101 protein-coding genes and 2 pseudogenes (2 of these 103 only partly in view) are annotated in these 115,343 nt (G+C 53.3%); 59 read left to right on the top strand and 44 right to left on the bottom strand.

Annotation, left to right across the window (positions count from 1 at the left end):
- Positions 1 to 1,538, bottom strand: the 5' portion of a protein-coding gene (locus ACO6TI_RS16625) for a GcvT family protein (RefSeq protein WP_422382921.1). 862 nt of this gene lie to the left of the window's left edge; only the first 1,538 of its 2,400 coding nucleotides appear in the window; its start codon is at positions 1,536 to 1,538; its stop codon lies beyond the left edge, outside the window.
- 92 nt (positions 1,539 to 1,630) lie between these two features.
- Between ACO6TI_RS16625 and ACO6TI_RS16620 the strand changes: the two genes are divergently transcribed.
- From ACO6TI_RS16620 to ACO6TI_RS16595, 6 genes are all read left to right on the top strand, one after another.
- Complete coding sequence (locus tag ACO6TI_RS16620; protein WP_422382920.1) at positions 1,631 to 2,500, top strand: MurR/RpiR family transcriptional regulator; 870 nt, start codon at positions 1,631 to 1,633, stop codon at positions 2,498 to 2,500.
- 52 nt (positions 2,501 to 2,552) lie between these two features.
- Positions 2,553 to 3,521, top strand: a complete 969-nt coding sequence (locus ACO6TI_RS16615) for a TAXI family TRAP transporter solute-binding subunit (protein WP_196878781.1) — start codon at positions 2,553 to 2,555, stop codon at positions 3,519 to 3,521.
- Positions 3,522 to 3,706: 185 nt separating this feature from the next.
- On the top strand, positions 3,707 to 6,334 hold the full coding sequence (locus ACO6TI_RS16610; protein ID WP_196878782.1) for a TRAP transporter permease: 2,628 nt from the start codon (positions 3,707 to 3,709) through the stop codon (positions 6,332 to 6,334).
- A complete protein-coding gene (locus ACO6TI_RS16605) occupies positions 6,331 to 6,765 on the top strand; it encodes a universal stress protein (RefSeq protein WP_196878783.1) in 435 nt (144 codons plus the stop codon). The genes ACO6TI_RS16610 and ACO6TI_RS16605 overlap by 4 nt, the downstream gene beginning before the upstream one ends.
- A 437-nt stretch (positions 6,766 to 7,202) precedes the next feature.
- Entirely contained in the window at positions 7,203 to 9,584 is a 2,382-nt protein-coding gene (locus ACO6TI_RS16600) for an EAL domain-containing protein (RefSeq protein WP_422382919.1), read from the top strand.
- A gap of 28 nt (positions 9,585 to 9,612) precedes the next feature.
- On the top strand, positions 9,613 to 10,389 hold the full coding sequence (locus tag ACO6TI_RS16595) for a substrate-binding periplasmic protein (protein WP_196878785.1): 777 nt from the start codon (positions 9,613 to 9,615) through the stop codon (positions 10,387 to 10,389).
- Between the two features lie 51 nt (positions 10,390 to 10,440).
- Here the strand turns inward: ACO6TI_RS16595 and ACO6TI_RS16590 are convergent, their stop codons facing one another.
- Positions 10,441 to 11,328 (bottom strand): LysR family transcriptional regulator, encoded by an 888-nt coding sequence (locus ACO6TI_RS16590; RefSeq protein WP_321188912.1) that lies wholly within the window; start codon positions 11,326 to 11,328, stop codon positions 10,441 to 10,443.
- A 96-nt stretch (positions 11,329 to 11,424) separates the two neighbouring features.
- Between ACO6TI_RS16590 and ACO6TI_RS16585 the strand changes: the two genes are divergently transcribed.
- From ACO6TI_RS16585 to ACO6TI_RS16560, 6 genes are all read left to right on the top strand, one after another.
- A complete protein-coding gene (locus tag ACO6TI_RS16585; protein ID WP_422382918.1) occupies positions 11,425 to 12,684 on the top strand; it encodes a M24 family metallopeptidase in 1,260 nt (419 codons plus the stop codon).
- A gap of 206 nt (positions 12,685 to 12,890) precedes the next feature.
- Positions 12,891 to 13,763, top strand: coding sequence for a glutathione-dependent disulfide-bond oxidoreductase (yghU, locus tag ACO6TI_RS16580; RefSeq protein ID WP_422382917.1), 873 nt, complete (start codon positions 12,891 to 12,893; stop codon positions 13,761 to 13,763).
- Between the two features lie 389 nt (positions 13,764 to 14,152).
- Entirely contained in the window at positions 14,153 to 15,736 is a 1,584-nt protein-coding gene (locus ACO6TI_RS16575; protein ID WP_196998506.1) for a Re/Si-specific NAD(P)(+) transhydrogenase subunit alpha, read from the top strand.
- A 12-nt stretch (positions 15,737 to 15,748) separates the two neighbouring features.
- Positions 15,749 to 17,182 (top strand): NAD(P)(+) transhydrogenase (Re/Si-specific) subunit beta, encoded by a 1,434-nt coding sequence (locus ACO6TI_RS16570; RefSeq protein WP_055112434.1) that lies wholly within the window; start codon positions 15,749 to 15,751, stop codon positions 17,180 to 17,182.
- Positions 17,183 to 17,620: 438 nt separating this feature from the next.
- A complete protein-coding gene (locus ACO6TI_RS16565; RefSeq protein WP_422382916.1) occupies positions 17,621 to 19,414 on the top strand; it encodes a calcium-binding protein in 1,794 nt (597 codons plus the stop codon).
- 423 nt (positions 19,415 to 19,837) lie between these two features.
- On the top strand, positions 19,838 to 20,437 hold the full coding sequence (locus ACO6TI_RS16560; protein ID WP_422382915.1) for an RNA polymerase sigma factor: 600 nt from the start codon (positions 19,838 to 19,840) through the stop codon (positions 20,435 to 20,437).
- A 74-nt stretch (positions 20,438 to 20,511) separates the two neighbouring features.
- Here the strand turns inward: ACO6TI_RS16560 and ACO6TI_RS16555 are convergent, their stop codons facing one another.
- The 5 genes from ACO6TI_RS16555 to ACO6TI_RS16535 all read right to left on the bottom strand — a co-directional run bounded on the left by ACO6TI_RS16555 (position 20,512) and on the right by ACO6TI_RS16535 (position 25,622).
- Complete coding sequence (locus tag ACO6TI_RS16555; RefSeq protein ID WP_104704518.1) at positions 20,512 to 21,510, bottom strand: ABC transporter ATP-binding protein; 999 nt, start codon at positions 21,508 to 21,510, stop codon at positions 20,512 to 20,514.
- Entirely contained in the window at positions 21,507 to 22,541 is a 1,035-nt protein-coding gene (locus tag ACO6TI_RS16550) for a Gfo/Idh/MocA family protein (RefSeq protein ID WP_422382914.1), read from the bottom strand. The genes ACO6TI_RS16555 and ACO6TI_RS16550 overlap by 4 nt, the downstream gene beginning before the upstream one ends.
- A complete protein-coding gene (locus tag ACO6TI_RS16545; protein WP_055112424.1) occupies positions 22,538 to 23,377 on the bottom strand; it encodes a carbohydrate ABC transporter permease in 840 nt (279 codons plus the stop codon). The genes ACO6TI_RS16550 and ACO6TI_RS16545 overlap by 4 nt, the downstream gene beginning before the upstream one ends.
- A gap of 10 nt (positions 23,378 to 23,387) precedes the next feature.
- Positions 23,388 to 24,302, bottom strand: coding sequence for a carbohydrate ABC transporter permease (locus tag ACO6TI_RS16540; protein WP_055112422.1), 915 nt, complete (start codon positions 24,300 to 24,302; stop codon positions 23,388 to 23,390).
- A gap of 66 nt (positions 24,303 to 24,368) precedes the next feature.
- The gene (locus ACO6TI_RS16535) at positions 24,369 to 25,622 is read right to left on the bottom strand and encodes an ABC transporter substrate-binding protein (RefSeq protein WP_104704600.1); all 1,254 of its coding nucleotides are present in this window, start codon (positions 25,620 to 25,622) and stop codon (positions 24,369 to 24,371) included.
- A gap of 418 nt (positions 25,623 to 26,040) precedes the next feature.
- Here ACO6TI_RS16535 and ACO6TI_RS16530 point away from each other — a divergent pair, with 418 nt between their 5' ends.
- The 8 genes from ACO6TI_RS16530 (at position 26,041) to ACO6TI_RS16495 (ending at position 35,802) form a co-directional block, all read left to right on the top strand.
- Positions 26,041 to 26,694 (top strand): NADPH-dependent FMN reductase, encoded by a 654-nt coding sequence (locus ACO6TI_RS16530; RefSeq protein WP_422382913.1) that lies wholly within the window; start codon positions 26,041 to 26,043, stop codon positions 26,692 to 26,694.
- 145 nt (positions 26,695 to 26,839) lie between these two features.
- Entirely contained in the window at positions 26,840 to 27,181 is a 342-nt protein-coding gene (locus ACO6TI_RS16525; RefSeq protein ID WP_108872867.1) for a hypothetical protein, read from the top strand.
- A gap of 578 nt (positions 27,182 to 27,759) precedes the next feature.
- Positions 27,760 to 28,299 (top strand): VPLPA-CTERM sorting domain-containing protein, encoded by a 540-nt coding sequence (locus ACO6TI_RS16520; RefSeq protein ID WP_196900925.1) that lies wholly within the window; start codon positions 27,760 to 27,762, stop codon positions 28,297 to 28,299.
- Positions 28,300 to 28,583: 284 nt separating this feature from the next.
- Positions 28,584 to 31,031: a tetratricopeptide repeat protein gene (locus ACO6TI_RS16515; RefSeq protein ID WP_422382912.1), complete on the top strand. Its 2,448-nt coding sequence runs from the start codon at positions 28,584 to 28,586 to the stop codon at positions 31,029 to 31,031.
- A gap of 52 nt (positions 31,032 to 31,083) precedes the next feature.
- Positions 31,084 to 32,640, top strand: a complete 1,557-nt coding sequence (locus ACO6TI_RS16510; RefSeq protein ID WP_196900923.1) for a hypothetical protein — start codon at positions 31,084 to 31,086, stop codon at positions 32,638 to 32,640.
- A 34-nt stretch (positions 32,641 to 32,674) separates the two neighbouring features.
- Positions 32,675 to 33,499 carry a CpsD/CapB family tyrosine-protein kinase gene (locus tag ACO6TI_RS16505; protein ID WP_055112408.1) on the top strand — a complete coding sequence of 275 codons (825 nt, stop codon included), beginning with the start codon at positions 32,675 to 32,677 and terminating at the stop codon, positions 33,497 to 33,499.
- 312 nt (positions 33,500 to 33,811) lie between these two features.
- The gene (locus tag ACO6TI_RS16500; RefSeq protein ID WP_422382911.1) at positions 33,812 to 34,522 is read left to right on the top strand and encodes a VPLPA-CTERM sorting domain-containing protein; all 711 of its coding nucleotides are present in this window, start codon (positions 33,812 to 33,814) and stop codon (positions 34,520 to 34,522) included.
- A gap of 527 nt (positions 34,523 to 35,049) precedes the next feature.
- Positions 35,050 to 35,802: an ExeA family protein gene (locus ACO6TI_RS16495; RefSeq protein ID WP_235808848.1), complete on the top strand. Its 753-nt coding sequence runs from the start codon at positions 35,050 to 35,052 to the stop codon at positions 35,800 to 35,802.
- A 176-nt stretch (positions 35,803 to 35,978) separates the two neighbouring features.
- Here ACO6TI_RS16495 and ACO6TI_RS16490 read toward each other — a convergent pair whose 3' ends face one another.
- Both ACO6TI_RS16490 and xrtD read right to left on the bottom strand, forming a co-directional pair.
- Positions 35,979 to 37,322 (bottom strand): nucleotide sugar dehydrogenase, encoded by a 1,344-nt coding sequence (locus ACO6TI_RS16490; RefSeq protein ID WP_422382910.1) that lies wholly within the window; start codon positions 37,320 to 37,322, stop codon positions 35,979 to 35,981.
- A gap of 286 nt (positions 37,323 to 37,608) precedes the next feature.
- Positions 37,609 to 39,219 (bottom strand): VPLPA-CTERM-specific exosortase XrtD, encoded by a 1,611-nt coding sequence (xrtD, locus tag ACO6TI_RS16485; RefSeq protein WP_422382909.1) that lies wholly within the window; start codon positions 39,217 to 39,219, stop codon positions 37,609 to 37,611.
- Positions 39,220 to 39,533: 314 nt separating this feature from the next.
- On the opposite strand from xrtD, the gene ACO6TI_RS16480 reads away from it, so the two are divergent.
- Positions 39,534 to 40,748, top strand: coding sequence for a glycosyltransferase family 4 protein (locus ACO6TI_RS16480; protein ID WP_196905442.1), 1,215 nt, complete (start codon positions 39,534 to 39,536; stop codon positions 40,746 to 40,748).
- A 36-nt stretch (positions 40,749 to 40,784) separates the two neighbouring features.
- On the opposite strand, the gene ACO6TI_RS16475 is transcribed toward ACO6TI_RS16480, so the two are convergent.
- The 6 genes from ACO6TI_RS16475 to ACO6TI_RS16450 form a co-directional block, all read right to left on the bottom strand.
- On the bottom strand, positions 40,785 to 41,981 hold the full coding sequence (locus ACO6TI_RS16475) for a glycosyltransferase (protein WP_422382908.1): 1,197 nt from the start codon (positions 41,979 to 41,981) through the stop codon (positions 40,785 to 40,787).
- Between the two features lie 9 nt (positions 41,982 to 41,990).
- Positions 41,991 to 42,752 carry a PHP domain-containing protein gene (locus ACO6TI_RS16470; RefSeq protein ID WP_029065221.1) on the bottom strand — a complete coding sequence of 254 codons (762 nt, stop codon included), beginning with the start codon at positions 42,750 to 42,752 and terminating at the stop codon, positions 41,991 to 41,993.
- Positions 42,749 to 43,966, bottom strand: a complete 1,218-nt coding sequence (locus ACO6TI_RS16465; protein ID WP_196900919.1) for a hypothetical protein — start codon at positions 43,964 to 43,966, stop codon at positions 42,749 to 42,751. Before ACO6TI_RS16465 ends, ACO6TI_RS16470 begins: the two co-directional genes overlap by 4 nt.
- An 11-nt stretch (positions 43,967 to 43,977) precedes the next feature.
- Positions 43,978 to 44,598, bottom strand: a complete 621-nt coding sequence (locus tag ACO6TI_RS16460) for a polysaccharide deacetylase family protein (protein WP_422382907.1) — start codon at positions 44,596 to 44,598, stop codon at positions 43,978 to 43,980.
- A gap of 97 nt (positions 44,599 to 44,695) precedes the next feature.
- Positions 44,696 to 45,919, bottom strand: coding sequence for a glycosyltransferase family 4 protein (locus ACO6TI_RS16455; RefSeq protein ID WP_422382906.1), 1,224 nt, complete (start codon positions 45,917 to 45,919; stop codon positions 44,696 to 44,698).
- A 187-nt stretch (positions 45,920 to 46,106) separates the two neighbouring features.
- Positions 46,107 to 47,027: a glycosyltransferase family 2 protein gene (locus ACO6TI_RS16450; protein WP_422382905.1), complete on the bottom strand. Its 921-nt coding sequence runs from the start codon at positions 47,025 to 47,027 to the stop codon at positions 46,107 to 46,109.
- Between the two features lie 500 nt (positions 47,028 to 47,527).
- Between ACO6TI_RS16450 and ACO6TI_RS16445 the strand changes: the two genes are divergently transcribed.
- Positions 47,528 to 48,634, top strand: coding sequence for a glycosyltransferase (locus ACO6TI_RS16445; RefSeq protein WP_196998496.1), 1,107 nt, complete (start codon positions 47,528 to 47,530; stop codon positions 48,632 to 48,634).
- A 369-nt stretch (positions 48,635 to 49,003) separates the two neighbouring features.
- The gene (locus ACO6TI_RS16440) at positions 49,004 to 50,065 is read left to right on the top strand and encodes an acyltransferase family protein (protein WP_422382904.1); all 1,062 of its coding nucleotides are present in this window, start codon (positions 49,004 to 49,006) and stop codon (positions 50,063 to 50,065) included.
- Between the two features lie 280 nt (positions 50,066 to 50,345).
- Here the strand turns inward: ACO6TI_RS16440 and ACO6TI_RS16435 are convergent, their stop codons facing one another.
- Positions 50,346 to 51,782, bottom strand: coding sequence for a lipopolysaccharide biosynthesis protein (locus ACO6TI_RS16435; RefSeq protein ID WP_422382903.1), 1,437 nt, complete (start codon positions 51,780 to 51,782; stop codon positions 50,346 to 50,348).
- Positions 51,783 to 51,821: 39 nt separating this feature from the next.
- Complete coding sequence (locus tag ACO6TI_RS16430) at positions 51,822 to 53,261, bottom strand: hypothetical protein (protein WP_422382902.1); 1,440 nt, start codon at positions 53,259 to 53,261, stop codon at positions 51,822 to 51,824.
- Positions 53,262 to 53,959: 698 nt separating this feature from the next.
- On the opposite strand from ACO6TI_RS16430, the gene ACO6TI_RS16425 reads away from it, so the two are divergent.
- A complete protein-coding gene (locus ACO6TI_RS16425) occupies positions 53,960 to 56,014 on the top strand; it encodes a hypothetical protein (RefSeq protein WP_422382901.1) in 2,055 nt (684 codons plus the stop codon).
- 451 nt (positions 56,015 to 56,465) lie between these two features.
- On the opposite strand, the gene ACO6TI_RS16420 is transcribed toward ACO6TI_RS16425, so the two are convergent.
- Both ACO6TI_RS16420 and ACO6TI_RS16415 read right to left on the bottom strand, forming a co-directional pair.
- Positions 56,466 to 57,956: a hypothetical protein gene (locus tag ACO6TI_RS16420; RefSeq protein ID WP_196998493.1), complete on the bottom strand. Its 1,491-nt coding sequence runs from the start codon at positions 57,954 to 57,956 to the stop codon at positions 56,466 to 56,468.
- Positions 57,957 to 58,110: 154 nt separating this feature from the next.
- Entirely contained in the window at positions 58,111 to 58,668 is a 558-nt protein-coding gene (locus ACO6TI_RS16415; protein WP_422382900.1) for an FkbM family methyltransferase, read from the bottom strand.
- A gap of 107 nt (positions 58,669 to 58,775) precedes the next feature.
- On the opposite strand from ACO6TI_RS16415, the gene ACO6TI_RS16410 reads away from it, so the two are divergent.
- Both ACO6TI_RS16410 and ACO6TI_RS16405 read left to right on the top strand, forming a co-directional pair.
- Positions 58,776 to 59,902 (top strand): IS3 family transposase gene (locus tag ACO6TI_RS16410; protein ID WP_196878866.1). Its coding sequence is split into 2 segments (ribosomal slippage): positions 58,776 to 59,040 and positions 59,040 to 59,902, totalling 1,128 coding nucleotides; the frame shifts between segments, so codons are not numbered across the junction.
- Between the two features lie 948 nt (positions 59,903 to 60,850).
- Entirely contained in the window at positions 60,851 to 64,696 is a 3,846-nt protein-coding gene (locus tag ACO6TI_RS16405; protein ID WP_422382899.1) for a LamG-like jellyroll fold domain-containing protein, read from the top strand.
- 163 nt (positions 64,697 to 64,859) lie between these two features.
- Here ACO6TI_RS16405 and rfbA read toward each other — a convergent pair whose 3' ends face one another.
- The 4 genes from rfbA to rfbC are packed head-to-tail and all read right to left on the bottom strand — an operon-like array spanning position 64,860 to position 68,174.
- Positions 64,860 to 65,729 carry a glucose-1-phosphate thymidylyltransferase RfbA gene (gene rfbA / locus ACO6TI_RS16400; protein ID WP_422382898.1) on the bottom strand — a complete coding sequence of 290 codons (870 nt, stop codon included), beginning with the start codon at positions 65,727 to 65,729 and terminating at the stop codon, positions 64,860 to 64,862.
- The gene (rfbD, locus tag ACO6TI_RS16395; protein WP_422382897.1) at positions 65,726 to 66,574 is read right to left on the bottom strand and encodes a dTDP-4-dehydrorhamnose reductase; all 849 of its coding nucleotides are present in this window, start codon (positions 66,572 to 66,574) and stop codon (positions 65,726 to 65,728) included. The genes rfbA and rfbD overlap by 4 nt, the downstream gene beginning before the upstream one ends.
- Positions 66,571 to 67,614, bottom strand: coding sequence for a dTDP-glucose 4,6-dehydratase (rfbB, locus tag ACO6TI_RS16390; protein ID WP_422382896.1), 1,044 nt, complete (start codon positions 67,612 to 67,614; stop codon positions 66,571 to 66,573). Before rfbB ends, rfbD begins: the two co-directional genes overlap by 4 nt.
- Positions 67,615 to 67,622: 8 nt before the next feature.
- Positions 67,623 to 68,174: a dTDP-4-dehydrorhamnose 3,5-epimerase gene (gene rfbC / locus ACO6TI_RS16385; RefSeq protein WP_281927505.1), complete on the bottom strand. Its 552-nt coding sequence runs from the start codon at positions 68,172 to 68,174 to the stop codon at positions 67,623 to 67,625.
- Positions 68,175 to 69,171: 997 nt separating this feature from the next.
- Here rfbC and ACO6TI_RS16380 point away from each other — a divergent pair.
- The 7 genes from ACO6TI_RS16380 to ACO6TI_RS16350 all read left to right on the top strand — a co-directional run bounded on the left by ACO6TI_RS16380 (position 69,172) and on the right by ACO6TI_RS16350 (position 76,536).
- Positions 69,172 to 69,846, top strand: a complete 675-nt coding sequence (locus tag ACO6TI_RS16380) for a sugar transferase (protein WP_055112346.1) — start codon at positions 69,172 to 69,174, stop codon at positions 69,844 to 69,846.
- A 695-nt stretch (positions 69,847 to 70,541) separates the two neighbouring features.
- The gene (locus tag ACO6TI_RS16375; RefSeq protein WP_104704546.1) at positions 70,542 to 71,189 is read left to right on the top strand and encodes a hypothetical protein; all 648 of its coding nucleotides are present in this window, start codon (positions 70,542 to 70,544) and stop codon (positions 71,187 to 71,189) included.
- Positions 71,190 to 71,779: 590 nt separating this feature from the next.
- Positions 71,780 to 72,409 carry a hypothetical protein gene (locus ACO6TI_RS16370; protein ID WP_422382895.1) on the top strand — a complete coding sequence of 210 codons (630 nt, stop codon included), beginning with the start codon at positions 71,780 to 71,782 and terminating at the stop codon, positions 72,407 to 72,409.
- Between the two features lie 136 nt (positions 72,410 to 72,545).
- Complete coding sequence (locus tag ACO6TI_RS16365; RefSeq protein WP_422382894.1) at positions 72,546 to 73,469, top strand: class I SAM-dependent methyltransferase; 924 nt, start codon at positions 72,546 to 72,548, stop codon at positions 73,467 to 73,469.
- 305 nt (positions 73,470 to 73,774) lie between these two features.
- Positions 73,775 to 74,467 carry a glycosyltransferase gene (locus ACO6TI_RS16360; RefSeq protein WP_196878331.1) on the top strand — a complete coding sequence of 231 codons (693 nt, stop codon included), beginning with the start codon at positions 73,775 to 73,777 and terminating at the stop codon, positions 74,465 to 74,467.
- Positions 74,468 to 74,674: 207 nt separating this feature from the next.
- Positions 74,675 to 75,589 (top strand): MBL fold metallo-hydrolase, encoded by a 915-nt coding sequence (locus ACO6TI_RS16355; protein ID WP_422382893.1) that lies wholly within the window; start codon positions 74,675 to 74,677, stop codon positions 75,587 to 75,589.
- Positions 75,586 to 76,536 (top strand): MBL fold metallo-hydrolase, encoded by a 951-nt coding sequence (locus ACO6TI_RS16350; RefSeq protein WP_104705027.1) that lies wholly within the window; start codon positions 75,586 to 75,588, stop codon positions 76,534 to 76,536. The genes ACO6TI_RS16355 and ACO6TI_RS16350 overlap by 4 nt, the downstream gene beginning before the upstream one ends.
- A 20-nt stretch (positions 76,537 to 76,556) precedes the next feature.
- Here ACO6TI_RS16350 and hemA read toward each other — a convergent pair whose 3' ends face one another.
- The 13 genes from hemA to ACO6TI_RS16285 all read right to left on the bottom strand — a co-directional run bounded on the left by hemA (position 76,557) and on the right by ACO6TI_RS16285 (position 88,240).
- On the bottom strand, positions 76,557 to 77,771 hold the full coding sequence (hemA, locus tag ACO6TI_RS16345) for a 5-aminolevulinate synthase (RefSeq protein WP_196878333.1): 1,215 nt from the start codon (positions 77,769 to 77,771) through the stop codon (positions 76,557 to 76,559).
- Complete coding sequence (locus tag ACO6TI_RS16340; protein ID WP_422382892.1) at positions 77,771 to 78,205, bottom strand: DUF302 domain-containing protein; 435 nt, start codon at positions 78,203 to 78,205, stop codon at positions 77,771 to 77,773. Before ACO6TI_RS16340 ends, hemA begins: the two co-directional genes overlap by 1 nt.
- Before the next feature lie 91 nt (positions 78,206 to 78,296).
- Entirely contained in the window at positions 78,297 to 79,556 is a 1,260-nt protein-coding gene (locus ACO6TI_RS16335; protein WP_196878335.1) for an NAD(P)/FAD-dependent oxidoreductase, read from the bottom strand.
- A gap of 22 nt (positions 79,557 to 79,578) precedes the next feature.
- Positions 79,579 to 80,187, bottom strand: a complete 609-nt coding sequence (locus ACO6TI_RS16330) for a c-type cytochrome (RefSeq protein ID WP_209004442.1) — start codon at positions 80,185 to 80,187, stop codon at positions 79,579 to 79,581.
- Positions 80,188 to 80,289: 102 nt separating this feature from the next.
- Positions 80,290 to 81,582, bottom strand: coding sequence for a c-type cytochrome (locus ACO6TI_RS16325; protein WP_422382891.1), 1,293 nt, complete (start codon positions 81,580 to 81,582; stop codon positions 80,290 to 80,292).
- On the bottom strand, positions 81,566 to 82,837 hold the full coding sequence (soxC, locus tag ACO6TI_RS16320) for a sulfite dehydrogenase (protein ID WP_422382890.1): 1,272 nt from the start codon (positions 82,835 to 82,837) through the stop codon (positions 81,566 to 81,568). Before soxC ends, ACO6TI_RS16325 begins: the two co-directional genes overlap by 17 nt.
- 22 nt (positions 82,838 to 82,859) lie before the next feature.
- Complete coding sequence (gene soxB, locus ACO6TI_RS16315; protein ID WP_281927523.1) at positions 82,860 to 84,557, bottom strand: thiosulfohydrolase SoxB; 1,698 nt, start codon at positions 84,555 to 84,557, stop codon at positions 82,860 to 82,862.
- A 92-nt stretch (positions 84,558 to 84,649) separates the two neighbouring features.
- Positions 84,650 to 85,480: a sulfur oxidation c-type cytochrome SoxA gene (soxA, locus tag ACO6TI_RS16310; protein WP_055112332.1), complete on the bottom strand. Its 831-nt coding sequence runs from the start codon at positions 85,478 to 85,480 to the stop codon at positions 84,650 to 84,652.
- Between the two features lie 33 nt (positions 85,481 to 85,513).
- A complete protein-coding gene (gene soxZ, locus ACO6TI_RS16305; protein ID WP_055112330.1) occupies positions 85,514 to 85,843 on the bottom strand; it encodes a thiosulfate oxidation carrier complex protein SoxZ in 330 nt (109 codons plus the stop codon).
- 23 nt (positions 85,844 to 85,866) lie between these two features.
- Positions 85,867 to 86,289: a thiosulfate oxidation carrier protein SoxY gene (gene soxY, locus ACO6TI_RS16300; protein WP_029065275.1), complete on the bottom strand. Its 423-nt coding sequence runs from the start codon at positions 86,287 to 86,289 to the stop codon at positions 85,867 to 85,869.
- 21 nt (positions 86,290 to 86,310) lie between these two features.
- Positions 86,311 to 86,766, bottom strand: a complete 456-nt coding sequence (soxX, locus tag ACO6TI_RS16295) for a sulfur oxidation c-type cytochrome SoxX (protein WP_055112328.1) — start codon at positions 86,764 to 86,766, stop codon at positions 86,311 to 86,313.
- 156 nt (positions 86,767 to 86,922) lie between these two features.
- Positions 86,923 to 87,483, bottom strand: coding sequence for a SoxW family protein (locus ACO6TI_RS16290; RefSeq protein WP_108872908.1), 561 nt, complete (start codon positions 87,481 to 87,483; stop codon positions 86,923 to 86,925).
- 16 nt (positions 87,484 to 87,499) lie between these two features.
- Positions 87,500 to 88,240: a cytochrome c biogenesis CcdA family protein gene (locus ACO6TI_RS16285; RefSeq protein ID WP_422382889.1), complete on the bottom strand. Its 741-nt coding sequence runs from the start codon at positions 88,238 to 88,240 to the stop codon at positions 87,500 to 87,502.
- 81 nt (positions 88,241 to 88,321) lie between these two features.
- On the opposite strand from ACO6TI_RS16285, the gene ACO6TI_RS16280 reads away from it, so the two are divergent.
- From ACO6TI_RS16280 to ACO6TI_RS16265, 4 genes are all read left to right on the top strand, one after another.
- Positions 88,322 to 88,690: a hypothetical protein gene (locus tag ACO6TI_RS16280; RefSeq protein WP_235808846.1), complete on the top strand. Its 369-nt coding sequence runs from the start codon at positions 88,322 to 88,324 to the stop codon at positions 88,688 to 88,690.
- An 81-nt stretch (positions 88,691 to 88,771) separates the two neighbouring features.
- Positions 88,772 to 89,080 (top strand): ArsR/SmtB family transcription factor, encoded by a 309-nt coding sequence (locus tag ACO6TI_RS16275; RefSeq protein WP_082442808.1) that lies wholly within the window; start codon positions 88,772 to 88,774, stop codon positions 89,078 to 89,080.
- Positions 89,081 to 89,121: 41 nt separating this feature from the next.
- A complete protein-coding gene (locus tag ACO6TI_RS16270) occupies positions 89,122 to 90,177 on the top strand; it encodes a YeeE/YedE family protein (RefSeq protein ID WP_104705036.1) in 1,056 nt (351 codons plus the stop codon).
- Positions 90,178 to 90,422: 245 nt separating this feature from the next.
- On the top strand, positions 90,423 to 91,514 hold the full coding sequence (locus ACO6TI_RS16265) for a YeeE/YedE family protein (protein ID WP_422382888.1): 1,092 nt from the start codon (positions 90,423 to 90,425) through the stop codon (positions 91,512 to 91,514).
- A 53-nt stretch (positions 91,515 to 91,567) separates the two neighbouring features.
- Here ACO6TI_RS16265 and ACO6TI_RS16260 read toward each other — a convergent pair.
- Positions 91,568 to 91,785: pseudogene (locus tag ACO6TI_RS16260) on the bottom strand (IS3 family transposase); the annotation flags it as partial.
- 296 nt (positions 91,786 to 92,081) lie between these two features.
- Between ACO6TI_RS16260 and ACO6TI_RS16255 the strand changes: the two are divergent.
- Positions 92,082 to 94,073, top strand: coding sequence for a serine hydrolase domain-containing protein (locus ACO6TI_RS16255; RefSeq protein WP_422382887.1), 1,992 nt, complete (start codon positions 92,082 to 92,084; stop codon positions 94,071 to 94,073).
- A gap of 160 nt (positions 94,074 to 94,233) precedes the next feature.
- On the opposite strand, the gene ACO6TI_RS16250 is transcribed toward ACO6TI_RS16255, so the two are convergent.
- Entirely contained in the window at positions 94,234 to 94,425 is a 192-nt protein-coding gene (locus tag ACO6TI_RS16250) for a hypothetical protein (protein ID WP_422382886.1), read from the bottom strand.
- Between the two features lie 223 nt (positions 94,426 to 94,648).
- Here ACO6TI_RS16250 and ACO6TI_RS16245 point away from each other — a divergent pair, with 223 nt between their 5' ends.
- The 6 genes from ACO6TI_RS16245 to ACO6TI_RS16220 all read left to right on the top strand — a co-directional run bounded on the left by ACO6TI_RS16245 (position 94,649) and on the right by ACO6TI_RS16220 (position 100,728).
- On the top strand, positions 94,649 to 95,440 hold the full coding sequence (locus tag ACO6TI_RS16245; protein ID WP_422382885.1) for a helix-turn-helix domain-containing protein: 792 nt from the start codon (positions 94,649 to 94,651) through the stop codon (positions 95,438 to 95,440).
- Positions 95,441 to 95,843: 403 nt separating this feature from the next.
- The gene (locus ACO6TI_RS16240) at positions 95,844 to 97,034 is read left to right on the top strand and encodes a glycoside hydrolase family 5 protein (protein ID WP_422382884.1); all 1,191 of its coding nucleotides are present in this window, start codon (positions 95,844 to 95,846) and stop codon (positions 97,032 to 97,034) included.
- Positions 97,035 to 97,326: 292 nt separating this feature from the next.
- Positions 97,327 to 98,232 (top strand): fatty acid desaturase family protein, encoded by a 906-nt coding sequence (locus ACO6TI_RS16235; RefSeq protein ID WP_422382883.1) that lies wholly within the window; start codon positions 97,327 to 97,329, stop codon positions 98,230 to 98,232.
- Positions 98,229 to 98,708, top strand: a complete 480-nt coding sequence (locus ACO6TI_RS16230) for a hypothetical protein (protein WP_422382882.1) — start codon at positions 98,229 to 98,231, stop codon at positions 98,706 to 98,708. The genes ACO6TI_RS16235 and ACO6TI_RS16230 overlap by 4 nt, the downstream gene beginning before the upstream one ends.
- Before the next feature lie 477 nt (positions 98,709 to 99,185).
- The gene (locus tag ACO6TI_RS16225) at positions 99,186 to 99,716 is read left to right on the top strand and encodes a carboxymuconolactone decarboxylase family protein (RefSeq protein WP_422382881.1); all 531 of its coding nucleotides are present in this window, start codon (positions 99,186 to 99,188) and stop codon (positions 99,714 to 99,716) included.
- A 247-nt stretch (positions 99,717 to 99,963) separates the two neighbouring features.
- Positions 99,964 to 100,728 (top strand): SDR family NAD(P)-dependent oxidoreductase, encoded by a 765-nt coding sequence (locus tag ACO6TI_RS16220; RefSeq protein ID WP_422382880.1) that lies wholly within the window; start codon positions 99,964 to 99,966, stop codon positions 100,726 to 100,728.
- 64 nt (positions 100,729 to 100,792) lie between these two features.
- Here the strand turns inward: ACO6TI_RS16220 and ACO6TI_RS16215 are convergent, their stop codons facing one another.
- Positions 100,793 to 101,380: a TetR/AcrR family transcriptional regulator gene (locus ACO6TI_RS16215; protein ID WP_422382879.1), complete on the bottom strand. Its 588-nt coding sequence runs from the start codon at positions 101,378 to 101,380 to the stop codon at positions 100,793 to 100,795.
- 65 nt (positions 101,381 to 101,445) lie between these two features.
- Here ACO6TI_RS16215 and ACO6TI_RS16210 point away from each other — a divergent pair, with 65 nt between their 5' ends.
- From ACO6TI_RS16210 to ACO6TI_RS16195, 4 genes are all read left to right on the top strand, one after another.
- Entirely contained in the window at positions 101,446 to 101,901 is a 456-nt protein-coding gene (locus tag ACO6TI_RS16210; RefSeq protein WP_422382878.1) for a DUF1330 domain-containing protein, read from the top strand.
- Between the two features lie 45 nt (positions 101,902 to 101,946).
- Positions 101,947 to 102,957, top strand: coding sequence for an asparaginase (locus tag ACO6TI_RS16205; protein WP_350185005.1), 1,011 nt, complete (start codon positions 101,947 to 101,949; stop codon positions 102,955 to 102,957).
- A gap of 592 nt (positions 102,958 to 103,549) precedes the next feature.
- On the top strand, positions 103,550 to 104,299 hold the full coding sequence (locus tag ACO6TI_RS16200) for an SDR family oxidoreductase (protein ID WP_350185004.1): 750 nt from the start codon (positions 103,550 to 103,552) through the stop codon (positions 104,297 to 104,299).
- 67 nt (positions 104,300 to 104,366) lie between these two features.
- Complete coding sequence (locus ACO6TI_RS16195; protein ID WP_350185003.1) at positions 104,367 to 105,572, top strand: multidrug effflux MFS transporter; 1,206 nt, start codon at positions 104,367 to 104,369, stop codon at positions 105,570 to 105,572.
- A gap of 465 nt (positions 105,573 to 106,037) precedes the next feature.
- Here the strand turns inward: ACO6TI_RS16195 and ACO6TI_RS16190 are convergent, their stop codons facing one another.
- The gene (locus ACO6TI_RS16190) at positions 106,038 to 106,322 is read right to left on the bottom strand and encodes a winged helix-turn-helix transcriptional regulator (RefSeq protein WP_209004443.1); all 285 of its coding nucleotides are present in this window, start codon (positions 106,320 to 106,322) and stop codon (positions 106,038 to 106,040) included.
- A gap of 230 nt (positions 106,323 to 106,552) precedes the next feature.
- Here ACO6TI_RS16190 and ACO6TI_RS16185 point away from each other — a divergent pair, with 230 nt between their 5' ends.
- From ACO6TI_RS16185 to ACO6TI_RS16160, 6 genes are all read left to right on the top strand, one after another.
- Entirely contained in the window at positions 106,553 to 107,257 is a 705-nt protein-coding gene (locus tag ACO6TI_RS16185; RefSeq protein ID WP_350185002.1) for a DUF899 domain-containing protein, read from the top strand.
- Complete coding sequence (locus tag ACO6TI_RS16180; protein ID WP_196895798.1) at positions 107,244 to 108,002, top strand: DUF2182 domain-containing protein; 759 nt, start codon at positions 107,244 to 107,246, stop codon at positions 108,000 to 108,002. Before ACO6TI_RS16185 ends, ACO6TI_RS16180 begins: the two co-directional genes overlap by 14 nt.
- Entirely contained in the window at positions 107,944 to 108,552 is a 609-nt protein-coding gene (locus tag ACO6TI_RS16175) for a nuclear transport factor 2 family protein (RefSeq protein ID WP_350185001.1), read from the top strand. The genes ACO6TI_RS16180 and ACO6TI_RS16175 overlap by 59 nt, the downstream gene beginning before the upstream one ends.
- 12 nt (positions 108,553 to 108,564) lie before the next feature.
- Positions 108,565 to 109,305, top strand: a complete 741-nt coding sequence (locus ACO6TI_RS16170; RefSeq protein WP_108872925.1) for an SDR family NAD(P)-dependent oxidoreductase — start codon at positions 108,565 to 108,567, stop codon at positions 109,303 to 109,305.
- Entirely contained in the window at positions 109,302 to 109,721 is a 420-nt protein-coding gene (locus ACO6TI_RS16165; RefSeq protein ID WP_422382877.1) for a hypothetical protein, read from the top strand. Before ACO6TI_RS16170 ends, ACO6TI_RS16165 begins: the two co-directional genes overlap by 4 nt.
- A 146-nt stretch (positions 109,722 to 109,867) precedes the next feature.
- Entirely contained in the window at positions 109,868 to 110,341 is a 474-nt protein-coding gene (locus tag ACO6TI_RS16160; protein WP_350184999.1) for a GNAT family N-acetyltransferase, read from the top strand.
- Positions 110,342 to 110,413: 72 nt separating this feature from the next.
- On the opposite strand, the gene ACO6TI_RS16155 is transcribed toward ACO6TI_RS16160, so the two are convergent.
- The 4 genes from ACO6TI_RS16155 to ACO6TI_RS16140 all read right to left on the bottom strand — a co-directional run bounded on the left by ACO6TI_RS16155 (position 110,414) and on the right by ACO6TI_RS16140 (position 112,574).
- A complete protein-coding gene (locus tag ACO6TI_RS16155) occupies positions 110,414 to 110,938 on the bottom strand; it encodes an SRPBCC family protein (protein ID WP_422382876.1) in 525 nt (174 codons plus the stop codon).
- Complete coding sequence (locus ACO6TI_RS16150) at positions 110,935 to 111,291, bottom strand: ArsR/SmtB family transcription factor (protein ID WP_108872928.1); 357 nt, start codon at positions 111,289 to 111,291, stop codon at positions 110,935 to 110,937. The genes ACO6TI_RS16155 and ACO6TI_RS16150 overlap by 4 nt, the downstream gene beginning before the upstream one ends.
- Positions 111,292 to 111,333: 42 nt before the next feature.
- Complete coding sequence (locus ACO6TI_RS16145) at positions 111,334 to 111,690, bottom strand: nuclear transport factor 2 family protein (protein ID WP_422382875.1); 357 nt, start codon at positions 111,688 to 111,690, stop codon at positions 111,334 to 111,336.
- 431 nt (positions 111,691 to 112,121) lie between these two features.
- Positions 112,122 to 112,574 (bottom strand): SRPBCC family protein, encoded by a 453-nt coding sequence (locus ACO6TI_RS16140; RefSeq protein WP_108872930.1) that lies wholly within the window; start codon positions 112,572 to 112,574, stop codon positions 112,122 to 112,124.
- A 202-nt stretch (positions 112,575 to 112,776) separates the two neighbouring features.
- On the opposite strand from ACO6TI_RS16140, the pseudogene ACO6TI_RS16135 reads away from it, so the two are divergent.
- The 5 genes and pseudogenes from ACO6TI_RS16135 to ACO6TI_RS16115 all read left to right on the top strand — a co-directional run.
- Positions 112,777 to 113,028, top strand: a pseudogene (locus tag ACO6TI_RS16135) (hypothetical protein); the annotation flags it as partial.
- Between the two features lie 199 nt (positions 113,029 to 113,227).
- Positions 113,228 to 113,890, top strand: coding sequence for a glutathione S-transferase family protein (locus tag ACO6TI_RS16130; RefSeq protein WP_422382874.1), 663 nt, complete (start codon positions 113,228 to 113,230; stop codon positions 113,888 to 113,890).
- A gap of 45 nt (positions 113,891 to 113,935) precedes the next feature.
- Positions 113,936 to 114,619 carry a glutathione S-transferase family protein gene (locus tag ACO6TI_RS16125; protein ID WP_422382873.1) on the top strand — a complete coding sequence of 228 codons (684 nt, stop codon included), beginning with the start codon at positions 113,936 to 113,938 and terminating at the stop codon, positions 114,617 to 114,619.
- On the top strand, positions 114,616 to 115,221 hold the full coding sequence (locus ACO6TI_RS16120; protein ID WP_422382872.1) for a glutathione S-transferase family protein: 606 nt from the start codon (positions 114,616 to 114,618) through the stop codon (positions 115,219 to 115,221). The genes ACO6TI_RS16125 and ACO6TI_RS16120 overlap by 4 nt, the downstream gene beginning before the upstream one ends.
- A gap of 33 nt (positions 115,222 to 115,254) precedes the next feature.
- Positions 115,255 to 115,343, top strand: the start of a protein-coding gene (locus ACO6TI_RS16115; protein ID WP_422382871.1) for a VOC family protein. The gene runs 568 nt beyond the window's last position; 89 of the gene's 657 nt are visible here — the first part of the coding sequence; its start codon is at positions 115,255 to 115,257; its stop codon lies off the right edge, out of view.

Genomic DNA, 115,343 nt, shown 5'->3' with positions numbered 1-115,343 from the left:
CGGCGACCAACATATCCTGCACAGACCCTTAACAGGAATGCTTCTGCATCCGGGCCCTCGATCTCGATCTTGCCGAAGGGTGACGCATCGAAAATGGCGGCAGTCTCGTTCGCTGCCATCACCTCCTGCCTGACATTTTCAAACCAGTCCGGCCGACCGAATTTCAGTTCAGGTTCCTGCTCCTTGCCGAAATACAGCGGCCGTTCCCATCCGAAGAACTGACCGAAATGGGCTTTTGCCTCTGTGTATTCACTGTCGAGTGGCAATCTCCTCAGTTTGCGGGCCGTCTTGAACTGCTTGCCGGGATAGGCAATGTCGTAATGGGTCCCTAGAACCTCCGGCGCGCGCGCCATCAGATGTTCGACAGAATTGAAGACCGGTGCGAAGCGCTTGGCATCGGCTTCGGAAAGATCATATGACGGCGCTCCGTGAATGATCGTGTGGGCGAGGTTCATTCCCGCGCCTCCCCCGGCGGCAACGCCCACCGAATTCATGCCACATCCCAGGAAAAGGCCTCGGGTTTCCGCGGCCTCACCCAGCATGAATGTCCCGTCCGGCGTGAAACTCTCCGGGCCATTCAGGAGCATCTTCACTTCGGCGGTCTCCAGTGCCGGCAACCGGTGAAGTGCGTTCATCATCATCGGCTCGAAATGATCCCAATCCTCAGGAAGCAGGCCGAATTCGAAACTCTCCGTCAGGACACCGGGTGCGATCGGTTTGCCCATCGGCTCAAAACAGCCAACCAGCAGGCCGCCGCTGTCATCGCGGATATAAAGATGATTGTCATGATCACTGAGGGTCGGTGTGTTACCGACTATTCCGTCGACCGGCTTTGTCAGAAGATAGAAATGTTCACAGGCAAGCAGAGGCACTTCAGCTCCCGCCATGGCACCGGCTTCACGTGACCAGAGGCCGGCACACAAGGCAATGGCATCACACATCACCGTACCGTTGACTGTTTCCACGCCTTTGACCTTGCCGTTCTCCGTCAGGATTGCCGTCACCCCGGTCTTTTCGAAAATCTTTGCGCCCAGCGATCTGGCGCCTTTCACGAGAGCGGCGCAAACGTCTGAAGGACTCACGCGCCCGTCATCCGGCGACCAGACTGCGCCAAGGACATCGTCCGCGTTCATCAACGGCCAACGTTCCCTGGCTTCATCCGGACTGATGGACTGCGCAGGAATTCCATAAGCTTTCGCGAGCGCTTCCTGCCGCCTGATGTGGATCATCCTGTCCTCACTGGTCGCGATAGAAAGTGAGCCTTTCTGGATCCAGCCGGCAGCCTGCCCCGTCTCCTGCTCCAGCTGGCCATACAGCTCGACCGAGTATTGAATCATGCGCGTCAGGTTGCGAGAATTCCGAAGTGCACGCACCTGTGCCGCGGAGTGCCAGGTGGTTCCGGATGTCAATTGGTTCCGCTCCAGCAGGACCGCATCAGAAACACCCATTTTGGCAAGATGATAGAGGGTAGAGCAGCCCATGATTCCCCCGCCGATGACAACGACGGGAGCATGTGCGGGAGGAGTACGAGTGGACATTTGAAAACTTCCGCGGAGGCGATAAAAACTGCGGCAACGAAACATTTGTTTCAAGATTTGACAAGAGAAAAAACAAATGAAACAGTAAACAAATGGAAACCCATTCGCCGCCGCAGATCCGGACCGCGATTTCGACCAGCTATGCAGAGCTGAGCGATACTCTGCGAATTGCGGCTGACTATATTGCTGAAAACCAGGTAGAAATCGCGACGAGAAGTTTGAGGTCCGTGGCTTCCGCAAGCGGCGTTTCCCCGGCAAGCTACACAAGACTGGCACGCGCACTCGGTTTTTCAGACTATGAAGCGCTGCGCGAGCAGGCCCGATCCGAACTCAACAAGCGAGAGCAGGACAGCTTTCAGGACAAGGCGAGACGTCTTCGAACCGATGCCGATCAACCCCTGTTGCCTCGGCAGGTCGCTGCTTGCATCGCCAACATCAGCGGCCTCTTGGAAGATGTCGGTCAAGAACTCCTGGATACGGTCGTCGATCGCCTGGATTCTTCCCGTAAGATCGTTCTCATCGGAGCGCTCGCATCGGCAGGCTTCACCGATTATTTCGCTTATCTGGCCAAATGGTTCGATGACCGCTGGCTCGTTGCCGGTCGCAATGGAACAACGCTCGGCAGCACGCTTGCAGGCGTCGGACCGGAAGATACGGTGCTGATAATCTCCAAACATCCCTATGCGCACCGATCCGTCCGTGCCGCGGCGGTTGCCGCCGGAAACGGTGCAACGGTTGTTGTCCTGACCGACAGCCATACATTTCCGGGATTGCAATACGCAGACTTTCACTTCATACAACGTACTGAAAGTCCACACTTTTTTTCGTCTTACGCAGCCACGCTCGTCCTAATAGAAACGATAACAGGCATGCTGGTTGCGCGAGCCGGATCCGGGGCTGACGCCCGGATCCAGGAGGTCGACAAACATAATCGTTTGCTCGATGAGTTTGAAAATGTCTAGGGTGTAGGTCACTCTGGACCAAAGAAGTTTAACAAGAGGGAAGCCTAGTCAAATGATGATGAAAATGAACCTTGCTGGTGCCGTTCTCGCCACCAGCATTGCATTTACCGGCGCAGCATCGGCTGAAGAATTCATCACGATTGGAACCGGTGGCGTCACGGGTGTCTATTACCCGACAGGCGGCGCGATCTGCCGGCTGGTCAACAAGGGCCGCAAGGACCATGGTATCCGCTGCTCGGTAGAATCCACAGGTGGATCGGTCTACAACATAAACACGGTTCGCGAAGGAGAGCTGGAATTTGGTGTTGCTCAGTCTGACTGGCAATATCATGCCTACAACGGCACATCCAAGTTCGAGGACAAAGGCCCGTTTGAAAAACTGCGCGCCGTTTTCTCTGTGCACCCCGAGCCGTTCACCGTCGTGGCGCGCGCAGATTCCGGCATCAAGAACTTCGAGGACCTCAAAGGCAAACGTGTCAACATCGGCAACCCGGGTTCCGGCCAACGTGGCACTATGGAAGTCCTGATCGAATCCATGGGCTGGACCACCGACGATTTTGCGCAGGCTACCGAACTGAAGGCAGCCGAACAGTCCGCAGCCCTTTGCGACAACCAGATCGATGCAATGGTGTACACGGTTGGCCACCCTTCCGGTTCTATCCAGGAAGCAACAACTGCATGTGATTCCGTTTTGGTGAATGTGGGCGGTGATGCTGTCAGCAAACTGGTCGATGACAACAGCTACTACCGGACAGCTACCATTCCGGGCGGTATGTACCGCGGTAACGATGGCGACACAAACACGTTTGGTGTGGGTGCCACTTTCATCACTTCTGCTGACGTTGCAGACGATACCGTCTACACGCTGGTAAAATCAGTGTTCGAAAACTTCGATGCGTTCAAAAAGCTGCATCCGGCATTCGCAAACCTGAAGCCGGAAGAAATGGTTGCCGACGGCCTGTCTGCACCGATTCATCCGGGTGCTGCCAAGTACTACAAAGAACAAGGCTGGATCAACTAATCCAGAAACATCCAGGGTCCGGAGATTTTTCTCCGGACCCATCTCTTTGCGCGGCCAAAACAGTCGTCTCAAAGGCTTGGGTGCGATCAAATTGCATGACACGTATTTCTGAGGGCGGCTGGCCCTAAAGACCCGAAAATTAGAGGGCTCCGGCTCGAGTTCGAGCCGCAGGATGGGGATTTTTCATGGCGGACCAAAATCAACCGAACAATCAGGACACCCGGCGAGGTCTCTCGGAGGACGAGCTTCAGGAACTCGTTGCCGCTTCCGATTCAGGATCTCGCAATCCTGCCGGAAACATCGGATTGCTGCTCGCGGCTGTTGCCTTCACATGGTCAGTCTTCCAGGTCCTGTTGGCATCGCCAGTGGCCTACTACATCCTGCCCGGGGACCTGATCAACAACAGTCGTCAGTTCCACCTTGCATTTGCAATGTTCCTCGCCTTCATGGCTTATCCCGCACTGAGAAGCAGTCCACGTCACTACATTCCCATACAGGACTGGATCCTTGCGCTGTTCGGCGCGTTCATCTCACTTTACGGCTTTTTCTTCTACGACAAGATCGTCAACAACGGCGGCCTTGCCGACGACATGGACAAATGGTTTGCCCTTGCCGGGATCGTCGTTCTGTTTGAGGCCGCCCGGCGGGCGCTCGGTCCCGCCATGGCTGCAGTCGCCACTGTTTTTCTCCTTTACGTGTTTTTCGGCTCTTCAGAATGGGTGCCTGAAGTTATCCGCTGGAAAGGCGCATCGCTCAAAAAAGCGATGAGCCATATGTGGATTACTTCTGAAGGTGTCTTCGGCATAGCGCTCGGTGTTTCTACCAAGTTTGTCTTTTTGTTTGTCTTGTTCGGTGCGCTTCTCGACAAGGCCGGAGCTGGAAATTATTTCATCCAGATGGCTTTTGGCGCCCTCGGTCACCTGAAGGGCGGCCCTGCAAAAGCCGCCGTTGTCGGTTCGGCTGCAACTGGACTGATCTCCGGCTCGTCAATTGCCAACGTGGTCACGACGGGTACTTTCACAATTCCGTTGATGAAACGCGTCGGTTTCTCGTCCGAGCAAGCCGGGTCCGTTGAAGTTGCATCTTCGGTCAATGGACAGATCATGCCACCAGTGATGGGCGCAGCGGCCTTCCTGATGGTCGAATATGTCGGTATCTCATATGTGGACGTGATTACTCACGCGTTCCTGCCTGCCGTCATTTCCTATATCGCGCTGGTCTATATCGTTCACCTGGAAGCCGTTAAGCGGAATATGCCCACCATTGGGCACAAAACGGTTTCGACCCTGCGGACAGTCCTCGGCATGTTCTTTTTCTTCGCCGGATTTGCCGCACTCTGCTACGGGGTGAAGTTTCCTGTAGGCTGGATCGTTGCCGCTGTACCTGAAGGTGCGAGCTGGATCCTGGCCGTTCTGGTTTTCGTAGCCTACCTCGTCCTGCTGAAGCTGGCGGCCAGTGTGGATGATCTGCATCCGGACGACCCGAATACCACGGAAATCACGCTTCCTGAAATCTCGGAGATCTACAAGGCAGGCCTGTACTATCTGTTGCCGATAGTTGTGCTCGTCTACTTCCTGATGATCGAGCAAAAATCACCTGGCCTTTCCGCATTCTGGGCAACGGCCCTGCTCTTCGTGATTTTGCTGACACAACGCCCTATCAAGGCGATCTTTCGAGGCGAGAGCGAAACAATTGAAGCTCTGAAAGCCGGTGTCAACGATCTCGTGCACGGAATGATCGACGGAGCGCGCAACATGATCGGCATCGGTCTTGCGACTGCGACGGCCGGCATCATTGTCGGTACCGTTACCCTGACCGGCATTGGTCAGGTCATGGCAGATCTGGTTGAATTCGTTTCCGGCGGCAACCTGGTCCTTATGCTGATGTTCGTAGGCTTGCTGTCACTTATTCTCGGTATGGGGTTGCCGACGACAGCGAACTACATTGTCGTGTCCTCGCTCATGGCGGGTGTTGTAGTTGAACTGGGCGCCCAATCCGGGCTGATCGTACCACTGATCGCTGTCCACCTGTTCGTCTTCTATTTCGGCATAATGGCAGACGTGACGCCGCCGGTCGGGCTGGCTTCCTTTGCGGCTGCCGCCGTGTCGGGAGGCGATGCAATGCGAACCGGGTTCACGGCATTCTTTTACTCGCTGAGGACAGTCGCCCTTCCCTTCGTGTTCATCTTCAACACCGACCTGCTCCTCATTGATGTTGGCTGGCTGCAGGGGATACTCGTTTTCATAGTCGCGACAATAGCAATCCTGGTCTTCACCTCGGGCACAATGGGATACTTCGTTACGAAGAATCGGATCTACGAGAGTGTCGCTATGATTCTGATCGCGTTTGTTCTGTTCCGGCCAGACTTCTTCATGAACCGGATTCAGCCACCGTTCGAACAGATCCCACCGACCCAGTTTGTGGAAGCTGTCGGAAATGCACCGGTTGGTCAGGAAATCAGGGTCACAGTGAGCGGGCCTGATTTTGATACCGGAAACACCACCGAAAAAACCATAATCGTTAAACCCGGTTCGGAAACGGGCGGGCAAGCCCGGCTTGAAGCACTCGGTCTCACAATACTCGATGAGGACGGCGTCATGAAAATCGACGAACCATTCCCGGGCACGTCCTATTTCGAGCAGCTTGGCGATTTCGATTTTTACGGCGACGATCCAGTGATTGCAAAGACAGCTCAAATCGAAGTCAAGCAGCTTCCCAAGGAACTTATCTATATCCCTGGCCTTCTGCTTTTGGTGGTGGTTTATCTAGTCCAGCGTGCCCGCGCTGGCCGCGAGAAAGGAGTGCCGGCATGACGGTTAAGTCAGTGTTGTGTGCAGTCGACGTTTCCCACGAGGATGACATCCAGGTCCTCGAGACCGGGGAAAAGATCGCGCGCCTGGATGGCGCTCAACTCGACGTCATCACTGTTGTGCCGAACTATGGCGTGACACTTGTGAATTCCTATTTTGACGAGAACTTTCAGGGCGAAATGGTTTCGAAAACCAAATCGGCGCTGACGGAACTGGTCAGTCGGGTGCTCGGCGAAGAGCGGAACAAGGATGTCCGACACATAGTCGCGACGGGGTCCGTGTATGAGGAAATCCTGCACGCCGCCAAACAAGCGGGTGCCGATTTGATCGTGATAGGTGCGCACAAGCCCCATCTGAAAGAATTTCTTCTTGGTCCAAACGCTGCCCGCGTCGCAAGACATTCGGAGTGTTCGGTCTATATCGTCCGAGAATAGTCATGTGCGGTTTCGACGTGGAACAGTGGTAGTCCTCTTCAAACAGGCCACTCAGTCAAACCTAACAGCGGCGGAACCGAAAGCGCGGTTCCTGCCGGCGTCGACTTGAGTTCTGTCAAGTCAATCTCCCTGCTGTGGCGTCCTGATCAAATCAGCTGCGAACGCCGCCGCAAGTCTGTTTCATGCACAACAATTCCTGTCGACTGTTTTCAGCCTCATGCAAGTTCAAGTGTTACCACCCTGAAATTGCAGACTGAATTCATACTGACGATGATCCCGTAGTAGCATTTCGCGGAAAAAGCCAATAGATACGATAAGTTAAACTATATCTGGTAGCTTCATCTGCAATGCAACCATATCCAAAAATGCAACCGGGGTGATATTGCTCCATGCTGGGGCTCATTCGCACATCTACGCAGCGGAAATTTCTCGCGATTATGTTTGCGGCACTCATTGCCGTGAACGGTCCGCTGCTGGTTACGTTTTTTATCGTTACCAAAGACACCCTTGAGCGCGAAATGATCGCAAAGAAACGGGTTTTGCTCGACGCCAACAGCAAGGCGCTGAGCAAGGTGCTTTGGGATTTCGACTATGAAAACCTGCGCAAATGGACCGTTGCGATCGCAAACGACCGCGACATTTTCAGTATCGAAATTCTGGACGACAACGACAAGCGGCTCGCTTTCGTTTCAAACAACGAGAACGAAACCAACATTCCCGAAAAAGAGGAAGCGCTCTTTTCCAAGGAAATCACGCATGCTGTTGACGGAACCGATCATGTCGTCGGAACCCTGCGTATCAGATTCATGTCCGATCGCATTAGCAACGCTGCGATGGGTGAAGTCGGCAAGTCTGTAATACTGTTCATCGTGTCGACCATTTCGGTTCTTGTGGCTGCGCTCATTGCCAACCGCTTCATGATTACAAGGCCACTCCTCCGCCTGAATGAAGCGATCGAAGCAACCCATCGCTCGGGAACAAGAACAAAGGTGGACTGGTCCTCGTCTGACGAACTTGGCCGGGTCACCAGCGCATTCAACGAAATGCAGGACAGCCTCGACCAGGACGAGGCCAAGCTGCTCAAGGCGAACAAGCGGCTTGCATTCCTCTACAACAACACCCCGGTCATGCTGTACTCGATCGACCGGGAAGACCGCATCATCAAGGTTTCAGACTATTGGCTCCACGCGACTGGTTACAGCCGCAAGAACGTAATCGGCCGCAAATTCCGCGAATTCATTCATCATGAATTCAAGGAAGAATATCTGAACAATCGCAGCCTGCTCTCCACCGGCAGGAACGAAACGCTCGAGTTCACCTCCGTTTTTGAAAAGGCGGACGGAACCCAGCTTGATGTCCTGATCACCGAAGCAAAAGACTACGACGACAGCTCAAGCGGCCGCAGGTCACTGTCTGTCATGACCGATATCTGCAAATTGAAGGCCGCCGAAGCGGAAATCCTGCGCCAGGCACGTACTGATTTTCTCACCGGGCTATTGAACCGGGAAGGCTTTGCAGATCGCTTGAACACCGCCATCGAAGAAGCCGGCGACACGCTGGAAATTGCGGTCCTGTTTTTCGACCTCGATCGCTTCAAGTGGGTCAACGACAATCTGGGACACTTTGCGGGTGACCGGGTTCTGCAATCGGTCTCACGGGAAGTCTCACATCTGCTGGATGAAGGGGACTGTTTCGGCCGGTTCGGTGGAGACGAGTTCGCGATCATGTTGTCGAGCAACGCCGTAAGAAAGCGCGCCGTTGAACTCGCGACAAGGATCAACAGGGTGCTGAACAAGCCGATCGACCTCGGCGGCAGGACGCTGCAGATTTCCGCAAGCGTGGGTATTTCCTTCTATCCTGAAAACGCAATGAATGCGGAGGATCTGCTGAAAGCGTCCGATGTTGCAATGTACCGTCAGAAAAACAGCGGAAGAAACGGTCATTGCGTGTTCAACGAGAAATTCGGCAGGGAGGCGGCCAGACAACTTGAAGTCAAAGAGGTCATTTCCGAAGCCCTCAAGAACGATTGGTTCGAACTGCATTTCCAGCCGATCGTCGATTTGAAGAGCCGATCGACAATCGGTTTTGAAGGACTTCTTCGGCTGGTGCATCCCGGCAAGGGTATTCTCCCGCCACTTGAATACATCCGGGCTTCGGAGCAGACGGGTGGCATTCTTGAAATAGGGGACCTGGTGCTGGAATTGGGGCTGCAGGCCCTTGAGCGCCTTCATTCGAAGCCCGAATGGCAATCAACTTATGTCGCGTTGAATTTCTCTGCCGCACAATTTCTACCGGACCTGCCCGCCAATCTTGCACAGAAACTGTCAGCTCACTCGATCGATCCCGATCGCCTGGTACTGGAAATTACCGAAACAACCCTGATGCAGAACAACATGGGTCTGGCCAGCTTGATCGAGGACATCAGAAATCTGGGCTGCGCGTTCGCGCTCGACGATTTCGGCACAGGCTTTTCGTCGCTCAGCTACATGAACCGCTTTCCGGTTGATACGGTCAAGATCGACAGTTCCTTCATCAGCGGGCTGGACGAGACAGCCGGCAGCGAGCGGGCCAACAAGACCCACGCCCTGATCGAAGCAATCGTCGGGCTTTCGAAAAGACTCGAACTCAATGTCATTGCAGAGGGTATTGAGAACGAAGAACAACTCCGCTGCCTGATCGAGATGGGTGTTGAAACCGGCCAGGGTTTCCTGTTCGGGAAAGCTGAACCGCTCGACACCGTCCTTTCCGGGCATACAGCGCGGCAACCGGAAATAATTTCCTTACCGGATATGAAACTGAGCAACACCGGGTATGGTTAGATCAACGTAACGTAATGAGGGTCAACCGATGCGATTTTTGACAAGACGGTCCGTCGTCGCCGGAATGGCTGCCTTCACGTCCCTAACGCTGATCCGCTCGTCGCATGCGAGAACCGGGCTCGGCTCCTTGAAGGTCATGACGGAGGAATATCCGCCCTACAATTACAAAGACGGGGCAGGCCTGAGCGGCATCAGTGTCGAGATCATAGATGAGATGTTCAAGCGGGCGGCGTCGGGGCACAATCGGGAAGACATCGCTCTTTTGCCTTGGGCCCGGGGCTATAATCTCACTCTGCAGCGCCCAGGACACGCATTGTTTTCCACAACACGCACGCCGGATCGCGAGGATCTGTTCAAGTGGGTGGGGCCGTTCGTTCCAACAGTCGTCGGACTGACAGCGAAGAAAAGCCGCCACCTTGAGATCAAAACAGTGCACGACCTGGCAGATATTCGGATCGGGGTTGTCAAGGATGATGTCGGTCAGCTTCTGTTGCGGGCACAAGGTGTGCCGGACGACCGCATCGAGACGGTGCTGTCGAACGAACAGAACTTCCGTAAACTCATGGCAGGCCGCGTGGATGCGATCTCCTACGAAACCAAGGTCACGCGCTGGGGTTTGCAAATGCGTGGCGCCGATCTTGAAAACTATGAAACCGTCTATGAACTGGACCGGGGGGAGTTATTTCTGGCGCTGCACTACCAGACCTCCGACAAAATTGTCGAAACGCTGCAAAGTGCCTTCGACACGATTGTCGCAGACGGAACACACGAGAAAATTCTGAAACAGTACGGCATTACATCCTAGCGAAAATTCTCCGATCCATGCCAGCGGCAAACTAGCAGCAAACTTTCCAGATCAACTGCTCCCCAGGAGCACATTTTTCAATCGCTCGGCCTCATCACTCATCGGGCGCGCCTTTGGCCACGCGATGTAATATCCCTTGCCGGTAGACAGTGTCCTGGAATTCATGGCCACCAGATCTCCCGACGAAAGCTCATCCTGCAAAAGGGGCAGTGCACCAAGAGCGATCCCCTGCCCTTTCAACGCACGTCCGATCGTCTGGTTGTAGCTAGCGCAGTTCAGCACCGGCCATTCACGAAACTCCGACCATCCGGTTCGCTGGATCCATACATTCCAATCGGTCCAGTTCGGTGCCATTCGTGCAAAGTTCAACAGCACCTGACCGTCATTCTGTCTGAATGCACCTGCTTCTTCTACTACCGCCGGAGTTCCAACTGGAACAATTTCCTCTTCAAACAGCAATTCAGCATTCCAACCCGGAAGCCGGTTTTCACCATGCAGGATGACCAGATCGTGTTCCGGGCGAAGCAGATCCCCCAATTCGTCTGCGCTCGTGAGGTTGAACGGACACGCCTCATCGGAAAGTGCAAAAGACCTTAGTTTGGGCTGTAGCCAGAAGGTCGCGAGCGCCGTTACCGACGCAATGCGGACCACCGGTTGGGACGGGATTTTTACCGTCCGCAATGCCTGGTCCAGATAGTCCAGTGTCATACCGGTCTTTTCGGCGAGATATTCACCAGCTTCGGTTGGTATCAACTTGCGACCGGAACGCTCGAACAGATCGACGCCGAGCCAGGTTTCCAGTTGCCGGATTCGCTTGCTGACCGCCGCCTGCGTGACAAAGAGTTCGTCGGCTGCTTCCGTAAAATTCTGATGCCTCATTGCCGCTTCAAAAAAGACCAGCGTGTCCAGCGGCGGCAGTGACTTGCGATAACTTAGCATTCCTGGAAGTTATCAATACGGGTGAATTTTTCCAGGCTTTTCCTGTCGGTTCAAGATGCAATTATTCCCTGATGTGTGTTTGGAGACGAAATCATCATGGCGGAACTTGACTGGCACGCGGAGCGAAGCGATCTGGCTGACATAGTACAGCTCGACCGGTCACCGGAAACCGACGGCATTGATCTTGCTGGTGTGCGCGCCTACCGGCAGGAGCGCGTGCGCCGGAAAATGTTCGAATACGGTGTTGATGCCGTGATCCTCTCAGATCCCGTCAACATTCGCTATGCGACCGGCACACGCAACATGCAGGTCTTTTCCATGCGCAATGCTCCGTCGCGTTACCTGCTTTTGACACTGGACAAGTCAATCCTGTTTGAATTCACCGGCTGCCTGCATCTGGCGGAAGGCTTCGAAACCATCGATGAGGTCCGCCCGGCGAGAACTGCCAGTTTTGTTGCCGCCGGACCGCATATTGTAGAGCGCGAGGCGCTCTGGAGCGCGGAAATGGCCGACCTGATTCATGAGCTGACGGGCAACAGGAAGGCCACTGTCGGCCTGGAGCGCTTGAATGCGGGAACGAGCATTGCTCTTCGAAACCGTGGTCTGTCAGTCGTCGACGCGCAGCAACCGATCGAAATGGCGCGCGCGATCAAGTCGCCTGAGGAAATGAAATGCGTGATCGCCTCGTTGCGCGCGACGGAAATCGGGGTGGGCAAGCTCAGGGGGGCGATCCGCCCAGGCCTGACGGAGGCCGAACTCTGGTCCGTTCTGCACAAATCAATCATCGAGCAAAACGGCGACTATGTGGAAACCCGATTGTTGAATGCCGGCGACCGGACAAACCCCTGGTTTCAGGAAACGTCGGCGAACCTCATTGGCAGAAACGATCTGATCGCGCTCGATACGGATGTCGTCGGCTGTCACGGTTATTATGCCGATTTCTCGCGCACCTTTCATGCCGGGCCGGACAAACCCAGCGCCGAGCAGCGAGACCTCTACAAGATCGCCTTTGAGCAGGTGCACCACAACATGGACATCCTGCGCCCCGGCATGACATTTCGCGAATATGCAGACCGGGCATGGAACATACCCGAGAAATACCACACCAACCGCTACTACCTGTCTGCACATGGTGTCGGCATGACCGGCGAATATCCCTATCTCTATCACCATGGAGACTTTCCGGAAGCCGGTTATGACGGCGCGCTGGAATCGGGAATGACGATTTGTGTTGAAAGCTTTATCGGCGAAGACGGAGGCAGGGAGGGTGTCAAGCTGGAACAACAGGTTCTGATCACCGACAGCGGGATCGAGCTTCTGTCCAGATTTCCCTTCGAGGATGACCTGCTGGCCTGAGATCCCGGTTCCTTTCACGGGACTGCAGTTCCCAACCGGTTTGCCAGGGATTGTCACCATGAGATACTTTTTTGGACTGCATCGGACAAAAACACTAGGCAAAGCGAATTTGCCACCCTATCTAATCGCAAGATTGCGATGAATTGGGGACTTGCCCAGGCATGCGCAGACTGTTTCAACCTGATCCGAGCCGGAGAGCGATTCTGATGACTGACACCCCGATCTACACGCCACCGAAAGTCTGGACCTGGGAACAACCGAATGGCGGCGAGTTTGCCAGTATCAACCGGCCAATCTCCGGCGCAACACATGAGAAAGACCTGCCCACCGGCGACCATCCCCTTCAACTCTATTCGCTGGCGACCCCGAACGGCGTCAAGGTAACCGTGATGCTTGAAGAGCTTCTGGCGCTCGGCCACAAGGAAGCCGAATACAATGCCTGGCTGATCCGCATCAATGAAGGCGATCAGTTCTCCAGCGGCTTTGTCGGAGCCAATCCAAATTCGAAAATCCCTGCCCTGGTGGACCACAGCACGGAAGAACCGACACGGGTGTTCGAATCCGGGTCCATTCTTCTCTACCTGGCAGAGAAATTCGACGCATTTTTGCCCAAAGATGCTGCAGCCCGCACCGAAACACTGAACTGGCTCTTCTGGCAGATGGGGTCCGCCCCCTATCTTGGCGGCGGTTTCGGCCACTTCTATGCCTATGCTCCTGAAAAATTCGAGTATCCGATTGATCGCTTCAGCATGGAAACCAAGCGTCAGCTGGACGTGCTCGACAAGACACTGGCCGAGCGTCCCTATATCGCCGGCGAAGATTACACGATTGCGGACATGGCGATTTTCCCGTGGTACGGCGGCCTCGTACTCGGCCGTCTCTACGATGCTGCCGAGTTCCTCGCTGTAGACGAGTACAAGAACGTCAAGGCATGGGCCGAAAAGATAGATGCCCGTCCCGCGGTCGTTCGCGGCAGGAAGGTCAACAAGGCGTGGGGAGAGGAATCCGAACAGGTTCTCGAACGCCACAGCGCGGACGACCTAGATCCGAAAGCAGCGGTTGAAGCGGCCGCAGAGTGAAGTCCCGGCAGCGACCTGCGTCCACAGGTCGCTGCCTGCACTCAGCACAGCGAAATTTCCCGGACGCAATCTCAAAACGCGCGTCTTGCTCAGAATAAATTGCTAAAGCTGCCGAATTTGTGAGTATTCCGGCTAATCTTCGGTATGGATTTAAAGACTCCAGTACCCCTGAAAGCCGATTTCGCCAACTTTCGGATCTCGCGCTTGTCTGCCTTCAGTGACGGAATACCGTCCTGCTCCCTGGCAAACACATCTTGTCATAAGTAAAATTTTCGTCTCTATAGTCGAGCATGCATGCAAAGTCCGCACGATACCGATGAATTCCTTCGTCGGGAGGTGCAGGCTCCCCTTCTTTAGGCCATGTCCTGGTCACCATCTTGGAGCGACATATGTCAGAAGCCCTTAAGATAGGCACACCCAAGGAAATCTTCCCCGGGGAGGCCCGTGTGGCCATGACCCCGGAATCGGCAAAGCAACTGCAGAAGCTGGGCTATAGCTGTCTCATTCAGAGCGGCGCCGGCAAGGCTGCAGGGTTTTCAGACGACGCATACAAGGAGGCAGGCGTCGAGATCGTCAAGACCGCGCCCAGTCTCTGGAAGCAGTCGGACATTGTCGCAAAGGTGCGCCAGCCCGAAGACAAGGAACTGGGTTACCTGACGAAGGGCAAGACGCTGATTTCCTTCTTCAATCCAGGCGGCAATGAAGCCGGGATGGAAGCGGCGAAGGAAAAGGGCGCCAACGTCATCGCCATGGAGATGGTGCCGCGAATCTCGCGCGCGCAGAAGATGGATGCACTGTCTTCGATGGCCAATATCGCCGGATACCGGGCAGTCATCGAGGCCGGCAACAATTTCGGCCGGTTCTTCACCGGCCAGATCACCGCTGCCGGCAAGGTTCCGCCGGCAAAGGTGCTCGTGGTTGGCGCAGGCGTTGCGGGCCTTGCGGCGATCGGGACATCCACGTCGCTCGGTGCGATTACCTACGCGTTCGACGTTCGCCCCGAGGTGGCTGAACAGGTTGAATCCATGGGCGCTGAATTTGTCTATCTCGATTTCGAGGAAGACCAGCAGGACGGGGCGGCAACGGGTGGTTACGCAAGCGTGTCCTCACCGGAGTTCCGGGAAGCGCAGCTGGCAAAATTCCGCGAACTCGCGCCCGACATGGACATTGTCATCACGACGGCGCTCATTCCGAACCGTCCAGCACCGAAGCTGTGGCTTGAAGACATGGTCCAGTCCATGAAGCCGGGTTCGGTGATCATCGATCTTGCCGCGGAGCGCGGCGGCAACGTGGAAGGTACGGTTGCCGACAAGAAGATCGTCACCGACAACGGCGTGACGATTGTCGGTTTTACGGACTTCCCGTCCCGGATGGCAGCCCAGTCGTCTACCCTATACGCAACGAACATCCGCCACATGATGACGGATCTGACGCCGGAAAAGGACGGTCAGCTCGTCCACAACATGGAAGATGACGTCATTCGCGGCTCAACGGTGACCCATGGCGGTGAGATCACCTTCCCGCCGCCGCCACCGAAGGTCCAGGCGATCGCGGCCAAGCCGAAGGAAAAACCGAAGGAGCTGACGCCGGAGGAAAAACGCGCTCAGGAAGTTGCCGCCTTCAAGCAGCAGACCAAACAGCAGGTCACCCTGCTTGCCGTCGGAGGGCTGTTCATGCTTCTCGTCGGGCTCGTGGCGCCGGCCAGCTTCCTGCAGCACTTCATTGTCTTCGTGCTTGCGGTGTTCGTCGGTTTCCAGGTGATCTGGAACGTCAGCCATTCGCTGCACACGCCGCTGATGGCGGTGACCAACGCCATCTCGTCGATCATCATAGTCGGGGCATTGCTGCAGGTCGGTTCGGGATCGTTCCTGATCATCCTGCTTGCGGGGCTTTCCATATTCATGGCCGGGATCAACATTTTCGGCGGTTTCCTCGTCACACGGCGCATGCTCGCCATGTTCCAGAAGTCCTAAGGAGCCCGACCCATGGAATTTGGCTTTACAACTGCCGTCTACGTGGTTGCGGCAATCCTGTTCATTCTCTCGCTCGGCGGCCTGTCAGGTGAAGAGAGTGCAAAACGCGCGGTCTGGTACGGTATTACCGGCATGGCGCTCGCCGTCGTTGCAACGCTCATCGGACCCGGTTCCGGTCTCTGGCTGCTGTCGGTGATCCTGATCGCAGGCGGTGGTGTCATCGGCTACTACGTCGCCCAGCGGGTCCAGATGACCGAGATGCCTCAGCTTGTTGCAGCAATGCACTCGCTGGTCGGCATTGCCGCCGTGTTTGTCGGTTTCAACGCCTATATCGAACTCGGCCGCGTTCTGGCCATGGGCGATGAAGAGCGCAAGGCGCTCGAAGGGTTTGCTGCCTTGCTGGCGAAGAAGACTTCTGCGGAACAGTCCATCCTGAAGGTCGAGGTTTTCCTCGGCGTCTTCATCGGTGCGGTCACCTTTACCGGCTCGGTCGTGGCCTTCGGCAAGCTGGCCGGCAAGATCACGTCCAAGGCGGAAAAACTGCCCGGCGGACATGCCCTGAATGCCGGTGCGGCGATCCTTTCGTTCATTCTCCTGATCCTGTTCCTGAGCGGTGCCGGTATCTGGACGCTCATCCTGATGACATTGCTGGCGTTCTTCATCGGCTATCACCTGATCATGGGGATCGGCGGCGCGGACATGCCGGTGGTCGTCTCGATGCTGAACAGCTATTCCGGCTGGGCGGCAGCAGCGATCGGCTTCTCGCTCGGCAACGATCTGCTGATCGTCGTCGGCGCGCTTGTCGGTTCATCCGGTGCGATCCTGTCCTACATCATGTGCAAGGCGATGAACCGCTCGTTCATCTCCGTCATTCTCGGCGGCTTCGGCAACACGACCGGACCGGCGATGGAGGTCGAAGGTGAGCAGATCGCCATCGATGCCGACGGTGTTGCAGCTGCCCTTGATGACGCGGACAATGTCATCATCATACCGGGCTACGGCATGGCGGTGGCCCAGGCACAGCAATCGGTCAGCGAACTGACCAAGCGCTTGCGTGCGAAGGGCAAGAACGTGCGGTTTGCGATCCACCCGGTCGCAGGTCGCCTGCCCGGCCACATGAATGTGCTTCTGGCGGAAGCCAAGGTCCCATATGACATCGTTCTGGAAATGGACGAGATCAACGAGGACTTTCCGGAAACCGATGTCGCCATCGTCATCGGTTCCAACGACATCGTCAATCCGGCTGCCCAGGAAGACCCGAACTCGCCGATCGCCGGCATGCCGGTTCTGGAAGTCTGGAAAGCCAAGCAGGTGTTCGTCTCCAAGCGTGGCCAGGGCACCGGTTACTCCGGTATCGAGAACCCGCTGTTCTACAAGGAAAACACACGCATGTATTATGGCGACGCCAAGCAGTCTCTCGACAAACTGCTCACCATGATCGAGTGATTTCCCAAACTCGACTGTAAAAAAGGCCGCTCCGGAACCCCGGAGCGGCTTTTTTTAATGGAATGATTGTATTGACTTAGTGTCGCGTTTCGATGGGGGGAAGAAACGCAATGGCTCTTGTGATGTTTGTGCATTTTTTGGCAGGCGATCACAGAGCCATGATCGCGTTCAGTCCCGAACCAGAAGACACACCGCTACCCGGTTTCAATCCTGATCACCCAACCGCGTTGAAAATGCCGGTCCTGGCCCAGATCCGCCTGACACACCGATTTGGGCACGCTGCAAAATCTTTTTTTGAACCTTTATCGATCGCCTGAGCACCAACAAGTACTCGCACCTGGCGAGGTCACCATCGCGGTCCTTTGTTGACGTCTGGCGGCAGACCACTGCGTCAGACCGTCGGGACGATTGGTGATTTTTCAAGACAGGAGATTTGCAATGAGCTTCCTTTATTCTTTCCTGAATTTCTTCAAAACCCAATTCATCAACGGGTCTCATCAGAGTGATTATCTCTTTGGTGGATTTGCCTCCGACTTCATTTTTGGCAATGGCGGTAACGACAGTATCTTTGGTCGCTTCGGAAACGATTTTCTTGATGGCGGAAAAGGCAACGACAAAATCTTCGGCGGCTTCGGAAACGACACGGTGTTCGGCGGGCACGGCAATGACAAGATCGACGGAGGCTTTGGAAACGACATCCTTTTCGGGGGCAAGGGCAACGACAAGATCCTTGGCGGCTTCGGCAAGGACACATTGTTCGGAGGTATCGGGAACGACAAACTTATTGGAGGCTTCGGCAACGACACACTGAATGGCGGTGACGGTGAAGACACGTTGCGTGGTGGCAAGGGCAATGACCGTCTTGTCGGCAACAAGGGCAACGATCGGATGTTCGGCGGGTCCGGCGACGACCTACTTGTCTGGAACAACGGTGATGGATCCGACCTGATGAATGGCGGCAGCGGCTATGACCGCGTCCAGGTCAACTTCAACACCGATCTCGTCAATGACGATCTTCAGAACAAGGACGTTGCCGAATTCTCCGTGACGCCGAACGGCGTCCAGTTCGCCCGGGTCGAGTTGAACGACCAGAACGTCAACGGCCTGTTCCAGCTGGACATTCGCAAGACTGAAGTACTGGAAACCAATTTCGGCGGCGGTGACGACACTGCGCAGATCGTCGATACCGTTCTGGATGAGATCAAACTCGACCTGGATGGTGGCGACGGCATTGACACGCTGGACCTCTCCCGGGCAGCCGAAGGCGTCGAGGTCGATCTTGCCGCCGGAACGCTGGAAGGCTCCAGGGCCGTCAACTTTGAAAACGTTATCGGAACCGAATTCGACGACAGGATAACCGGCGACGATCAGGACAATGTCATATCCGGGCTCGGTGGTGTCGACACGATCCATGGCGGAAAAGGCAACGACATCCTTGTTGCCAACAAAGGCAATGATTTCGTCTTCGGCGAAGAAGGCGACGACCTTCTTGTCTGGAACAACGGCGATGGGTCCGATCTTATGGACGGTGGTGCAGACTATGACCGCGTCCAGGTCAACTTCAACACCGATCTCGTCAATGACGATCTTCAGAACAAGGACGTTGCCGAATTCTCCGTGACACCGAACGGCGTCCAGTTCGCCCGGGTCGAGTTGAACGACCAGAACGTCAACGGCCTGTTCCAGCTCGACATTCGCAAGACTGAAGTACTGGAAACCAATTTCGGCGGCGGTGACGACACTGCGCAGATTGTCGATACCGTTCTGGATGAGATCAAACTCGACCTGGATGGTGGCGACGGCATTGACACGCTGGACCTCTCCCGGGCAGCCGAAGGCGTCGAGGTCGATCTTGCCGCCGGAACGCTGGAAGGCTCCAGGGCCGTCAATTTCGAGAATGTCACCGGAACCGACTTCGACGACACGATCACCGGCAACGATCAGGACAATGTCATACGCAGTGGCTCAGGGTTCGATATCATGTCAGGCGGAGAAGGATCCGACACCTTCCTTTTCACCGCCGACGACACGGGTCTGAAGGTCATCACTGACTTCGACTTCGAAGAAGACCGTTTGCTGTTTGTCACGGACGAGGACTTCACCGCGACTGACCTTGTCGATCAGCTGACCCAAATCGGTGATGATGTGCAACTCGACGTGAACGGCAAGCTCATCACGTTCGAAGGCGCGAGCGTCGACGACTTCGGCACAGACGCGTTTCTTTTCGGATAGAGCTGCTCGATCCCTTTGCTTCGTGTCTCGATCCCGCCGGCTGACCAGCCGGCGGGATTTGCAATTGGCGGCGCAACCTCCCGTCGTGCCGATCATCTGACCGGGAGAAGGTTTCCTCCATCCGGCGCTGCATGACGTGAATAAGGGACACTCGCGTGAATTCGACCGGCGACCACCCTCGCCTCGTCTCAGGCCCATGTTCCGCGCTGCACCGACGCGGCGAGAATCAGATTGCACTTTCGCAAGGCACCGCATTTTGATTGTGACGCGCGTCATAAGCACCGCAGGCGAAACCGGCCATCTTTGGATCAGGTTCCGCGCAGATTTCTGGAACCTCAATTTGAATTCGCACAGGAAACGTCGACGCAACCCTTTGGCCGGGTCTGCGAACGGAACTTTATTGATTGAGGGTTGGCAGCTGACATGAAACGTCTTGATTCACCGGGCAAAAACAGTTCGAATTCCCTGTATCTGGATGACAAGCATCTGTTGGTAGCCGTGACAAATGGTGACCTTGCTGCCTTCGAGGCGATCCACCGCAAACATTTTTCCAAGCTCATGAAATTCGCAACGCGGATCACGGGAAACCACGAAGCGGCCGAAGAGGTCATCAACGACACGTTCATGGTTGTTTGGCGAACGGCCTCGCATTTTCAGGGACGTTCAAAAGCAACGACGTGGATGTTCGGGATTGCCTACAGGCTTGCGATAAAGAAAAAACAGAAACTCGGCCGGTTGAAAAACGACATCTGTCTTGATGAATGCGTGATCCGCGACACCGCAAACACGATGGAAACGGTCCTCTTCCGGCGTGATGTTGACGACGCGCTTGGAAAGTTGAAGCCCGAATTACGGGCTGTCGTCGAGTTAACCTACTTCAGCGGGTACATCTACTCCGAAATCGCGGAATTGCTCGGATGTCCGGTTGGGACCGTCAAGACGCGCATGATGACGGCAAGACAGCATTTACGCAGACTGCTCTCAGAAGAACCGGCACGCATGCCGGCGCTTGCGGCCGCCTGAAGGACAGACATTGCAAAACAGGTGCATTTCACCTTGCTGCCAGCGTAACTGATCCCTGTTTCGCTTGTGGAATGTTATGCGCCGAGACGCACTCCCGAACCGTCAAAGTAGTAGCTCTTCCCGTCGGAAATCGCGAGGTCGAGTTCCCTGCCCGGCTCGATGGCATGCTGACCGAACAGACGTGCAGTGACCTGTTGTCCGTTGACCCTACCAATCACATTGGTGTCGCCGCCCAGTTGTTCGACATGCTCGACCCTCGCTTTGAGTGGACCATTGTCGGAGAGATAAAGGTCTTCAGGACGAACACCCAGGGTTCGCTCGTCCCCTTCGCTCAAAAGTCCGGCCGGCAGGAAATTCATGGCAGGAGATCCGAGAAAACCAGCAACAAACTGGTTGACCGGATTGTTGTAGAGCTCCATCGGACTACCGATCTGTTCGACATGTCCATCTCTCAGCACGACAATCTTGTCGGCAAGTGTCATTGCCTCGGACTGGTCGTGGGTCACATAGATCATGGATGCTTCCAGTTGGCGGTGCAGATTGGCAATCTCCAGTCGCGTGTTCATCCTGAGCGCGGCATCCAGGTTCGAAAGCGGTTCGTCGAACAGGAACAGTTTGGGATGGCGAACAATGGCGCGGCCGATGGCCACCCGTTGCCGCTGCCCTCCAGAAAGCTCGGACGGATAGCGATCCAGGTAATCTTCCAAATTCAGCATGCGCGTCGCCTCGGCGATGCGCTGATCGATGACATCCTTTGTCTGCCGCTCCTGTTTCAGCGCCAGCGACATGTTGTTTCTGACATTCAGATGCGGATACAGGGCGTAGCTCTGGAACACCATAGCGATGCCGCGTTTCGAGGGCGGCGTGAAGTTGACATGCTCTCCGCCGATATGAATATCGCCTGATGACACGTCCTCAAGACCTGCGATGACACGCAACAGGGTCGACTTGCCGCAACCGGATGGCCCGACAAAGACAACAAATTCGCCGTCTTCAACCTCAAGATTGACATCTTTCAGAACGTGAACGGCACCGAAGGACTTGTTGACGTTGTGCAGAGTGAGCGCTGTCATTGCGTTGGCTCCTTCAAGATGACGGAATTGCCGGTGCGGACGCTGTGATCGGCGGCCAGGCATATGGCCAGCGACCGGACGGCATCCTGCATGTGCCGGGTGAGATCGATATTTTCGGTGATTGCGCGCAGCATATAGGCTTGCTCCGCGTCGCAGAGTTCCTGGTGACCCAGTTCATCTGGCAGGCTGATGCTGGTGTCGCCGCCCGGACGATGAACCAGCAGACCTCCCACCTTTGTGTGGCCATCCACATCCGCGGAAGCACCTTTGTTGTCTTCCACGATGGAGACGGAGCCGGCGGGAGAAACGACATCTTTCACAAAGAAGGCCGTTTCGGACATCATGGGGCCCCAACCGGCCTCGTACCAGCCGACGGAACCGTCGTCGAAAACAACCTGGAACTGGCCATAATTGTACATGTCCGGTGCAATCTCGTCGGAGAGCCGCAGCCCCATACCGTTGACCTTTACCGGTGTCGCATCGGTGATCTGGCACCAGACATCCACATAGTGCACCCCGCAATCGACGATGGGAGCAGTGGTCTGCATCAAGGCCTTGTGCGTTTCCCACTCGGAGCCGGAGCTCTGCTGATTGAGGTTCATGCGGAAGACATAAGGGCCGCCGAGTGCACGCGCCTCCTCTATCAACCGGACCCAGGACGGGTGGTGACGAAGTATATAGCCGACAACAAGCTTCTTTCTCGTCTCCCTGGCACATTCAACGACACGCCTGGCATCTTCAACGCTGGTCGCCAACGGCTTTTCGACGAAAACATTTGCGCCCGCATACATGGCCGCGACCGCATAGTCGGCATGAGTGTCCGAATATGTGGCGATCACCACCAGATCAGGTGACGTTTTTTCCAACGCGATGTCATAACTGGTAAAAACCGGATAACCCGCCAGTTCATCGTGCTCGACGCGGCCCGACCGATTGACCAGCCCGACAATCTGCGACGCATCGTTGCGATGGTGCGCCAAGGCATGAGAAAGGCCCATATTGCCCAGCCCCGCTATCAAAACCCGGATCATTTGACAGCTCCTGACGTGATGCCCCGGATCAACTGGCGTGAGAAGATCACATAGAGTATGAGGACCGGCAAAATGGCCATGCTGAGTGCGGAAAGCACGGCATTCCAATTGGTCACGAACTGCCCGATGAACACCTGGCTGCCAAGCGTCAGCGTCTTGGTTTCCTCTGCGGGTGCCAGGATCAACGGGAACCACAGGTCGTTCCAGATCGGTATCATGTTGAAGACCGCAACGGTTGCCATCGCCGGGCGGACCAGCGGCAGCACGAGACGGAAGAAAATCGTGTACTCCGACAGTCCGTCAATCCGGCCCGCGTTTTTCAGGTCGTCGGAAACCTGCCGCATGAATTCACTCAATATGAAGACTGCGAGCGGCAGACCCTGCGCCGTGTAAACCAGGATGAGCGCCGTCAACGTGTTGACCAGGCCAGTTGCGACCATCATTTCCAGAATTGCAACCGTCCCGATCCGGATCGGGATCATGATCCCGAGCGCCAGGTAGAGCCCAAGCAGAAGGTTGCCCTTGAAACGGTATTCGCTGAGCGCGAACGCTGCCATGGCGCCAAACAGCAGAATGAAGAACAGCGACGCGACCGTGACGATCATCGAGTTCTGGAAATAGAGGAAAAAATCCCCCTGTTTCATCACTGTCTGATAGCCGATCATTGAAAAACTGTCGGCATCTGGCAGGCCCAATGGCTCGCGGAAGATTGCCTTGCGTGTCTTGAAGCTGTTGATCAGGATCACGAAAACCGGGAACAGTGCGATCAGCGTGTAGAGGATCAACGCACCGTGCATGGCGGCAGTGTTGAACGGATTTGTACGTGCCTTGTTCATCTTGCGCCCCTTACAGCTGATACCTGCGCATCCGTGTCTGGATGCCGAAAAGGTAGATGCAGACACCGATCAGAATGATCGCGAACATGGCGCTTGCAATCGCCGAGCCCATGTAAGGATCGCCCAACTGAAGCTGGAAGCCGAAGAAGGTGCGGTACATGAATGTCCCGAGAATGTCGGTTGAGAAATCCGGCCCTGCCAAAGCACCCTGTGCGGTGTAAATCAGGTCAAAAGCATTGAAATTGCCAACGAAAGTGAGGATCGAGATGATGCCGATAGAGGGTAGAATCAGCGGTAGCTTGATTTTCCAGAAAGCCGACATGCCGGTAATGCCGTCAATCTCTCCCGCCTCGAGCACCTCCTCCGGAATGGACAGCAGCGCCGCATAGATCAGCATCATCGGGATTCCAACGAATTGCCAGACCGAGATCAGCGACAGGGCCGTAAGCGCATACTCCTCCTTGCCGAGCCAGGGAGCGTAGAGCGATTTCAAGCCGACAGCATCCAGCATCGAGGGCGCAATGCCCCAGATCGGTGACAGGATCAGTTTCCAGGCGAAACCGACGATCACGAAGGACAGGATGGTCGGGATGAAAATGGCCGAGCGGTAAAATGCAGCGAAGCGTAACCTCGGATGGCTCAATATGGCGGCCAGAGCAATGCCGATCGGATTCTGGACCAGCATATGGACCAGGAAGAACCAGAAATTGTTTCCCAGAGCATTCCAGAACTGATCTGACCAGATCGGGTCGCCGAACAATGTCGTAAAATTCTGCAGTCCGACAAATACCCGCTCCTGATCGATCTTGCTGTAGAGGGCAAGCCGCAACGTGTTGAAAAGCGGAAATATCATGACTGCCGTGTAGACAATGACCGCCGGGGTCAGGAACACGACGACGTGCCAACGTATGCGAGGCTTGCTCATCAGAAGCTCCGGTCAATGGGTCCCGAACAAGGCGCACCTTGTTCGGGAATATGTTTTGAAGGCAGATTACTTGTGCGGCTCGTACCAGGTGGCCAGGCCGTCCTGCAGTTTCTTGCCGAGCGCTTCGGGAGTTTCCGCACCCTTTATGGCTGCAACAGAGGCGCCCCAGGTCTCGTTTTCCAGGTTCGGCGTTCCGCGCGACAGGATCTGATATGTGGATCGGATCGTGCTTTCACACTCTTCGCGCCAACCGACGAATTCCTTGGCAAGGGGATCTTCAAGCTCAACCGGAGTTTTCGAGAGCGGGAAGAAGCCCGGAAGCGCATTGCCGAAAATCGACGCAAATTCCGGCGAAGCGACCCATGCCAGGAAGGTCTTGGCGGCTTCCGGATGCTCTGTCGCAGCGTTCATGCCAATGCCGATATCCGTGTGATCGGAAATGTAGCACGTGTCGCCCGCGCTCTGGACCGGCGCTTTGAAGGCACCCATTTCAAAATCTGCCTGCGCGTTAAAGCCGGAGATCTCCCAGCTGCCCGCCGGGTAGACCGCTGCACGGCCAAGCGTGAAGAGGTTCTGGCTATCCGGATAGGTCTGCGCCTCATAGCCGTCACCGAGATACGGGCCCCATTTCGCCAACGTCTCGTAGGGTGCCACCCATTGCGGGTCGGTAAGTTTCTGCTCACCCTTGATCAGGGCGTTACGACCTTCCTCACCCTTCCAGTAGTTCGGACCAATGTTGTTGTAGCCCATGGTGGCGGCTTCCCACTGGTCGTTGGTTCCCATCGCCATCGGAATGTAGTTGCCGTCTTCCTTGATTTTTTCAAGAACGGCAAAGAACTCTTCTTCGGTCGCGGGCACGGAAAGGCCAAGTTCGTTGAATGCATCCTTGTTGTAGATGAAGCCGTGAATCACGGATGCCATCGGAACGCAGAAACTGGCCGATCCGTCATCGCTCTGCCATGCAGACTTGGCGACGTCGGAAAAGTTGCTCATCGCCTCCATGTCAGCGAGGTCAACCAGGTGACCGGCGTCAAAAAGTGCAAGTGAGGCATCGAATGGGCGGCAGGTAATCAAGTCGCCGGCGGAACCAGCATCCAGCTTGGAATTCAGGACGGCATTATATTCTGTCGGAGCAGAAGGCGTGAACTTCACCTTGATACCCGGATGAGACGCTTCAAAGGCCGGAATGATTTTTTCCTGCCAGAGGGTCAGGTCGTCGTTCCGCCAGCTTTCGATCGTCAACGTGACGTCTTCCGCATAGGCACTGCTTGTAATCAGAGCTGTGCTGACCATTGCCAAGGATAAAAACTTACGTGTCATTGCGCTGTTCCCTGTTTTCACTCGGTTTGTGTTGTTATCCATTAAATACAGCCTGACGAGGCGCGTCCCCATGCTGAATGACTGCGCGCCAACAAACGCCCTGACCGGTGCAATGCCTGACAATTCATTGGCACGTGGCCGGACGCTTCCCGTCAGCCTTTCAAAATATAATACCTATTTAATACCATTTGTCGACTATTAAGTTTCATAAAGAGAAATTCAAGGGATTTTGCGGGTTGAAAAGGCTTAATCAAGGTGATTTAGTGGCATTGTCACCTCTCTTTCGAACCAAAGGCATTGTAAAGGTATTACACTGTTAAGCGTTCGTTAAGAGTGGGAAAGACGGCTCACTTGAACCGCATTTCAGTTGACACGGCCTGCGGTTTGACAACCGCTTCCCCTCTTCGACGGAGCTTCAATGAACTTCCTGGTCTTCCTTGGTTCGGAAAGAGACAGTACGCCACCGCGCCCGGCTCGCCTGGGAGAACGTGTAGCGGCCGCATGTGCAAAGAGGCTTACCGCCAACAATGTCGAGCACAAAATTGTCGACCCCCTCGAGATCAACCTGCCGACTCCGTTCAAGCCACATTTTTCCTACGCTCGGGGCAAGGCACCGCCTGCACTTGAAGATCTTGCGGAGCAAATCTCCTCAGCCGACGGCTATGTTATGGTAAGCCCGGAATACAATCATTCAATGTCACCTGCGCTTGCCCACCTGCTCAACCATTTCGGCAGTTCGCTCTTCTCCTATAAACCGAGCGCCATCGTAACGTACTCCGCCGGGCAATGGGGCGGTGCCAGGGCAGCCGTCAACATGCGCACATTCCTTTCTGAAACCGGATGCCTTCCTGTGTCGGCGATGATCCATATTCCGAAAGCCCAGGAAGTCTTCGACGAATCGGGTCTGTATCTTGCCGGTGTCGACCCGGAACAATGGGATGGGTATCTGGATCGCACATTGAAGCAACTGTTGTGGTGGGCTGAAGCTGCCAACTTTCAAAAAATGTCAGGCACGACCGACGTACCTGGAGCGTTTACCCGGACACCCACCCAAAGAAATGCACCTGACTGACCTCGCTCGATCAGGTTCCAGCAAAACTGCCGAATGTCAGACCAACAGAAATGCCAGGCCCTTGCCTTTACACGGGAATTGAGAATTTCAACACCGCTTTCCACTTAAAGTTTCGCTTTCGAAAATTGCCATCAAGACACGTTCAATGTGCGAATATCACCTGAATTTTATCGCTTTTCCGCAGCCCACTCTTTTCAAAATCCAATCGAAGCAATACTCTGTTAACCTAATCTGCCCTATCGGGGAGCGTGTTTTTCACGCGGGCAACCGAGGTTTTTTGATTATGTTTTTGCTAATTGGTGCCGGACTGTTTTTGTATTTTTGTGTGGCTCTGGCGATTTTTGCACTCAGCGCATTGGAGCTTAGTGAAACCGGTCGCGGCAGTGCAGCATCGATTTGTGCCGCATTATTCGCAGCCATCTTTTGGCCTATTACAATTTCAGTCATGTCGACCCTGGTGATTTTGACCAAGGTTCGTCATAGCTGACATCACATGACGTGCCATCCCAAAAAAGTGATCGCGGCCAGGTGCCAACTGTCGGCGCCAACCATCACCTGCTACGTGGAATATCCATTGATCCCTGTGCGGCGGTCCCGGCCAGGGCACCCCACAGTCGGCTGATCTGAAAAGCGGAATTGTTTTCGAACGCTTTACCGCTAGTTGGAACCTGAACCAATCATATCTGGATTTTTCGCGGAATTCCCGCATTTCCAAGCCGATTGCCCCGCTGACACCAATTGTCATGATCAGCCGCGAAGCAACGAATTCAACGCAGATCAAAGCCGTCTGCTTCCTTCTCGGTCAGCACAGGCGAAATTCTATTTTTATTGCGCTGGCTAACGCATACATAATTCTGACAATGCCGGGTTTTTGCGGTTTTGAAGTAGACGCGACATTCAAAGTTGCCTAAAATTTGATGGACTTGCCTCCAAATGCTTCAATTTTCTGAAAAAATCCGTTTGACTTTGACGGGGGTTTTTGGTTTAAATTCTATTAATGCGGTATATGAGGTTTGCTGCGCTGCAGCGTAAATACACATTATTGTAGTGAGAGGGTTATCTCTAATGAAACTATTTCAAGCTCTAAAAACGGCGGCAATTGCAGCTGGTATGGGCATCGCGATGCTCGGTGTCGCAACTGCAGCGCCGATCAGTGGCGCGATCTCGATCTCTGGTCCAATCAACAACCCGACCGACACCACCGGTGTTGACTTTGCTGGCTCGGGTTTTGTGAACGGTGGCAGCGGCGACTTCGCCGGTATTGCTGCTGGTACACTGGTCAACCTGTTTGACATCACCTTTGCTGCGCTTCCGGGCACAGTGTGGAATGTCAGCGGTTTCTCGTTCACCATCAACTCCTTGACTTCTGCAGTCACGACCAATGCACAGGGCGGTATCAGCTTCAATGCATTCGGTACACTTGCAGGCGCTGGCTTTGATGACACTGATGGCCACTTTGTCTTCAACGGTTCAAGCATCGGTGGCGTTGCCAACTTCTCATCGGTAACATCAGTTGTTCCGCTTCCGGCTTCTATTCTTCTGCTCGGCGGCGCACTGGTTGGAATGGGTGCAGCAGCACGTCGTCGCAAGAACGCGGCAGCCTGATGTGATATGAAATAAGGTCTGGTTCGAAAGCTTCTGAACTAGAACCGGACTGAAGTTGAAAATTTGAATTGGGGGATCGTTCCAATATTGGGTGATCCCCCTCTTCGTTTTTGTGAACGCAATTTCGTGTTCGCGAGACTGATGTCGGTCTCACAGGTTGAATTTCAGTTGTTCAATTTCTTTAACCTTGAGTCGAATTTTACAAATTGGTTACTCGAACTTTAATGTACATAGCCCTATCTTGTGGGAAATAAATTTATTGGAATTTTGCAGGAGTTGGTGTGATGCCCCTGGCGCCTCTGTTTAAGCAGGTAGTCACTTATTTTGCGCTCTCGCTGGGAGTATTGTTTCTAGTCGGTTGCAGTTCGTCTGAGGAACGGGCCGAAAACCATTACAAACGTGGTCTGGAGCTTGTCGAAGAAGGCGAACTGACGAAGGCAAGCCTGGAATTCCGGAACGCGCTCAAGCTGAATTCCGATCATGTTGACGCGCTTTTTGCCTTTGGAGAAATCCAGGAGCGTCAGCGCGAAATTCAGGCCGCCTACAGGGTTTACACCGCAGTCGCCGAGCAGGACCCGAATCACATTCCGGTTCGGCTGAAGCTCACCTACATGCTTCTGAGTGCAAATCAGACCGAGCAGGCGCGAAAATTTCTGGATGAAGCCCTGGCGCTTGATACCGAAGCACCAGAAATCAAGGTTGCCAAAGCGACATACGAGCTCAAATCGGGAAATCATGACGCGGCTGAACAGATCGCCAAGGAGGTTCTCAAAGCAGAACCCGGGTCAAAGGAAGCGTTGGTCGTTCTTGCCTCGTCGCGCATTGCAGCGGAAGACCCTGCCGGAGCTTTGGAATATCTCGACAGGGCATCGGAAGAAGGAAAAGACGATATCGGGTTTCAAGTCTTGCGACTTTCCGTGCTGGAAACACTGGGCGACGACGCGAGGATTGATGAATCGTTTGCAGATCTCGTTGAGCGCTTTCCCGACACACCACAATTCAATCAAACGTGGACCCAGTGGCACCTCAGCAAGGGACGCACCGACAAAGCCGAAGAGATCATTCGTCGATACGCGGCGGATCGTTCGGACGATGATGTTGCTCAACTCAACCTCGTCTCCTTCCTGATATCGCGAAGAGGGAACGACGTCGCACAAACCGAGCTCGAAACCATCATCAAGACCCGTCAAGCAGCGGGCGGTGACGCGTTTCCGTTCAAAGTTGCACTTGGCCAAATGCATTTCGTTTTGGACAAACGGGACGAGGCCATAGATCTCATGCGGACCGTGCTGTCGGAGACCGACGACGCGGAACAGAAGAACCAGGCGCGGATTGTTCTTGCAACGATGCTGATCCAGAACGGGAGCTATGCCCGTGCGGACGAACTGGTAAATGAAGTTATTGAAGAAGATGACAAAAATGTCGAAGCTCTGCGGCTCAGGGCCACAATCAAGCTGTCAAACAACGACAGTGCAGGCGCCGTGGACGACATTCTTCTTTCATTGAATGAAGCACCAAACGACGCACGACTGCGCGTAATGCTGGCAGGTGCCTATGAACGCAATGGTTCAACCATATTGGCGGAAGAGCAATACGCCAAGGCGCTGGTGCTTGACAACAATTCACCTGAAGCCGGCCTGCCAATGGTTCAGTTCCTTTTCCGGCACGGCAAGGCGGAACAGGCAGAGCGCGTACTTGAGTCCATCCGCGAACGTCATCCCACCAACCGCCAGGTGCTCAACCTTGTTGCCCAGCAGCGGCTGGCAAGACAGGACTGGGTTGGCGCACAGGAAATCGCGGATATCCTGAGAAACACCGAAGAAAGCGATAATTCAGCATTCGCTGATCGCATTACCGCTGCGGCCCTCGGTGGCCAGGACAAGCATGACGAAAGCCTCGATCTGCTCAAGAATTCCATGACCACGCCTGAAGATGAGGCAAGGCTGTTGCCAGACCTTGTCCGTGCTTATGTCCAGGCTGGAAAACAGGGCGTTGCAATTGATCATTTGAACTCCGTGCTTGCCAAGGAACCCGACAATGTTCTGGCGCAGGTCCTGCTTGGCTCTGTTGTTTTGTCTGAAGGTCGAACAGAAGAAGCAGAGGAAAGATTAAAGTCCGCGGCTGCAATCGAGGGTAGCGTTCTGGGCAACACCTCTCTTGCGCAATTCTACTTTGCGACCGGCAAGCTGGAAGAGGCTGACGCAGCTATCAGAAGCGGGTTGGCAAAAGATGAGAACAACACTGCCTTGCGCCTGATGTTGACCTCCGTTTTGCAACAGACTGAAAAATTTGACGAAGCGATCGAGGAATACGAAAAGCTGTTCAAGGCGGATCCCGATTCAACCATTGTTGCCAACGATCTTGCGAGTCTTCTTTCCGAACGGCGTGGAGATGAGGCATCTCTGGAACGCGCTTTTGAGATCGCACAACGGTTTCGTACCTCTGAAGTCCCTCATTATGTGGATACCCTGGGCTGGATTTACTATCTGAGAGGAGAGTACTCATCCGCGCTGCCGCTTCTGCGAAACGCTGCGGAAAAACTCCCCAACCTGGGCCTGGCGCAGTTTCACTATGGAATGACACTTGCGGCATTGAACCAGAAGGAGCAGGCGATCACTTCGCTGGAGAAGTCACTGGATCTTAAGACACTTATGACAGAAAAAGACTTTGAATTAGCCCGCTCTACAGTGGAAAGACTGAAAAGTCCGGAACCGCAAACAAAGTCCAACTGAGTTGGCGAATTTGCTTAACCGGTAATCACTCAGGCACAAACGGTTTGAATTGATGGAACAGAGTTTTGAACTTGGAATGATATGGGCGATTGTCAAGCGCCGCTATCTCTACTTCGTTGTACCGTTTGTCCTGGTGTTTGCCATCGTTGTTGTGGTCGCCTACGCCCTGCCCCGCAGCTACGAAGCCAAAGCGACGATCCTTATTGAATCTCAGCGAATTCCCAGCGAGCTGGCCTCCACCACAATCACAGCCAGCCCGAGTGAACGGATCAAGGTGATCGAACAGCGCCTGTCCGCGCGCGACAATTTGCTGAGTATTGCAAGCAAGTTCTCGTTATACAATTCGGAAGGTCGGCGAGATAATTCTCCATCTGAAATTGTCGACAAGATGCGAGACGCTCTCGAAATAAAGCAGATCGGTGTCGCAACCTCGGGCAGAAATACTCAAGTCATCGGCTTCGACGTCACTTTCCGGTATTCCAACGCAACCCTGGCAGCGCGAGTTGCCAACGAACTTGTGACTTCGATCCTTTCGCAGAATCTTGAAACTCGTCTGAGTCGAGCCGCTGAGACGAGTGATTTCTTTCAGCAACAATTGCGCAATCTTGAAAAGAAACTCCTGGCAGTCGAAAACCAGATCGCCGCTTACAAAAGAGATAACGAGACAGCATTGCCGGACACTCTTGCCATCCGGCGCGAAAAACTGACTGAGATATCTGCCAATATTGACGCGATAGGCCGGCAGATCACGCTCTCGGAACAAGCTGGAAACGATGCCGGATCAACGGGCGGCGCAGAAGCGCAACAACTTGCTTTCCGTCTTCAGTCCCAGGAGTTGAACTACGATGCCTTCGTGGAACGGCGCGAATTGCTGGCACCGCTTCTGGAGAAAGGGTTCGTCTCGCAGAGAACCATGGATGATCTGGACAGGCAGATTGCGCAAGCCAAAATTGAAATCGCAGCCCTGAAGTCCCAGATGGCTCAGCAGGGCTTTACCGCTGACCCCGAAACCAGGCTCAAATTGCTACAATCGCAAAAGGTCGAATTCGAGCGAAGGGCCGACGAACTTCGAAAGAGCATTTCCAGAACGCCTTCTGTGGAAGTCGAACTGGCTGCAATGGTGCGGGAGTATGAAAACCTGCGGGCGGAATATACCCAAACCAAAGCGAAACTCACGGATGCAGAGATCGGCGAAAAGCTTGAGCAGGACAGGCAGGCTGAACGTTTCGAAGTCCTCGAGCAGGCCACAACACCGGAAGAGCCAACAAAGCCGAACCGTATTCAGATTGTCGCAGCCGGTGGAGCCGGTGCAATGGCGCTAGGCGCGGGGCTTGTTCTTCTGCTTGAGTTTCTCGACAAGAGCGTTCGAACCGCAAGTGATCTGGAGAGACGGCTTCAATTGCGTCCAATCGCCGTCATTCCCTATGTCACGACCCGACGAGAACGGATTCGTCGTTTCGCAAATCGCGTTTTAGCAGTTTGCATCTTGTTGACTGTCGTCGTCGGAGCCCTGGCAGCGGCCCATCTTTTCATTACCCCCCTCGATATTTATGCCGAGCGCATGTGGCAAAAGGTTCAACCTTTGCTGCCGATTTCGTTGCTGTCGTAAGTTTCGTCCAGGTCTCGATGTTTGGAGAAAATGAGTGGAACACATCAAGAGTGCACTAAAAAAGGCCGGCGTTCTGGACGAAAATATCGAGTCGGTTGCCCCTGCGCGCGCACCGGAACGCAGGATGCCCGTCAAGGAATTCGAGGCGACCGAACAACCGGAACCTTTTACACTGCGTCAGGTTGAAATAGACCAGAAGCACCTTGAGAAAACGCGGATCGTGTCAAAGTCCATGGACGATCCCAACCACATCGCCTTCAACCTGCTTCGCACGAGAGTGCGCAAGGCAATGTCCGACAACAAGTGGAATTCCCTTGCGATCACATCGCCTACAGCCGGTTGTGGCAAGACCATGGTTACCTTGAACCTGGCGTTCAGTCTTTCCCGAAATCCGGGGCTCAGGACAGTTGTCGTCGACCTGGATCTCAAGAGACCGTCGGTTGCGCCTACACTCAAGGTCGAACCGGATCGATCTATTGCCCAGTATCTTTTGGGAAAGGCAGAAGCCAAAGACTGTTTCGTACAGGTGGATCCAAATCTGGTTCTAGGTCTCAACAGCGGCCATACGCCCGCCTCGTCCGAGTTGCTTCAAGCTCCCAAAATGCTGGAACTGTTTGAATTTATTGAAACCAAACTCCAGCCTGAAGTCATCCTGTTCGATCTCCCTCCCATGCAGAGCAGTGATGATGCGCTGGGGTTTCTCCCCCGAGTGGACACTTCCCTGCTTGTTGTGGCGGCAGGAACGACAACAACTGCCGAAGTTGACGAGTGTGAATTGCAGATAAGCGAACTCGACAAACTTCTCGGCATCGTCCTGAACAAGTGCGAAAGCGCTAAGAGTGAAGAATACTACTATTAGAGCAAGTTTCATTTTTGAGTTTCGAGCACGGGCTGATTTGCCGGTCCCGGTGGATCGGTCGCAGAATTGAACGCCAATCCGTATCGCAATCGTGAGAATACATCGCTGCAACATTTTCGGCGCTGACGATATCCACTCTTGAATGGGCAAAACAAAAAACGCTCTAAAGACAAATATGACTAATCGTAACCTTGTTTTCAAAAATTCCGTAGAGGCACTGCAATCCTGCTTGTCACTCTGTATCGGAGATGATAACTCAATTTTGTATAAAAATAGATATAACTGACAATGCAATAAAAGGCTGTGTTATTCATGAAGTTTAAGAGTGTGGTTTCCGCGTGTGCCCTCTTGGCGGCCAGTGCGAGCATGGCTGTCGCGGCCCCGATTTCCCTGACAAAGACAAATCCGAGTGACACATTTGACGGCGGCGGCCGGAAGTCTCTCAGAATTATCAACGATGCCGGACCTGCACTCAATCAGCGAGTGACCGCAGGTGGTTTCCGTCTCACCGATCAGACAAATGGCATTGATTTTATCGCGTGGTGCGTGGATATCGCGCACAACCTTTCGCTGAAGGGTCTCTACGAGGTCACGAGTGCGCCGTTTACAAATACGTTTGCATTCACGCAGACGCAAAAAGACAACGTCAAGAGCCTCTTTGAAACAAGCTATTCCAGTCTGAACCTGAATAACAACCATGAGTCTGCCGGTTTTCAGCTGGCGCTCTGGGAAGTTATTTACGAAGATTCCGGAACATTCGATGTGAAGAATGGGTCATTCTATTCGAACACGAATACCTCTGCCCGGAACATTGCCAATGGTTTCCTTGCAAACCTGGGTGGTGCGGTTACGCAGGCGTATAACGTTTCGTATCTGGAGTCTCTTGGTTGGGAAAAAAGTGGCAAAACGAAATATAGCCAGAACCTTGTCAGCGTGACACCGGTTCCACTGCCCGCGGCTGGACTATTGCTGGCTTGCGGCCTGGCAGGACTTTACGCTTCAAATCGACGCAAGAAGACATAACTTTTTGTTGCGTTACTTGAACGCGCAAACTATTTTGTATGTCGAATTGTATAAAGTCCGGGTTTCGACCCGGATTTTAATATTATTTTTAATTAGAGTTGGTATTTTGCTTTCTACTTTGCAGTCCAAGCGCGAATTTGCTGCCTTTTCGCCGCAATTCAACCCTAGGCTTAAATACGATCAAATTGAGCGGACGAATTTGCATGGTTCGACTTGCAGGTTCTGAAAATCATTTGATCGTGTGCAAAGGGAACGTCGTATCGAATTTACCTTTTTTGGAGTAAGATCTTGAAAACGTCCCGTAAACTTGTTTATTGAAATTCAAAATGAAACTGTAAAATTGCAATCAAATTAGAACAGTCGAAGCATTGCAATTTTATTGGCTTTAGCTGATGCAACAAGAACCAAAATTTGAACAATCGCGCACCTCGGGGTCGATGATGTACGAGCCGTATTACGGTCTCTTGATGAAGCCTTTTGCACTGGTTCCCGACCCCCGATTTATATATTGGGCGGGACCGCACAGCATGGCATTTGCCATGCTGGAATATGGAATAGTCAACCACGCCGGTTTCACCGTCGTGACCGGTGAAGTCGGTGCCGGCAAGACAACGCTCATTCAACACCTGCTCAGCAAGCTGCCGGGAGATATCCAGGTTGGGTTGCTCGACAATACGGGTGGCACCGGAGAATTGCTTCAATGGATCCTGATGGCGTTTGATCAGGACTTTGATAGCGACTCACACGTAAAGCTGTACAAGCAATTTCGTGATTTTCTCATCGAGCAATATGAGGCCGGCCGCCGCACCGTTCTTATTGTCGATGAAGCACAGAACTTGGGTTCGGAAACGCTCGAAGAACTGCGGATGCTTTCCAACATCAACACGCATGACCGGGAACTGCTTCAGATCGTGTTGAGCGGACAACCGGAGCTGAAAACACTGCTCGCGGCGCCGAGCTTGAGGCAATTCGTTCAACGGGTAACGTCCGACTTCCATCTGTCGTTCCTCGAGCAGCAGGAAGTTGCCGGATATATCGCGCACAGGCTGAAAGTTGCTGGCGCAAAACGAGCCCTGTTCACTCCAGGAGCCTGTGATCTGATATATTACGCGACACAGGGCACCCCGCGACTGATCAATACGCTGTGCGATACAGCCCTGCTCTACGGCTTCGCCACGGAAGCAGAGGAAATAACACCTGACATCGTCAAAAGAGTGCTCGATGATAAACGGCGCTTTGGTGTGTTTGCCGTACAGCCGGATCTTGCATTGCCGCAGTGATGCGCTGAGAACCGTCTGGAGGCGGATGCAGGCTTCGTGAACGCATAGCAGAGAACCTGATTGAATTATCAAACAAACGCGGGCCCAGGGTCCGCGTTTTTGCGTTGTTGACGCTGTCAGTAGCTGGACCGGTGTCGGTCCGGGAGTTCACTGCGGCTTGAAACGGAACCAAAGCCTCAGGCTTTTGAGACCATTTCAGTCGGCAGACCCCGCCGGGCAATGGCGTTTCGTGTATCAACGATCGGTACGTTCAGGCGGATCAGCGCTTCATAGTCAATTGCATCATGATCCGTTGAAATCAGAATGGCGTCGTAGTCTGCGTCCCCGACTTCCACAGAGCTTACGGATTCCCGTCCAAGAAGATGAGCAAACTCTCTCATGGCCGGGATCCTGTCGATATGAGGATCAAGAAAATCAACTTCCGCCCCGCTTTTCAGCATCATGTCCATCAACGTGACTGACGGGCTTTCCCGCATGTCCGGCACATTCTTCTTGTAGCTTATTCCGACAAGCAAAATCCGTGAGGTCGAGAGCCCCTTCCCGCACTTCAGATCCAGGACCTCACGCAACTTCGAAATGACAAACTGAGGCATGTTGACGTTGATCTCGCCGGCTAGCTCAATGAACCGGGTTGTGTGGCCGAATTCGCGGGCCTTCCAGGTCAGATAAAACGGGTCGATGGGGATGCAATGCCCTCCCAAACCCGGCCCGGGGTAGAAAGGCATGAAGCCGAATGGTTTGGTTGACGCGCCGTCGATCACTTCCCAGACGTCTATTCCCATCGCGTCGTAGATCACCTTCAGTTCGTTCACGAGCGCGATGTTGACGGCTCGAAAAATGTTTTCCGTGATCTTTACTGCTTCGGCGGTGCTGGTCGTCGAAACGGGCACAACCTCGTCCACGACCTTGCTGTAAAAAGAGACGGCCAATTTCCGTGAGATTTCAGAATCGCCGCCAACGATCTTCGGAATGGAATGCGTGCGATAATCCTTGTTGCCGGGATCCTCTCGTTCCGGGCTGAAGGCAACCCAGAAATCTTTGCCGGGACAAAGGCCACCTGAGGCCAGAACCGGTGTAAGAACTTCCTTTGTTGTCCCGGGGAAAGTCGTGGACTCAAGAACAACCAGGGTCCCCTCCAGCATGTTTTGCGCAATGACCTTTGCCGTATCTTCAACGTAGGACAGATCTGGTTCGCGATGGCGCGTGAGTGGTGTCGGGACACAAATGACGATTACGTCGCATTTCGCCAACCCTGAAAAATCGGTCGTCCAGTTCACAGATCCGATCCGAGAGGCCTCATTGAGCATCTCGTCTGTCACCGCGTCGATGTAGCTCCTTTTTTCCTCCAGTCGACTGATCTTGTCGGCGTCGATGTCAAAACCCGTAACGGAAAACCCACGCAACGCGACGGTTACGGCAAGCGGCAAGCCGACATAACCCAGACCGATTACCGCGATCCTGGCCTGCTTGCTCTCAAGCATTTCCAGCAGTTTGACGCTATTCCTGTTTTCCGTATCCATCTTGGGGTCCTGGTCAGTTGAGCATGCGCGCGCCCGGCAAAAAATCAGAATGAGATGTTTATCTGTTTTTCACCGGCGTTCATCAAAAAAGGAAAGCGGTTCATGGAATTCAACCGCTACGCTTTCGTTCATTGGGTTATCACTCGGGCCAAAGAACTCTCCAGACACAAAAACACCCGGCCGGACTGCGAATGTCCTGCCGGGTGCTCTTCAACTGACTACTTTCAACTGAAGTCTCCGCTCGGAGAAAGCGAATGACCGCGATGTTGTGCGCTCAGCGCTGTTCTCAGTTTTCAATTGCCGGGAAATAACTCGGCAATTGCGGAACCACGCTGCTCAGGAAATTCTGCAAACGCTCGTCGGCGAGCTCAACATCTTCCGTCCGCGTGAGAGGTGTGACGACACGCACAAGACCGCCATCAGATCGACCATCAGCAAACGTATCCCACATCGATGCGAATTTCGCTTCGAAGTCATTCGTGATCCGGCGACCACGCTGCTCGAACCAGAAATACACCAGCTGGCGTTCAAGTCCCTGCTGGATAATTGCGCGGTTCACCGGAAAACTCTGCTGTTCGCCATCGCTTCCAACTGTAATTGTCCTTTGCTGCCACTGGGAAACCTCCCAGCCGCCACCTGGCAGGCAAATTTCAGGAGAGTGAATGCCGGAGCCCTTTGTCTGAGACTTGTAGAACGTCATCAGCAGGTTGATGTCCTTCTCTCCGTCACTGAAATCCGCCAGGAGATATTCGTCAGCGCCCAGAACCCGTTCGATGTCTCTGTCGAGGATCGTTGCCCGTCCCTGCCAGTTCTCGACATTCATCGGGAATATGCCAAGCGGCAGCCGATTGATCGGTGCAGGCTCTTGCGTGGGTGTCATCTGCCAGGCGATGCCCGCAAGCAACGCAATAACCGCGGCGGAGATGAAGGCACGGCCTGCCTTGAGAGACGGGAGCTTCTTGAGAGGCCCCATCATACCCTGATAGTCCATGCCGATGATGTAGGCGGGGCGCTCTCTTCCGAATGAGAAGTAGCGCGACAGGATCCAGGCCAGAATGTAAAGGATGGCGGTACAGGAGATAAAGATTACCCAGCCTTCAAAATAGTGCAGGAAACCTTCGGCCTGTTCAATTCCGTAGTAGTTGACCAGAACCCCGATCATGCCGACCCGGAAACTGTTCATCAAGATTGTGACTGGAATTGTTGCCAGAAAGATCACGACCCTGTGCCAGTTCGGACCGTTGTAAAGCACAGCCATCAGCCAGCCAAAGCTGAACAACGGGAACAGGTACCGAAGGCCGCTGCACGCTTCAGCCACGAGCAGCTTGTATTCGCCAAGATCGATTACCGTGCCATCCAGCAATACGGGAATGTTCATAAGCTGAATGACCGCAACACCAAGTTCGGCGGAAACAGCCTGAAGATGCGTGGAAACCTGCAGATAAATGAAGGCAGGCAAAGGCAGCATGAAGATCAGGTGCAGCCAGCCGGGCCAGAACCTGAATCCTTCCCTGGTGCCAGCCAGCAGCAAGATCAGCGCGCCAATATAGAGAATGAAGCCGTAGGTGATGATGTCGGGAATCTCGACGAGGTTCCCAACCAAGCCGATCAGGAGAGCGGCAGCGAGAACAATGAACCCAACAATCCGACTGCCGTGATCGGCTTTGACCGGATGACGGTTGATTTCGAGAAGCGTCATGTAAAGGGTGATGAGCGGAACAAGCGGGCCGTAACTGTATTCCGGCCGCGCCCATGCGTATCCCAGGGAAATCAACCCATCCCAGTAAAATGCGGCCGCCCCGAGTGACGCAACCAAGATCCACGGAATTGCGCGTGTCGCAAGCGAGGCATAGTCGGTAGACTCACCGTGTTCATCGTTTCGAAAGTCGACAGTCATAAAATGTTCCGTCCAAAATCGTTAAATTCGGTAACCCAGAAATTCAAATCTGATCTTTGAACTCTACATACCTACATTCCGGCCCTATTTGTAACTAAATTATTGGTGAGAATGCGAGCATCATTAGAATTTGAATAAAACAATTGACGAATTAAGCTTAATTTCGGATCGATATTGGATTTGGCCAGACTCTGTTTGACCTTGCAAACTGGTTCGCCATATACCTTGCTTGATTTGATTTTTGATTTGTGTACCGAGGAGTTGGATAGTTGGTAGAAACGTACAACAAGCCAATGCCTGTTCTGGGAAAAGTATTGATAATCGTAGAAAATCTTCCTGTCCCGTTTGACCGCCGGGTATGGCAGGAGGCGACAGCGCTTCGGCAAGCCGGGTATGAAGTCTCTGTTATTTGCCCTACCGGTAAGAAGCATACTCTCCTAGAGGAAACTCTGGACGGCATTCATATCTACAGGCACAACCTGCCGCTGGAAGCATCCGGAGCTCTCGGTTACCTCGTTGAATATTCAGCTGCGCTTTTCCATGAAATGCGGCTGTCTCTCAAGGTTCTGAGGAGACATGGTTTCGATGCCATTCATGCCTGCAATCCGCCGGACCTGATTTTTCTGGTTGCGCTCTTCTACAAGTTGTTTTTCGGGAAAAAATTTATTTTCGACCAGCACGATATCAATCCGGAGCTCTATGAAGTCAAATTCGGCAAAAAGGGCTTCTTTCACAAGCTGCTGACATTTTTCGAACGCTGCACCTTCAAGCTTGCAGACGGGAGTCTTGCAACGAACGAAACCTTGAAGGGAAGAGCCATTGAAACGGGCAAGATGCCGCCGGACAAGGTCTGGGTCGTCAGAAGCTTTCCAGATATCGAACGGTTCAAGAGAACCACTCCGGACGAGAGTGCAAAAAGAGGCCGGCGCTATCTGGCGGGTTATGTCGGCATCATGGCCGAACAGGACGGTGTAGAGTATCTCGTGCGGGCAATGGACCATATCGTCAATGGTCAAGGTAGAGACGATATCGGCTGCGTCATTATCGGCGACGGCCCCGATTATGATCGATTGCGCGCACTTGCGGCCGAACTCAATCTGCTCGACCATGTTGAATTCACCGGATATCTCTCAGGAGCGCCGCTCCTTGAAAAATTGTCCGCATGCGATATCGGCGTCATCCCCGACCCGCCAAATGTCTGCAACGACAAGCTCTCCATGAACAAGGTGTTCGAGTACATGGCGCTTGGAATGCCGTTCGTGCAATTCGAGCTTGAGCAGGCCAAGATCGACGCCGGAGAAGCCGCTCATGTCGTCCCTGAAAAGACGCCGGAAAGCCTGGCGCAGGGTATGATTGACCTTCTGGGCGACCCTGAGCGGCGCACCACAATGGCGACCTATGCTTCGCATCGTGCACAAAGAGAATTCCACTGGGATCTGGAGAAACATTCCCTGCTGGATGCATACCGGACACTTTTGCAGCCAAAGGAAGCTGCGAAGATCACTGAATCGGTCAGCGTCTCTCAGTGAATACGCCGTCATTGCGACGTAGCATGGCCACAAGCTTCATTTTGGCTTGTCGAGTGCGGCGCAAACCGAGTCTTTATAGGTCGCGATGACATTTTTCCGCTGAAACTGCGATAATTTGCCGGATTCCTGCCAAGTTGCCAGTTCCTTTTTCAAGGCAACTTGCTCGACAACCAGTCTTTCCATCGCGGCTTCGATGCCCGATCCGTCATTCGCCGACACGCCGAGAGCAAATGAGGCTTCGTCGAAAAACCCATCGATTGCCCAATCCTTTGGAAACACAACCGGGCATCCCGCAAGCAGCGCCTCAAGAAAGACCATGCCAAAGGTTTCGCGTTTCGAGACCATCGCAAAACCGCAGGCACCGTTGAGCATTGACTGGACATTTTCGTGCGGGATTGGGCCTTTTCGCACAAATGAGGTCGCCTGACAATCAGCAATCAGCTTGTCGATCGCTGTTTCCTGTTCGGCCGCCCCGCCCCCATAAAGGTGAAATGCATAGGCGGGGTGCCGCTTTTGAATCTCTGCACTTGCCTTTATCAACGCGGCGACGTTCTTGTTGCGATAATCCTTGAGATGAAAAACGGACGCCAACACGGGATCGACAACGCGCGGTGCAATTATCCGGTCTTCGGGCGACGTGCACGGCAGGAGAATGGTCGGTTTTGTGCGCGCGCCGAGTGCATTGTCACAAACGCGCTGGCCCATCACGGAAAAGGGGAACACCAGCTCTGCTCCGTGGTAGATCCGTCGATAACTGGCGAGAAGGTCCGGGCGAAATTTCAAGATCTTTCGGTCCGTGTTTACCTGGATCGAAAGCGCGTAAGGGCACCCGATATATTCGCTGAGTTTTTCAGCGATCAATCCCTCAATGGACAACTTGTGGCCGTGTATCAGGTCGGGCCTTATGCCTTTTGTGACCAGATCATCGGCGATCCTGTCCGCCAGCCGCAAGAGTGAGGCCTGCATGTAAAGACCACCTGGCAATCCCTCATAGCGAATTGCTGTTACGCCATCCTTCTCGCGTTCAAAGCCGATACCGAACGCGGGCTTTGCCGGATTTCCAATAAGTGTCGTGAGTGCCGAAGCAGCGGATGGGGACGCCCGATTGATCGAGTAGACGTGCTGGTCGAATGTTTCGTGAACAGCTTCGACAAGACTGCTGACTGCCCTTGTTTTTCCCGGCAGACAACTATCGGGGTAGTCTCCCGAGACATGCACAATCACTTTGGCCATCTTCAGGAACTACCTCTTGCCGGCTTTCTTGTTGTTTTTGCTCCCAGAACCCGGTCTTAAGCGTTTCAGGCCCCGTCTCAGCTTCTCCAGCGCTTCTGATAACGGTGTCGAAATCTCGTCCTGCGCGTTGAGGATACTGCGGCCCATCAACATCGGCTGCAGCCTCCTTTCCCGGATGGCCCTGACAAGTTCCTGCTCCAGGTCGTCGCCCGAGACGTTGGTGCGATGTGTCAACGGCCAATAGTGGCGAATATGATGAAAGTCGACACCGACGGTGGCGGACAGCCCGGATTTGGCAATCAGGGACTTTGCTTCCTTGCCAGGTGCCACACCATCAGACTTGCGGTTCCAGACTTCGATGCCGTCCAGATAGGGAACGAATGCCTCTTCGAACTTCAGATAGGCCTGACGCCTGACCGGATGGGCGAAGATCGCGACGCCACCTGCGGATTTGACCTTTTGCAAGGTTTCGAGAACCGGCTGGTGTTCACTCAGAAAATGATCGAGCCCCCAGGTCAGTATGTGAATGTCATTGTCGGGAGAAGAATATTCAATTCCCGGAACCAATGTACATTTCCCGGTTGATGCGCTGGCGCATTCGGCCCTGTAGTCATCAAAACTCGCAGGTTCGAATCCCGTGTCGTGTTCGCTCATCATGACAACGTCAACACCACGGGCACCGAAGAAATCCGCAATCTCCGCAAGCGTCCAATGACCATCATAGGACCAGAGGGAATGCGCATGCAGAACGACATTGAGCGTCCGGTTCATCTGTTGCGTCCCCTGATCCCCTTCACAACGGTGAATGCCGCTTCCCGCAGAAAGAAGAGCGGAAAAGCGCGGTCATAGTTATAGAAGCCGGATGGTGAATGAAGTGAGAAAACGCCGCAGGCGGAACGAAAGAAGTTCGGCCACCTCTCCGCATGAAACTTGCTCTTTGGTCCCTTGATCACGAAGAGAAGGTGCAGAATTTCCCGCCCCAGATGACGAACCCGTCGGTCGTCGGGGAAACCGGGCGATGCGTCGGGATGAAAGCCCGGATCAAATGCCTGTTCGACGGCCCAGCCTGGATAGTCGTAACCATTGCGACGCGTAAGGGCCGTGGATCCCCACAGCCGGCCATTCAGTTCGATAAACCAGCTATTGCCTTCCTCATCGGTCAACAACTCGACCATGAACGGGCCCTGCCAACCAATGGACGCTATGAAGGTCTTCACCTTGTCAATCAGGTCATCCGCGGGTCTTGTCGCGCAGCAGGCACTTGCGCCTGACCCGTGCGGGTTCATCATCCTGATCCGGCGATGTCCGAAAACCTGTGCGACCCCATCCTTTCCCGCAAATCCGAAAACGCCCTCACCCGTTCCATGAATAAGTGGTTGAACAAGTACCGGAAAGGAAAATGCCTGTTCGCCGGGAAGCGTTTCAAGGTCTGTCTGGTCGAAGAGGTAGTGGGCATCTCCCTTCCTTATCCGACCGGCATGGTCCAGCGATACTGCGCGAGCAGGTTTCACGATTGCCGGAAATTTTGATGCCTTGAAAATTTCATCCCGCGAACTTGCAACGATTGTGGGCGGAACTGCCAGACCTGCGGCCTCTGCAGCTTCGATCTGTCTAGCCTTGTCGAGGGCAATGTCCTTTTGTACTCCGACAGCGTTCGCCAAAACGGGCTTGCGTTCCGCGTCGCCAAGACTGTTTAACGCCTCGTTTGCGAGCCACAAACTCGTATCGTCAAGCGCAAGCATCGCATCGATGTCCGGATTGTTGCGAAGCAGGTTGGCCAGATCCCGTGTCGCCAGATCGGCACTTTGCTCGGGTGCATGTATCAGGAAGGGTTCACCCACCGGAAGAATTTTAGACAAGGGGGCAACAGTATCCTGACGCTGAAACACTCGCACCTTGTATCCCTTGTGATACAAGCTGAAAAACACTTCGGGCGCAGCCAGGGCATCCGCGAAGCCAATGAGGACAGTCTTTGCGTTTTGCACTGGTTTCATCTTCAAAGGATCTGTTTCTTGGCTTTGGCGAGTGAGCGGCGCAAGCTCCTGACGATGCTTTCCCGGCCCGACAGAAAAAGTGCCACCGCCTCTAGTGATGTATCAGCGCGTACCGACCAGCGCGGTATTGGGTATGGCGTACCTGAATACCCGCCCCCGTCACTTGAAAAGACACGCTCATATCCGTTGGATTTCAGTCGTTCGAGAGTGGATCTTCCGTACTGTCCGAACGGAATGGCAGCTTCGGTGATCTTTTCGCCTGTGCAGTCTTCCAAACGCGCCTTGGCGTCTACAAGTTCCCTGCGCGTGCAGGCGTCGTCGAGATGCTTCCAACTCACGTGGTCATACCCATGAGATCCGATCTTGTGTCCGAGACCCAGTAGCTCACGCAGATGCACGCTGCCCAGAGAGCCTTCCTCGTCCAGACGACCGGCCAGGGGGAAGAATGTCGCAGTCAATTCTCTTGCCTCCAGCCCCTTTGCGCCAATCTCCAGATCGGACAGGTTGCCGTCGTCGAATGTAATAAGGACCCTGTCCTTGACCGGGGCGATCAGATCAAGAAACCGGTGATACTGCTCCTCGCTGATCCAATAGTGCGCCTCCCCGTCTTCCAGGGGCCGCATCGGCGAACCAATTCCATGAAAATTGACAATTAGAAACTCGCTATTCCGCATGTCGCACCACAGTCACTCCGATTTGGTTTCGCCAGGAAAGGTGAATTTACAATTGTGCGGTTTCTTCGTAGTAGCCGATCATGCGATTGATCTTGCTTTCCCAAAGCCCTACCTGCTCCACTCTTTTCCTAGCACCATCACCGAGACGTTTTCTCAGCGTTGAGTCAGACGCAACTTTAACGATTGCGTCACTAAGATCCGCAGCCATCTGTTCCGGATTTTCAGCAGGCACGGCAATGCCGCTTTCATCAGTGACAAGGAAACCCGGACCACCGACATTTGACGAGATTACCGGCAAGCCATACCGCATCGCTTCCAGAATAACGCCTCCCGTCGGTTCTCTGAAACTTGGGAATAAGAATATGTCGTGCGTTCGATACAAACGCTCGACTTCTGACCTATCAACTTTCCCCAAGAAATTGATTTTGTGAGCAACCCCAAGTTTCTCAGCCTCCTGCCGGCACATGTCGAGGTCTTCACCCGCACCTGCAGCAGTAAGCAGGACGTCGCATTCGGATGGAAGATGTGCGATGGCGCGCACGGCGTCTCGCAGACCCTTGGTTCGGATGACACGGCCGACATAGAGTAGTCGCAGGGGTTTGCCAGCCGGACTGCGCTGCTCCGGATTCTGAGCGAGTTCATCTATTCCGACTTCGCACTCCACCTCAAACCGTTTTAGTGAAATCGGAGACAGAATGTCTTTCAGGTACGGGGCCGCACCGAGTACCAAAGAGGCGTCCGAGTACGACCGCCGCAGCAGTGGGTCGTAACGCATTCTCATGCTGTCGGAATATCGAAACCGAGTGTAAAATGGTGCTTTGCCAACGTCTTCAACAAAACCTTCAGGCGTCCGCAATCCACCCGACAACGGCCCGACAATGTAGGGAATACCCAAACCTGCGCACGGGTTCGGATAACGGACGGCGATGGGGATCAGATGATGCATAACATCGAATTGTTGCCCATCGGCAATGAGTTTCTTTATCTCGCGTCTCGCCCGCCAATAATAGTAAGGATACCAGGGCTTTGCCATCGCATTAAAACGCTCGAACCTTCGGAACCAATCGAATTCGTGCCACTCAATGACAGTGGCCTCTGGAATTTGCTTCGACGGACGCTCGCTATGGGATTTATACTGTGTAACGAGCACAACTTCACATCTCTTTGAGAGAGCTCGAATCCATTTGTAAGCATTGAAACTCTCACCAACATCGTCGCGTTCACAATGAGACGAGACAATAAGCACACGCATCTTTTCTCTCGGCTTCATGACTTCACCGGAGTTTCATGCACCCAATCAGCCAAGAACCCATACGTTCTCAGAACCAGCACCGATTTCTGGCTGGCTCGCGAGTTTCTGCAACACATAGTTAACCTACTCCAAAAGGCTTTCTAATGAACGATCTCAATTTATTGTCTCGTGCATTGCAAAATACTGCTGACGAGATGCTATTTCCTTAAATACACCTTGGCATTTCAGCTACGACCTTGCGAAAGTGATCCGCACGATGTTGCGCTGCTTCTTTGCGCGTAAGCAGCCCATAGACTTTCCAGAACAAAAAACGACTGCCATTGAATAACAAGAGCAGTATCCATGCAATTGTGGCGCTCACGATTCCATGATGCTTGTGATGCAGCTTTATGGTCGCATTCGTCAGCATGACATCCCGCTTGAAATTCAATTTACGGGCAGAGCCTCCGCCCAGATGCGTAATCTCACCGACAGGTGCGCAATGTACACGCCAACCTTTCTCACGAAAACGAACGCACCAGTCCGTCTCTTCACCGAAGAAGTAAAAATCCTCGTCCAGGACGCCAACTTCATCCATCGCGCTTTTGCGAACGGCCATGTAACAGCCGGCTACAACGTCAACGTCGCGCGCATCGAGGCGATCCCAGTTCAGCATGCGATAGCGGTCGAAAAGCGGCACAGACTTGAAACGCCAAAGCCCGCTTGACAAAATGATGAGGTTCAAAAGCGATGGAAACTGGCTCGTATTGGGCTGCATGGTGCCGTCCTGATTGAGAACCCGGCAGGCCAGCACACCAATATCTGGATGAGCGTCCAAATACTGTACGGTCTCTTTCAACACGTCGCCATGTACAACTGTGTCGGAGTTCAACAATAGTATGTGGCGGCCCCTCGAACGCGTGAAACCCTGGTTGTTCGCTGCGGCAAATCCCCTATTTTCGCTATTTCGTATCAGGACAGCGTCTGGAAATTCACTCTCAACCATATCGGCTGAGCCGTCGGACGACGCGTTGTCTATTACAACTACTTCAGCATCAAGGGGTTCCAGGTTCCGATAACAGCTCTGCAAACAATCTCTTAGCATGTCAATTGTGTTCCAATTGACAATGACGATAGAAAGATCCATTCGGCGATCCTGCTTAAGAAATAAATTCAGTGTCCGCAATAGTGGACCTTGATCTAGATGAATATCCGCTGATATTCCAGATGTTTCGTTTACTCGGGCAAAAAAACATTTCTTTTGGTAAAGGATTGTCTCGAATACCACTTATTTGCGGGCGAGTGACAGACATATCACGGCTTTCAGCTTGAAGTTCAGCTATCCGAAATCGGCTCAAAAAGCTGTTTACTATGTTCATCAGCCGTTGTTGGACAACAAAGGCTGAAGATGCCATTACTGCACGCTGTTTCATCGCGTTTTGGCCGATTTGCCGCCAATCTAGTCTGTACACGGGAAAGCAATAATTGATGAATAGAACAAAGGCACGCGTAATTGAGGCGATGCCATCCCATCTTCGCGACGTACTCAGATACTGCCGGCGAGCCCTTGATCCGGTACCGATTGAATCTCGAGTAATTAGGCCTTGCAGTTTTGTCGCGGACCCAAGTGAAAGGCCCAGACTAAATTTGATCCTGCCATCTCTTTCCAAAAAGAAAGCGTTTGGAGGCGTCACGACGACGCGGGATTTTTTTTTCGAGTTGACGGCAGCAATATCACGAAACCTCCCTCTCGATGTTCGGGTTATTGTTGAAGATCGCTACGACCCCGAAGACACTATCCTTACAGACCCTTCAGGAGTCACTATCGAAAGCCTGACAGTTGACGGTCGAACGATTGGTACACGCAGGCGCGATCTGTTTCTTGTCTATAACTGGTGGATTGCACTCAATCTGGACGATGTTCTCGAAGCTCAGGCAACATATTTTTCTCAATCCGTTTTGACCAAATTCTACATTTTTCAAGAATACGAGCCAAATTTCTATCCGTTTTCATCAGCAAACATTATGGCGACAGCTGCAATAAACTCTCATACTCCGCAGAATATTATATTCAACACAAACGAACTTCTTGAATACTTTCAAGCACTCAATAACAAATGCGACAAATCCTATGTATTGGAGCCAGTAATGTCGCCTGCGATCCGTCCATTCCTTGACAGTCTGCAATCGACAGAGAAAGAGCGGATCATTCTTGTATATGGTCGGCGCAATATAGACCGTAATTGTTTTTCCATCCTCGAAGACGGCCTAAAGATCTTTGCGAAGCTCATGCCGGCAAACAGGCCAGCCGAGAAAGGCGGGTGGACCATTTGTTCGGCAGGTTTGAAACACAAAGATATTCCGCTCGGAAACGGATACACTCTCAAGTCCCTTGGCAAACTCAGTCTGGAAGACTACGGGGCTCTACTGTGCCGATCGGCTGTTGGCGTATCGTTGATGGCTTCACCTCATCCCAGCTACCCTCCTTTGGAAATGGCGCATTTCGGCATGCGCACAATAACCAATAATTATGCGAACAAAGACATGTCGAAACGCCATGAGAATCTACTGCCACTTGGCCGAGCACTTCCGACAGAACTTGGCAACAAGCTGAACGAGACCTGTCGGACCTTTGAGGAAAATCCGGTCCTCGGCGCAAAGGCCAGGTCGTACATGCCGTCATTCATAGATGGCGGGAGTTTTTCTTGCCTGAATGATGTGGCACACGATATGCGAGAAATTCTCGGGAAATAGCCTGAACGGGTCTCAGTCTGACAAGGTATTCGGGTAAGGAACCATAGACCAGCGCCGCCTATCGTTTTCCATGAACACGGCTTGTGACACTTTTGCAGCGATTGGTAGATAAGTGAGAGTAGTAGAAAAACATAGGCGTAAGATACGAATTCTTGTACTTTTGAGGGTCTTTTCAAATCGTCCCTGATCAACTACGCTATGACCTTAATATTTTAAGCTCTGGACATTCTTGCCTGGACAAATAGTTTGTAGTGCTTGTTGAGGCCTTATTGTCGAACTCATTCGTACGAAGCACAATTTGGGATTTTTTTGCGAAACAGCCGCTCGTTCGCGGCGACTAAGATCGCTTGAAGCAATTGGTTACTGTTTATGATACTTGAAGATGTTTCAAAAGGACGTGACAACAATCTCAATCTCTTGCGCATGCTTGCAGCAACCGGCGTTCTCGTGTCCCATGCTTGGCCAATCGCTCTCGGGCCTGGAACTGTCGAACCGTTATTTCTGGCAACTGGTCATTCACTCGGTTCGATATGCGTTCAGATCTTTTTCGCAATTTCGGGTTTTCTGATTACGGCAAGCTATCTTCGATCCTCCACCCTAACTCGATTTACGCTTGCTCGCGTCTTGCGATTGTTTCCTGCATTGGTCGTTTCCCTACTGTTTGTCGCTTTATTGATTGGACCGATGGTGACCAGCATGCCGATCGCCGAATACCTTTTGGCCTTCGAGACATGGTCCTTCATCGTTCAGAATATCGGTCTGGTTAAACTCCAATTCGAGCTACCGGGTGTCTTCACAGACAACCCCTACCCAAAAGTCGAGGGCTCCATCTGGACGCTCGTTCACGAAGTTGGCTGTTATGTTTGTGTGTTTTTGGCGGGCGTTTTCGGTATACTGAAACATAGGGCTCTGGCCAGTCTTTTTCTGGTGGCGGGACTGGCAGGTTGGCTTTTCGTTTTTTATGCCTCCTTACCGCTTCCAGGCAAGATCGAAGCTTTCCTGAAACTCGCGCTGCCGTTTGCGATGGGGACAGCGGCGTGGTTTTGGCGAGATCGAATAAAACTGTCACCGATTGTTGCAATTGGCCTTTTTGCGCTGTGGTACGCAATATTCGCGTCGATTGGAACTTCACCGATCACGGATGTTATGTTTACAGCTGCCCTTACCTACTCGGTCTTTTGGTTCGGCTACGTACCAACAGGTGTGCTGCGTAGCTATAACAATGTCGGGGACTATTCTTATGGTATGTATGTTTACGCATTTCCTTTGCAGGGACTGGCGATTTGGATCTGGGGCCAACATACTCCTGTGTTGAATATCGCCCTTTCGTTCCCTCTCACACTGGCTTGCGCAATACTCTCATGGCACTTGGTGGAAAAACCTTCACTCGACAGCCTGAAACCGATTATGAAACGTCTTGAGCCTGCTTAGACGGGAGCGGCACAGGCAACTGAATGCGCGCTTGCCCGGAGCAACCCGTCAATTCACCAGAACAATAGCTCAGGAAAATTATGATCACGCCGACCTTAACCAACGGAGAGTCTTCAACGGGATGACCCAACAATGTCAGCAGATTAATTTGCTACTAGCCTTGGTTTGAATGGACCAAACTAAGGTGTGCTGGGTCATTTGTCCGGAAAGACACACTCCCGACTCTTCAAGCCTGATCGACATTCATACTGGCGGGCGTTGAACGTCCTTTCACGAGAATTCAGGCGCGCAATTTCTGTTTTCTCTTCAGAAACCCCAGTAATTTCTTACGCTCAAAAACCATTTCCATAGCCACAAAGATTATTCCGCCCAGAGTGGAAAGACAGACAAGTCGGAATATAGTTGATCCAGTTACCAATGGATCAACCAATGAAATAACGAGCGCCATGATGCCGACGTTCATAAAGAGAACTGAGAGTTGCTTAAGCGTCTGAATGATTGGAAGCTTAAGCGACCTAGCAGTGACAACCCAAATGGGCACTGTGATGACAAGTGTTGCGAGAAGAAAAAGTTTCACCACCATGTCGATCCCGAAATATGCACCGACCGAAAAGGCCAGAACCGTAAGCGCGGCCTGGACAGCACCGAGAATGAGTTGAAGTCCGACGCGGCCCAAGGTCAAGATAACCGTGTAGTTAAACCAGTTTAGTGCGAGAAACGGCCCTGCAAGTGCGTTCCAGGCGATGATTTGCCCAGTTGGCGCCCAATTATCTCCGAGAAAAATCAAAACAAATTCATCTGAAACCAGAGATAAACCAACCATACTCGGCAGTGTAACAAGACAAATAGCGTGCATAACCTTAAGGTATGACTGCCGCATCATTTCCATATCCTCACGGATCGAAGAAAGAGCCGGCAGCATAACTCGCTGGACAGCGGAAGAGATGTGCAACACCAGAAACTGTATGAGTTGATTGCCGACTGAGTAATAACCCAGATTTTCAACGCCTTGGAGACGAGCAATTATCGGCCTGTCCGCATAATTTCCGGCGATACTCAAAAGTTGGTAAAGTGTAAGTTGGCTACCGAATTTTATCAAAGATCGCGCATCAAAAAGTCGCCGGGGCAAGCCAGGCCGAAATCCGGAAAATGCCATGTAACCCAGGGCTAGAAATCCGGCCAGAGCGTATTGCTGCGCCAACAGTGCCCATACACCCGCCCCCATTATCGCCAACACGATTGCGATGCAGGACGAAACCAGCGCTCCAACAACTTCGATGATTGCGATCAACTTGAATCGCATTGCTCTTTCAACAAATGCCTTGTGCGCGCTTCGACTAGCAACAATGACATAAAGCAGCGCTGCTGCGCTGATCAACTGCGCAAACTCGTCATTTTTCAAAAGTGCTGCGATCGTGTCAGACGCGAAAAAAAGCGCTGTGCCAATTGTGCTAGACAGAATAACCGTCCACCAAAACACGAGATTGCAGACCCGCTGTAGTCCCTTGCCCTGGTGACGAATGATAGAGACGCTCAATCCGAACTCACCAAAGTAGTTCGCTATCAACGTGATCGAAGTCAAAACCGCAATAAGACCAAATTCTTCGGACGATACAAAGCGCGCAAGCACAGCAATTGTAAGCAGATTGACGATAACGCGAATAGTCTGACTGCCACCAATCAGGACGACGCCAGACAATAGCTTTAAGTTTTTCATTTTGTTTCTATTCGGCTTCTTGAGAAGACCTGTCGACGTCTATTGATTTTGTGTTCGCGAAAGTGCACCGGTACGGTTCTCCCGAGAACGTTGAATCGATTTTTCTCTTGATGAACTGCGTCTTCTTTTGACATTGGCGGCAAGTGAATCCTCGGCGGCTAAGCCTTGTTCGCTCATAGTGGCGAGGGCTGCCTTCCTGCGAAGGAACGCTCGACTCCGTCTTTCTTCCAATTCAGGTAGTTTCTCCGGTACCGAACTAGTTTTTTCGTTCAATATCCAAACTCCGGACCCCAATATCATCATGAAAAGAATGTAGGTCGCATTCCAATAATGAACTGTGCATCCAGCGACAATCAGTCCGCCAAGGCTTACCATGTAGCCCTTGCGATAGTCGCTCAGTTCAAGGTCGCTTATCGCGCCTCCTCCCAGCTTTGTCATCAATATGATGATGCCGATGATGAAGCCAATCCCTCCGGGCATTCCATACCGCATCGTCAAAAGCAGCCAGAAATTGTCTATGCTGTCACCCATCCACTCGGGTCCAAGCCAGCGGCCCATGCCAATCCCGAAGAACGGGAAAGCGGAGACTGTCTCAGTTCCGTATTGCCAGATCAAAATTCTGTTGTATGCGCTGCCAGGACTGAAAGTCAGATACGACACAAAGACATGAAAGGGCGAACGATTGGATAGAACATCGACGCCGACATATGCCGCAACGAAACCGAATGTAAGGAGCCACCAGCGATTGGGAATACGTGCAAGCATTGTTACCCTGTCCCAACCAATCCAGATGCACTGGATAAAAATTGCAAGGACGGCGCCACCTGAAATCGACAAAAAAGATGCTAGCGAAACAATAAAAAGACGCACTCCCCTAGCAAAAATATTGCTCTGACGATTTAGCACATAATACGTCATGCCAAATATACTTGAGCAAAACACACCGAACAGAATAGAATGCTCGAACACGACTTGAGATCTTTCCAACCCAAGTCTTTTATCCTGAACAATGGAGGGAGGAACCGAGAACGCCTTTCGTAACACGTCCATTATTATTGGCTGTCCGGTCATCGACTCATATAGTGCAAATGGCACCATCATTAGCGCCATGAAAAACAGAACTTTCACAAAAACAAGAAACTCCTGCCGATTACTGATTAGAGTTCTTGTGCAAAGGTAAGCACCGACACCCTCTATGAAGTAGATAGCATTCGCTTCGATACTTTCCAAAAACCCATGAATTATTGATATACTTAACACACTCCAAAAAAACGAAGCTATTATTACTACATCAAACAGATAAACCTTTACTGATCCTGATATCAACCTAAGTAAAAGCGGGACAAATGCAATTAGGAGAATGACCCTATAAACAGTCAGGCGAACCGGTCCAACGAAAAAGTAAACCGGGATATAAAGCGAGAGAAGCAGCAATACCGGTACCCAGTTAATGCGATTGATTTCCTTGCTCCGAGTCACGCCGATGTCCTTTTCATCACCAAAATCGTATCCTTCGAAGTGTTTTCAGCAAATTTGTTACCACATTTGTATTGGCGTGACGTCTTTCCGGGTAGGTGCAGTACCTTATAGACGCGGCGTTGTCTTGTTCGGCTGGATAGACATCCTTCGTATTTTGAGTGCCGCCGACAGGTTTTTCACGTTCATTTGCCAAATGAATCCTGCTCCCCAACTACCATAGATACGATTAATAAATTCAATGTGCCGATTGCCAGGTTGATCAACGGTCAGAAGTCGTTTGCACATCACCTTCAACGCATTGGCGAGTCCAGTTTGGTTGTACAAGATTTGAGCCTGTACATTCAAAATTCAACGGGATCAACAAATGCACACATTCCGGTCTTACTAGAACCATTCGACGCATTGACGCTGGGAATTGAATTATGGACGCACGTTTTTAATTACATTCCGTCGAATGAATTTTTCGGTCATCTGCTTGGAAAGTCATTGAACAGGCTTCAACAAATAGACAGGATCCAGGCTATGGACAACAGAATCTGGCGGAGCAAGCGATCGGCAATCAACCACCAGAGAGTATGTATTTCTGATTGGGATCGTCCATGAAATGCCTGGGATTTATACTTTTGAATGATGAATGAGGTCACGACGTCATGAGGAATGAAGACCCTGCTCGTGTTTCGTTCACACGGAGAGACATCTTGACTGGCCTGGCTTGTGGCCTGACCGCTCCAATGATGTCTTCTTGGTCCACCTTGGCCAAGGCATCCTCCGAAATGAACGAACCAGCGCGCGCGAATTACGTCGGACCCAAAGAGCCTGATATCTGGGTTGACGCGAATGCAACCGGCGCAGAAACAGGGATGTCTTCCGAAGACGCATTTACTGATCCGAACGATGCATGGGCGATAGCCAAACCCGGTGACGTTGTCGGCTTAAAGGAAGGCGTCTACCGTATTTCAATGGACGGCGCTCGACGCGGAACGAACTCTGGTGAAAAAGGCCGACCAATCACCTTTACTGCAATAGACCGTGACACCGTTATCTTGTCCGGGGGCGATCCAATTTCTGGAACCTGGAAACGCTGCCAGTCTGCCGAGGAAGCAGGTGGGAACAAAAACTACCGGAATCTCTGGTGGGTAGATCTTGACGGTGACGACAGTCCTACCGGCCCACTCACCTACAACCTGCACCAAAACGGCCAGCAATACTATTTGCCCCAGTCCGCCAGCGGATTTTATGTCGACGGGCGTCTCGATCACGACAGGCTGTTTGGAAATTTTGCGGTACCATATTTTCGCACTTCCGATTCCGCGACACCTGAAAGCCTGACAGACCCGGAAGGCCTTGGTGCCTTTCAATCGTTCAGTGACCTTGAGAACGCTTACATCATTCGCCACTACCACTCCGGAAACAATTCAGAAATGCTCCCAATTACCGATTTCGATGCGGTCGGCGGGACAGTTTTTCATGAGCCGGCGAGAGACTCCAGTTCTGGAAACTATACGATCACCAACGCCCTTAAGAACCTGGATGGTCCCGGGCAATTCGCCTCAAGGTCCATCGGGAGGGACAAGTACAGAATCTGGGCCTGGCCATTTGCCGATCCAAACGACCAGCCCATCGACGTCGGGACCCGCACGTTCGGACTTAATATCGATGTCCACAACCACATTCAATTTAAAGGTCTGATATTTCAGCAGTATCAGAACGCCGACCAGGGACCGTTGGTCGGATCGCGTACCAATGTTAATACGGTTTTCAAAGAAGGCATCGTTTTCGATTCATGCACTTTTCGAGGCATGGTTTCCGCTGCAAACGGCGGCGGCGCATCAGCCTTGTCGTTGGTCCGGTGCCGTAACAGTAGTGTTGTCGGATGTTTAATCAGGCGGGTTCAAAACTGCCACGGCATATCGGTCGTAGTGTCTGGACCAAATGGCAACATAAACATTTCCAACAATGATGTAGGTTATACTGGAGGGACCGGCATCCGGCCCCACGCACTTGATCATTTCGTCCTCGCCTTCAATCGGGTTGGTGAAGTTAGCGGGGGACATGGGAACGGCATTAGCATATACGGGCGCCCGAATCATACCTCCGGAATGAATGGCCTCATTTTCGGAAACTACATTCGTTCCGGTCTCGGAATTCCCTTCACTCACCAGGATTCACACAACCTTTATTTCCTGATGAACCATTTTGTTTGCGCTTTAAAAGACGGACGTGGTATCGACAATAATTCAAATAGAGATGCGGGCTTCGTCGACCAGCAACTTGGGCCAATTGGTGAGATTGTTTACTTGAACAATACAATCGTTCCTGACCTGGATGGTGAACTGCGCCGTTCTCATATGGCATTCAGCGGGTTCGGCAACACCGGGAATACAATTCATATCGCGCTCAACAATGCCTTTCACGGCGGCCTTGATCCAAAATTGTCTCGCTCCAAGCAAGGCAAAATCGGCCTTCTTATGGCAAATGTGGCAACCGGGCTGTCCTCGTCTCAGCATTTTGACGATTTGTTTTTTCGCAAAGGTGCTGCAATCTACAATAACATCGAAGAACCGAACGTTTATCGAGACTATACAACTTACGACTTGAAACCTGCCGCGGCTGGCGTATTGGACGGCACAGGGACAAATTCCTTGGCGATAGTCTCGCGTATTCAGTCAAAATTTCCAGAGTTCGATTTGTCTCGCTACTTCAATAATGCATCTGTTGACTGGCACAATGTAAATATCGGCGCCTTTGGTTGATCATTTCCTGTAAAACAACGGTAAGCTTCCGCAAGATCGAGACAGAAACCGAGTTTCGATAAACGCACAATACTCAAACTCAATTCATGTTGATCGTCGTTGGTTCACTACCACATCATCTCACTAAGCCAGCGTTCCGTTCCATCCAATGGAAACTGGTTATCGGGTGCAATTCAAATCGACCGAGACAAATGCTGCCTTAAAGCTTGCTCAATTCAGTGGCACGGAGCGACGCGCAAACTTCACGCGAGCACATGGGTGTCGGATTAGGCGTATTTGAGCCGATGAAGATGCCGTATTCGACCTGGCTTGGTCTCTTTATGCTGGCCAAGAACCAAGCCCAAGCGCGGATCCTAAATATACTTTATCCGTTCAAACGCAACCAAGCTGCCTTGGCAGATCGACACCAAACAATCTCGAACCAAACCGAACCTCGTTCTGGAAAAAGCCCTTAGCCAAAGCGTTTACGTAGACGCTTGAGCACGAGATGCGGTTGCTTGATCGCTCTTCTTACTCTGGAGAAGCGATCACGGTGGTCACCAAACTTGTTCAGTGGTGTCTCAAGAAGTTCTGGCCATCCGAGACGCACGGTTTCGAGGATCATCGGATTCGTAAGGTTTTTCATGACCCTCCATTCAGGGGGCATCGACAACATGGCCACAAAACTCCTTCGCGAAATCAGCGGATGTATATCGATTGGGGTGTAGTCGCCATAAGACACCGCAAAACCCCAACAACCCATTCGCAGCTCCAAATAGGCCAGATCGAGAGTTGTCAATGAATCGAAGCCCTGCGTCTGATCGAGCCAGATACTGACAGCCTCGGTCACAGCCTTGCTAATCGGCATCCCAAGCCGCGCTGTAATGGTTCCTGCGTCCAGCTTTGTTTCACGGGTGTCGTCGGGTCGCCAGAAAAATGCACGACCAATTTCTCCCCCTAGCCCGCCAACAAAGTAATCACGCGCTTTTAGAGCAGCTATCGTCGGATGGTTGTAAATATGCGGCCCACCGAAACAATAACCGTTTCTTGAACGCCATTCGTCGGCTGCGGCATTATCGGCTTTTACGAGAGGTATCAGTTCGTGCTTCAGGCCGAAGCGCTTTGCAATGTCAGAGGCGTGAATTACATCGATAGATGCCGCATGTGTATCCGCATTCACAGTCACAAAATTCAGTTTATTCGCAAAATCCTTGGACGCAGCAAGTATCATGCGAGTTTCGTTACCAGCGGTTAGTGCCACTGATACGGTACCGTGCTCCGTAAGGTGTCTAACAGTATTTCCTATTTCATTCAGCAAGGTCTGGCATGTGTCAGAAGGGTCCGATGTTTCGCCAACCGGTTCAATGGGCCAATGCCGATGGGTCGAAAAGTCTTCAAGATCAAGATAAAAATTCGGCATCAAGCGCTTGATCCCGATGTGTCCGGTCAGTCCACCCGGAAACCATCCGTCTCGCTCGACGCGCAGGAAGTCATACAACTCCCGGTCAAAACGGTCAGATAATTCATTGCCTTTTAGCAACAGCGAGGATGTCGAGGCGACCGTGCGTCTTTCTGGATCATAAACAAGCGATAATGATCCGCAGGCATCTAGATAAATCCGACGCGCTTGATCTGCCAAAAGAACAAAAACAAAAGATCCTGAAAGCGAATAGATCTGCTTTTCAACAAACTCATCAATGTCGTCGTTCAATGGCACTGAAAGCCGGTATTCACCGGAAACGACACCTGTTTCGCTATCTACAGGTGTTCCAAGAAGTGCCCCGATCACTGTGTTGCTCGAATCTTTCACAACAACAAGCTGCATTGGATCGAACGTCAGGAACGGAAGATCACCAACACATTTTGATTTTGCCCCTTGTTCCAACAGTCGAGCCTGAATTTCGGCAAGAGCATCGCCGATCAGGAACTGCCCATCAAGCACTCGAGGATAAATCAATTCCATTGTGTGTACCCTTGGTCCGAGAATTGTTTTTGGATTAATAGGTTTCAAAGGTTTTTCAAATTATGAAAGTTGGCTCGCAAAAATGATTCCGCGAATCTCAGCAAAGACAAACTCAAAGGCAACGGCTTTGACACTACATCTTGCAATATAATGTCTATGGCCAATCGAGATTGATAACCGGCTTCCTTAACGCACTTACAGACCGACGCAGTTTGCTAATTCGATCCCGCAGCTCCGGCATGTTCACTTCATGAGTTTCAACAAACATTGCGCCGACAGTATCACGCAGCGGCGATTCCAGAAAATGCTCGAGTACGTCGACCTCGGCTCCCTCGATATCCATTTTGACAATGTCAACCGTGCGGTTCAAACTCTCAACGAATGCCGAGAAATCAACCACTTTCACTTCGACGGTACTCCAATTGTCATCGACACCGGCAACAATGGAACAGCCAACCGATGCTTGCTCAGGATCAGTGGCAAATTCGGGTGGTCGTCGCAGGGCGATCGTACCGTCCTTGACGCCTATCGCCGCCTGATGAAGCGTTACATTGGGTAAACTACCCACGCGTTCTTTCAAACGCTCAAAGGTCCAGGGATCAGGTTCGAAGGCATGAACATGTCCTGCCTTTGCTGCCAGCTTTTCAGTGAACTCCCCAACATTGGCACCAAGATCGAGACAAAGCGATGCCGGAGTTAGTTCATTCAGCAACGCTTCGAAACTATCAACTGCGGCTGCACCAGCAGCAGTTCGTTTGCGCCTTGATCCTCCCCCTTTGAAGTGGTCCGCCGTTATGTTTAGGAAAACGGAGGATCAAAATGGCTACGAAACGTCACAAGCCAGAAGAAATTGTCTCGAAGTTGCGGCAGGTTGAAGTCCTTGTCGGCCAAGGGATGCCGAGGATCGATGCCATTCGACAGGTTCGCATCACCGAACAGACGTTTTACCGTTGGCGCAAGCAGTATGGTGGGATGGGAACCGACCAACTGAAAGAACTCAAACGCCTTCAGAAAGAGAACGAGCGGCTGCGCAAGGCGGTCTCTGACCTGACCCTAGACAAGCTGATCTTGTCAGAGGCCGCAAAGGGAAACTTCTGAGCCCCGCCCGTCGTCGCGCCTGCATCGATCATATCCGCCAACATCTCGGCGTGTCAGAGCGTCGAACCTGTCGTGTTTTGGGTCAGCACCGATCCACGCAGAGGAAACGTCCAGCAGGGCGTGCTGACGAAGAACGTCTTGTGGCGGATATGATTGAGCTGACCCGCCAGTATGGCCGTTACGGCTACCGTCGGATTGCTGCTTTGCTCAGAGAGGCCGGTTGGCATGTGAATGACAAGCGTGTTGAGCGACTTTGGCGACGAGAGGGGCTGAAAGTTCCTATGAAACAACCAAAGAGAGGGCGGCTCTGGCTGAACGACGGATCATGTGTCCGGTTGCGACCAGAGTATCCCAATCATGTCTGGAGTTATGACTTCGTGCATTGCCGAACCAATGAAGGAAAGGCATTCCGGACTCTGAACATCCTGGACGAGTATTCCCGAGAGTGCCTGGCAATCCGGGTGAAGCGAAGGCTAAACTCCACTGACGTGATTGATGTGCTGACGGATCTCTTCATCCTTCGAGGTGTTCCAGCCAACATCAGATCAGACAACGGGCCGGAGTTCGTTGCTCAAGCCGTCAGGGACTGGATCAACGCTGTGGGTGCCAAGACCGCTTATATCGAACCAGGTTCGCCATGGGAAAACGGATATTGCGAGAGCTTCAACGCCCGGCTCCGTGACGAACTGCTGGACGGAGAAATCTTCTACAGCCTGAAGGAAGCGCAAATCCTGATTGAACAATGGAGGAAACATTACAATACCAAGCGCCCGCACAGCGCATTGGGCTACCGACCACCGGCACCGGAGACCATCGTCCGGATGGACCAAAGCCCAGTCATGCACTAACAATCAAAATGGACCACTCAGGTGGGGCAGATCAGCCGATGGAACCCGGGATAGCCGAAGCGGCGCGCAAAACGCCCAATTTAATATTGTGTACTAGCAAATTCTCCAAGTCGAGACATGCCTCCACTCTCTGCTGACAAACAGCTTTGTTCAGGTTGAGCGCATTATGCTTTTTTTGCTTTTCATTGCAATCTCTTCGCATGTTAATCAATAACGGCGAGCGCCTTCGTAGATAGGGTCAAATCGGTGAGCTCAAATCTAGTGCCTGAAGTTCGTCATCGACCGCAGCTTTGAACTTGCTGAAACGGTAATTTCTCAAAAAAGATTTCGCATGGGCGTTGTGAAAATGACGTGGCGATTTCGTTTGAAAGACGCTCCTGAATTTCGAGGCCTGCAAACAATCCCGGGTGAATACCGTGTCCCCGATCGCCTCACCTAAGCAACTGGCAATTTCCAGAAGACCTGCTTCAACTGATGCTCCGGAGACCCGGAAGGCCGAGCCCCAGGATGAAACTCAGGGGTTCGCCAAAGAAACAAGCTCAGGCAGTGAATTTATCCAACCTAAATCTGCACTCCGATGCACAGCCGCCAGGGAATTAAACCCGAATCCCCACAGTCCAAAGCTAGTCTGCCTCAACTTCCCGACTCTCTGGGACGAATTTACTACGAGGTTGACAAAACATGCTCCGACTAAATCCGCTAACTCTCGGTGGAGAAGGAATATTCTCAAGAAACAGGCTCATCACACCAAGTGCAGGTACAGGGCAGGCTGAACAAGTCTGATCAAAATAAACTCGTTCGGCACATCGTTTCCCGAATATTTCAATAAATTGAGTTTCAAAAACTCTTTAAATTTTGAAATAAATTCGGCGGCTCAATTACACTTGAGATTACAAGAATAGATGTATCGATGTGCTCAGCTAATCCTGCCTTGATGGAGCCATCACTATGGAAATACACGTGAGTAATGCCGCAGAATTCGACGCTGCTATGCAATCGATTAATGCCGGAGACACTATATTACTCGCTGCTGGTGATTACGGCGATTACAAATTTTCTACCTTCTACAATGACAATCTGAAGGACCTGGCCAGTTCCATTACGATCAAGTCCGCCGACCCTGACTCCCCGGCGTCATTTAATTCAATGGTGTTCGACTATGTCAGCAACATCAACATTGTCGGTGTTGAAATCGACTGGTCAGCGACGCCAGACTCTCCGCCACATGCATCTGCTGTCAGAATTCTTCACTCTTCGAATATTTCCTTCGAAGATGTGCTTTTCGAAGGTGATGTCGCATCGACCGGAGTACACCCTGACACCGACCCACAGACCGTACTAACCGGCGTCAACGTAATCGGTTTGCCAACGGGCACAGCACTTGAAGCGCATGAATCAAGCAATATTTCCGTCACGAACAGTGAAGTTACCAATTTTTATCAAGGCCTTTCAGCGAGTTCGACAGACGGTTTCACTGTCACTGAAACGGAAATTCACCACATGCGCGGAGTGCCCATCAAGGGTGCTAATGTCGACAACGTAACAATCGTTGATAATGTCATACACGACATTTCTCCTTGGGCGTATTTCAAGGATGGCGGGGATCACGGTGACTTCATTCACTTCTGGACTTTACCTGAACCCTATCAGACTGAGCCGAACGTCAATTACCTCATTGAAAACAACACAATGTACCAAGGCGACGGCTCGCCGGTAGTCGGTATCTATCTGGACGACAATGACAATGACAACGGCTATACCAACGTAATTGTCAAAGATAACACCATGCAGAATTCGGAAACTCAGGGCATTCGATTTGAAAATGTCCAAAATTCCGAAATAACAAACAACACTTTCGCTCCAGCAGATTCAGACACCGAAATAGTTCCGGTTATTTACCTCCTGGACGGGAGTAAAAATATCCTCGTAAAGGACAATATTTCTGGCGGTATTTTTGCGACTTCGGAAGACTTTTCGGAATACAACATCACGTCAACGAATAATCTTGTCGTTCAGAATTCCTCACCGTCCGAGCCCAATTATGTTGGTGACTTATTTGTCGATGCTTATGGAAATCAGATCAACGCCCAAGGGTTGGTCGCAATTCCCGGTGGCATCATCGAGAAATTGGGCGTGGGCTCGACGCAAACCGTATTCGTTTTGCCTGAAAAGGGACTTGTGGGGGTCGTCGATGCAGATGCGGGCACTGGTCTCAACCTCAGCACTCAATCGTTTTCGGTAGATCTGTTTGGCGCTGATGGCGAGATCAGCCTGTCAGAAGCATCAGTGATCTGGGATTTTGGGGACGGCAAGTCAAGTGCTGATCTCAACGCTACTCATCAGTATGAACACGCCGGCGAATATGAGGTTACAGGTACGATCACGCTGAAAGACGGCACCGTTGCTGAAGTGAAGAAAACGATTGTCGTCGAGTCTCCACTGGCGCTGATGAGCAACTTCGACGATGGCGCCAAGGATCTGTCAGATACTGAGAACTCGGTGTATCTTTCTGGTGGCGCTGAATTGGTCACGATTGCAGGTGGTAATACCGTTGTGGACCCGAACGGTGGTTATGTCGCGTATGACCGTACACCGGACATGGTGAATAATGACGCGTATACGCTGTTCTTCAAGTATCAACAGGACGCCGATGGGAGCGCAGGCGAGCTGTTAAACTATCCGGGTAGCTTCGGTGTTCACGTCGAACCAGGTAGCATGACAATAACGATCCAAACGGATTCCGGAACCGTTTACGCGAAGATCAGGGATCTGCCAAAAGATTCAGATTGGCACAGTGTTGGGGTCGTATTCTCATCTGAAACGGGTACCGTTGAAATTTACCGCGATGGCGCGAAAATTCAGACCCTCGATGGCCTTGAAGGTGCTATCCAGACAGGCTCAGAATCCCATAAACTCTATTTTGGTGGCAGCCCATGGGCTGGTTCATTCGACGGTCTTGTCGATGATCTGGCATTCTACCGCGGCGCATTTGACGCTGAAGCCATGTCTACGGGCGATATTCCCGTCATTTCCAACACTTCTACGCAACCGGTAGATCCAGAAGAACCTACAGATCCGGATATATCCAATCCTGATCCGGTCGATCCTACCGATCCGGTCGATCCCACTGATCCGGTCGATCCCACTGATCCGGTCGATCCCACTGATCCAGTCGATCCCACCGATCCGGTCGATCCCACTGATCCAGTCGATCCTACCGATCCGGTCGATCCCACTGATCCAGTCGATCCTACCGATCCGGTCGATCCCACTGATCCAGTCGATCCTACCGATCCGGTCGATCCCACTGATCCGGTCGATCCTACCGGACCACAGGATATCACCTACCGAAGCATGATGAACAAGAACTTCAGCAATTTGGCTGCTGGAACCTGGGCGACTTCGGATGGCGTTTTGCCTGTAGAAACCAATGAACATTTCTACAACAACTCTGAATACACGTTGGTAATCGATTTCCAGAAAGCTACTGCCGATGAACGGGCGGAGATCGTGAATTTCCCCGGTTCATTCAATATCTGGGTCACCGCTGATGCCATCACGGCGTCGATCACGACCAATGAAGGCACCAAATACCTGAAGGTTCGCAATCTCTCGGAAATCGACAATACCGACATGCATTCGCTGGCCCTGACCTTCTCGGGCGAAGATGGCACCGCCGTTCTTTACCTGGATGGCGAGGAAATCGGCAGCGTTGATGGCCTTGGTTCGGCGCAAACGGGCATCAACAGCCACGATCTCTATGTCGGCGGAAGCCCCTGGTCAGGATCATTTGACGGCACGATAGATAATGTGGCTTTCCTTGATGAAGCGCTCAATTCCCAACAGATCGGTGACCTTGATCTTGCGAGTGTAAAGGATATCAAGACCAACGAGAGTCAGCCGAGCGAAGAAGCCGACGTCAACATCATTCGACTGAGTGACGTTAACACCGAAATCAAGGCGATTACTTACCTGTCATTTAGCGACAAACCGACTGGGACATGGTCGACATCTGATGGTGTATTGTCCATGGAAACCGACGAGAGCTTTTACGACAACTCTGAATACACGTTGGTAATCGATTTCCAGAAAGCTACTGCAGATGAGCGGGCGGAGATCGTGAATTTCCCCGGTTCATTCAATATCTGGGTCACCGCTGATGCCATCACGGCGTCGATCACGACCAATGAAGGCACCAAATACCTGAAGGTTCGCAATCTCTCGGAGATCGAAAATACCGACATGCATTCGCTGGCCCTGACCTTCTCGGGCGAAGATGGCACCGCCGTTCTTTACCTGGATGGCGAAGAAATCGGCAGCGTAGATGGCCTTGGCTCAGCGCAAAAGGGCGTTAACAGCCACGACCTCTATGTCGGCGGAAGCCCCTGGTCTGGATCGTTCGATGGTACGATCGACAATGTCGCTTTCCTTGACCAGGCATTGACTGCTGAAGAAGTTGCGCTTGTAAACAGCTCGCTACAAGGCCCCCCCGTCAAGCTCACAGGTACTGAAGAAGCTGACGTGTTCGTCATGGATACAACACAAAGCCTCGTTTTGATCGAACAATTCGAAGATGGTATCGACAAACTAGACTTTTCGGAACTTGGCATTGGCGGAATGGACGACCTGACCGTGTCTGAGACTGATGCAGACGGGACATTCAGCATTGTAGTAAATGATGATCTGACTGTTCTTCTCAGTCTCGAGCCTGCGACAGAAGGCGCTGGCGGCGTCTTGGACGGTTCAGAAAACCTTTTCGGGTCACTGGATGCAAATGACTTTCTCTTTGCATGATCGCCGAGCATTCCAATGGTAAGGATTGATTGAAGTTACCACTCTCTCCTTACCCGCTCTGACTAGTTCGAAATTGCACAACGATATCAATCCAGTCCGGTGAATTCACCGGACTGGTAAAATTGAATCGCGGAAGCAACCATCTCGTGTTCAGTGCAAATTGTCAGATCAGCGCTTCCAAATATTTTCCATAGTCCGTTTTTCCGAAGAGCCTTGCATGTTCAAGCAGCTTTTCCCGGTCAATCCAGCCGTTTGAGAATGAAATTTCCTCGGGGCAGCCTGACTGCATGCCCTGTCTGACGGATAATGTCCTGACAAAGTTGCCGGCATCCAGCAAGGATTGATGCGTGCCCGTGTCAAGCCATGCAAAACCGCGGCCCATCCGCTCAACGTTCAGCGCTCCCTCGCGCAAATACATATCCAACAACGTAACGATTTCCAGTTCGCCGCGAGCGGACGGCTGGACCTCGCGAGCCCTGCGCGGCGCATCACCATCAAGGAAATAGAGCCCTGTTACGGCGAAATTCGAGGGAGGAACAGCCGGTTTTTCAATAATCTCCTGGGCGAGGCCCTCTTCATTGAATTTCACAACACCGTATCGTTCCGGGTCGGCAACATGATATCCGAACACCGTGCCTCCCGAGTCGCGCTGATCGGCGGCATGCAATATTTCCGGCAGGCCATGACCGAAGAAGATGTTGTCCCCGAGAACCATGGTCGAAGGCGCACCATTCAGGAAGTTCTCAGTCAGAATATAGGCCTGTGCAAGCCCGTCCGGCGAAGGCTGCTCGATATATTCAAACAGCATGCCCCACTGGCTTCCATCCCCAAGAAGGCGCCTGAATTGGGGTTGATCCTCGGGGGTGGTGATGATGGCGACTTCACGAATACCGGTCAGCATCAGCACAGACAAAGGATAATATATCATGGGCTTGTCATAGATCGGCATCAGCTGCTTCGAAACGGCCATCGTCAGCGGAAACAGCCTGGTTCCGGATCCGCCTGCCAGAATAATGCCCTTGCGTTGTGTCATGAATTTACACCCAATTTTGTCAAAGTATCTGCGACGCCAGCTTTCCAGTCGGGACGATCCAACCCGAACACCGAGAGCGAACGGCAATCCAGCCGGGAATTCAACGGACGCCTCGCCAGCGTCGGAAAATCGGATGTCGGAATATCTTCAACATGGACCTTCCGGCCAGCCTGTTCGAATATCTCGCGCGCGAACTGTGCCCAACTGACGTCGGGGGCTCCGGAAAAATGGTAGATGCCGGACTTTGCAGGTTCGTTCTTCAACTGGCGCACCACCTTGACGCACGCATCAGCAATCGCCGCGGCCGGCGTCGGACCGCCAACCTGATCGGCAACGATGGTCAAACGATCACGCGTTTCAGACAAGCGAAGCATTGTCTTCAGAAAATTGGCGCCATGTGCCGAAAACACCCAGCTGGTCCGCAGGATTGCACAGTTCGCGCCCTCTTCCTGAATCGCCTCTTCACCGCGAAGTTTCGTCCTGCCGTAAGCACCCAGCGGCCCGGTTGCCGCATCCGGTAAAAAGGCTGCCTCACCACCACCGTCAAACACGTAGTCGGTCGAGATGTGAACAAGCGGCACACCAAGCTTGCGCGCGGTTCTTGCCATCTCCCGAGGACGCTGCGCATTGATTATCAACGCCAGGTCTTCTTCTTCCTCTGCCTTGTCGACGGCGGTGTAGGCAGCGGCATTAATAATGCCGTCGGGATTGTATCTCTCGATAACCGGGCCCAAGTCCGCTTCCCGCGACAAGTCGACCTTGTCCCGGCCCAGAAAGACGGCATCCGGCACCAACGCGCGCAGTTCGCTTGCCACTTGACCGGAGGAACCGAAGACCAGGATCATGATTTCGTCCCAAGCCGTTCACCGACACCTTTCCGGTTCTGCAACGCGCGCCACCAGGTTTCGTTATCAAGGTACCATTGAACCGTCTTTTCCAACCCTTCTTCGACGCTGACACTTGGACGCCATCCAAGTTCGTCACTGATCCGGGAAGGATCAATGGCGTATCGCATATCGTGTCCCGGCCGGTCCGTGACAAAGGTGATCTGATCCGCGTAAGTTCCTTCTGCCTTGGGTCTCTTGCGGTCGAGAAGCTCACATATCGTCCTTACCAGATCGATGTTCCGCCGCTCATTCTCGCCACCGACATTGTAGCTTCGGCCCGAGGTGCCCTTCTGCAGAACCAGCAACAAAGCATCCGCGTGGTCTTCAACGAAAAGCCAGTCGCGTACGTTTTCTCCCTTGCCGTATACAGGAATGGATTTGCCGGCAAGCGCATTCAAAATGACTACAGGGACAAGTTTTTCGGGAAAGTGGTAGGGTCCGTAGTTGTTGGAACAATTTGTGACGACGACCGGCAGGCCATAGGTCTCGTGCCAGGCGCGTACCAGGTGGTCTGACGCGGCTTTTGAAGCAGAATATGGACTGCGTGGATCATAACCCGTCGATTCGGTGAACAGCCCTTCTTTTCCCAACGAACCGAAGACTTCGTCCGTTGAGATATGGTGGAACCGAAATCCCTCCGGCCGCCCCATGTCTTCCCAATAGCGACGGGAAGCTTCAAGCATGTTGAAGGTTCCACCGATATTCGTGTCAATGAAATCCGAGGGTCCATCGATCGACCGGTCAACATGGCTTTCCGCTGCCAGGTGCATCACGGCGTCGGGACGGTGTTCAGCAAATATTCTTTGCAGAGCCGCGCGGTCCCGGATATCCGCCTTTTCAAAGGCATACAAGGGATCGTCGGCAACCGAAGCGACATTCTCAAGACATGCCGCATAGGTCAATGCATCGACATTGACCACGCTCAATCCGCGCTGAACTGCCAAACGTATAACCGCCGAACCGATAAAACCCGCTCCGCCCGTCACAAGAATTTTCATGGAAAGCCTCAATATTGAAATGGTGTGTCAAATTCGGAAAACACGGGCGCTGCAGCATCTTTTCCTGACAGAACAGGATCGTGAGACACAAGTGGCCAATCAATTCCGCAACTGTCCCAGCGAACTGCTCCATCGCACTCAGGTGCATAATAGTCGGAGCATTTGTAGATTATCTCGCTTCCCGGCTCCAGAGTCATGAAGCCGTGGAGAAATCCTTCCGGAATAAACACCTGTTTCCCGTTTTCAAAGCTGAGTTCAACACCGTACCATTTCCCGTATGTCGGGGAGCCTCGCCGGATGTCGACGGCCACGTCGAAAATGCGGCCGCGGCCGCACCGGACCAACTTCGCCTGTGCGTGAGGAGGTGCCTGAAAATGAAGTCCTCGCACAGTTCCCTCGCTGGTGCTGAGCGAATGATTGTCTTGAACGAACTCCGTATCGATACCGCGTTCGGCAAAGGACCGCATGTTCCAGCTTTCAGCAAAAAAACCTCGCTCATCTCCAAACCGCTTGGGCGTAATCAGAAATACGCCCGACAAATTCATTTCTTCGACAACCATTTAAACTCCAAAACTCAAACCGCTATTGATCAAACGCACCAGCCGAACACCAGCTCAACTCGGGGGCTTCCAGTTGGTGCTCATGCCGACTGGCCTTGTTTCCCTACCGCTGGCGAATTGCTCAAACTTTAACAACTGGCCACAAGGCCTTTCAGCCTGGCGACAACGACACCAATTCAATGTCCCGGCAGGGCTGCGAAACGGGCGCGACTATACCGCCATTTTTCCGAGATGACGAAATCTAATTGCCTGAATTAAGATTTTGGTAAATTTAATAAAGTGTTCATGTGACACAAATGTAGACGAAGCCAGCCGATCGCCCAAATTCGACGACTCGCTTCCCGCCTTTCCTGACCGTTCGCCTGGAAATAGGTAGCCAGTTTCTGCTGCAACAATTCCATCCCTTCGCACGTCGCTAAAAGTCGCCTGAAGGTGACCTGGTCAGCGCAACCCGGGAGCCGGTTAGTTCTGCAATGCTCCCTTGGGCCAAGTGCGTTGCCGGGCGCAAACAACTACCCGGCTGAAATCCTCCCCCGGCTCGCGGCAAACGGCCCTTTGTCGATAGTGTTCCCGCTGGATCTCGCGGCGTCACCCACCATCCGCGCTACCTCAACGCAGCTTCGCCCTGACAAGAGCTATCGAAATCTCACAAGCATAGGTTTTACCTCCCTCAAACTCCCTCATAGGCTGAATACGTCAATTTTACCAATAAATCAGGGCGCTTTGGCGGGCTGACCAGCGAGCTCACACTATCGTGTATCAATTTCCTCATTCATTGCGTGAAGATCGTATGTGATTGAATGTATGCATTAAAACGAGCCCCCAGTTCAACCAAGCCGAAAATTTCAAGTTGCATCGCAGCGTCCTATCGATTAACCTGCGATTAACCAAATTTATGGCGACCACAATTTTTTTTAGTGGTCATTGAATTGATGAGAATACTCCGTGCCCGTTTTTTTCAACGGTGTTTTGAGATAAAAGTGTAAGAGTTTTTAGAATGACTGACGATGTTTTCGGATTTCATGATACTGATTTGGGTCGATCTGTTAATAATGCAGATAACTCGCATTCTTCTCAATTTTCGAAGCGTGGGCTCGATATTTTCGGTGCTGTCGCCGGACTTATTGTTCTGCTGCCACTCTTTGCCTTCCTTGCCGCGGCAATCAAATTGACAAGCAAAGGTCCGGTGTTCTTCAAACAGAAGCGCCATGGTCTCAACGGCAAGATTTTCACGGCATACAAATTCCGTTCGATGTATACAAATCGATGCGATCAATCCGGTGTCCGGCAGACAACCAAGAATGACCCCAGGATTACACCGGTCGGACGCTTCCTGCGCCGAAGCAACTTCGATGAATTGCCGCAGTTGATGAATGTCCTGAAAGGCGAAATGTCTCTTGTCGGCCCTCGCCCGCATGTTCCGGGCATGCTTGCCAACGGCGTTCCCTACGAAGTTTTCGACCCGCGCTACCAATCCCGCCACAAGGTGAAGCCCGGCATAACCGGTCTGGCCCAGGTCAAAGGTTTCCGCGGCGAGACGAAAGACGCCTATGCTGCCTCAATGCGTCTTAAGTACGATTTGGAATATATCGAGACCCGCTCGCTGTTTGTTGACGTGAAGATTCTCATCAACACCGTAATCCAGGAATTTTTGGGCGGGAAAGGCTACTAAAACCTGTTTTGGATTCCCGGACACACCCGTTCTCCGGTTGGTAGCGCGTGAAGTTTAGCCGCGCATCCTTCAGCACCCTGCGTTTCAGCAAAACAGGATCCGCGAAACAGAAGTTGCCAAGTGCTGCTTCTGCGCAAGAAAGCGTGTGTGATGTTTCGTGAATTACTAGCGGCCTGAATTGAGAAGCAATTATTCAGGTCGATTTTTTTGTTGCTCCCATATTTACTCATGATGATCAGGGTCTGCACCCTTGAGTTTTACTCATCCCCACACTGAGCCCAGCATCTCCCTCAAACAAAATTTTTTGACTGAAACGCTACTTTTCAACTTATTACTGTTATCAAGTTGCATTCATGACACCCACATCTCGAGCGCTTTTTGGCTAAAACCTTGTAGTTTTTTCAATCCCCGACGTTACAAATGGTAATATCTCCACGATTTACCTTGACCGAACAAAAATCAGGTTGCACTCTGGAGTTCGGCGATTATTACTTCAAATTTACAATCTATTAACTGAATGAAACTTGAAGGCCTTGATTGATAACGCGGTGCCCGATTGGAACGCCGATCGAGGTTACTAATCCCGAAAAAAAGAAAACTATGGTTGGGCAAAGGGGCGTTGAACTCTCGGCAATAATGCGAGGCTTCCGACGTTTCGACTGTCACTGTGCTTAGTGAAATAGCAAGGGAAATGTATGATGAAGAAACTACTGGTTGGCGCTTTTGCACTGGCATGCGCTTCCGGTGTTGCTCATGCTGCTCCGGTAGCCGGTCACGACAGCTTCCACTCATCCGGTGGCGGCATGACGACCTTCGTGTTTGACGGTCTTCCGTCGGATATCGATGGCAACAGCGAAGGCATTATTTTCTCCGAGGGCGGTCTCACCGTCACAGCAACAGGTTCATCGGGTGGCAGTTTCCGGACTGTGCGCCAGGACCATCCTGCACATGGCGGACTAGGTGTGCTCGGCGCGCCGAATGGTGACAATCTGGGCGTCGGCGAAGTCCTTACCCTGACATTCAGCAAGGTCGTCAACATCCTCGGTTTCACCCTCAACGACGGTCACACCGACCCTGCCAGTGGCTCCTTTGCTTTTGGGGCAATTGCAGGCGATGCGAGCGGGTTTGATGGTGTGGGAGCCGAAAATCCGTTTAACGGAAGTCTTTGTGCTTCGGTTGCCGGGTTCTGTGGTGTGACATCGATCTCACTGTCGTCGACCGGTTTCACAGGCTACCTGGAATCGATCAAGGTTTCGGTGGTTCCGTTGCCTGCGCCGCTCGGTCTTTTGCTCGTCGGTGCTGCCGGTCTTGGTTTGGTTGCACGCAGGCGTCGCCACGCCTGAGAACAAGACCCTTCCGGGCACGAAGACCCGGATTGACTGAAAGTGGGAACGACCCTTCAAACCTGGGTTTAACAAGAAACGGGCCGGAATTTTCCGGCCCTTTTTTTGTCTCGACCACTGCGAAACCTGTTATCGCCGGCCAGGATCTTGTCGGCGAAGCGGGAACAACATTTGCAAACGTATCGACCCGCCTTGCAGGCTTATTTGCCAGCTCTCTTGCCGATGGGCCACGACTTTTCAATGAACCTGTTGCCATCGGAGGCACTTTCCTGATAGCGACGCACCCGAGAGTTTTCACCCGGTTTGCGCGATGCCGAGCCGAGGATTGAGTGGCAGTACAAACGCACTTTGGTCGAAAAGTGAACAGGCCAGCCTACTAGTTTCACTATGGCCTTGTTCGCCCTGTTTCTGATAAGCCCTGTCTTTTCAGCCAAACGGAGCGTTTGGATCCCCGGAGGCAATCTCGGGTTATTTTTTGTGCCCGATGACTGTCTTCCCATTGGTGTAAGTTTGAACTTGGGTATCTGATGACAAGCAACGTATTTGCAACACGACAATTTAAGACAATATCCATCGTTGGAAACGGGCCGGTGTCGGTGGTTGACGCACCACACATCGACGCGGCCGACCTGGTATTGCGTTTCAACAGCGCACCTTCGTGTGGTGCTGCCGGACAACGAGTGGACGTCCTGTTGCTCAACCGGGCCAGGGTCTACACCAGCAAGCGGATCAATCCAATCGCTCTCCATCGGGCATCGGAGGTATGGGTCAACGATCTTGAGACAAACGGACAAGTCGACTGGCTGTTCGAAAAAGAGTGCAAGCCGCGCTATCTTGGGTTCGGTCCGATCGAAAAGGCGAGAAAAAACCTGGCTAACTACGATCCTTTCCAAAAGAGCAATCCGACGACCGGAGCCTCGATCATCGCGGAACTCCTTGATAGGCGACCTGATGCGTCAATCCATCTCTTTGGCTTTACACATCAAGGCAAACAGCACACACACGATTGGGACGCAGAAAAGAGTTGGATAAATGACCTCATAGAGGAAGGGAGAATTGTCGCCTTCCGCACCAATGGCGATCCAGCACGTCGCAGCCAGACCGCGAAAGTGGAATATTGGGCACGGTTCCTCGAAATGCAGGCCAAACACTATCTCTACAACAAACTTCTGCACTCAAGCGCTGAAACGAAAGGCAGGATTTTCGGGATCGATGCGTGAGTAGTTGTCTGGAGTGCAAAAAATATGTCTCCGGTAATCGGAATGATATTTCCGTTCGCGGGGACCTTTCGGTTGACAGTGACCCGACCCGTCATTAATCACCAAGAAAATTCAGTTCTCATCCGGACATTTTAAAGTGCTCTTCGATTTCAATAATAATCAATATAAATACAGAGAAGAATTTGATGAATTTCCGGAAATAGAAAACCACGATTTCCGCTTTACAAAATGCACTTGCGGCGAAACAGACTCATACGTTGTTTCAACCGTTTCCCGGCACAGGAACTTCTTCCCGATCGTTGCCTGCTCGCACTGCGGAACACTGCGTGCCAATCCCTATTTCACTGAAGAAACGGCAACGCACTATTACGGTAATGTCTACGGGAAAGTTAAGCGCGAGGACCGGTCACCAGAGCAGCTGTTCAGTGCCCAGCGAAGTACGTCCCTTGCACCGTTTTTTGCTGATATCATGGAAGAATTTGACACTGTTCTCGATTTCGGTGGCGGTGCCGGCGGAAGAACGTCGGAACTGGCGGATCTGGGGAAAGGTGTCTGGCTCCACGAAGTGGAAAGCGACTACAGCCAGTATGCATATTCCCAGGGCATCCAGCCCTATGACAAAACCCGGAAATACGACCTGGTTGTCGTCTCGCATGTTATTGAACACATGATCGACCCGGCGGCCCAGATGGCCGAGATCATCCGGGACTGCTGTGTGGAAAACGGGCTGCTTCTGGTTGCAACTCCCATCATCGACCGCCAACGAGCAAGACAATGGCTTCAGCATTTTCATATTGCGCACAAATATTATTTTACTCATGACGCCCTGATCGGCCTGATGGCGAACCTTGGATGTGAACTGATCAAGCAAAACAGTGTCGATGCCTATCTCTTCAGGGTCGGCGCACAGCAAGAGCCGGATTTTGTTGCTTCTTGCTATGAAAAGGGTGCCCGCAAGACCAAATCCCTGGTTGAGGCGGATCTAAAGCCCTCGTTCAAGGGACTCTGGCGGTATTTGACACAATGGCGTCCACAATCTCACAGCCAGAAGTCTCCGTGATACCAGGACCGGGCTCACTGCGGTGTAATTTACTCGTCCCGATTGCTTGAGCCGTTCAACCAAACGTGCGGAATTGTCCGAGTGATACTTGAGGCAGTTGTCGGCCCGTGTGTGAAACAAGCATTCCGCTGCGGCACACAGCATTGATTGCCGCGATAATAGATTGTTTCCGAATTGAATTATGGGATTTTGCCGAATTACATCGTCGAACTCACCGGAACTGCAAACAGCAGAATATGTGGCATTGATTATTCAAGTTTTTGCCAATAGTTTTCGGCGGAATTCTGATTCAGGAGTCGTCGGAAATGCTCAATATTTTTATCGGTTTTGATCCCAGGGAAGCCGTCGCCTATCACGTCTGTGCGAACAGCCTGACGCGTCAGTCCAGCGACATGCTCGCGATTACGCCGATTTCGCTCAACAACCTGAAAACCTATCAGGAAACACACACAGACGGCTCGAACCATTTTATCTACACGCGTTTCCTGATCCCGCATCTCATGAACTACAAAGGGTGGGCCCTGTTTCTTGACGGGGACATGATCGTACGTGACGACATTGCCAAGCTGTTTGCCATGCGTGATGAATCCAAAGCCGTCATGTGTGTCCACCACGACTACAAAACACGGCAGACGACAAAATACCTTGGGTCCAAGAATGAGGATTACCCGCGGAAAAACTGGTCGAGTGTTGTTCTGTGGAACTGCGGCCACCCGGCAAATCGCGCAGTCACACCGGACTTCGTGATGGAGGCAACCGGTGCGCAATTGCACCGATTTACCTGGCTGAGCGATGATCTGATTGGTGAATTGCCGATCGAATGGAATTGGCTGCCTGATGAATTCGGACCGAACGAGGATGCCAAACTGCTGCACTTTACGCTCGGCACCCCCTGTTTTCACGAATATGCCAATACCCCCATGGCGGCCGAGTGGCACCGGGAAAAACTTCTGGCAAATTACTCCTCGCAACACGTGATCGACGGTCCCTTCGACTGATCCCGACCACGGGAAATCACAGACACTGAGCCTTGATGCTCAGGAAGTGGACTGCCCCCACCGGTGCTTCTCACTTGTGGCAAGGTCCGGTGCTGTTGTTTGTCTGCGGCGATGCCATGTTCCTGCTTCAACGGCACGCGAAATTTCTTGCGAAGAAACGCAATCTAATACATATTCTAATATTAGAATTTTATATGAGGTTGTGTCATGCCCGTGTCCCGTCGCACTTTCCTGTCCGGTTGCGTTGCCTTGCCTCTTTCCGCACAGACAAGCGGATTTTCGGTGGCTGAACAGTCAGTTGGAAACGGCACACTGACAACGATAAGCGACGGACATCTGACACTTCCGGGCAGCTTCGTGTTCGACCCAATGCCGAGGGACGAACTTCTCCCCCTGTTGGAAAAGACGGGCATTTCGGAAAAAACACTCACACCCGAGTGTAACGTCTCACTCTATCAGGACGGCCAAAACACCGTCCTGTTCGATGTCGGTTCCGGCCCCGATTTCCAGTCATCCGCGGGCAAGTTGCCGGATGGTCTGGAGTTGGCTGGAATCGTGCCTGAAGACGTCACCCACGTGGTTTTCACACACGCGCATCCGGATCACATCTGGGGGCTTTTGGACGAATTCGACGACCCGCTATTCTACGATGCGACCTACATGATCGGCAGAGCGGAATGGGACTATTGGTGGAACCCGGAAACGGTGAACACGATTGGCGAGGCGCGTGCCGCGATGGCCGTCGGGGCCAAACGGCGGCTGGAAGCGATTGAAGACACCGTCGAGTTTTTCGATGACGGCCAGGAGATACTCTCCGGCATTCAAGCCGTTGCAACACCCGGACACACCCCCGGGCATATGAGCTTCGAGGTTCGCGGTGGATCCGACGCCGCCATGATCATCGGCGACGCAATCACAAATCATCATGTTGCGTTTATGAGACCTGAATGGCTTAGCGGTTCGGACCAGGATGCACAGACGGCCGCGTCCACGCGAACCGCACTGTTCGACCGTATTGTTGCCGACAACCTGAAGATAGCGGGCTTTCACCTGCCCGGTGGCGGGGTCGGACACGTGGAAAGAAATTCCGAAGGCTACCGTTTTGTTCCGGAGAACTCATGATGCGTGTCATTGGATTACTTGTTTCGGCATGCCTTGCCGCTGCGGCTCATGCCAGTGAAGATATTGCCGATCAGTATCCTGCATCGGCGCTCTATTCCAAGCCGGTCGAAGTGATACCGAATGTCTGGTCTGCCATTGGTGCCACTGCGCCACCGACCTACGAAAACTCGGGCCACAACAACAATCTGAGCTTCATTGTAACCGGCGACGGCGTGATCGTTGTCAATGGCGGTGCGGCTCACATCCTCGCCAAGGCCCTTCACGAGGAAATCAGGAAAGTCACGGACCAACCGGTAAAGCTTGTCATCGACGAGAATGGCCAGGGCCACGCAATGCTCGGCAACTCCTACTGGGCAGAACAGGGCGTTCCTATCCTTGCGCATGCCGATGCCGCTCACGAGATTGATGAGCGCGGCAACCAGATTCTTGAAACCATGAAACGTTACAACGGCGACAAGGCCGAAGGCACATTCGTGGCCCCACCCACGGATACGTTCGAGGACAAACGTGTTATCGAGATGGGAGACTTCCATGTCGAGGTACTTCATCTCGGGCCGGCTCACGGACCGGGTGACACACAAGTGTGGCTGCCCGAACAAGGTCTGGTGATTGCCGGTGACATGGCGTTTCACGAACGCATGTTGCCTATTTTTGAAGACACGATCGTCTCGGACTGGCTCGACACCTGGGAGACCGGCTTCGAAGCGTTGAACGCGACCTATGTCATTCCCGGCCACGGGCATCCAACCAACATGGCTCAAGTTCGCCGCTATACCCACGGGTATCTGACCTATCTGCGTGGCAAGATCGGAGAGCATCTTGAAAATGGCGGAGATCTCGCGGATGCCTACTACGTGGACCAGTCCCCTTACGCGCATCTCGATACTTTCGAGGAACTTGCGACAAAAAACGCTGGACGCGTCTATGAGCAAATGGAGTTCGAATAGCCTGTGCCTGAAGGCGTAGCCTAGGCTGCGACGGGCCTGCGTGCCAATTCGCATCTTGTCCACAGCGTTTCCAGTGCATGGACCAGGTGATCGATATCCGCCTTCGAATGCACCGGTGACGGCGTAATGCGCAGTCGCTCGGTTCCTTTTGCAACGGTCGGATAGTTGATCGGCTGAATGTAGATGCCGAAATCCTTCAGAAGAACGTCTGAAATGAATTTGCACTTCACCGGATCGCCGACCATCACCGGAATGATATGACTTGGGTTGTCGAGATGAGGCAAGCCCATGGCGTCGAGGCGCTTTCTCACCTCCGCCACGTTGGCCTGTTGCCGGCGACGCTCTGCGTTGCTGGCCTTCAGGTGCCTGATGGATGCTGCAGCACCAGCGGCCACAGAGGGTGGCAGGGCAGTTGTAAAGATGAAACCACTGGCAAAGGAACGCACGAAATCGCACATTTCGCGGGAGCCTGCGATGTATCCGCCGACCACACCAAACGCCTTGCCGAGCGTGCCTTCAATCACCGTCACCCGGTCCATCACACCGTCGCGTTCGGCAATACCTGCGCCGCGTGATCCATAAAGGCCAACGGCGTGAACTTCATCGAGATAGGTCATGGCACCATACCGGTCGGCCAGTTCGCAAATCTCCGCGATCGGCGCAATGTCACCATCCATGGAATAGACACTTTCGAACGCAATCAGCTTCGGTTGGCCTGTGGGCAATTCAGCAAGCCTGGCTTCCAGATCGTCCAGATCGTTGTGTTTCCAGATTATCTTTTGGGCACGGCTGTGCCGGATGCCTTCGATCATTGAAGCGTGATTCAAGGCGTCCGACAGCACAACGCAATCCGGGATGCGCGACGCGAGCGTGCCCAGCGCGGCCCAATTGGCCACATAGCCGGAGGTAAAGAGCAGCGCCGCCTCCTTGCCATGTAGATCGGCAAGCTCAGCCTCCAGCATCGCATGGTCATGGGTATTGCCCGAGATATTGCGCGTGCCTCCCGCCCCAGCGCCACACCGATCAAGCGCTTCGTGCATGGCAGTCAACACCTTCGCATTCTGCCCCATGCCCAGGTAGTCGTTGGAACACCATATGGTCACATCGCCCGGACCGTTGTGGCATGTCGCGTTGGGAAAGTCGCCACAATGCCGTTCCAGCTCAGCGAATGTGCGATAGTTGCCCTCCTGCCGCAGGGCTTCCAGTTCTGAACGAAAAAAACCGTCGTAACTCATCAGTCGCCTATTGCCTCAGCAACAATCTGCTGCATCAGATTCTCGACGGCCTGCATGGATCCGTCCGGATAATCCTTGTGCCCGATCGTAACCCCATCACCTGTTTCCATGACGAAAATTCCATAGGGGCAATGCGTTATGTTCATCGGATCAATTTCCATGACTTGCCGGGATATCAACGCCGAGCAGAACAGGAAAATGTCTGCGTTCTTGAAGATAATTTTGTCGCTGCCGACATCGGGCCCGGTCCGGTTGAGCATCTCACCGACATGGCTGACATAGTCGATGACGAGCCCCTGACCGACGATCGCGCTTTCAACGGCAAAGGTCGCGTCTTCGAACGAACCATCAAAGGGATATGTGAATGGCTGTTCCGCATGGGCCGCAGTGCAAAGTGCAACGCCAAACGCGGCGGCGAGAATAGTCGATTTCATGCCTTGATCCTCCATTGGGTTGGACAAGCCTTGCATACCACCACGCCCCGTGCATTGAGCCAGATCCAATCCGGGACGCGGTGATGTCAGATCATCCGAGCATATCTGTGGTGATGCCGGTGTACCAACCTTCAGATTCCTCGTAGGTCGCCTTGCGCAGGTCGGAACTTTCCCCGGTCTGAGAAATAAACCCGTCGACCTTGGCTATCTTCTCCGGCGTCGCCTCGTATGTTGCCCCGACCTTTACGCCATCGTCTGGCGCAATCAGGGACCAACATGTATTGGAGAATTTTGCCGGGAAGACCTTGGAACCCGTCAGAGCACCCCGCACCGCGTTGGCGCAGACCTTGGCCTGCGAGTTCGCCGAAAAGCCTGACTTGGGCATATCACCCTGGCTGGAAGCGTCACCCAGAACATAGATATCGGCATCCGCCTTTGTTGACATGTCCGAGGCATTCACCGGTGCCCAATTGCCGTCGGTTACACCTGCAAGCTCGGCAATACGGCCGGCCTTCATGGCCGGGATGACATTGCAAACGTCAACCTTGGTCACCTCGCCATCGATTGAGACCGTCATTTCATTCGGATCAACGGAAACATTTCCGCCGCCAAAATCATCGCCGATCCAGTCGATCATGCCTTCGTAGTGGTTCGCCCAACCCTCCTGGAACAGTGCCATCTTGGAAAATTTTGGTTTCGGATCGGCCACGATGATCTTCGCGGTCGGATTGTTCTGCTTGAGAAAGTGGGCCACCATCGATACACGCTCGTATGGTCCCGGAGGGCAGCGGTACGGATTCGGGGGGGCGACCATCGCAAAGGTGCCACCTTCCGGCATAGCCATCAGTTGCGCCTTCAACAGTTCGGATTGGGAACCTGCCTTGTAGGCGTGCGGCATCGCGTTTTGAGCGCTGAGCCCCCAACCTTCCACCGCACCTTCGACAAAATCAATGCCCGGACTGAGGATGAGCTTGTCGTATGGCAGCGAACCGCCGCCGGCCAACGAAACGGTCCTAGCATCCCGGTCCACGCCAACAGCCCAATCATGCACCACGTTCACACCGCCAGCGGCCAGGCCGCCATAGGTGTGGCCAATGTCCTCGATTTCCTTGAAACCACCCAGATAAAGATTGGAGAAAAAGCATGTGTAGTACTTGCGTGTCGGCTCAATCAACGTGACGTCGATTGCGCCCTTGCTGCCCTTGGCGATGTAGCGTGCTGCTGTGGCACCGCCGGCACCGCCGCCAACCACCACAACGCGCGGCTTGCCTTGGGCCCTTACCATGGGGGCCGACAGGACTGCGGCCATCGTGGCCGTGGTGCCGATAAATTGCCTTCTATTCAGTGTCATTTTCTCCTCCATAAATGCACTGTCATTGTTCCAGCGCGGCGAAATATGCTGCAAGAGCGGCGATCTCTTCCGCGTTCAGTCGTCCGGCCATCATCTGCATGACCGGATGTGCACGTTTCTTGTTCTTGTATGCGTACATCGCGAGTACGAAGTCTTCTTCCGGCCAAAGAACAATGGACGGTATCCCGTCGTCTCCTCCATCGGCCTGATGGCACGTCGTGCATTCGCTGCTGAGATATTCCCCGTATTCAGGATCACCCTTCAACGCGAGTATCGCCGGATCCAGGTTGTGATCCGTCGCAGTCGCTGTCGGGTCAGCCTCCGGAATGTTGGCCGGGTCATCTGAGAAGGTGCGCAGGTAAGCAATAAGGTTCAGCCGGTCTTCAGTCTTTTTGAGACCGGCGAAACTCATGCGCGTACCGCTCGCGATGGACCGTGGCTTTTCCAGAAAGGTGTCCAGGGTATCAGCATGCCACTCAAGCCCGCCCGTTCCGGCCCGCACAAGTGCGCGTGAGTATCGAAAATCCTCATGACTGGCGACCCGTCGCCCGAAGATGCCATTCAAATGAGGGCCAATACGGTGTTTTGCCCCTTCTCCCAACTGGTGACAACTCTTGCACTTTCGGAACACCTTTTCTCCCGCGACAGGGTCCCCGAAGTTATCTGCCAAGGCGGCCGTGCAAGATACTGCCAGCGCAATTGTGAGGAGGAACCGAGGGAAACTCATTCTCCCTCACTCTCCGAATGACTTGAGGTAAGCCTTGATGGCGGCCAGATCCTCTTCCTTTTTCAGGCCGGAGAAGGACATTTTTGTGCCTTTCATGTAGGACTTCGGTTTGGCAAGGAATTCAGTCAATGCCGTTTCATCCCAGATCCGGCCCTCGCCATGCGCCGCCACAAACACCTTGGAATATTTGAACCCTTCAACAGCGCCCATCGGACGGCCAATCAAGCCATTCAGTTGTGGACCGGACTTGTTTTTCGCGCCTTCTCCGACCGCATGGCAGGCCTTGCATTTCTTGAATACCTTTTCGCCCGACGCCAGTAGTGCGGGATCAATGGCCGGAGATGACGCTGCGGCTTCCGCCTCGCCACCGGTGGCATCCGAAGTTGCGGCCTTCGCGACAAATGTCGGCGTGTCGTCCGCTTTGGCATCGTTCATGACGGATTCGCCACCGTTTTCAGGTGTCACGTCCAGAAATGTCGCCCGCATCGTGATTTCGACAGAAGGCTTGCAGTTCTCCATGCAAGGTTCGTTGCTCCACCTTGCATATTCACGCTCGGGACGGTCGTCGATCAGGAAACCGCCCTTGTTGTACATTTCAAAACCTGAGAAATTTTCGTGACTTAGCTCAAATTCATCATCCACCAGATCGTTGGAGTAGAGTATATAGGCAACAATCGCGTAAGTCTCATCCGGCGTAAGTGTCTGCGCTTCGCCAAACGGCATCGAACGATGGACATAGTCCCAGACAGTGGACAGATGTGGCCAGTAAGATCCAACGGTCTTCACCGGGTCCTTGTCCGCCAGTGTATCAAATCCACCGGCGAGAACCGGCCAGTTGTCGACCCCTTCAGCGAAGTCGCCATGACATGAGGCACATTTTTCGGCGAAGACTTCTTCTCCGGTAAATACATCGCCGCGCCCCTGCGGAAGACCGCGGCCGTCAGGGAGTACGTCAATGTCCCAGGCCGCGATTTCCTCGGTGCGTGCCTTGCGGCCCAGACCGTATCCGCTTTCCCTATTCGGAGCATTTTCCGTCAGGCCTGGATTGCTCGCAGCTCGAACCTTTGCATCAGCTTGAATTTCGGCAATTTTTGCTTCCAGTTCAGCGGTGACGGCTGCTTCTTCACGTGCCTTTCCGGCGGCCTCATCAGCCCGCATCGACGCTTGTTCCAAGCGCCCCTCCAGCGAAGAAATCTTGTTCTGCCCGTAATCCAGGTTCGCGACAACGAGCGCAAGCGACAATGCCAGTGCAGTGCCGCCGGCAACCGGAAGAACGATCTGGCTAAGAGACTTCGACATTCTCTACGACCCCATTTTCATCCACGTACCAGGTCTGGATGCAGTTGTTGTGATAGACCGAGTTTTCGCCACGCGAATCCCTGAGCTGCTGCTTGGTCGGCTGGACGTATCCCGTTTCGTCCATGGCACGGGACTGCAGAAGCATCGCTTTGCCGTCCCAATCGCCATCGAGGTAGAAGCGCGTCAGTGCCTTGGAATCTCCCTGTTTTCCCAGACGCGCCTTTTGCCAGGTAATACCGCCGTCCTTGGACACATCCACCCGTATGATCTTGCCGTGACCAGACCAGGCCAGACCCGAAATGACCATGGGACCGGGTGCATGGCTGACCGGCATCTGCGGACTGGGGGACGTTATGACCGACTTAGCATCCATGACCCAGGTCCACTTTCGTGCGGTCCCGTCCTCGTAAACATCGGTATATTTGGAGGTTTCTTCCCGGCTTTCGACCGCTGCATCGGTTACCTCGACGCGTCGGAGCCACTTGACCCACATGTTTCCTTCCCAGCCCGGCACAACCAGGCGGACCGGGTAGCCGTGCTCCATGCGCAGCGCCTCGCCGTTTGCCTTGAAAGCGACCAGAACATCGTCCAATGCCTTTTCCATCGGGATTGACCGGCCATTGGAAGATGCATCGGCACCTTCGACATAGACCCATTTGCCTGTCAGGTCGCCGGCTGCCCCCAGTCCCGCCTCGTTCAGCAAGGTTCGGAGAGGTACCCCGGTGTACTCCATGTTGTGGATCATGCCGTGGGTGAATTGTGCACCGTTCAACTGCGCGCCGGCCCACTCCATGCCGGTGTTGGCAGCGCACTCACAGAAGTAGACGTGGTTTTCTCTCGGGAAGCGCTCCAGATCCTGGTAGCTGAACACCAATGGCGTATCGACCAGACCATTGACCATCAGGCGGAAATCTTCCTTGCGCAGCTCAATCGCGCCCGAATGATGACGCTCGAAAGCGCAGCCTTGCGGTGTGATGGTACCGTCGAGGGCATGAATCGGCGTGAAATTGATCGAGGAAATCGGCGATGCCGTCAGCCATTCGACGTTTCGGCGAACCACGTCTTTTTCGAAGCTGATCGGCATTCCGTAAGGCGTTTCATCCACGCCGACACCTGTCGCGGACGCCCACTCCTGGACTTCGGTGATCAGGGGATCGGCCTCGTTTGCAACGGCAGCCCCTGCAACTGACCCGCCTGCCAGAGCGACACTGCCTTTCAGGAACGTCCGGCGGGACGTTTTCATTTTGCTGTCCATTCTTCGGGCCTCCCTGTTTCGGCTAAGCACCAACCACTTCAACACTGTTGTTTTCCCGCGCCGTCACGATGCCGAGGTTTCGAACATGGTTCTCGACAACGTCCCAGATCTGCGGACCTTCGGTGTCTTCGTTCACACTGGCCCAGCCGGCAACCACGTAGGATCTCGCCGGGTCTATGGCCTCGCCACTTTGCAGCAGCGTCATATTCGAAACCCTGTCGCCTTGAGGCTTGTTGACGTCGATCCTGTATCCAAGCCCACCGGTTCGAACCATGTCGCCGCCCTGCTGGTAGTAGGGATCGGGATTGAAGATGTTGTCCGCCACGTCTTCCAAAACGATCTTTAGAAATTCGCCCGTCATTTCAGTACGATATGCCTTGCCATAGGTCATCGACGTCACATTGAAAATGTCTTCGCGCGTGATGTCCTGACCCGGGATCAGTGACGGCCCCCAGCGCACACCGGGACTGAGCGCGATTTCCGCATCGCGTTCGGAAATCAACGCATCGCAGATGAGGTCATCCCAGGTGCCGTTGAAGTTGCCGCGACGGTACAGAAGGCTTTCGGTCTTGCCGATGACCTCCGACATGTCCTCCAGATAAGGGGCTCTTTGCTCATCGATCAGGGCAGATACTTCGGCATCCCGCTCAATGACGTCCGCAAACACGGGAATGAGCTTGTGCCGATATCCCATCAGCTGACCGTTCCGGATGTCCAGATCAACCCGGCTGACGAATTTTCCGTTGGACCCGGACGGCACGATGATCGTCTTCCCGGAAAGGACGGGTTCGGGAAGCGCATCATGGGTATGGCCTGAAAGTATGACGTCGATGCCATCGACAACCGTTGCCATTTTCTTGTCGACGTCGAAGCCGTTGTGACTCAGGACGACAACACATTCCGCACCATCAGCGCGAACTTCGTCCACCATGGCCTGCATGTTCTCGTCCCGAATTCCGAACGCGAATTCCGGAAACATCCAGCCAGGGTTTGCAATCGGCATGTAAGGGAATGCCTGCCCGATCACCGCAACCTTCGTGCCGCCGCGCTCGAACATCTTGTAAGGCGGGAAAAGCTCCGTCGGCTCGTCCCATTCCACATCGAATATGTTCTGGCCAAGCGCGGCAAAGGGAAGGTTTTCGACGATCTCGGTCACCCGATCGCTGCCGAGTGTGAACTCCCAGTGAAATGTCATCGCGTCCGGGTTCAAGGCGTTCATGACATTGACCATGTCCTGGCCCGCCGTCTTGTAGCAGGTATAGGACCCATGCCATGTATCGCCTCCATCCAGCAGGATGGCATCCGGCCGGTCCGCACGAATGGCCTTGATGACAGTGGCCACGCGATCCAGTCCACCGACACGCCCATAGCCTTTTGCCAAAGAGGCGAAATCGCCGGAACTCAGAGCATAATGGCTCGGGCTGCCATCCTCGATCCCATAAAGGCTGCGAAACCTTGCGCCAGTTACGTGCGGGACGGCGCCCTTGTTGCTGCCAACACCTATGTTTTCCGAAGGTTCCCGAAAATAGACCGGTTTCAGTTGGGCATGGATGTCGGTGACATGAATGAGGGACACGTTTCCAAATGTTTCGAATTCGAGAAGCTGATCCTGTGACAGCGACTGCTGCGCCGCCAGACGAGCCCAGTTGCCAAAGCCGGATCCTCCGACGATTGCCGAGGCGGCCATGCCGACCTGTAGAAAATCGCGCCGCGATATCATATTCCTGTCAGCTCCTTGTTAAATATTCATATATTTGAATAATTATAAGAAATGAAAAGCCCAACGCCAGACGGCGACGGGCTTCTCAAATCTCAGTTTCGTACGGACGGCGTTTCCACCGAAAGACCCTGTCCGCGCGATGCAAGGTAGAGCTCCAAAGCCTTGAACTCGTCGCCACCTTCCTTGAAAGGCTCGGCGCGAATGTTCTTCATGCACCCCTTGAAGCGAGCATGGATGGAATTCAGCTTGGCATTTTTCAACCGGTAGGTCGGAAACCCGTTGATTTGACCCTGGGACAGGTGATCGGCCCGGATCATCACACCATAATTGTTCTCGTGGCAGTTGGAACAGGCCATGTCCAGCTGACCGACCCTGGTGTAATAAAGTTCCTTGCCCTTTTCCCAGAATGGCGCCGCTTCACCGTCGATCTTGACACCGACGGGCATGCCCCGGGATTGCAAGCCGATCAACGCGGTCATTGCAGTCATGTTGCCACCCGACCATTTCCACGGCTCGGCACCCATTCGTTCCGTGCGGCAGCCGTTCACAAGGTCTTCCATCGCAACAAGTTCACCGTCCTGAACTCGTGGCAACTGCGTACGAAGACCCGCGAAGTCCTCCACGTCTTCATGGCACGAGGCACACGCCTTGCCGGCAGAACCATCGACCTCTTCCCAAAGATCCAGGCCCTGATCAACGAAAACAAAGGCCGGATTGTCAAAGTCGTCTGTTTCCAAAGCCTGTGTTTCGCGCGAGCGAAACCGCCATCCTGAATAGATCGTATCGAAATCTTCCAGATGCGCCGGAGCAGCGGTTTCGGTGACAAGCGTTTCGCCGTCAATCACCAGTTCGTTGCTGTCCTGTGCGATGGCAGCTGTCGACAGACTGCCCACCGCCAGGGATATCCATAGCTTCAGGTTCATGCTCCCCCTCCCTCGTTAGATCAATTCTCCCTGTCAGGAGACCTTGATCTTCTTGGCTGTTTCGTAGACTGAACCGTCATCATCGTACCAGGTGAACTTGAACTCGCCCGACTCTGGCACCACAGCGTCGAACTGGAAGTACGGATTGGTCGAAATCGCGGGCTCCAGGGTCACGTCAATGACGTTTTGACCGTTAAAATCTGCGGTGAAGCGATTGATAATGGAACGCGGAATGACATTTCCGTCGTCATCTTTGCGCTGTCCGCTTTCCATCTTGTGGCTGATCAAGGTCTTGATCGTGATCGTTTCGCCAGCGGATGCCTTTTTGGGGACTTTGACACGGGGTTTTACACCGGATGCCATGTTCTAACTCCTCGTCTCGTCACTCAGCCGCCGCAGCCACCGATTGTTACCTTCACGTTGGAAGAGGCCTTTTGAAACGACCCGTCTTCCATTTGCGCGATTGCGATGACATTTTGCGTCGACGCCAATCGAATTCTCGTCGAAGCGCTGCGCGAGGCGCTCAAAGGTCCGAACTTGAACGTTGCGACGCTCGGAACCGGATTGCCGTCCGCAAACAACGTCACCGAAACAGCGCCCGGAGCATCTACCGAAATCGGAACGGTGTTGCCGTTTTCCGCGATTTCCGGCGCGGTCAATGAAATCGCACCTTCTCCGATTTCCTTGCCACCCGTAAGCGACGCAATCGCATCGTCTGCGAGATTTGCGAATGCCGGCAGTCCGGACAAACTGGTAAAAACCAGCGCTCCAGAACCTACCGCCAGGATTTTTCGCCTTGTCAGTTCCATGTCGTGCTCCAATAGGGATTCTTACTCTTCCTTGAGCGTCATCAGATACGCCACCACATCTTCCACTTGCTGAGCAGACAAGATGCTCTTTCCTGCAAAGTCTTCGAGAGGACGCTCGTAACCGCTGTCGATGTAGAACGCCGGCATGATCGTGCCTTCAAAGACCATCTTGGAGTTCGTCACGATCGCACGCAGTTCGCCTGCGCTCCAGCGATCGGCAACACCATCAATCGGCGGGCCAACCTCTCCGTGAAAGATCTCTTCCGACAGGTCCGAGTTCACATGGCAGGCAAGGCAGTTGCCCTGCTTGCGGTTCGCAAAGACCTTTCTGCCTTCGACGGGGTCGCCGGGTTGCCCGGTCAGCGACGCTTCGATAACTCCGTCCGCCAAAGTGACGTTTGTCGGCGCCACTGTTTCCGCGAGTGCCGCAGATACTGTCATGGCCGCGATCGCAGCCAGTCCAATTGCGCGTTTCATGCCCCCTCCCTTGATACGATTCTTGTCGACCTTGGAAGGAAGCGTACATCACACATTCCTTTTAACGCAATAACAAATTCAATTAAATGAATTTTTGTATCTGTTCGCATCTGCAGCAATTTTCACAAGAAAGTGTCTCAATACGCCCAGATTCTCTCAATTTTTCTGACTTTCGAATTTTCGCGCATGATACTTCTGGAAAGGTTCATCGCTGCTGTAACCTTTCTCGACAACCCAATTCAGCATATTGAAGGTTGTCCACCGCCCGAATGCACCCGGCATGTTGGCAACTGCAACCTGGCTCGCCATGAGCCCTTCCGGCACCTCTTGTGGGAAAAAATAGATACTGGGCGTGAACAGTGCCCCCCAGCGTTTCACCATCTCCTTTTCAGGCAGCGTCGTGCCATCAAAATCGGTCACCTCGACATCACCAAACATGTTTATCTGGATGACGAAGTAGTTGTCCTCGATAAATTTCCTGATTTCAGGGACGACGAAAACCTCCTCATGCATCTTCCTGCAATAGATACATCCCCGCTGCTCGATGATGACCATCAGACGCTTGCCTTCCGAGTTTGCCTCTTCAAGATCCTCTGAAAGGTCCTTGAATGTATCGCGCATCCAGGAGGTCTTGTGGAGGCCGTCATCACCTATATCGGCAGCGTGAACCTGGATGGAAAAAAGAAGAGCGGTGACAAAAGCGAACAGTCTTACCATGCGATTTCTCCCTGAATTATCCAATGGCGCCGAACCAAGGCACATTTTCCAGCATCCATTGAGCGATGATGTTGATAGAATTTGTGGCGATCAGAACCCCGAACAGGATCAGCAGCACGCCCATGAGCTTTTCGACAATGCCCAGGTACCTGCGAAACCTGGCCATCGCCGACATGAACGGTCCGATGAACAGGGCGGCTGCGACAAAGGGAAGTGTCATACCCAGGCCGTAAACAAGAAGCAGCCCGGCGCCTTGTCCGGCGGTTTCCTGCCCTGCGGCCGTAAACAGGATGGCGGCGAGCACAGGGCCGACACAAGGCGTCCAGCCGAATGCAAATGCCAATCCCACCAAATAGGCGCCGAAAAGGCCGGTGTTCGAACGCTCACCGGTATCGGCCCTGAGTTGTCGGTAGAGAATGCCTATGCGGATGACACCTAGGAAGTGCAATCCCATCGCGATGATGATGGCTGCCGCGAACCAGCGAAGCACGTCGAAATAGTCACGTACCATCTGGCCAAATGTTGTGGCGGTCGCTCCCAGCCCGACAAAGACGGTGATGACCCCCAGGGCAAAGAAGCAGGCCGCCAGGAAAGCGCGGACGCGCACCGCTCCCGTCACTTCGCCGCCGGCCCCGACCTGGTTCACTCCGACACCGGCGAGGTAGCTGAGATAGAACGGGACAATCGGCAGGATGCAAGGCGACAGGAACGACAAAAGTCCAGCTGCAAAAACTCCCAGAAAAGTTAGTTCGAACATGTATGATTCTGCTTCTCACCTTGATATATTCACAAATTAGATTATGATTAAGTTTATGAGTTCGTCAATCGGAGTCGCGTTTTGAAATTACTGAAGACGCTGATGGTATTGCTTCTGGCCCTGACACCGGTTGCGGCCGGTGCCGACACCTATCTGCTCATGGCCGAGGAAGAAGGCTGTTACTGGTGTGGCAAGTGGGACGAAGAAATCGCGCACATCTATCCAAAAACAGCCGAGGGCAAGACCGCGCCGCTGAGACGCTTCGAGCTGCACGGCAAGACGCCGGATGTGGCGTTTGAAAAATCGATCCACTTCACACCCACGTTCATACTCGTGCAAAATGGTGTGGAAGTGGGACGAATCGAAGGCTATCCCGGCGAAGATTTCTTTTGGGGCTTGCTTGGTATTATGTTCGAACGTGCAAAAATCACCGTGGACCAGACAGGTTGAACAGACATGACAATTGATGCCACAACCAAAACCGATGGTCCGACCGAGGCGCCTTCGCGGCTGCCGGTTTTTGACGCAGACATGTGTGCTGAGGATATGGACCGGATGATGAAGAATGCTCAGCGTGCTTCCAATTTCCTGAAGGCGATCAGTCACGAAGGGCGCCTGATGATCCTGTGCCACCTCGCCTCGGGCGAGAAGTCCGTGGCGGAACTGGAAAATCTGCTCTCCGCAAGACAGGCTGCCGTTTCACAACAACTCACACGATTGCGTCTGGAAGGGCTCGTCACGCCGCGACGCGACGGCAAGGCGATTTACTACAGCCTGGCTGACGATCGCCCCAAGCAAATCATGGAAGTGGTCTATGACCTGTTCTGTCGAGAGGACTGACCGAACGCTGTTTTAGCGTCCGGTTCGGGGAGGAGCCGGATATGCTGGAACAGCTTGGAGAAGCGAACACCGCTACCCTCATAGGTCTCGGCGGTGGGGTTGTGCTTGGACTGGCGGCCCGCATCGGGCGGTTCTGCACATTGGGAGCCATCGAGGACTATCTTTACGGTGCAGACGACCGGCGGCTGCGCATGTGGGCTCTTGCGATCGGCGTCGCGATCATCGGTTGCCATCTCGCAATGTCATCAGACCTGCTGGATGGCGCCAGCACAGCCTATCTTGACAGGGTCTGGAATCCCGCTGGTTCGATTGTCGGCGGGCTGATGTTTGGCTACGGCATGGCGCTCAGCGGAAATTGCGGTTATGGCGCGCTCGCCCGCCTGGGCGGAGGAGACCTCAGATCCTTCCTTATTGTCATTGTCATGGGGCTCTCGGCCTATTTCGTGATGTCCGGCCCGCTTGCTCATGTCCGTGTCTGGCTGTTTCCGGTTGAAACCGGTGCGCAATCGCCTCAAGGGCTGAGCCAATACCTGGACGCCAGTCACGGTGTAGACCCCGCCGTGACAGGACTGGTTGTCGGTGGCCTGATTATCGTTGTCGCACTTTGCAACTCCACATTCCGCAAATCACCGGTGCACATATTCTGGGGGAGCATCGTTGGGCTGGCCATCGTGTCAGGCTGGGTTGGAACGTACTGGGTTGCCATGACCGGGTTTGAAGCCGAACCAATCGAAACCCATTCCTTCGCAGCACCGATCGGCGACACGATCTACTACGGCATGACCGCTTCCGGAAACATGTTGTCATTCAGTGTCGGATCGGTCGTTGGCGTTGTCATCGGGGCGTGTCTCGGATCTTTCTCCAAGGGGCATTTCCGTTGGGAAGCGTGTGAAGACCCGCGCGAATTGCGTCGCCAGATTGTCGGTGCCGCGATCATGGGACCAGGCGCCATTCTGGCCGTCGGCTGCAGTGTCGGCCAAGGAATCTCCGCGTTTTCGGTTCTGGCCTATAGCGCGCCCGTGACGTTCCTCGCGATATTCGCAGGAGCCGCCCTGGGCCTGCGGCAACTCATCACCGGGTTTGTGCCGGCGGAGTAGTTTCTCCTGCCGTTTAGGCCATGCGATTGAGAGCGAACCTGTTACGGAGGACCCGTTACCTTGCGGGTGTAGGCCAACGCAAATCAATTGCCGAATGACCGCAGCTACTTCCAATGACACACATTCATAGTTTTGATTTTTTCTATGTATCCTTGAGATCGGTCAATGCGGACCGCATCGGCACTGCCAAAATCAGATGAACCTGCTGCTGCAGACCGCTGCCAACCGCAATGCCGGGGTATCTCATGGACCTGACATACATTCTCGAAAGAATGTCGGAACCCGCGGTGCTCGTGCTTGCAGGTCTGCTGGTCGGTATCCTGTTCGGCGCCCTCGCACAGCAAAGCCGTTTTTGCCTGCGTGCGGCGGCCCAGGAATTTTCCAGACGGAAACCTTCAGACCGCCTTCCCATCTGGCTCCTTGCCTTTTCAAGCGCGCTGATAACCACTCAGCTTCTTTCTCATCTGGGTGGAATCGACGTCGGCGAGACCCGCCAACTTGCATCCCCTCAGAGCCTGTCCGGCGCACTGATCGGCGGCCTGATGTTCGGCACCGGCATGGTTCTGGCCCGCGGATGCGCCAGCCGTCTGCTGGTGCTGTCTGCGACCGGGAACCTGCGTGCCTTGTTGTCGGGATTGGTGTTCGCCGTGGTCGCGCAAGCCAGTTTGCGGGGCAGCCTCATGCCGTTTCGAGACTGGTTGTCCGGCTTGTGGACAACGGTCGATATCGGCGGGAACGATCTCGCGGCCCATCTTGGCATCAGCGCAATTACCGCCTACCTGTTTGGCGCATTGTGGTTCTTGGCCGGGCTGTTACTTGCCTGGCGAAACCGCAGCTCGATCTGGCAGACAACGGCCGCCGTCGGCGCAGGGCTCGCCGTTCCACTCGCGTTGTGGTTCACGACCAGCATGACACGCCAGGCTTTCGATCCGGTCCAGGTGGAGGGCCTCACGTTCACGGGGCCGTCGGCAGACATGCTGATGCTGTTCCTGTCCAGGCCAACCGGTGGGCTCGACTTCAATTCCGGCCTCGTCCCCGGCGTTTTTGCCGGCTCGTTCCTGGCAGCGCTTCTGACCAGAGAGTTGCTGTTGCAGGGCTTTGAGAGCGGCCCTTCGATGGCTCGCTACCTGACCGGTGCGGCACTCATGGGATTTGGCGGCATGCTCGCAGGCGGATGCGCGGTTGGCGCCGGCATCACCGGAGCCTCGCTCTTCGCAGTAACGGCATGGCTTACCCTGTGCGGGATATGGCTCTCGGCGTCGATCACTGATCTGTTGCTGGACCGGAAACAGCGGCCCCACTCCCCGGATCCCGAAACTCAACATTCAGCCGTCTAGCTCATGCGGCACGGCGCGGGATCGTTTCCATATTGCTGGCAAACCGCAGGGCGAGCAATCCAATCCTGGCGTACAGTTTTGTGATCGCGTTCAACCCGGGCGTTCTGTTGCGGCTTGCCTGGTTGAAAACATTGTAACCCGATCCCGCGCCCCGAGAGCCATAGTTCCAGTGTGCGGATAACGCGAAGGGCTGGACTTGTGATGTCCACACCGCAATACCCAAACCCTCACGATTGAAGTCGTCCAGAACGTTCAAGGTTCTGAAGCTTCTCGGACCAGTTCACAGGGTTAAGACCAGCGCTGTCCACCAGAGTTTGTTTGGTTTATCCGATCTTGAGCGTGCATACCGTTCCGTCGTCCCAGCTTCGCAGCCTGATCGACGCTCGTGTCCAGATATGCTGTTTACAAACAATACGGTTAAACCAGCATTTTTCCGCAATTCCGGAAGTTGTCAGCCGCTGGCAGGCGTCCTCAACAGACAATCATCTGGGGAAACAGCCGACACATCGCAAAAGCGCGCATCCCTGCAGCAAAAACACTGTCTCTGCCCATACAGCAGGACGACGCGTGAAGGATTCTTCACCGTATCTGTGCCGGCAATTTGACCGCCGCCCCCAGCCTCACCTGACCGACCCGACAATGCTCAAGACATCCATCGATTTGATCTGCATCCAAGGTCAGCGCGCATTCGATTTTACAAAGGTTGTTTTATCCCTTGGCATCGCATTGTGCCTTCTTGTCCCCTCTGTCGAGGCAGAGCCAAACCCATCCTGGCACTGGGTTCTGGAGGGATTCGTGGACGGGCTGGTAACGACCGGTCTGGATCAGGATGCCGTGGCCGGCGCTGTTGTGGTCATTGTATCCGGCAACGACGTTATCCTTTCAAAAGGCTACAGGTTGGCTGACGCGAGAACCGGGAGGTTGATGACACCCGAAGATGACGTCGTACCGCTGGCATCCGTAACGAAGGTGTTCACCGCGCTTGCAGTCCTTCAGCTCGCAAGGGACGGTCGGCTCGCGCTCGACGATACGATTGCAAAGCATCTGCCGGACTTGAAGTTGCACCAACCGTTCGGGGACATTCGCATAATCCATCTGTTGAGCCACACGGCCGGACTGGAAGATCGCTATCGTGGCTATTTTGCAGATCATGACAATGGCGCAGATGCGTCCAGGCTCGACCATATTTCGGCGGTGTTACCCGCACAGGTTCGCCCACCGGAAGATGTGATTTCCTATTCGAACGCAAGCTATGTTCTGCTTGGCGAGATCGTGGCGCGGGTTTCGGGTCAATCGTTCGAGACCTATCTTGCAGAGGCGATCCTGGCCCCGATGGGGGTTGATGCCCCTCATTTCATGCATGACCAACGTAGTTCAGGCAGCATCAGCCCGTTTCATGTCTGGCAAGTCGGTCGCCATAAAGCCATCGAACCGGAACCGTTCCCGGCCATCCACACGCCGTCCGGTGGGCTTGCTCTGACCGGGCGCGACATGGTGCGCGTCATGCAGTTGCTGCTGCGTACCGGTTCTGGACACGCAGGGGCTGCGCCGACTGCCAGCTTGGTTGCGGACATGAAACGATCCGCCTGGCCCGGCCGGCCGGCATTTGCGGGGCGCACTCTCGGGTACTGGACGGAAATCTGGGCTGGGCAACAGGTCTATCATCACGGCGGCACCCATTTCGGCTTTCATACCAACATGACGCTTGTTCCTGCGCTTGACATCGGGATCTTTGTCGCGGCCAACGGCCCGAGCGGCAGTTCGTTGATGGCGCTACCGCGCCGCCTCCTTCGCGAGATTGTCGCACCACACGCAAGACCTGTCGCCAGTCGCGCGGTTTGCGATGCGGTCTGCCTTCGCGTTCACGAGGGCCGCTATATCACCACTCGGCGAAACGAGACAGGTCTGGACCGCATCCTGGTACCTTATCAAACGGCGTTCACTGTCAGGGCCATGGAGAACAACGCACTCATGGTTTCCGGGCTTGGCCACTCGCGCCGGTTCGAGGCCATTGGCAAGGATGTCTTTGAAAGCCCGGAAGGCGACACTCGCCTGGGGTTCCGTCGTAACGAAGTTGGCCACATCGTTGGAGCTTATCTCAACGGCGGAATACACAGTTTTGACACGCTGGATTTCTGGCACACAGCAACCTCATTGGAGTCAGCTACCTGGGCAGCTGTCATTGGTTCGCTGCTTTGTCTGGCAGGTGCGGTTTTGAGTTGGCGGACACGGCGATGCATTTTGAGCCTGCCCCTGTGTCAGGCAGTTTTGTGGATCAGTATCATACTTGGATTTATGGAGATCCTGAATCAGATCACGCACGGGGATGAACTTTCCAGGCTTGCTTCGCCAAGTGCCGGGCTATGGGCCATGACAATCCTTTATGGCATTGGCGTTGCATCGGTGCTGCTGATCACCTTCTGGCTCCTGTTCACGCCGAGCAAGAAACGCATCGTAAAAACGGAGCGGCTTGCTGTGCTTTCTGCATTGCCGTTTTTTGTCTGGTCCTTGTTTGCAGCCTGGAAGTGGAACCTGCCGACAGCGTCCCTGACCTGGTGATCCCGCCTCGATCAGCGCCGCAGTTTGGGCCTTGCACAAAGACAGGTTGCCGTCGACCGGATGCTCCCTCAAATTGTCCTTCCCGTCCGGCACGGACATGACCCCGCGCGATCGCCGTTGAGCTGGATCGGTCTTGAGGATAGTCATTGTGCGGAACGCGCTACACCATCCGCAGGCGGACCCTGGAGATGACCTTCGACACCAACGTCCTACTGGCCGCAACGGTATCGGCCACGTTGACCGTTGCCGCCTTGGCTGCCTTGATCAACTGGTCGCAAAGACGGGTAAACCCGTCACGTATGACCTTGGCTGCATTCTTTGCAGTCTTTGCAACAAGCGAGGTCGATTCCATTGTTGCCGTACTGATCCAGACCTCACCCAAAGTCTTCCGGAACGGATCAGAGTTCGTGGGCTTCGCGGCAAATTTCTGGCTTGGGCCGATTTTTTTTATCTACGTAAGAGAAATCGCGGGCAGGCGCCGCAACTCCGGTGATAGGCGCTCAATGGCCCGTCATTTTTTACTGCCTGTTTCGGCTACAGTCTTTGCGATAGGCACCTTTCTATTGTTGGATGTCATGCGTGACACCCGGCACCCAGTCAGCTCGTCAGAGTTCGAGACGCTCGTCCTGAGTTTTTTGCACTATGGGTTCATGTTTCTGACCGTCGCACTTGCAGTGCAATGGGCTGTATATGTTGCCTGGGTTTTGGTCACGCAGGCGCAGCATCTCGAGCGCTTGAAACAGTATTATGCCAGCACCGAAGGCATGGAATTGCGATGGGTATCCGTCCTGGCATGTGCTTTGGGCATCTATGTTCTGCAGCACCTGATTGGGCAGATCATGGTCCTGCAGGGCAAGCAGGATTTCGTCGGCCCATTGTTCGACGGCTTTCTGGTCCTGGTGGTAATTTTTGCGCTTGCACTTTGGAGTTTGCGACCCTCTCCCGACCTGGACAACGCAACCGGGATACTGGCTGAAATCGAAACCCCAAAAGACAAGAAGTATGAAAAAAGCGCACTGGATTCTTCCCAGTCCGAGCGCATTGCCCGAAAGCTCGTGCGCGCAATGGAAGAAGACTGCCTGTATCGGGACCCGAATCTGACGCTGAGCATGCTGGCGCAGCATGTAGGTGTCTCACTCAATTATGTCTCACAAACCTTGAACCAGAATCTTGGTCAATCATTCTTCGAATTCGTGAACAGTTGGCGCATCAGGGAGGCGATGCCGCTGGTTGAAAAGGGCGAGGCAACTGTCCTGGCCATCGCCTACGAGGTGGGCTTCAATTCCAGGTCGTCATTCTATTCAGCATTCAAACGCGAAACCGGTCAAACGCCGACTTCCTACAAGTCAGGCAGTGCCAGACCATAGGCAATCAAGATGTCAATTCCCTTCATCTGAAATCGGCAAAATGCCCGAGTGGGGTTTTGACCCAGGATTTCTCGCGTTCACACGACATCTCCAAAAGAAAATGTGCTGCCCTGCCGTCTCGGACAATGATTGTGTTCCGAGCCTGTAGGGCTGGACGATTCCGGAGGTGAATGGGATTAGCGAGTTTGGCAACCATGTTACCCGGGCTGGTGCAGTGTAAGGGAAACTCTCATGCCTGACCCAAATTCGTTTTTTGCCCCGGCCTGATCGCCAATCTTGAGATTTGAAAACATGCGTCACGAAAACGCCAACCACTTCTGGTTGATTCGACAAAAGACATGCAAGCAGATTTCGGCTTGTCGGGAACTACGTCTCTCTCTCTGGAACCACGGATACGCCTAAAATGCATCTGGTGAAGTTTCTTGCGTTCGTTTTGCTGATTTGCACCATGGCGCAACCCGTTCGGTCCGAAGATCCCATGACGTTCTGGGACACCCCGCGCAAGGGCGGAAATGCATTCAACACAGCCCCTCAGGGGGAAGAATACTATACTGCCCTCACCGGCACCGGCGCGACATGGGTGAGGCTCATGTTGGGAAAATGGCAGAGCACCGGGCGCGATTTCCTGCTGGGCAATGCAGACGCTTATGAGGGTCTGGTCGATACAGACCTGTCGGAATTGATGGCCGAACTAGACACCGCTCACGCCGCAGGCCTTCGTGTCGTCCTTGCTCCAGTCACCCTTCCCGGCACAAGGTGGGCGCAGCACAACGAAGGAGTTTACGACGACCGTTTGTGGTCCAGTGCCGCATTTCAATCACAAGCCGTAAATTTCTGGGTGGATCTGGCTACCGAATTGAAACAGCATCCTGCAATCGTGGCATATGACATCCTGAACGAGCCAGCTCCCGAACGTCTGGCGGGCCCCGACGAAAACAGCCCCTTGGAAACACTTAAGGAGTGGCAACAGGATCAGGAGGGCGGAACGCGAGACCTGCGTGCATTTTACACCAAAGTAATTGCAGGCATTCGCGCAGTCGACGACAAGATGCCCATCATGGTCGGCGGCGGGTGGTTTGCCAGTCCGCGTTCGCTTGCAGCGTGGCCTGCTCCATTATCGGACAACCGGGTCATTTATGCATTTCACATGTATGAACCCTACGCGGCGACCAGTGCCGGCAACATGCGACGAGACAAACCGCTTCGGTATCCGGGCGTGAAAACCTCGTATGACGGGCAAGATCTTGCCTGGGACAGGCAAGCCGTCAAATCCCATGTCGACTTGGCATACAGCTGGGCCTCGCACCACCGCGTTCCGTTAAAACGGGTCGTTGCTTCCGAGTTCGGCTGCATGCGGCGCTGGAAGGATTGCGGATCCTATCTGACCGATGTTCTGGATGCCGTGGAGGACAGAAACGGACACTGGGCATTCTACGCGTTTCGCGAAGATGAATGGGACGGGATGGATTACGAATTACCCGCCAGCTTGAGACCAGGGCGCTTTTACTATCTCAAGCAGGAAGGCAAAGCTGAACTCATTCCCAGGAATGGGGAGCTCATGGAACTTTTGCAGAAACGGATGAAGGCACAATAGCGGTGCTGGGATCAACACATTCTGCCAGCCTTCCAATGCCACGCGCAGCACAGATTGCCGTGCTTTCGCGCTGAACCCAATCAGAACCATCAAGTGACGTGAGACAATGCCCAGCTTCCAGCCCAAGAGCGAGTTCTCATCGCAGCTCAATGCTCGTGCGAGCAGATACCTTTCCCGCAGCAAAATAGGCCGGTTCGCCGGCGTTGGCCAATGGTTCAGATCCGGCCTTTTCTTTCTGTTTTGTGCTGCTGTCTACAGCTTGCTTTATGCTGATCTGAACCCTTGGATCCTTATGATTTCGGCCGCTGTCTTGGGCGCGGGCATCTACACTCTTGTCGCGACGGTTTGTCATGATGCAGCGCATGGCTCATTTGCAGCCTCCAGATGGGTGAACGGGATTTGTGTTTTCGCCGGATTTTCACTCATAGGGGTTTCAGGAAAACTCTGGGCCGAACGGCACCTGAGGCTGCATCATATGTATCCCAATATTGCTGGAACCGACATTGATGCGGACGGATCCAGCCTGCTAAGACTGTCGCCATCCAAGCCTTGGCGGCCATGGCACAGATTTCAATGCTGGTATGCCGTTTTCCTGTATGCACTTGTGCTGCCCCATCTGGCCTTTGCCGAAGATTTTGAACATCTTCGCAAGGCAAGACGGAATTGGCCGAACAAATTTTCGGGCGTCTGGCCACTTGCCGAATTCGCGGCGTCCAAGATGATCCACATTTGCCTTTTCCTGATAATGCCGTTTTTCATGTCGGAACACGGGAATTTTTTGCTGGCGGGCTACTACTTGGTGTTCGTCTCTTCAGCATCCTTGTTGTTTGTCGCGATCAATGTCGGCAGTCACATCAGCGACAAAGCCGAGTTTTTTGATCCTGATGGAGACGGGAAGCTTCCGCTGGATTGGGCACACCATCAAATACGTACTTCGGTCGACTGGGCGCCAACTTCGAGATTGGCGATTGCGTTGACAGGCGGAGCAAATGCCCACTGTGCGCATCATCTCTTTCCGCGGTTCGCGCATTCGCACAACAGGGCACTTAGCCGGATGGTTATAAAGACCGCGAATGAGTTCGGAGTTTCACTCAACATCCTGGCCCCCTGGAAGGTTGTACAGGCGCATATGTCCCACCTCTACAAGATGTCCCAGCCGCCGCAGATCGTTGATGGCAGGAATGTCGTGGGGCAGTGAAACGGATGGCCTGTTCCAGGATCATGATCGTCGGCGGTCCCGGGTCAGGCAAGACTTGGCTCGCCCGGCAACTTGGTCTCGAATACGATCTGCCCGTTCATGCGGTTGACGATGAAGTTTGGGATGGGAATGGTCACTTGCGAGCGCCAGATGACATTGACAGGCGCGTGCGCCAACTGACAGCCCAAGACAAGTGGATCATAGAGGGTGGCAACGGCCGAACGTATAGCGACCGAGTTGAACGAGCCGACGCAATCATTCGACTGGCTCCCCCGATATGGCAACGGCTACACCGTGTTCTCCGCCGCGACGGTTTGCAGATCGAGCTGCTTCGTTGGACACTCAGGTACGACAGAGTGTTTGGCGCAAGGGACTGTCGAGCCCTTCAGGATGGGAGTAAAACGGCAATCTGCATCGATATCCGCTCGAACAAGGATATGCAGCGCTTGATGCTCGCCGGAATTGCGAAATCCTGAACCAACCAACCTCGTCTATCTCATCAAACCCGGACAACACGTGTTTCCGGACTTTTACACCATGTCGCGATCTGCTGCCTCCCGGTGACGCTCGTTCTCCTGTCTCATGCTTCACTCTTGCCGACGTGAAGATGAGCCAAAACCTCTTCCTCAGGCAATCATGTCAACTGGACACATAGGCGCTGACGGGGAAATCATCGGGTGAAAATTCAGAGAGCTGTTTGACTTCGCACCTTTTCCAGTACTGCGCGGACACAAACAACCGAAAATACATCTGGTAACTTTTGCAATAATTCCAAATCGAAAATTCAACATTCAAAAACAAAACTTCCAACTATCCAACCCATTTCAATTAGTATCATAATTTGTACTTAGTATAATTAAATTCACTTCTTACAATTGATGACCTGGAGTCCCAATTCTTCGCTGCGGAGAAATCGGTTTTTCCGGCAACACAACTCAATGCGGAGGACATACATGCCCGTTTTTAAGGAATTCGACGAAGATTCCAGCATCGGAGACATCCTGTTTTCTAACCCAGAACGCTACGGATCGCTCCTTCAGTTCGCCGACAACATAATGCGGGGAAATGGCCCAATTCCCATACCGGACAGGGAGCTTATTGCCGCCTATGTTTCCGGACTGAATGCGTGCAATTTCTGCCACGGGGTTCACGCAGCGGTCGCTCGACAGTTTGGTGTGTCAATCGATTTGCTGAGAGACCTTCTGACCGACGGCAGCAATGCCGCTATCGATGCGAAACAACAAGCATTGTTGAATTTCGTGAGGAAACTGACACTGGAACCGGGCAAGGTTACGGAGCGGGACAGAGTGGTGGTGGTGGATGCAGGCAATGATCCGGCTGCACTGAAGGATCTTGTGGCCATCGTGTCGCTATTCAGTTTCTTCAACCGGCTGGTAGATGGGCATGGTATCGAAGGAAACCCTTCTATTTTTGGCCGGGACGCCGGAATGCTCCATTCCCATGGATACCAGTCACCGGAATAGCAGTCGTTCTGGACATGTACCTGATGCGCGCCAGTATCATGTGACCGGCGTGCATCTGGCATCATGCAAGATTTTCCATTAGTATTGTTTTACTGCCTATATATAAAAATTCTGCCTTCTTGTGATTTCATGCTTAATATCCAACTTCACTTCTGATTGACGAATTTCCGACCCGGCCGTGTTTTGCGGTCGAGTTCTGACACTTCACAAATCAACAAAGTGAAACTGCAAATCAGAAGGTAAGAATATGTTACTCAAAGGCAAAACTGCCGTCATTTTTGGCGCAACTGGGCATCTCGGCCGGCACATTGCGGCGCGTTTTGAAGCTGAAGGAGCAGAGGTTTTTCGCGCCGGCAATCGCTTGATGGAAAGCGGCTCACTCAAAACTGCACAGGTGGATGCGACTGACGAAAGCGCTGTTGATGCCTATCTGGACAAGGTGGCCGTTACACAGGGTTCGATTGACGTCGTGATCAACATGGCCGGCGCCCCACCCGCGAACTACAATCACGGCAAACCAGCCGCTGAAGTTACGCATGAGCAGTTTATGATGCCCTTGACTGTCGATACCGCGTCTCAGTTCGTTACCGCAAAATCAGCATATCGGCATATGTCGAAAGTCGGCAGCGGAGTGATCATTTTGAACACATCAACCCTCGCGAAGGTCGGATCTCCCTGGTCACCTGCTCTCACAGCTTCACATGCCGCAACTGAAGGACTGATGCGTTCGTTGGCACATGAATACGGTCCAGCTGGCGTCCGGGTCCTGGGTGTACGGTCGGAGGCGATGCCCGATTCACCGACAATCGAGTATACGTTCGCAACCATGGGCGCCAACATGGGCATGGGTTTCGATGAGATGAAGGACTTTATCGAGCAGAACAAAACAGCTCTCAAGAAACTCCCTGAAGCCAGCGATACAGCTGCTGTCTTTGCATTTGCAGCGTCAGACATGGCTTCATTTCTGGCCGGAACAATGATCAACAACTCTGCGGGACATATTGTTGATTGATCGGCTTCGGGCCAGTGTGATCATCACATTGGCCCATACAATCTACAAACACGTTCCAAGAGCACTAGTGAAGGAGCGTCTTTGCTACGGACCTTCTCAGGATTCCTGAGATCTTCGCAGCGTTCCAGGACCGATCATTGTAGAGGATGTCCCAGATTTGGATCGATGTGCTCGACCATAGAAAGTCAGCCGCGTCATCAACCTGCCAGTCATCTGATAGCGCACCGTCATCGGCCAACGATTGCACAAGTTGACGCTCCCAGGTTCGCAGGTCTGCCATTCGGTCAGTCCACGCGGTATTTGCATCTTCGTCGGTCTTTCTGAGCCGGATAAGATCAGTCGCCACCGGATGAATTATTACGGCAAATTCGAACCATACTTTCAAACATTCATCCAGGCGCTGCGCTGGATCCTCGATTTCCAACGCTGAAAAGAATCCCTCTTTCACTTCGAACCGTTCGTCGGCCCTTTGAACCAACGCGAGCAGCAAGCCTCCGCGTGTCTTGAAATGAAGGTATACCGATTGCCGGCTAACGCGGGATTCCGCCGCGATCTGGCTCATGGAGATGTCTGCACCCTTCTCCGAGATCAAATCCCAAGCGCGATCCAGGATCTCATTTCGGGTAACACCCCTCGCCTTTTTTCTTGACACGTGTAAAGTCACCTTATTATTTACAGATGTAAAGAATATCTGATTTGTGAAGGAATTCAAACGTCATGAATGAACAAGTTACCCAATTCGCAGCGTGGTATGGTGACGGTCACGATGGGAGCTGCCCCAATGTCGATCAGTGGCAAAACATCCTGGAAAGGCCATCTGATTCCGAAATTACCCTCATCAATTTCTTCAAGCTCCGGGAGATGGCCGACTACACCAAAGCCGTTTCAATCGACGGTGCCCCTGGAGCTACCGGTCAGGATGCTTTCAACTCTTATGCCGAGGTGAGCATTCCAACAATGGAACGTGCCGGCGGGTCGTTCCTTTTCGTGGGAGCTTTCGGCGGAATGTTCCTCGGTGCAGAAGAAGATTGGGATGTGATTGCCATCGGATCCTACCCGAACCTGCAGGCCCTGGTCGCCCTATACGCAGATCCGGGCTATCGCAAAGCCTTTGGTCACCGGACAGCTGCGTGTGAGCGGCAGAAGGTGCTTATCGGCAATGCCATGGCGTAAGTTGGAATTGGAACGGCGAGAGAAATTGAACGAGGCGAGACGAAAGTGTGTGCAGGCGAGAGCTATCTGAAACAAACAGTTCTGGTGATCGGAACGGGGGGGACGATCTCATGCATGGGTGTCGATCCGTTCGATCTGCATGACTATCCCGTCTCGGGCAAACGGCTTTCGACCGGGGAACTTCTGGACAGGCTCTGTCTGTCATTTTCGGATATCGACATCGTGACCTCCGGGTTTGAGCCTGTTTCAAGCACGGAACTTGGGCCTGAATTCTGGCTTGCATTGCAGTTTGAGATCCTGCAAGCGTCTCAGCATTTCGATAATCTCTCCGGCGTGGTTGTCACTCACGGAACTGCCACGTTGGAAGAAAGCGCATTCGCACTCGATCTCCTGTACGGATCCGAGATGCCGGTTGTGTTTACCGGGGCTCAGAGACCTGCCAACGCGATTTCTTCAGATGCTGCGCATAATCTTTGGAGTGCGATAAAGGTAGCGGCCAACCCGAAGGCGCGCGGCCGAGGTGTGCTTGTTGTGATGAACGGGTCAATCTTTACGGCCTGCGATGTGTCCAAGACCGACAATTTCGCCCTCGATGCATTCAAGGCGCCAAACTCCGGACCGGTCGGTCAAGTCAATGGGCAGTCGGTCACGTTTAGAACGTTACCACACCGTTGTTCACCGTCGCTTGAGCTTAGACAGAACAAAGCTTGGCCCAGAGTTGATATCATTTCATCTTACGCTGGTTCTGATGGGATGCTTGTCGAAGCCGCCATTGCATCGGGGGCTCAGGGTTTAGTTGTCGCCGGACTGCCTCCGGGCTACGCGACGCCTGACCAGCGTCGAGCCCTGCGGGCAGCTCGTGAAAATGGCATCGTCGTCGTCATGGCTTCACGTGCCTTGTCAGGTGCGACCCTGCCATTGAAGCAGAACGACATTCCCGATCTCATCGGTTCCCAGCGCTTGAGCCCGCAAAAGTCCAGGATACTCCTGCAGCTGGCGCTAATGCAGACCAACGCTATCAAAGAGATCAAAAAGCTCTTTGTGCAATTCGGCTAACCGCCGACACACTATCTGGCATTCTGGATTGTCGGATCGTTCATCCGTAAACCGCGGGACTGAACCCGCAGGCGCTACCAAACGCACTCTGCTTGTCCAGTAGGCACTCTCGACCGGTGACCAGATGCGCATTGGCCGTCATCACTGTTTGGCTGACTTGGAATTGGGCAAGTATCGCCTCTTCCCGGGCTTCATCACCAAGTCTGAGAAACTGTCTCAATCCATCGTCAATCGCTCAGGCGTGCTGTTCGCCGCCCCCCGGTCTGGAACACCGGCGGTGTCGCATTGTCCTGCATAGGGACCTTCAACGGCATTGCCTCCCATCTGAAGTGATCTGTCCCGGGGTCACTTGTCCTGGAGCGGATGTGTCGAACGAGTCCCTGGTTTCAAGTTCTACCATTTTGGTCTTTGGTCTTTGGTCTTTCTTTGGATACCACCAGTACTTGGATTGCAAAGGTCCCATATCGCCTGAAAAGTCCATTAGTACGAATTTCAATACTATATACAAAAATTCTGCCTACTTGCTCAACGATACCAAATACATATGCTCCCTTTCAGGAAAATCGCTCATTGGACAAGGTTAGGAATTTTGATGACAAGACTGGACGGGAAACTTGCGCTCATAACCGGCGGATCAACGGGGATCGGTTATTCAACCGCCAAATCGTTTCTGGATGAAGGTGCGTCAGTCTGCATCACAGGACAACATCAAGAGCGGTTGGACACTGCAACCGCATCTTTGGGCAAAAACACTATCGGTCGGAAAACCGATCAGACGAATTTGGCTGAGATTGACAGTCTTATCGAATTTTTGGGAAATGAGTTTGGCAGGGTCGACACGGTGTTCCTCAATGCCGGCATAACCCTTCCCTGTCCCGTTGAATCTGTCACGGAAGAGCAGTTCGACCACCTCTATCGCACCAATGTCAAAGGCCCGTTCTTCACGCTGCAGAAGCTGATTCCTCTTTTGTCCGGAGCAGCAACCGTGGTGATCAACGCCTCAAACCTCGCAGGTCTGGGAGTTCCCAACACGAGCGCCTATTCAGCTACGAAGGCCTCGCTCATCTCCATGACCAGGACATTTGGTGTTGAACTGCTGCCAAAAGGAATTCGCGTCAATGCCGTCGCACCCGGGCCGATTGCTACGCCAAGCATGAGCAAGCTCGGGATGAGCGAGGAAGAGCTTCAGGGTTTGATGCAGATGCTGGAAGGGACGATTCCGATGGGCCGCATTGGCACGGCGGAAGAAATTGCCAAAGCGGTCCTGTTCCTTGCCACTGCAGATTCTTCCTACATGGTCGGCGAAACCATCACTCTCGATGGCGGCTGGTCGAGCTTCTGAGTTTACCGGTTTTCTTGTGATTTAGCGTCTTTGACATGCTCAAAGGGACTCTTCAATCGGAGCGATCATGAATAGCAATTTATGGAAACTGGGAGCAGTATTGGGTCTGCTGTCGAGTGTTGGTCCATTTGCAATTGACATGTACTTGCCGGCGCTTCCCACAATTGCGAGCGATCTGAGGACGACGGTCACAGCCAGTCAGGCCTCCATCCTCATTTTCCTGATCGCATTCGGTCTTGGGCAACTGGTGTTTGGACCACTGTCGGATAAATTCGGACGCAAAGCACCGCTCTTTTCTGGCTTGTTCATCTTTTTGCTTGGCTCAATTGGCTGCCTCTTTGCGCCAAATGCGGAATGGCTCATTGGAGCGCGGTTCGTGCAAGGTTCGGGAGCCGCAGCCATGGGCGTGATCCCGCGGGCAATTGTCAGAGACAACCATACAGGACATGCGGCGACCAGGCTTATGTCCACCATCATGATCGTCGTCAGCGTGTCTCCGTTATTTGCGCCTTTGATCGGTAGCGGTCTGCTTCAGCTTGGAAGCTGGCGGATCGTATTTGGCCTTCTTTGCCTTTTGGCAATTCTCGCCTTGGTGCTCACGACATGTGTGCTTACAGAAACCCTGCCGGTCGAAAACAGGCGCCCTCTCGATGTTGGAACCATGACGGCCGGGGTTGGGAAGTTGCTATCCCATCGCCAATTTCTCTGTATGTCGCTGGTCAACTGCTGCGGGCTTGCGAGTTTCTTTGTGTTCATCGCCTCCGCGCCGTTCACCTACACGGAGACTTTCGGCCTGTCGCCAACACAGTTCAGCGTCGCCTTTGCGATAAACGCTGTTGGGTTCTTTGGAGCCAGTCAGTTCGCTGCACCGCTCGGCAAACGATTTGGACCTCAACGGCTGGTGTTGGGTGCGATCCTCGGATTTGCGTCACTGACAGCCTTGCTCGTTGCGCTGAGCGCCGGCGGGTACAGTGGATTGATCACGGTTTCCGCTGTGCTGATTGTCGCGAATGCCTGCCTTGGCCTGGTCATTCCAACCGCGTCTGTTCTTGCGATCCATGATCACCCCGAGATTGCGGGCCTGGCATCGTCAGTGGGTGGTGCAATGCAGTGGATGTCCGGCGCTGCGGCCGTACTTTTGGTCGGCCCGTTCTTTGATGAAACGATCACCACAATGACAGTTTCGATAGCCGCATGCGGGTTCGCAGCACTTGTTTTCGCTCTTCTCGCTATGCAGCGCGTCGCACTGGTGAACAGTAATCGAGGGACTTAGAATGTGGGTCGGAACTCTGCTGGCGACAAAGGTTGCAAAATCTACGGGTGCTCCAGTTCGCGACTGGCAAAAGCCAATTGTCATGCACGCAAAGACATTGAGTGAGATCGACATTTCTCCGGCACAGGCAAATTCTCGCCAATTCCGGTTGCCGAAAACATCTCGCTCATGGCGTCAGAAACCCTGAGATTGGTTCAAGATTTTCATGTTGAAGGAATTGCAGGTGTTGAGCAGCGACGTGACGTGACGTCGGTGGTGGACCACTTCCAGAGCTTGTCGGTCGAGACTTCTCGATCGGATCAGTTTTGGTTAGACGTGTCCGACTGAACACGCTCAGCCGATACCTGCCGATGCTGCTGAAAAAGCCGGGCATCGACCTGCTTGGCGATGCCTGTGGGCTTCACTGCGGTATCCTCCGAAGTGGTGTGATCAATACCGGAAATGCAGTTAAGCCTCCAGCCGACACTAACTGTGGCTGAGCCACCAATTGTGCATCGCCTCGAACATCTCTTCCAGATCCAGGGCCTTCTGTGTCGCCGTGTATTCTACCCTCGGAGGCACTTCGGCATAGATTTTTCGCTCGACAAGACCGTCACTTTCCAAAGCACGCAGCTGGTTGGTCAACATCGTCTGCGTGACACCATCACAAAGCCGCCGCAGCTCGTTAAATCGCTTGGTGCCCTGAAAGATCAGTATCTGCAGAATGATCAGCTTCCATTTTCCTCCAATCAACTTCGCGATGTCCGGCATCGGGCACAGTTCAGTCTGTGAAGATTGGTTAGCGTCAGACTTTTGACCTGCCGATTTTGAGGCTTTGTCGAGCATCGGTCACCACTCCATTTCAATAGTATTGTTTTTGGTACTATATACGAAAATTCTGCCTTCTTGTCGATAGATACTAAGATTCAATATAGTTTCCGTCAAACACCATTGCCCTCGTGATCTCTGATCTCCGGGCCAAATTGGAAGAGGAAACCAGCATGAAACCGATCAAGACAGGATCCCGCGAGGAGTGGCTATCGGCTCGCAAGACACTTCTTGAGAAAGAAAAAGCCCATACCATGCAAAAGGACGCCCTTTCCGAAGAACGTCGCGCACTTCCCTGGGTGAAGATCGATGAGAACTATGTCTTTGAAACCGAAACAGGCGAAGCCTCACTCTCTGACCTGTTCGGCGCCCAGAGCCAGTTGATTGTCTACCATTTCATGTTTGGCCCCGAATGGATCGAGGGGTGCAAGAGCTGTTCATTCTGGGCGGACAGCTTCAATGGCCTGGAACCTCACCTGAACGGTCGTGATATTGCGTTCGTGGCTATCTCACGAGCACCGATGAGCCTGCTGCTGCCGTTCAAGAAACGCATGGGATGGAATTTCACCTGGGTGTCCTCGCACGCAAACAGATTTAACGCAGACTTCGATGTCAGCTTTGGCTCTGACCACAAGCCCGAAAACCCGGTCACCTACAACTTCAAGGAAAAGACGTTCTATCCAATGGATGAAGCCCATGGCACAAGTGTCTTTGCCAAGGACGAAGCAGGCAGTCTCTATCATACCTACTCCACCTATGGTCGCGGGCTCGACGTAACCAACGCAGCGTACAGCTACATAGACATGGTGCCCATGGGTCGGAACGAACCGCCTGCCGGCAACCCCATGGAATGGGTCAGGCATCATGACGCCTATTGATCTTGGTGTCAGACGATTGCTGCGCAACGCACCAATTGCCGGATCAGCCCTTATTGTCACCACTCTGGCTTGTTGGACATTCTTCTTCACCGGGGCCGGAACCGGCATGGAGGTTTGGGAAATGTCCGCTCCAGGTCTTCCTCCGACCTCCGATCATGTCGCAATGATCAGATCTCCTGCCAGTATCAGCGTGATGTCCATGACATTCATGTGGTGGACCATGATGCTCGCGATGATGATGCCCGGGGCCTTGAGGCATCTACCCTCGCATGGCACAGGGAGCTTGCCGGCGGCGGCAAACATGCTCGGATTCTGGATCAGCTACGCGATCGTCTGGCTCGGGTTTTCCATGGCTGCTGCCGCAATCCAGTACCAACTGGTAGATGCCGGTCTGCTGCACGGCATGAACATGTGGAGCACCAACACATGGTTCAGCGCGGCATTGCTTGTGATCGCGGGGCTTTATCAGTTCACAGGTTTCAAGGCCCGCAGTCTGGCAACTTGTCATACCGTTCCATCCAAGGCTTCTCCGTTTCACAACGGCTTGACCTATGGAGTGAACTGCCTCGCCTCTTCTCTCCCCTTGATGCTGCTGCTCTTCATGGGTGGTGTCATGAATATTTTTTGGGTCGCGTTACTGACCGTAGTCGTAACGCTGGAGAAGACACTGCCAGACCCGAAACCACTTGGCATTGCCGTCGGTATCGCCTGTCTTTGCGCTGCCATGGCGGTGCTCATTACATGACAATGTCAAAGAGCATGGAAACCGCATGAGAAACCGTCGACAAATTTTATTGGCAGCAAGCATGTTGCCTTTGGTGCCCACCGCCTTGTGCGCTTCAACCGGCCCGGGAACTGATTTGGAGGATCGCAGCGCAATCAATCACCTTTTGAATGAATACTGCCGGACCCTTGATGCCGGTCTGATAAGCGAATGTGCTGCGCTGTTTGAAGATGCAGAATTTTCGATCGAAGGCGTTGCAACGGTACAAGGCCGGCAAGGGATCATGAAACTGTTTTCGGGGACCATTCTTTACGAAGATGGCACTCCGAAAACGAAGCATGTCCTCACAAACATTGACATATCTGTCGCCACAAATCGCCAAACAGCCGTTGCTTCGAGCTATCTGACGGTCCTTCAACAAGTCGAAGACCTTCCACTGCAGCCCATTTTTTCGGGGAGCTACGCTGATACGTTTTCCAAAAAAACGGGATCGTGGATGTTCGCTTCCCGAGTCGTGTCCGCCCCCATCTTCGGTGACATGTCACGACACCTCACCAATCCTCCAAAATAGTAGAGCAAGCAGATGAAACGTTACGAGAAAGCCCTGATTGTAGGCGGAAGTCGTGGTGCCGGAAAAGAACTCGCGCTTTTGTTGTCCGGTCAAGGAACCGACACTACCGTCGTAGCCCGGGGAGAGGACTGTCTGGCAAAGCTGAAGTCCGAAGCACCGCTAATCACCACGCTGGCCATGGATGCCACCTCTGAAGGAGTGGCCGATAAGCTGGTGAAGGAAATTGATCCGGATCTTCTGATACTGACCGTCGGCTATGAGCCAAAGATGATCCCGTTTCACGAACAATCCTGGGACGAGTTCAGCGGTGCGTGGAACACGGACACCAAAATTGCTCATGCATTCTCATCGGCCGCGCTGACGCAGCCCATGAAAAAGGGCGGCGTTGTGGTGAGCTTTTCGAGTGGTGCCGGCCTCTCCGGTTCGCGGCTATCGGGAGGGTATGCCGGCGCAAAACGGATGCAGCACTTCCTGACTGACTATGCGCAAAAGGAATCCGAGCTTCTGGATCTGGGACTCACGTTCTATTCAATCATACCGAAGCAACTGATTCAGGGGACGGTCCTAGGCCTTGCGGCAGCTGAAGCATATTCAGCCGCAGTTGGCAAACCAGTCGCCCAGTTTCTCAATCAATGGGATGAGCCGCTAACTGCAAACAAGATTGCCAATCACGTTGCGTCCCTGTTGAGACACACCGAACCAACAGAAAACAAAGCCTATGTCATCACCGGCACAGGGATGGCAGCCGCATGAACTCCCGGTTTCTGATTACATGGATCGGAGCGTTTGTCCTGACTGCGGTGACCAGCATCGTCTGGCATGTGGCCCTGTTTGAGCAACGTTATGTCGAGCTTGGCGTATTTACTCGCATGGCCGATCCGATCTACGCATTCGGTTTTCTTGCATGGATCATGGAAGCAACCGCAATTACCTCTCTTTACATCCACTCCAAATGGGCAACCGACGGCCTTTGGGGAGCGCTTAAACTCAGCTGGTGCGTCAGCTTGTATGCAGCTGCTTCGGCTTTGGTGGGAATCGCTGCGAAGGTTGAAATAGCCGATCTGACGGGATGGTTCCTGATTGCGGGAGGTTTCATATTCCTGCACGGGACGATACTGGGTACCTGGTTGTCATTTGCCCCTAAAACCAAGGCGTCGCCAACCGGCTAAAGTGGATTCGATGATCCCAGACGTCCATGTTGTGCAAGTTTCAGAAGGATCGGCCGTGTGACCGATCCTTCGTTTTTCTTGAACTGACCCAATACAAGTGGCCGATTGAACACATCTGCTCCGACATTGACCCGAAGCTCCACCTGATGACCCGATACTTTTGCCGTCCTTACCAGCTTAAAGACTTTCCACGTATTTGCGACATCCACGATGCCGCTCGTTTGGATGAGCTGCGACTGTCAAATCTGCAGGAAGCGTTCATTCCGCTTCGCATCGCTGCGGCTCGGGAAGGTCTTTTCGAATACCAGTTGCTTGTTGCTGAAATGAATGGCCGTGTTGATGGGTTTGTCGCATTTTCAGCATCTGAACTCACCTGGCTTTATGTTTATCCAGACTGCTATCGAACCGGTATCGGCTCACTTTTGGCGCAAGCCGTGGTCGACCGAAGTGGGCCCGAGATTTTTCTGGAGGTGATTTCAGGTAATGAGCCTGCGCTTGCCTTCTACAGATCAGTCGGCTTTGAGCATGTTCATACCGCTTCAGGAGCGATGCCGGGCAATGAGGCCTTTCGTATCACAGCTCATGTCATGAGCTACGACAAGACAAAGAACGGTGCTTGAGATTGTGCCTTGCTGACGATTTGCCATTTTTTTGAATGCCAGGGCATCTTTGCGCGCCATCCTCGGCCTCTTTCAATATCGCAATGCAGGAAACGAGGGCACTGAAGGTGAGAGTTCTCGTGCGCTTTTCACCTGCTTTTCTCGGCCATTCAGATAATGCAACAGGTTTTCCAGCGTTGGTGTCCAACCGTCTTCATGGAATATCCGGCTGGCTTCATCCATCAGCCCGTCGTGTCTAAGCACCAGCTCCGTCTTGTCACCCCTGGAGGCAAGTGTGATCGTCACTTGACTGGTTTCGTTCCGCCCTTCCCACGCCCAGGAAAAGACCAACTCTTTCTGAGGTTCAATATGCTGATATGTGCCATAGGCGGTCAGGAAGTTCCCCATTTCCGGTGGCGGCCGCATCGGGGCGTCACTCGCATCCATGACGATACGAAAGGAGCCACCAATTTCCAGATTGGCCTCAACTTCGACAGCCTTCATTCCCAGCGGGCAAAACCATTGCTTCATAAGCTCTGGCTGTGTCCAGGCGTCCCAAACCTCTTCGGGCGGAGCATTCAAAATTCGCGTTTGCCAAACGCTGTGGCTGGAGGTCATTTGCCTGTATTCTTTCCTGTGTCCTTGGCGCTGATTTGACCAAGAAACGTATCCAGCCTGTCCAGGTTGTCCGACCAGAAGTGCCGGTAGAAAGACAGCCAATCGAAGGCTGCACGCAAAGGCTCCACATTCAGGCTGCAAATGTGCTTGCGGCCATCAAGCTGCTTGTCAACCAATCCCGCAGACTGAAGAACTGACAGGTGCTTGGAAAACCCTGCTGCCGAGAGCGCAAACGGCTCTGCCAGTTCTCCCACAGTGGCTGGTCCTTCGGCCAGCCTGGCGAGCGTTGCCATCCGCACAGGATCGCTGAGCGCAGAAAAGGTGCGCACAAGTTCTGGGGTTATCTCTTGCATCTATGCCCTCGTTGACCGGGGAATGGGAAGAATGCCCGTTGGCTAGGCGGCTTGTTCTTCAGGGAATTGTTTTGAGCCTGTATAGAGTTCTTGCCTCGCGATTTTATCGCCGACAAAGGTGAAAATATCGCACATTTCCAACTCCTTCTCACCGTCGGGCATCGTCGCCACCAACGTGAAGACATGCACGACATGATTGCCTTGGGCGATATGGCGTGAATCCTTCACATAGCCACAAAACCCGACCAGATGCGCAACATAGGCATCTGGTTCATCGAAGTTCATCATCGGAGCTTTGAACGTGAAGTCATCGGTCAACAGTGGGCGGATCATGGAAGCATCTTGCGCGGTGGCACCCGCGTAAAATTGATCAAGTGCTGCCTTTTGGGTCGGGGTCATGGGATTGTCCTGATGTTTAATTTCGCTATTTGGCGAATATTTCGCTAAATAGCTTAGTTGTCAAGCCTTACCTCTGCTGACCGTCATTGTGAACCCGATTGCCATGACGGCACTCCTCACAAACTCTGGTTTTTACAACATGCTCATGTGGAGACCTTTGTGCCGGTTCGCTGCCATCGAACGCAGCTGCTTTTGGCTCGAACACAAACGCCTGTTACTGCCGCAGGGCATCGCTTACGGGAACAGAGATCGTTGTTTTTGTCTCTGCAATGGCGGGCTCAAAGTGTGTTTCGTCGCAGCACGCCACCATTCAGGCAGCCGCAGGAACCGGGAGCACGTCGGCGATAACCAGCGGATGAGCCGGCATGTCTAAAACGTGAGCTCGTCGTCCGCCATTGGAGTTCCAGGATGCACGAACCCGGACAAGGGTTTCAGGAAAACGGCTTCCCAATGCCGGTATCAAGATACGCTTTCAAGCTGTCGACAAAGAACATGTCCCACCCCGCTTCACAAACCTCATAGCAGTGAAGATCCGGTGTCAGACCCTGATGTTCAAGCTGGATATCGGTAACGCCGTCTTTCTCTTCGATCGACCAGACTGCCCGGGTGCCGAGCCATTCTGTCTCTGTCTCGTCCGGCAAGCCATCATGAATATGCAAGGCCTCAACGCATTCCCACTCAACAAGATCTGGATCCAGCTTCGTCGCCTTGAACGACCAATAACCCTTGCGGCCGGCAAAACCGAACTTGGCAACATCGCCCTCGTTCTCGAATTTACCTGCTTCACTCGTCCACCACTTGTCGATGCCAGCTGTAAGAGCGTCGAACGCAACCTCTTTAGTCGCAATCACGCGGATGGATTTCTTGTAGTTCCGGCCGTTCATTTCTTCCCTCTTTCGTTCAATGTCTTTAGCGCGGGCTCTTTAACCTGCCTGATACACCCACAAAATTTTAACTTGCAAACTTGCACTTTGTTTTCGCTTCGAGCGGATACGCCCCTTCTCCACTCTTTGGCAACTCTAGTGGTTTCTGCATTTTAGTAGACTCTTTTTTCAGAGAGATCAATATTTAACTTGCATAAAGCAAGTGATTTGGATATTTGAATCTCATGATATCCATTCCCCAGAAGACAGGCTCGATTGCCCACGGCGCTGCGCGGCTTTCATCTTGGGCGTTAGCTGGAGCCTCATTGTTTTGCGCGACCAGCTGTTCAAAGAACCATTGCATTTTGTTGGGCTCGCAAAGTCTGCCGAAGACATCTCGACAAACCATCCCATCACTCGGCTGAACAAGATTCTGCAAGGAGGGTTGATGAAGAAGCTGGAAGGAGAAAGCGGTTCGCAGCACCTCGAATTTGCCCTGACTGAAACGGGCGACGCGCTCCTGCCAGTCTTCGCTGACAGAATCGCCAGGGCGGAAGCCGCGACAAAGACTCCATCGTTCCGGGTGGAGATCCAAACCGCACCAAGACAGATAGAGCCCCTGTCCAGGTTCCAGGTCACCACGAAACACACAACTCCACGGAAGGTAATTGAGTATGGAACCCACCATTTACACAATCAGCGGCTCCCCCCGAGGCTGGCGTGTGCTGCTCGGCATGGTCATCAAGGGCCTGGATATGAAAGTCAGATATCTCAGCTTGTCGGACGACGAACACAAGTCGGACTCATATCTCGAAATCAATCCGCGCGGGCGCGTCCCCTCGCTCGTTGCCGGCGATGTCGTTATCACCGACTCCCTTGCGATTCTGTCGTGGCTCGATCAGCAATTTTCGGAATTCCCCTTGTTCGGCAGCAGCCCGGAGGAACATGCCAGGATCTGGTCAGCCACCCGTGATGCGACCGACAAACTAAGGGACGGAATGAACAGTCTGCTTCTTCCGATCTTCTTCAAGGGCGCGGAAAATGCGAACCCTGACCTTCACGAAGCCGCAGATACCGTCATGTATGAGCTTCAGTGGCTGGAAAGTCGTCTAGATGGCCAAGATTTCATGGCCGGTGACACCCCAACAGCTGCCGACGCCGTTACCTATCCTGAAATCCGCATCCTCGCCAGAGCGCTCGAAACGCACCCGAACCTCATGACGGAACTGGGTTTCGTCGATCTCGATCAGAAGTTCCCCAAAGGACATGCATGGGCTCGTCGCATTGAAGGCCTGGATGGCTTTGAAAAATCTCTTCCGGTCCATTGGAGCAACTGAGGGTACGGACTGTACAACAACCGCAACGACACACGAAGGCATTGGATGAGCATCCTTGTGCACAATATCAGTGGCTCGCCTATGGGTTGGAGAGTCCTGTTGGGGCTTGAGTTCAAGGGCCTCGAATATGAAGTGAACTATCTCAACGGTTCGCAAAATGAGCATAAGCAGGCTCCCTATTTGGCCATCAATCCGCATGGCAAGGTTCCCGCCGTCGAGTACAAAGGCGAATTCCACCGGGAGTCGCTCAGCATACTTGGTCTGCTTGATGATTGGTTCCCCGACCGCCCCCTCTTTGGGAGCAGCGCCGAAGAAACAAAGCGTATCTGGCAGGCAGCGGCTCGATACAGCGACTACCTTCTCGCGGCAACCAATGGGGTCGTGTTTCCGGTATTCAGCGGCCCTGAGAGTGAACCAAAACTCGATCGTGACGATCCGGAACAGATTTCCCGGGCCTCCGAGCTGCTCAAAATCGAACTGCGCGTCCTTGAGCAGAATTTAAATGAAGATGCGTTTCTTTGCGGAGAAAAACCATCTGCAGCCGATGCTGTCGCATATCCCGACGTTGGCCGGGTTATGCGCGCTTTGGAAACAAAGCCTGCCTCTATGAAATTGTTTGGTTTCGATAGACTTGATGAAGAGTTTCCCTCCTTAGCACGATGGCGAGAAAGCATATCAAGCCTTGCTGGCATCGGATCCACACGGCCGCCGCACTGGGATCAGCCATGAAGCTTTATGATGCTCAGGCAGCGAATGCGAAACGTGTACGGATTTTCATTGCCGAAAAGGGGATTGCAGTCCCAACGGTGCAGTTGGAGTTGGGCACGGACACACGATCAGCAGAATTTCGAAAGTTGAATTCTCTCGGCGAGGTGCCGGTACTTGAACTCGACAATGGCAGTGTCATCGCTGATAGCATCGCCATTTGCAGGTACCTGGATCTTGCATTTCCCCAAAGGCCTCTGATGGGGTGCACCCCCTTTGAGATCGGCCACATCGAGATGTGGAGCCAGCGGATCTATCAGGAATTGTTTCTGCCGATTGGTCTAATGGTCCGTCACCAGCTTCCCCTCTTTGCCGATGTCATCGAGCAAGTGCCGGATTTCGCGGCGGCCCAACGGCGTGTGATGCCGGGAAAATGGCGATGGCTGGATCAGGAGCTGTCAGATGGTCGAACCTTCATCGCGGGAGATGTGTTCACGTTCGCGGATGTCCACGGCATGACAGCCCTGATGTTGGCTGACATCTTCGATCTTTCGGTCCCAAGTGATTGTATTCATGCCGTTAATTGGTCTGAAAAGGTTCGCAGTCGCGCGAGTTGGGAAGCATAGATTTTTTCCGGGCCTGTAAAGAGAGGATAGCACTTGAACTCCAAGAAAATCGTCACCACCAGCGCGGCGTCGACACCCCTGTTCTTCGACCATATCGCTATTGGTGCAAAGTCCCTTGGCGA

Source organism: Roseibium album (assembly GCF_965233825.1).
GTDB lineage: Bacteria > Pseudomonadota > Alphaproteobacteria > Rhizobiales > Stappiaceae > Roseibium > Roseibium album.
This window is presented reverse-complemented; position numbering and strand designations above follow the sequence as displayed.

Coding starts and splice junctions, on each gene's coding strand:
- ACO6TI_RS16560 (WP_422382915.1), top strand. CDS start 19,838: ATGAAACGTCTTGATTCACCGGGCAAAAACAGTTCGAATTCCCTGTAT.
- soxB (WP_281927523.1), bottom strand. CDS start 84,557: ATGATATCGCGGCGCGATTTTCTACAGGTCGGCATGGCCGCCTCGGCA.
- ACO6TI_RS16490 (WP_422382910.1), bottom strand. CDS start 37,322: ATGGATACGGAAAACAGGAATAGCGTCAAACTGCTGGAAATGCTTGAG.
- soxC (WP_422382890.1), bottom strand. CDS start 82,837: ATGGACAGCAAAATGAAAACGTCCCGCCGGACGTTCCTGAAAGGCAGT.
- ACO6TI_RS16605 (WP_196878783.1), top strand. CDS start 6,331: ATGACGGTTAAGTCAGTGTTGTGTGCAGTCGACGTTTCCCACGAGGAT.
- ACO6TI_RS16440 (WP_422382904.1), top strand. CDS start 49,004: ATGATACTTGAAGATGTTTCAAAAGGACGTGACAACAATCTCAATCTC.
- ACO6TI_RS16510 (WP_196900923.1), top strand. CDS start 31,084: ATGGAACAGAGTTTTGAACTTGGAATGATATGGGCGATTGTCAAGCGC.
- ACO6TI_RS16340 (WP_422382892.1), bottom strand. CDS start 78,205: ATGAAATCGACTATTCTCGCCGCCGCGTTTGGCGTTGCACTTTGCACT.
- ACO6TI_RS16190 (WP_209004443.1), bottom strand. CDS start 106,322: ATGCCGGACATCGCGAAGTTGATTGGAGGAAAATGGAAGCTGATCATT.
- ACO6TI_RS16460 (WP_422382907.1), bottom strand. CDS start 44,598: ATGCGGCCCCTGGAAGACGGGGAGGCGCACTATTGGATCAGCGAGGAG.
- ACO6TI_RS16575 (WP_196998506.1), top strand. CDS start 14,153: ATGTCAGAAGCCCTTAAGATAGGCACACCCAAGGAAATCTTCCCCGGG.
- soxX (WP_055112328.1), bottom strand. CDS start 86,766: ATGAAACGCGCAATTGGACTGGCTGCGATCGCGGCCATGACAGTATCT.
- ACO6TI_RS16360 (WP_196878331.1), top strand. CDS start 73,775: ATGCTCAATATTTTTATCGGTTTTGATCCCAGGGAAGCCGTCGCCTAT.
- ACO6TI_RS16585 (WP_422382918.1), top strand. CDS start 11,425: ATGGCGGAACTTGACTGGCACGCGGAGCGAAGCGATCTGGCTGACATA.
- ACO6TI_RS16450 (WP_422382905.1), bottom strand. CDS start 47,027: ATGGATCTTTCTATCGTCATTGTCAATTGGAACACAATTGACATGCTA.
- ACO6TI_RS16170 (WP_108872925.1), top strand. CDS start 108,565: ATGAAACGTTACGAGAAAGCCCTGATTGTAGGCGGAAGTCGTGGTGCC.
- ACO6TI_RS16130 (WP_422382874.1), top strand. CDS start 113,228: ATGGAACCCACCATTTACACAATCAGCGGCTCCCCCCGAGGCTGGCGT.
- ACO6TI_RS16540 (WP_055112422.1), bottom strand. CDS start 24,302: ATGAGCAAGCCTCGCATACGTTGGCACGTCGTCGTGTTCCTGACCCCG.
- ACO6TI_RS16325 (WP_422382891.1), bottom strand. CDS start 81,582: ATGTCGAAGTCTCTTAGCCAGATCGTTCTTCCGGTTGCCGGCGGCACT.
- ACO6TI_RS16200 (WP_350185004.1), top strand. CDS start 103,550: ATGACAAGACTGGACGGGAAACTTGCGCTCATAACCGGCGGATCAACG.
- ACO6TI_RS16275 (WP_082442808.1), top strand. CDS start 88,772: ATGTGTGCTGAGGATATGGACCGGATGATGAAGAATGCTCAGCGTGCT.
- ACO6TI_RS16125 (WP_422382873.1), top strand. CDS start 113,936: ATGAGCATCCTTGTGCACAATATCAGTGGCTCGCCTATGGGTTGGAGA.
- xrtD (WP_422382909.1), bottom strand. CDS start 39,219: ATGACTGTCGACTTTCGAAACGATGAACACGGTGAGTCTACCGACTAT.
- ACO6TI_RS16270 (WP_104705036.1), top strand. CDS start 89,122: ATGCTGGAACAGCTTGGAGAAGCGAACACCGCTACCCTCATAGGTCTC.
- ACO6TI_RS16550 (WP_422382914.1), bottom strand. CDS start 22,541: ATGATCCGGGTTTTGATAGCGGGGCTGGGCAATATGGGCCTTTCTCAT.
- ACO6TI_RS16180 (WP_196895798.1), top strand. CDS start 107,244: ATGACGCCTATTGATCTTGGTGTCAGACGATTGCTGCGCAACGCACCA.
- ACO6TI_RS16600 (WP_422382919.1), top strand. CDS start 7,203: ATGTTTGCGGCACTCATTGCCGTGAACGGTCCGCTGCTGGTTACGTTT.
- soxY (WP_029065275.1), bottom strand. CDS start 86,289: ATGGAACTGACAAGGCGAAAAATCCTGGCGGTAGGTTCTGGAGCGCTG.
- ACO6TI_RS16240 (WP_422382884.1), top strand. CDS start 95,844: ATGCATCTGGTGAAGTTTCTTGCGTTCGTTTTGCTGATTTGCACCATG.
- ACO6TI_RS16570 (WP_055112434.1), top strand. CDS start 15,749: ATGGAATTTGGCTTTACAACTGCCGTCTACGTGGTTGCGGCAATCCTG.
- ACO6TI_RS16210 (WP_422382878.1), top strand. CDS start 101,446: ATGAATGAACAAGTTACCCAATTCGCAGCGTGGTATGGTGACGGTCAC.
- ACO6TI_RS16285 (WP_422382889.1), bottom strand. CDS start 88,240: ATGTTCGAACTAACTTTTCTGGGAGTTTTTGCAGCTGGACTTTTGTCG.
- ACO6TI_RS16470 (WP_029065221.1), bottom strand. CDS start 42,752: ATGAACCGGACGCTCAATGTCGTTCTGCATGCGCATTCCCTCTGGTCC.
- ACO6TI_RS16245 (WP_422382885.1), top strand. CDS start 94,649: ATGCGTGACACCCGGCACCCAGTCAGCTCGTCAGAGTTCGAGACGCTC.
- ACO6TI_RS16185 (WP_350185002.1), top strand. CDS start 106,553: ATGAAACCGATCAAGACAGGATCCCGCGAGGAGTGGCTATCGGCTCGC.
- rfbC (WP_281927505.1), bottom strand. CDS start 68,174: ATGGTTGTCGAAGAAATGAATTTGTCGGGCGTATTTCTGATTACGCCC.
- ACO6TI_RS16380 (WP_055112346.1), top strand. CDS start 69,172: ATGACTGACGATGTTTTCGGATTTCATGATACTGATTTGGGTCGATCT.
- ACO6TI_RS16290 (WP_108872908.1), bottom strand. CDS start 87,483: ATGGTAAGACTGTTCGCTTTTGTCACCGCTCTTCTTTTTTCCATCCAG.
- ACO6TI_RS16520 (WP_196900925.1), top strand. CDS start 27,760: ATGAAACTATTTCAAGCTCTAAAAACGGCGGCAATTGCAGCTGGTATG.
- ACO6TI_RS16350 (WP_104705027.1), top strand. CDS start 75,586: ATGATGCGTGTCATTGGATTACTTGTTTCGGCATGCCTTGCCGCTGCG.
- ACO6TI_RS16615 (WP_196878781.1), top strand. CDS start 2,553: ATGATGATGAAAATGAACCTTGCTGGTGCCGTTCTCGCCACCAGCATT.
- rfbB (WP_422382896.1), bottom strand. CDS start 67,614: ATGAAAATTCTTGTGACGGGCGGAGCGGGTTTTATCGGTTCGGCGGTT.
- ACO6TI_RS16595 (WP_196878785.1), top strand. CDS start 9,613: ATGCGATTTTTGACAAGACGGTCCGTCGTCGCCGGAATGGCTGCCTTC.
- ACO6TI_RS16420 (WP_196998493.1), bottom strand. CDS start 57,956: ATGGAATTGATTTATCCTCGAGTGCTTGATGGGCAGTTCCTGATCGGC.
- ACO6TI_RS16525 (WP_108872867.1), top strand. CDS start 26,840: ATGTGCGAATATCACCTGAATTTTATCGCTTTTCCGCAGCCCACTCTT.
- yghU (WP_422382917.1), top strand. CDS start 12,891: ATGACTGACACCCCGATCTACACGCCACCGAAAGTCTGGACCTGGGAA.
- ACO6TI_RS16375 (WP_104704546.1), top strand. CDS start 70,542: ATGATGAAGAAACTACTGGTTGGCGCTTTTGCACTGGCATGCGCTTCC.
- ACO6TI_RS16435 (WP_422382903.1), bottom strand. CDS start 51,782: ATGAAAAACTTAAAGCTATTGTCTGGCGTCGTCCTGATTGGTGGCAGT.
- ACO6TI_RS16555 (WP_104704518.1), bottom strand. CDS start 21,510: ATGACAGCGCTCACTCTGCACAACGTCAACAAGTCCTTCGGTGCCGTT.
- ACO6TI_RS16530 (WP_422382913.1), top strand. CDS start 26,041: ATGAACTTCCTGGTCTTCCTTGGTTCGGAAAGAGACAGTACGCCACCG.
- ACO6TI_RS16225 (WP_422382881.1), top strand. CDS start 99,186: ATGCCCGTTTTTAAGGAATTCGACGAAGATTCCAGCATCGGAGACATC.
- ACO6TI_RS16160 (WP_350184999.1), top strand. CDS start 109,868: ATGACCCGATACTTTTGCCGTCCTTACCAGCTTAAAGACTTTCCACGT.
- hemA (WP_196878333.1), bottom strand. CDS start 77,771: ATGAGTTACGACGGTTTTTTTCGTTCAGAACTGGAAGCCCTGCGGCAG.
- ACO6TI_RS16545 (WP_055112424.1), bottom strand. CDS start 23,377: ATGAACAAGGCACGTACAAATCCGTTCAACACTGCCGCCATGCACGGT.
- ACO6TI_RS16155 (WP_422382876.1), bottom strand. CDS start 110,938: ATGACCTCCAGCCACAGCGTTTGGCAAACGCGAATTTTGAATGCTCCG.
- ACO6TI_RS16565 (WP_422382916.1), top strand. CDS start 17,621: ATGAGCTTCCTTTATTCTTTCCTGAATTTCTTCAAAACCCAATTCATC.
- ACO6TI_RS16405 (WP_422382899.1), top strand. CDS start 60,851: ATGGAAATACACGTGAGTAATGCCGCAGAATTCGACGCTGCTATGCAA.
- ACO6TI_RS16495 (WP_235808848.1), top strand. CDS start 35,050: ATGGCATTTGCCATGCTGGAATATGGAATAGTCAACCACGCCGGTTTC.
- ACO6TI_RS16620 (WP_422382920.1), top strand. CDS start 1,631: ATGGAAACCCATTCGCCGCCGCAGATCCGGACCGCGATTTCGACCAGC.
- soxA (WP_055112332.1), bottom strand. CDS start 85,480: ATGAACCTGAAGCTATGGATATCCCTGGCGGTGGGCAGTCTGTCGACA.
- ACO6TI_RS16165 (WP_422382877.1), top strand. CDS start 109,302: ATGAACTCCCGGTTTCTGATTACATGGATCGGAGCGTTTGTCCTGACT.
- ACO6TI_RS16150 (WP_108872928.1), bottom strand. CDS start 111,291: ATGCAAGAGATAACCCCAGAACTTGTGCGCACCTTTTCTGCGCTCAGC.
- ACO6TI_RS16220 (WP_422382880.1), top strand. CDS start 99,964: ATGTTACTCAAAGGCAAAACTGCCGTCATTTTTGGCGCAACTGGGCAT.
- ACO6TI_RS16535 (WP_104704600.1), bottom strand. CDS start 25,622: ATGACACGTAAGTTTTTATCCTTGGCAATGGTCAGCACAGCTCTGATT.
- ACO6TI_RS16500 (WP_422382911.1), top strand. CDS start 33,812: ATGAAGTTTAAGAGTGTGGTTTCCGCGTGTGCCCTCTTGGCGGCCAGT.
- rfbD (WP_422382897.1), bottom strand. CDS start 66,574: ATGATCCTGGTCTTCGGTTCCTCCGGTCAAGTGGCAAGCGAACTGCGC.
- ACO6TI_RS16145 (WP_422382875.1), bottom strand. CDS start 111,690: ATGACCCCGACCCAAAAGGCAGCACTTGATCAATTTTACGCGGGTGCC.
- ACO6TI_RS16515 (WP_422382912.1), top strand. CDS start 28,584: ATGCCCCTGGCGCCTCTGTTTAAGCAGGTAGTCACTTATTTTGCGCTC.
- ACO6TI_RS16590 (WP_321188912.1), bottom strand. CDS start 11,328: ATGCTAAGTTATCGCAAGTCACTGCCGCCGCTGGACACGCTGGTCTTT.
- soxZ (WP_055112330.1), bottom strand. CDS start 85,843: ATGGCATCCGGTGTAAAACCCCGTGTCAAAGTCCCCAAAAAGGCATCC.
- ACO6TI_RS16475 (WP_422382908.1), bottom strand. CDS start 41,981: ATGGCCAAAGTGATTGTGCATGTCTCGGGAGACTACCCCGATAGTTGT.
- ACO6TI_RS16265 (WP_422382888.1), top strand. CDS start 90,423: ATGGACCTGACATACATTCTCGAAAGAATGTCGGAACCCGCGGTGCTC.
- ACO6TI_RS16235 (WP_422382883.1), top strand. CDS start 97,327: ATGATTTCGGCCGCTGTCTTGGGCGCGGGCATCTACACTCTTGTCGCG.
- ACO6TI_RS16335 (WP_196878335.1), bottom strand. CDS start 79,556: ATGACACTGAATAGAAGGCAATTTATCGGCACCACGGCCACGATGGCC.
- ACO6TI_RS16140 (WP_108872930.1), bottom strand. CDS start 112,574: ATGAACGGCCGGAACTACAAGAAATCCATCCGCGTGATTGCGACTAAA.
- ACO6TI_RS16355 (WP_422382893.1), top strand. CDS start 74,675: ATGCCCGTGTCCCGTCGCACTTTCCTGTCCGGTTGCGTTGCCTTGCCT.
- ACO6TI_RS16610 (WP_196878782.1), top strand. CDS start 3,707: ATGGCGGACCAAAATCAACCGAACAATCAGGACACCCGGCGAGGTCTC.
- ACO6TI_RS16455 (WP_422382906.1), bottom strand. CDS start 45,919: ATGAAGCCGAGAGAAAAGATGCGTGTGCTTATTGTCTCGTCTCATTGT.
- rfbA (WP_422382898.1), bottom strand. CDS start 65,729: ATGACACAACGCAAGGGCATTATTCTGGCAGGCGGATCCGGAACCAGG.
- ACO6TI_RS16120 (WP_422382872.1), top strand. CDS start 114,616: ATGAAGCTTTATGATGCTCAGGCAGCGAATGCGAAACGTGTACGGATT.
- ACO6TI_RS16195 (WP_350185003.1), top strand. CDS start 104,367: ATGAATAGCAATTTATGGAAACTGGGAGCAGTATTGGGTCTGCTGTCG.
- ACO6TI_RS16250 (WP_422382886.1), bottom strand. CDS start 94,425: ATGGAATCGACCTCGCTTGTTGCAAAGACTGCAAAGAATGCAGCCAAG.